Raw genomic sequence first — 115343 nt, 5'->3', positions numbered from 1 at the left:
GGACTCTCGCTATTAAAAACAGCGAAATCCAACTACATGTGAACCCTTTCGGTAAACCGCTGTTATCCGGGAACACCGGATGTCATTTCAATCAATCCCATTCGGGGCAATGGATTGTCGGCGCCCTTTCGGCCTCTTCTTGCGGCATCGATGTGGAAGAAATCCGCGAACCGGATATGGACGTGGCGGAGCATTGCTTTGCGGAACAGGAATTTCGCGATTTACAAAAGGTACCCGCCGACCGCAGAGCAGAGTATTTTTTCGACTTGTGGACGCTTAAAGAAAGCTACGTTAAAGCTTCCGGGTTCGGCTTGTCGGTCCCCCTCGATTCCTTTGCCATCCGAAAACAACCTACCGGCATCTCGCTGAATACGGAGCAAGAATTTCGGAATTGCCGCTTCAAGCAATATTCTATAGATCCTGCCTATAAATTATCTGTTTGTGCGGAAGGCGGTAATTTCCCCGAGCATGTGGAACTTATCGGTCAAGAGCAGCTTTATATTGATTTTATGAATTATTTATAGCAAAAATTATTAATAGCATTATTAAAAACAGACTACCCCGGGCATTGACATGCCGAGGTAGTCTGTTTGAGTTAATTGGAACAGTACAATCTAATCTTTCGCATCATACTTCCAACGAATGTCCGGAGGCCACGGAGGAAGGATTATTTCTCACCTGGCTATCCAGCCGGGCTTGCAAAGTATCCCGGTCCTCAATGATCGCATCGGGCACGGCATCCTCCATGTCGTCTTCCATGTTGCGTAGCGGCTTAAAGTTAAAGCCGGCAATCGCCCAGCCCATGACAAGGACGCCGACGCAAATGATTAACAGCCCAATCCCCCGGCCCTGACCTGCGCCAATAATCGGCCCCAACACGCCGGCGAGCGCACCTCCGGGGTTCATCGCCGTGTTGAACACAGAGTCGGCCAACGTACCGGCAAGCAGGTAACCTATCGGCATGCTGGACATCGCGATCATCTGGTTCGTCGCCAGCACCCGGCCCTGAAGCTCCAGTCCCACTTTGGTCTGAATCAGTGACTGCCAGTGCGTGTTTACGAGCGTCACGGAGAACCAGATTCCGAACACTCCTGCGGCGGTGAGGATGACATTGGGACGAAGTCCGGCAAGGATCATGAAGAGCCCCTCCAGAATAACGAAGCCGACCATTCCCGTCGCCATTCGTTTGGTTCCGCCCCAAATACTCATTAATAACCCGCCGGTCATCGCGCCGATGGCACCCAGCGTAGTCACCGCTGCAAGATCCGGCGCCGAGCCGAAGGACAATACCAACGGCTGGATCAGCACGGTAGCCAGGCCGAACAAAATGTTACCTATTAAGAAAAAGGCGATCATATACATCATACCCGGCCGTTTGACAATAAACTTCCATCCCATCAGCACTTCTTTCACGAACGTTTCTTCTCTTTTACGGAAAAGGGTGTTCGGGAATCTTACGATAGCAAGCGTTGCAATCGCCACCACGAAACTCAGAAAATCGAGAATAAAAATGTTGGCCATTCCGATGGTAGAGTACAACGCGACACCGACCAACGGGGCTATCATTTCGCTGCTTGAGCTGGCCAGCTGCACGATACCGTTCGCATGTCCCAGATACTGCTTCGGAATAATCTGCGCGATCGAAGCAACAAAGGCGGGCCGGTGGAATGACCGGGCCACGGAACCGACTGCGGAGGTCACGTAGATATGCCAGATTTCAAGCGATCCGGTAGCCATTAGCACCGCCATTACTGCGATAGGGACCGCCATCATAATATCGCTAAACAGCATTACCAGCCGCCGGTCGTAACGGTCAACGATCGCGCCCGCAATCGGCAGAACCAGAATGCCGGGAATGAGCGAAGCGGAGGAAATGGCGGCAAAATCCCCCACGGCTCCGGTCTGGGCGAATACCCATACCCCTAGCGCAATACCTGTGAGTCCGGATCCAAGAACCGAAAACAACTGACCGAAAATAACCAGGAAAAACATATTCAGATTCGGGACTGCCGGTTTCTTTTTGGCAACCGTGCGCTCCGCACCTTTCGCTCTCTGGGGCGAATTTGTCCTTGGAGACGGTTCGTCCTTTTCAAGGACGATATCATGAATCCAGCGGGTCACTTGATCCGCCTGATGCTTGATAAAATAATGTCCGGATTTCGGAATCACGATCAGATCCACCCGGTCGCTGAAATACTCCCATTCTTTGTACCGTTCCTCATACAACTCGGTGGCCCGGTCCTTTTCACCGATGACGCAGGTGACGGGACAACTGAGCTTCGGCCACCCTTTCTCCGCATATGCACCTGTATAATAGTCTTCGCTCTCCCGGGCGTCATGCCGCAGACAGCGGATCATGAAATCCCGCTCCTCAAGGTCCTCCACCTCCGTAAACCCGCCGAGCGCCTTGAGAAAGGCGTGATACGACTTATTGGACATGCTGCGGTCGGACGGGAACAGCTTGGAATACCAGTCAAAGAACCGGCCGGGAATGCGGGCAATCGGGAAGGTTCCGCCCAGAAATACCCGCAACAGTGGGTACTGCTCCTCATCAAGCTGTCTTGCGATTTCCATCGTCAGGGCGCCGCCCACACAGTGCCCGTACAGCACAACAGGACCTTTCACCGCATGTTTAATCTCCTCGATGCACTGGCGTGCCACTTCCCGGATAGACAGCAGCGGCTCATCCTTGCGGCTGTAATCGTGACCGGGCAAATCCAGTGCATACAGGTCAATGTTCTCCGGCATTTGCACGGCCAGCGGCTGATACGTAATGGCGCTGCCTCCCGCATAAGGAACGCACACCAGCGAGAAATCGGTCCGGTTCCCCGGGCGATGCTGCGTCAGCTTGTGCAGCAAGTGACGGTCCGAAGGCTTTCCGGCGTCGATATATTCGGCCAAGGTCCGGACGGTCGGATGCTTAAAGAAATCCATGATACCGATCCAGTCGCCCAGCCGTCTTACCGCCTTCAGAGCCTTGAACGATTCGCCGCCCAGTTCGAAAAAGCCGTCGTCTATGCCGAACGTCTCCAGGCCTAGAATGTCCTTCCATACTTCATACACGGCTTTTTCCGTGGCCGTCCGCGGGGCTTCGCCCCCGTTCCCTGCTCCCGCCATGTTTGGAAGCTCCATGGCGTCCAGTTGAGAAACGTCTACTTTACCGTTCGGGTTCAAAGGAAGGGCGTCCAGTTCCACGATCAATGCAGGAATCATATACTCCGGCAACTTATCCTTAAGCAGCCGTTTGAGCTCGGCAAGCGGCTGCTCAACCTCCGAATCTCGCCTGTAAACCAGATAGGCGACGATCTTTTTCTCTCCGGCAGCAGTCTCCTTAAGCCGGACGGCGGCATCGGCGACAAAAGCAAATGAAGTCAGTACCGCTTCGATTTCCCCCAGCTCGATCCGGTAACCGCGAATTTTAATCTGGCGGTCCATCCGGCCTACGATTTCCACGGCGCCATCACGCAAATAGCGCACCCGATCGCCTGTCCGGTACAAAGTACCTCCCCCATCATCCGCTACGAACGGATTCGGCAGGAAACGTTCCTTCGTCAGCTCCGGCCTGCCGTGATATCCCCGGGCAACCCCGGAGCCGCCGATATACAGCTCCCCGGGCACTCCAACCGGCACCGGCCGGAGCCTGCCGTCGAGGATATAGCGGCGCACATTGCCGAACGGATAGCCGATCGGCACATGGACAGACCGGTGTTCCGGTACCTCGTCCGGAATCCGGTAGGCGAAGGCCGATACAGTCGTCTCCGTCGGACCATAATGATTTTCCAATCTGACATCCGGACGTAACGCTTTGATGGTTCTCACAGTTTCCCAGCTTAAAGCTTCACCCGCTAAAATCAGAATTTTCCGCGGAATGACCTTTTCGGGATTCACAGCCTCAAGCAGCACCTCGAAATGACTCGGTACCACCTTCATCACATCGATCGCATGGTTTCCGAAGTAGCCCGCCACCCCGTCAGGATCGCAGGACAGCTCGTAAGACAGTACATGCAGTGTGCCGCCGGTACATAAAGCGCCGAACACATTACTCATCCCGAGATCCGCCGCGAAGGTCGAAGCCATGGCGAAGCTAAGCGGCTCCGTTAAATCCAGACGGCCGATCAACCCTTGGATGTAGTTGTGGAACTGGGCCAGTTCCACTGCGACCCCTTTCGGAGCCCCGGTCGTTCCGGATGTGAACACCATATACATCAGATTGGACGCATCCGTTGCCAACACCGGATTATCGTCACCGAAAGATTGCAACGTGCTATTCGAGACCGGTTCGTCCATAACAAAGACGGTGATATCGGATCCCGGCAGTTCGAGGTCCATGGCTACTTTGCTCTGTGTCAGAAGCATCCCCATGCCGGACTGGAGCACCATGGAAGCCAGCCGATCTTTTGGATACGAAGGATCCAATGGCACAAAGGCGCCTCCCGCTTTCAACACGGCGAGCATAGCGATGACGAAATCTGCGGAGCGCTCCATGTAAATACCTACCGTCACTTCAGGCCCGATCCCCTGATTGCGGAGGTAATGGGCCAGGCGGTTGGCGCGCGAATTCATTTCCCCGTACGTGCAGGAAATCCCCTCAAACACCAGGGCCGGATGATTCTCCCTGGCGGCTGCCTGTGCCTCGATTTGCGAAACGACATGAAAGCCATCTACATAGTCAGCCGTATCTCCAACCCATTCTTCAAGCAATTGAAGACGCTCTCCACCGGTAAGCAGCTGTATATCTGCAAGTACCTGATCCGGAGATGCGCAGGTACTGTCGAGCAAATGAACATAGTGGTCAAGCATTCTTTGCACGGTCGATTCCAGGAACAGGTCCACACTGTATTCCACCTGCAAATTATGTGCATTAGCCGAAAAGGTGAGGTCGAACTTCGAACTGTTCGTGGGCACCGAACTGCTGAACCGGAGCGGAAACTCCTCCGCCTCCTCCCAACCCACATGCATGTTCTGCAGGACAAACATCACCTGGAACAAGGGGCTGCGGCTTAAATCCCTATCGATCGTCAACAATTCGATCAGCTTGTCCAACGGGAAGTCTTGATGCTCCTGCGCTTCAAGGGCGAGCTGCTTGACCTGCCGCACCGTCTCTCGGAAGGTGGAAGACTCGTCAAGCCGAATTCGAATCGGCAGTGTGTTTACGAAAAAGCCGATGTTCGGCTCTATTTGCTCCATGCTGCGATTCGCCGTCGGGGAACCGATGATCAGATCGGTCTGCCCGGTATAACCGTACAAAAGCACGGCGTATGCGGCGAGTAACAGCATGTAAGGCGTGACATCTTCGTCTCTGCACCATGCCTGCAACCGGGAATGGAACCCCTCCGGAAGCGGCTTGATGATATGAGCGCCACGGGAAGACTTCACCGGCGGGCGCGGCAGATCGGTCGGAAGCTCCAGCACCGGAAGTTCTCCCTGGAATTGGCGGAGCCAGTATTCCTTATGGTAATCCAGCTCCGGTCCCTCCATGAATTTCCGTTGCCAGACTGCATAATCGGCGTACTGTATAGCCAAAGGCGGTTTCTCCATAGCCGGAGCCAGACTCCGGCCTAACGCCATGTAAGCCTCTTGAATTTCGCTCATGATAATGCCGAGCGACCAACCGTCGCATGCGATATGATGAATATTCAGCAATAAGTAATGATCCTGCTCGCCCAACTTGAATATATAAGCCCGGATGGGCAGCTCACTCTCCAGTTGAAAGGGGATAGCGGACTTCTGTCTAACCATCGCTTCCAACTCAGCACTTCGTTCTCCCCCATCGAGATGATAAACCGGCAAGTCCAACGGTGTGAAGGGCTGAACCACCTGAACCGTCTCTTCTCCCGAGGCCTTATAAGTCGTACGCAAAATTTCATGACGCTCAATAAGCTGGTTTACGGCTTGCTTCAGCCGGTGAATATCTAGTTCCACCGGGATATTGAACAAGCAAGGAATGTTGTATGCCGGGCTGTCCGGCTCCCACTGATACATGAACCAGAGTCGTTCTTGGGAATAAGAAAGCGGAAATTCATGAAAAAAACGGGGGCCAACCCGGGGCAGCGGCTCGATGACCGGTCTGGTCCTCGCCTGTCCCGTTCCCTTGGCTTTGATCTTATCCAGCAATTGCTTCCGCTTGTCCGGCGGCAGCATGCCGATCCGTTCCATCAACTCGCTCAAAGGCTCACCTTCTTTCCTGTAGCATCGCGATCAGACGTTCACGTTTCTCGGACGTGAGAGTTTGAACCCGTTCCAGCACATCGTGCTTACGGCGGTCTTGCCCCTGATTCACGGCCGATAACGATGTAGTCCCGCCTAAGTCTTGCTCTTCCGCCTTATCGATGATTTTTTGGAAGTAAGCTTCGAACGGCTCAATACCTAAAGCGGCATGAAACCGGGTGGCATGTTCATAAGAAGCGGCGGATAGCGCCTCATAATGATCTCGGTCCGTAGTCAAACGGTCCAGAGCTTCCGACCAAGGACCGAGTTCCTGCTCCGGAATGACGGGAATCGGTACGCTGTCCGCAAGCACCTCTTCCTTGACATACTGCCGTATCGGTCTGACCGGCAAAATGTAATCCAATTGCTGCTTCGCTTCCGGCAATCCGCCGACATGACTGGCGAGGACGGGGATACCGCGCAGCATCGCCTCGACGACGACCTGCCCGAACGACTCCCCCCACAGCGAAGGCATCAGAAACACCTTGGTCTGTTTGTAAATCTCGTTAATATTATCAGCCGGCTTCAAAATCGTAATGTTAGGAAGGGATCTCATTTCCTCCAGCTCGTCTTCCTTCGTCGCCCAGGTCGGAACTGCCGCAAATTGAAGATGAGGCATCATCCGCGCCAATCCGATAAAGATCGAAAACCCTTTAATCGCCGAGGGATTGATTACGGTAATATACTTGCTGTCGAAACTCGCCAAGAAAGGGAACGGCCCCGGACCGTACGAAGGAAAATAAATAACCTCGGAATCGACGCCGGCGTAGTCCGCAAAATAGTCTTTTAAATAACGGCTAACCGAAATGACGCCGTCCAATCTCTTGTACAGGCCGATTTTCGGCAGGTCCTCCTGAAAGCACTCCGGCCCGAATGGCAGCGTGGCTTGGCTATGCGATAGATAAATCGTGCGCGTACCGGTTTCCAGTACCGTTTCCAGCAGCAGATGGGTATTGTCCTCCGATACGACCGTGACGTCCGGAGAAAATTGTTCGTTCATACTCCTGATGAACGGGAACACCTTGAATTTTTCTTTTATCGTGTAAGAGATGACGCCATTTTTTAAAATGACCAGCTTCTCACCGGGATGATTCTCCAGTACTTCAATTGCGCCGGAACGCAGCTGTGCTGCCAAAAGCTCTTCGAATCCGTTGATGGACACCGCGGGAGAAATCACGCGGCATTCATGCCCCTTCGCTGCAAGTCCTTCCATCAGGATACGGTTGGCTTTATGCGCCCCGCCGTACGGATAAAGGTACTCCATCGACTGAACCAGCAGTATTTTCATGATCTCCCTCCTAGGCCTGATTTTCCAGCTCGGCAAGCAACAGCTCTAACTCGGCAGGATCAAGCTGCTCCAACTGATATTGCTCCAGCGTTGCAGCCATTTGCTCAATAGTCGGCTGGGTCCCGAAAATAATATGCAGCGGAACATCTCCTCCGATAAGCGAGCGGATGCGAGATACGATTTGCGTAGCCATTAACGACTGTCCGCCAAGTTCGAAAAAGTTGTCGTGTACGCCAACCTTATCGAGCTTCAACACTTCGCTCCAGATCGCGGCAAGCTCTTTCTCCAGGTAACTGTTTGGAGCGACGTAAGGAACACCGAGATCCGGCCGGGCATCTTCCATGGACGGAAGATGATGACGATCGATTTTGCCGCTGGTCAACAGAGGGAATTGCTCCAAAAACAAATAGCGGGTAGGAATCATGTAACTCGGGAACTTCGACAGCAGGTAACTGCGAAGCTCGCTGATATTCGGCTTGACGCCGTTTGCCGCTTTTAAATAAGCGCCCACGTAATTTTTGTCGGCGTTATAAACTACCACCGCCTCTTCGATCCCGCCATATTCCCTCAAACTATGCTCCAATTCCCCAAGCTCGACTCGAATCCCCGACACCTTCACCTGATGATCGGCTCGTCCTACCCATTCCAACGCTCCATCCGGCCTTCTCACGCACAGATCGCCCGTACGATACAACCGGTCGCTGTAACCGTCTACAAAAGGGTTATCCAGAAACGCCTTGTCCGTCAGCTCCTGTGCATTCAAATATCCGCGAGCCAGACCGAGGCTGGAAATGTACAATTCCCCGGTTTCGCCGGATTCCACCGGCTCCATACGGGCGTTCAGCAGATAGACCGCACTGCCGGCCAGCGCCTCCCCGAGGGAAACCGAAATATCGTCGGTCTTGCAATGATGAATCGTGGCGCAAACCGTCGTCTCTGTAGGCCCGTAGGCATTAAGAAAACGGACTCTCGGCGCCCAGTACTGAATCAGCTTCCTCGTGCAGGCCTCGCCTGCGGTAATCAAAGTTTTAAGATGGGGTAGTTCTTCCTGCGGCAGACCGTTCAACAGAGACGGCACCAAGGTAACCACGGAAATCCGCTGCTCATTCAAGATCCGGTGCAGGTCATCCCCTGCATAAGTCCCTTCCTCCGGCAGAAGCACGAGCGTGGCTCCGGCGATCAGCGTCGTAAAGATCTCGGAGACGGAAGCGTCAAAAGAAAGAGAGGCATATTGCAGCACTCTGTCCTGGTTGTCCAGATGAAACTGCTCGATTTGCGCAAGCACAAGGTTAGGGATGCCGCGATGCTCAATCTGGACCCCTTTCGGTCGTCCGGTCGAACCGGAGGTATAAATGACGTAAGCCAAATCGGAAGGAGCGCTATTTACTCCAAGATTTTCTCCGGACAGCTTGCAAAATTCATCGTATTCTTGATCCAACAGCACCACGTCAGTCGTAACGCTTGCCACAGCTTGCCGAACCGCATTTATTTTTGATTCCAAGCGAGTAGTTGAAAGGATAGTCTTGATGTCCGCTTCGGCTACCATATGCGCAATCCGTTCTTCCGGAAGGGCCGTGTTGATCGGTACATAGGCGGCCCCGGACTTCATTACGGCAAGGACTGAAACAATCAGATCGGGCGAACGCTCCAAGAAAATTCCGATCAACTGCTCCGGTCCTGCGCCCTTCTCTTTCAAATAGCGGGCAAGCCGGTTCGCTCTTTCGTTGACTTCCCTGTAACTTAACCGAGTTTCGCCGAGTTCCAGACAGCAATGATCGGGATACCGGCTTACAACGTCTTCAAACATCTTGTAAATCGCGGAAAAATGTTGGTCCATGCTTGTCCCCCTTTGGATTTTCTGCCGATCTTTCCGGCTCTTATTCTTTCAGGCTTTCCTACGCAGACTTACCGGCCTAAGCACTTGTGCAAACGTTAGCACCAATGACAATATCTTAACAATTCAAGTTAAAGTTCAGTTAAAGTCCAGCCAAGAAAATACATAAAATTTAATTTGGTTTCAAAGGATCCAGAGACGATTACCTCATTGTGCGGCTTTGCCGTTAAATTTGTAGCCGGCTCCCCTAACGGTGTGAATATAGAACGGGTCACTGGGATTTAATTCGATTTTTTGCCGCAGATTGTAGATATGCACCATGACCGTCCGGAGATCGCCAAGCTTGTTGTCGCTCCAAATCAAGTCATACAAGGATTCGATGTGAAAAATACGATTGGGGTGTTTGGCGAGGAGCACGAGAAGTTGAAATTCTTTGGCGGATAACAGGGTTTCCTGGCCGTGAGAAGTGACCGACTGAGCCGACAGGTCGATTTCTAAGCCCGGAAAATGCAGCAAATGCCGCTGATTTACCGGAAAAGTGCCCTTATATCTACGAATCAGCGCCTGGACCTGTGCAAGCAGCAGTTCAAGGTTCAGCGGTGTTCGGATGTAATCGTCTCCGCCTGCGCTTAACCCGGAGATGGTCAATGCCTCATCGGAACCGGTGCACAGCAGAAGAATCGGGCTGTCGCTGAACCGCCGGATTTCAGTGCATAAATCAATGCCCACCTTAGCGGAGTTCGTCATATCGACCATAATCAGGGTTGGAGCGTGGGCACGAACCAAAGTGACGACGGCCGACTGGTCCGCCGGGCTGCAGAAGACATCGAACCCGTGCTCAGACAGAAATCGAAACAGAAAGTGGCATAAACTATTATTGTCACAGACAATAATCATTTTTTCACGACTCAATCTCCGTATCCCTCCTAATGATTTTGTGCAAGCGTTATCACTTATTTATATCATTTACAAAACCGTGCTCCTCGTCAACGATCAATTGGTACTTTATGTAATAATGGTTCTAAAGTTCTACTTTTTATTAAAAATAATTTAAATAAACCCATTTAATTCCTGTATTGTGAACGGTATTCACTTATCAGCGTACAATCCATACCGTGTAAACAGTGATAAAAGCATAGTAATTCATTGTAAACTAGAGAAAGTGTGTATTATCTCCAACCTAATCGCCCACAATCATCCCGTATGGCTTTTTTAGGCAGATTTTTCGAGTGCAAACGTTTTAACAAAATGTTAATCTCAGGTATGATGAAGACATTATCAAGTATGTGATAGGGGGAATAAAAATCCATGACTAAGCAACATCCCAAGCTTTTACGTCAATCCGTAAAATGGATTGGAAGCGCTGCCTTAACGGCTGTTCTCCTAGCAGGCTGCGCCTCAGGATCCGGCAATAATGCTTCTGACGCCGCTAAGAACAACGGGGCGAACGCGAACACTTCAAATGCTGCGAATCAGCAGAATGCCGGAAATACCGGTAAAACTTCTCTCAAACCAGTCGCTATAGACACACAGCCATCGACGGTTTATTACGAGGTGTTTGTCCGTTCTTTTTATGATTCCGACGGAGACGGAATCGGCGATTTCAAAGGATTGACGGAAAAGCTCGATTACCTGAACGACGGGAATCCCGACACGGACGAGGATCTGGGAATCGGCGGAATCTGGCTGATGCCGATCAACCCTTCGCCGAGTTATCACGGATATGACGTATCCGATTACCGGAATATTAACCCGGATTATGGCACCCTGGAGGATTTCAAAACCTTTCTGGACGAAGCCCACAAGCGGGGAATTAAGGTCATCATGGATCTCGTCGTCAATCATTCCAGCAAAGAGCATCCCTGGTTCCTTGATGCCGCCAAGAGTAAGGATAGTAAATACCGCGATTGGTACATTTGGGCCGAGGACCAGAATTTGAACACTGGCGGAACGAGCGCGGCCGGTAGCGGAAGTCCTTGGCATTCGGCGGGCGGCAGCCATTACAAAGGCATCTTCTGGGAAGGCATGCCCGATCTTAACTTTGACAATCCGGAAGTCCGCCAAGAAATGAAGGATACCGGCCTATTCTGGCTGGAACAAGGCGTCGATGGCTTTCGGCTGGATGCGGCAAAGCATATTTACGAGGATATCCTGACCGACAAAGGGCAGGAAACAACCGATAAAAACGTGAAATGGTGGCAGGAATTCCGCGAGAGCCTTGTGGGAGAATATCCAGATACTTATCTCGTCGGAGAAATCTGGGATCCGTCTCCCGCTTTAATTGCGAATTATCTGGATAATGCGCTTGAATCCGGTTTTAACTTTGCCCTGTCGGAAAGTATCATCAGTGCCGCCAAAAGAGAAAAAGACAACAATATCGGGTTTCCCCTGAAAAAGGCTTACATCTTGTATAGTGAAAAATCCGGTGGCAAGTTTGTGGACGCTACATTCCTGAGCAATCACGATATTAACCGGGTCATGACGCAGCTTGAGGGGAATACCGACCATGCCAAAATGGCTGCTGGATTGCTCCTGACTCTGCCGGGCAACCCGTTCCTTTATTATGGCGAAGAAATCGGCATGCTCGGCGCCAAACCGGACGAAAGCATCCGCGAACCGATGCAATGGTATGCAGGGGGTAAAGGAGAAGGGCAAACCACCTGGGAGCCTGTAAACTTCAATACCGGCGAGAAAGGCTCCAGCGTTGAAGAGCAGCTCTCTGATCCGGACTCCCTCCAGTCCCATTACCGTAAACTGATCGCCATCAGAAACAGCGTGCCTGCGTTGCAAGACGGTACGATCAGAGATATGGATTCCGGTAATGACTCTGTCACCGCTTTTCTCCGTCTAAACGAGCAGCAGACCGTGCTGGTAGCGCATAATCTTACGGGGACCGAGCAAAGTATCGATCTGTCTAAAGCCGGAGATGACTACAGCTTTAAGTCCATTCTGAAGGCAACCCGTGAAGGGGCAACCTTGAACGGCAGCAAGTTGACGATTCCGGGGTACACGACCTTGGTTATCGAATAATAAAAAATGCGGCCTGCAGTTGCCATATCCCATTTCGGGTTCTAGCAACTGCAGGCCGCTTTTGTTTCTCTCGATAAACTATTCGCTTAATAAGTAAACTCGTGCTTCATAGGGTTTTAGTGTAAGCTCCGAAATAGTTTGCTTCTGGTTCACTTCAACATTACTGAGAAGCAATTTCGAAGATGCATAATCGACGCCCTGAGGAAGCTCAATCTCAGCCTCTTCCGCAAAAAGATTGCATACTACCAACAGATTCCCCCGTCCGAGCGTCCGGGTATACGCGTATACGCGAGCATGCTCAGGCAGGATCAAGTCATACGTTCCATATACTGCAACCGGATGGGCTTTCCGCAAAGCGATCAGCTTTTTGTAATACTGATAGATTGAGTCCGGGTCTTCCATCGCCTTTTGCGCGTTAATCTCTCTGTAATTCGGGTTCACACCGAACCATGGCTTCCCTGTGGTGAAGCCCGCGTTATCCGAATCATCCCACTGCATCGGCGTCCGGGAATTGTCCCGTCCGTTCTTCCAGATCACCGGCATGATTTCCTCATGACTCTTTCCGTTCGCCTTCTCGATGTGATACCAGTTCCTCATCGACACATCGTTATAGTCTTCAATCGTCGGAAATTGTACGTTGGTCATTCCGATTTCCTGGCCCTGATAAATAAACGGCGTTCCTTGCATCAGAAAATACATCGTCGCCAACGCTTTGGCCGACGTATCCCAATGCTCCCCGTCATTCCCCCAAGTGGACACCGAGCGGGGCTGGTCGTGGTTCTCCAGGAACAGCGCGTTCCAGCCTTTGCCTTCCAGACCCTTCTGCCAGTCCGATAGGACCTCTTTCAGTTTTAACAGATCGAGCCCGTTGTGCAGGCTCTTCTGCCACAATCCCAAATGCTCGAACTGAAAGATCATATCGAACTTTCCGTCTTGTTCGCCTACCCAGAGATCCGCCTCGGATACACTGACCCCGCTGGCTTCGCCGACGGTCATAATGTCATACTTGTCGAACGTTTCCCGTTTGAGTTCTGACAAAAGCTCATGGATACCTTCGCGATTCATATGTCCAGCTTCTGACGGCAAATACCTCAGGTTGTTCGGATTCGGCATATCCGGGAATCCCGCCGTCTTCTTAATGTGAGAGATGGCATCCACCCGGAAGCCGTCGATTCCCTTATCCAGCCACCAGTTGACCATGTCGTAAATCTCGCCTCGCATCTGCGGATTCTCCCAGTTAAGATCCGGCTGTCTCCGCGAAAAAACGTGCATAAAATATTGCCCGGTCTTCTCGTCGTACTCCCAAATCGAGCCGCCAAACAAGCTGGCCCAGTTGTTCGGCTCCATCCCGTCCTTGGGATCGGCCCAGATATAATAATCCCGTTTCGGGTTATCCAACGAGGACCTGGACTCGACGAACCAAGGGTGCTCATCTGAGGTATGGTTAATCACCAAGTCCATGATCAGCTTCATGCCCCGCTCATGCACTTTCCGCAGAAGTTCGTCAAAATCCTCCATCGTCCCGAATTCTGACATAATATCCCGGTAATCCGAAACATCGTATCCGTTGTCATCGTTCGGCGATTTGTAAATCGGACATATCCAGATAACGTCAATCCCCAATTCCTCCAGATAATCCAACTTGGATATCACACCCTGTAAATCACCGATGCCGTCCCCGTTGCTGTCCATAAAGCTTCGCGGATAAATCTGATAGGCCACAGCCTCTTTCCACCATACGTTGTTCATTTTGAAACTCCATTTCTATAATTATGTCGAATCCAGATGCAAATCTGCTATTGCTTCCCATCCGCCGATTCTATCTGAAACACGCTTAATGATTGTTTCAGCGATTCCGACAGTTCCTCCAGACGGTTGGATAAGCGTACGAGCTCTTCACTTACCTTATACTGCTCGGATGACATGGAGGCCACTTCCTCGGTGGAAGCGTTCGTCTGCTGAACGACCGAGCTAACACTCGTAATAAAATCGCGCAATGCGTTTTGGGAAACCATCAATTCCTTTACGGAAGCCGAAGAAGCCTGGATTTCCCCGGTAAAGCTCTCCATCTCCCGGCTAACATCTTGGAAAATCTCGGAGGCTTCCCTTACTGAGGCAAGCTGCTCATCGAACATCGGCGTTACGCTCAGCAGGACGTTGACCGTATCTTCGATCGCAGCCTGGATTTCCTCGGTCATGGCCGAAACATTCTGGATCGAGTCATTCGATTGGGCCGACAACTTTCGGATTTCTTCAGCAATTACCATAAAGCCCTTGCCCGCATTTCCTGCACGCGACGCCTCAATCGAAGCATTCAACGACAGAATGTTCGTCTGCTTCGTCATTTCAATCATCGGTGCCAAAATACTCCGGATCGAATAAGTGCTTCTGCTCAGTTTGCCGGAGTTTTCTTCAATCATAGCGGTCATTCGGGATACCGCTTCTGTCTTGTCCACCAATTGCTCCATATAATCCCGGCCCTGACGACTCACCTCGATGACACGCCCTGCCGATTCATCCATGGCGTCATTCAAATCGGCCACCCGGTTCATTCTAACGCCTATTTCTTCCGCCAAATCCGTGCCCTTGTCCGCCTCTTCTGCCAAGCTCGACGCACCCTGTGCGATTTCGCCCGTAGCAGCGGCAATCTCGCCTGCCGTTTGGGACGTATCCCGCGAGGCCTTGGTTAAGTTTTCAGCGGTAACCAGCAATTCTTGAGTGGACCCGTTGGTCCGGTCGACCAGCAACGAGATTTGCCCGAGCATGTTATTGAAGCTCTGTCCAAGGCGCCCGATCTCATCCCTGCTCTTAAAATTCGTACGAACTTTCAGATTCCCGCGCTCGCCTTCCTCCATCAATCGGGACAACTTCTGCAACGGCTTGCCTACCATTCTGTACAAATAGTAGCCGATGGCCGAAGCAACCAGGATCGCGAAGAGCAGAACAAACAAAGTTACATAAATCAACCTATCCGCCGCACTCAAAAAGTCGCTTTCGGGGGCATAACCGATGAGCCGCCAATTCACGGTTTGCAGCTGTCTGTAGACAACAAGCTGCTTGATTCCTTTTTCATCGGTAGTGGTAAAGGAAGCATCGCCGCTTTTCACTTGATCCTCATCCAAGCCAATGAACGATTTGGATTCAATTAACTCTTTATCCGCCGAATGGACAATGACATTGTCCGGCGTAATAATGCGAACCTCTCCGGATTTACCAATTTTCAAATTAGACAGCGTATTTAATATTGCCTTGTCTTTTATTTCGATCAACAGGATGAACTCGGCTTCCGGGCGCTTCAAATTTTGCAGTACCCGCCCCATCGTGATCGTAGGTTCATTTAAACTTTCAAAGAAGCCTTTCTTCAGGCCGGGAATCCATACGGGCTTGCCGGCTCCATCGATCATGCTTTGGATTCTTGCCTTTACATTTTCATTGTCCTTCTGGGTTCCGCTCGCCCCGGACGAGGCATAAATACTGGAGAGGTCTTTATTCACCAGGCGAATCCCCAGCAAACGGGCATCTGAGCCTTTCATCGCGTCCAGCTTGTTCTTGATTCTTGTTTCCGCATCCGTTTTTTTAATGATTCCGACATCCGGTGTGGTCACCGTTTCCAAATCCACCTTCAAGACCTGATCGACCGCCATTTGACGGGATATCGACTCGTATTCCGCAAAGAGAAAGTCCAGCTTGTCCGCAGCTTGTTCAATAGCTTGCGAAGAGGCTGTGCCAACCTGTCCCCGAATAATTTCTTTGGACATCATATAAGAACTTATTCCGAGAATTGCTGACATAAGTACAACGGTAACGAACAAAATCATAAACAGCTTCATACCAACCGACTTAAATTGAATCAGACCTCTAAGCTTCAACTTCTGTCTCCCCCTTTGACGGACAAGCCTATGTATTGAAAAATAAGGGTATAAAGTCTCAGATAACTTCGGTTTCTGAGATTATACCCTTGGCAAAACTCGTTACCCTTTGCTCGCTCCGGACGTCAATCCTTCAACCAGCAAGCGCTGCATGAAGATGAAGAGAATTGTAATCGGAACCGAGATCAGTACCGCACCTGCGGCAAACACGGTAAAGTTGGTATTTTGACTATTAGCAACCATATCCCACATCCCTACAGCCACCGTCCATTTATGCTTAGAACGTAGAATCAATCTTGCGAAGATAAAGTCAACCCATGGTCCAACAAATTGTAATAAAGCAAGATAAGTCAGAATTGGTCTAGACAAAGGCAAGATAATGGAGCCAAATATTCTGAAATTACTTGCTCCATCGATACGAGCTGCCTCATCAAGTGATCGTGGTATCGTATCAAAGAAGCCTTTGGTAATAAGGGTTAGTCCTAAAGGAGCCCCCGCAGCATACACCATAATAAGTGCGAGGTGAGTATCTATAAGGCCCCATTCTTTAAATAAAAGAAAAATAGCGATCATACTCATGAACCCTGGGAACATCCCTAGTATTAATAGTACTGACAATGCATTTTGACGGCCGCTAAAACGAAATCTTGAAAGAGCATAGCTAGTCAGCAAGGTAAGCAATACGCCTAAAATCATCGAAGCTAGAGATACCTTTAACGTGTTCATATACCATTGCGGAAACATGACTTGGTTTGAAGTAAATAACTCTCTAAAATGGTCTAGCGTAAATTCCTCTGGGAACAATGTTTTACTATACAGCGATTTCCCGGGGCGAACAGCTCCAAGTATGATCCAAAGCGCAGGGTAAATCGCGGCAATAGACAATATAATCAATACGATATAACTCGACGTCAAACGAATACCATTCCGTACTTTTAGCCGGCTCATTGGATCATATCCTCCTCTTTAAATGACTTGGTTCTGCGATAGTTGTAAATCGAGAACGAGGCAATGATCAAAAAGATAATAATACCTATTGCTGAAGCCATGTTGTATCGGTTACTGGTCAATGTAAGTTTATACAACCAGGTTACCAGCAAATCTGTTGCCCCTGCGTTTTGATATGACCCTTTGACCGGATCACCTCCGGTTAGGAGGAAAATAACGTTGAAGTTATTTATATTTCCTGCAAACTGTGTAATTAAGGTTGGTGCAGTAGTAAACAGGATCATTGGTAATGTAACGATTCTAAATTTCTGATATCCCGTAGCACCATCCACCTCGGCAGCTTCGTACATATCTTTCGGAATAGTCGTCAATACCCCCATAATTAAGAGCATGGATACCGGCACGCCTACCCACATATTAACTATGATAACCATTGCTCTTGCCCATGTTTCATGTGTCAGCCATGGCGCTCCCGGTATTCCAAAGTAGTTCAAATACTGATTAATCGGGCCGAATTGGCCATTAAACATATTTCTCATAACTAGAAGTGAAATGATTTGTGGTATTGCGTAAGGAATAATTAAAATTGTTCTCCAAAAGCCTTTAAATTTAATTCCTTTTTGGTTAATAAGCAATGCCACAAACATACCGCCGAAGTACGTAGTTACTGTAGATAATACCGCCCAGATGATCGTCCATGTAAGAACTCCGTAAAAGGTTTTACTCCAGCTCTTTAGAGCCAACAAATTTTTAAACGTGTCAAATCCCACCCAGTCTACCAACATGGTCGGCGGGATATGTTTTGGAGCCGAGTAGTTTGTAAATGCCAGCATAATCATGAATATAATAGGCATTACTGTGAAAAACAGTATACCAATTGCCGGCAGAGTTAAAAACGTAACTGCAAATTTATAATCCAAAACGTAGCGAACGGATTGTTTGAAGTTATTAGGCTGTATGCCACGGTCTCTTTCTTCTCCAATTTTCCTAGCATCTCGAATATTTAAATAGTAAGCAATCAAGAATAACACAAGATAGATCAACGTAATCAAACTTTGAATCATTATAAATATCGAATGGTCGTAATCATTAAGATTAGCAGGGGTTCTCGGGGTCTCACCTAATGTAACTATCCCCCAAAAAGCATATCTTAAGTTAAGAATGAAGTAGCCGACACTAAATATTCCAAATGCTAGAAAAATCAATCCTTTAATAATTTGGCGGTTATATATTTGTCCCAAGCCCATGAACAGTACTGACAGTATCGTTGCTTTGTTCCGATGCTGACCCATTTCCCTACCTTCTCCTCTCCCTCGGAAATCAAGGTTACCCGCCGCTATTGGCGGCGGGTAATAAATTTATTAGGGTGATCGGGTTTACTCCGCAGCTACCCCGTTGTTCAAATCAGTAATTTGTTTAACTGCATTTTCAAGAGTAGCTTTTGCATCTACATCTTTGTTCCAAATGTCAGCAAAAGCTGCATTTGCCGCACCCCAAACGTTATTCATTTCAGGAATCGAAGGCATTGGCTCCGAATTCTTGGCTTGCTCTGCAAATCCAGAAATAAATGGATCGTTCTTGATTTGATCCGTTTCCAAAGCTTCCAAGTTAGTAGGAATGGAACCAATCAATTCACTGAGAAGCAATTGTGCATCTTTATTTGTTGCAAAATCTGCATACAATTTAGCGGCATTTGGATACTTAGTGAATGAACTCACATCATATGTTTTGATACCGGAGAACGTAATAGCTGTTTTACCAAGAACCGTAGGAACTGGAGCTAGACCCAAATTGTCCCCGAGAGCTTCTTTATATGCTGCAAGTTCCCATGGACCGTTGATATCCATCGCTACATCTCCTGCAGTGAACAAGCCACGTTTAATGTCGCCGTTGATATCACCGCTTGGTACAGGAAGAATTTGTTTAAGATCTTGGAAAACTTTCATGCCTGCAAGGGCTTCAGGGGTTGCAAGACCGATATCGTCTTTGTTCGTCCCGTTATCACCGAAGAGATATCCACCATTACTTGCGATGAATGGGTAGTTAAAATACAAGTTCCCGGATTCCCACATAAGAGCGTATTTTTTCTTGGTTTTGTCGGTGAATGTTTTACCGAACTCAATTAACTCTTCAAATGTTTTTGGAGCCTCAGGGATCAGAGACTTATTGTAATATAGAGCTGTCGTTTCGGCCGCTCTTGGGTATCCATACAATTTACCATCATAGGAAGCACCAACAATAGACGCCTCTGTATTTCTTGATTTCGTTTCCTCTCCAAATACATCATTTTCCAAGATCAAACCGGTAGTTACAGCATTACCGATGTGGTCGGAAGGAATTACGATGATGTCTGCTCCAAGACCCGACGGACCGTCAGTAGTCAATCTACCGATTTGATCCGGAACCGGTACTTCTTCAACACGGACCTTTACACCATATTTTTCTTCAAACTTTTGAGCGATTTGCTCGGTAAAGGCAATTTCTTCTCTACTTTCCCAAATGAGAAGCTCTGCGCCGTCTTCAGGCTTGATCTCTTCTGTCGTTGCTTCATTGCTGCCGGTATTCTGATTCTCTGCTGCCGTGTTGGACGGCGCAGGCGTGTTCGCTGCGTTGTTGGTTTTGTTGCCGTTGCCTCCGCATGCTGTAATGGATGCAGCCAGTGACAGCGTAGCGAGTAAAACTAATGTTCTCTTGAATTTCATAAAGCTAACCCCTCCCAAATTTTATACAAAGCAAGAGTTACAGAATTTTGCGCAAACGATTTCAGAGATGAATGATAAATTCCTAGTTTTTTTTGTTTCTTCAGGGAATTGTTCATCTTTCCCGAATAGAAAGCGCTTTATAACTGAAATAATCATACAACATAGCAAGGGCATTGTAAAAACGTTTGCACATATCGTTTTTGGGTATAATCGCTTTATTTTATTCATAATGCTCCCAAATGCTCTTGTTTTCGCAAAATAGCTTATTTTTATCGTCTTATTTTTAAGCTCTATTCCTCCTAGTTCGGCCTGCTATCAAGGCTTTCGGCGGAAACCGGATTCTATTCGCGAAAAGAAAAATCCTCCTATTCTTTCAGTCTTGTGCAACGGTTTGAACAATGCTATAATCCTGAACCATAAACGGTTCCATCCGCTATGGATCCCGTCTTTGTTCCCAATGCACAATTTGAAGGCACTGTTATCTTCAAGGTACATCCTCGGCTACTATTCTTGCCGCGGTGTGCCTTTTTTATTATGAACCAACCAGGATAGGGTACCGTTAAACGGTTACTATATCTTAAGGGCAACCCTCGTGCCGTGCATCGCATCGACAGCTCCGCCAGATGGAATTAACTTAATACAGACCAAGGAGGAAATGAATCATGCAGCTTGAAGCGGTCTATCACCGTCCGAAACTGAACTGGTCCTATGCCTATGATCTTGAAACCGTCCATCTTCGCCTGCGCGCAAAAAGGGACGACCTGACCGAGGTTTTCGCTTTTGCCGGCGACAAATACATATGGGATCAAAGCAAGGAATTGATCCCCATGTCCAAGCTTACTTCGGATGAACTGTTCGATTACTGGGAATGCGCCGTCAAACCGAAGTATCGCAGATTAAAATATGGTTTTCTGCTAAAGTCGGGGGATGAGGAAATCTGGATGACGGAGAATGACTTCTCCAAGGAACGTCCTCCGGTCCCGGACCGCTTGTTCGAATACCCGTTCATCAATCCCGCCGACGTGTTTACCGTTCCGGCTTGGGTCAAGGATACGATATTTTATCAAATATTCCCCGAACGGTTTGCTAACGGGAATCCGGACAATGATCCTGAAGGCGTGCTCCCTTGGGGCGGCAAACCGGAGAGAGAGAATTTCTTCGGCGGAGACCTTCAAGGAGTCATCGATCATCTTGATCATCTTAGCGAGCTTGGCATCACAGGGATCTACTTCACTCCCGTTTTCGAGGCAACGACAAACCATAAATACGATACTGCCGATTACATGAAGATCGATCCTCATTTCGGCGATATCGAAACGGTGAAGAAGCTTGTCAAAGCGTGCCATGACCGCGGTATCCGTGTTCTGTTCGACGCGGTGTTCAACCATTCCGGCAAAACGTTTGCCCCGTTCGTCGATGTGATGGAAAAGGGCGAGAATTCCCAATACAAAGACTGGTTCTCCGTCCGCCAATATCCGCTTGAAGTTAAGGATGGCGTGCCGACATACGATACGTTCTCCTTCGAGCCGCTCATGCCGAAGCTGAACACGGACAACCCTGAAGTTAAACAATACTTGCTGAAAGTCGCTGAGTTTTGGATTAAAGAGGTCGGCATCGACGGCTGGCGTCTGGATGTCGCCGACGAAGTCGACCACCAATTCTGGCGGGATTTCCGCAAAACGGTCAAGGCCGCTAACCCCGATGCTTATATTCTCGGAGAGATTTGGCATGAATCGTCCCCTTGGCTTCAAGGCGACCAATTCGATGCGGTCATGAATTATCCGTTTACGGATGCGGTGCTTGATTATGTAGTGCGCGGCACACTGGATGCCAAAGGCTTTGCCAACGCTATCGGCAGACAGCTGTCCCGCTACCCGCAGCAAGCCAGCGAAGTGGCTTTCAACCTGCTGGATAGCCATGACACGCCGCGCCTTCTGACGCTCTGCAAGGGCGATAAAAACAAGATGAAACTCGCCGCTCTGTTTCAATTCACTTACGGCGGCACGCCGTGCATTTACTATGGCGATGAGATCGGGCTCGATGGTGAGCAGGACCCCGATTGCCGTAAATGCATGGAATGGGACCCGGAGAAACAGGATCATGATCTGTTTGCGTTCTACCGCAAGCTGATCGCAGTCCGTAAGGACCTTGCCGCGCTAAGATCCGGTTCCATCCATTTCCTGATTGCCGAACAAGGCGGCAGCAAGCTGGCTTATGAACGTCGGCTGGGCAAGGAGTCGGTACTCGTGCTGCTTAACAACTACGATGCGGCGCAAACCTTGGAAGTGCCGGCCAAAGGTCTAATCTGGCGGGATGCCATGAACGGCAGCACTCATGAGACTGCGGACGGCAAACTGGCCGTAAAGCTTCCGGCATATGGATATGCGGTATTGACGCAAGCATAGCAACTTGCCAAAACATGAAATGGCGGTGCGGGGAACATCTCCCGGCACCGCCATTTTTTTATACGGAACTAACTTTCATTTTTTACAATCCCGCTTTCTCCATAAAGAGAATAAGCACGGCTGCTACTTGCTCACGAGTCGAGGTTGCGGCAGGCTCAAATTTATTCTGCCCCATTCCGTTCATAATACCAAGCGCTTTTGCCGCTTTAATGCTGTCTACGGCGTAAGCGGATGCCTTGCCCAGGTCGGAGAATGCTTCCTCTGCCCCAGCAGCCTCATTCGCCGATTGCCCGGTCACCTGAGCATACGCCTTCATCAGCAAGGTCGCCATCTGCTCTCTGGTCATCGTCTGGCTCGGACGGAAGGTTCCATCCTCATAACCGGATACGATGCCCAGCTCGCTCAAGGCAGCGACATAACCGGCATAGTAGCTGTTCTCGGCTACATCGCTCATACCGGAAGAAAGCCCTGCCACATCAAGCCCCATGGCCCGACCGAGGAATGCGGCAAATTCACCGCGGGTGACCTCGCCCTTCGGATTAAACCGCTCTGCATCGACACCGGATGCAATATGTTTTGCAGCCAGAATCTCGATATAATTTTTGGCCCAGCCGCCCGTCACATCACTGAACGTTTTGTTGTACTCCATAACGATATATTGGGCAAACCGGTCTGTCGAGAAGGTGATGCGGTTACCATCCCACTTACCGCCTACGTAAACAACAGATCCGTCTTCATTGACCGCATAGACTCCTGCCTTGTTCTTGTCCCCAATTCCTTTCAAGGCGGTCTCATCAAGGGTCAGCGTCACTTTTACTTTGGCAGCCAACTGGATTGCGCTGGCTTTCTTGCCTGCATCTACGCTTGAGAAGTTAAAGTTATAAGTCCCCCCAACCGGGCGGTAAGCCCCATCTACAGTAGGGGTGCTGCCTGCTTCTTTACTGAATGCAACCGTTCCATCTTTCTGAATCGCTGCAGCCGGAATACTTCCTGCTGGGAACTCAACCGTGACATCAGGGAATACGAGTTGAAGAGCAGCCTTTTGCTCCAAAGCCTTCCCAACTGCACTTCCCGGAATCACGAGCTCCGCCGCTTCTCCCGCAGCTACTCCAGAAATTTGAATGGTTACTGGTTTATTACCGTTCACGGCAGCCGCAATGGCTTTCTCCAGATCGGCTGCACTCACTTCGGCTACCTTGCGTCCGTTCTCACCGGCTTTAGCCGTTACGATCACAGACTCGGGTACTGCCGGTGTTGGATTACCGGCGCCTGGAGCTGAGGATCCTGTTGATCCGGAACCAGGATTCGATGTTCCCGGAGGAGTTACCGTACTCGAAGCCGCAGCCAGTACGATCGTTCCTCCGTCCAGACTGGACGGCAGCGTTAATGTCACTTTACCGTCACTATCGGCCTGCACCGTTTGATTGCTGTACTGTTCGACCCATTTCGTATTTTTGTAGCCAGGTACAGTAAACGTAATTTGCTGTGCAGTAGTCTTAGTGTTTATACCTACAACTACGCTCTGGCCTTGATACGTCCGGGTAAACACATCATATCCGTCCTGGTCGGAGCCGCCGATTTGCGCACGGGTCCCTTTGGAGAATATTTTCGAATAGTTGTCGCGGATATGCAGCATTTTTTTATAGTGTTCGTAAATATGGCTGTAAGTCGGATCGTTCAACCCTTCCCAGTTGAAATCGTACCTGTTTTCGCTAAACTGGCCTTTGGACATATCCCCGGCGTTCATTCCGGACTGCCCAACTTCTTCGCCATAATAGATAACCGGTTGACCCTTGGCCGTAATTTGCAAGGAAGCTGCGATCTTATGCTGCGCCTGCAAGTTCCTCAATACTTCTGCGTCCAGAGTTCCGTCTTTGAATTTTTGGCGATCAGCCGCATCCGTAAGCAAGCTTACCATGAACCCGTTCTCGTCATGGCTGCTCAGGAACTGGCCAAGCGTGGCTGCATTGTCGATCTTACCGTTGCGGTCCTGAAGCTTCCGTTCTACGGACTCGATTTGGCCTTTTACGAAATCGTTGGCAATGCCTTTAAAGCCGAAATCGAGCTCAGAATCCATCGTACCTGTACGCAGAAAACCGCCATCGTTATCCACGCTTGCACCGAAGTTCTCCCCGATCATTTTGAAAGCAGGATTGATTTCGGTCATCCGGTTTTTGAATGCCATCCAGGTTGTGTTCTCCACATGCTTGATGGTATCGACACGGAAATAATCGATCGTGTTTCCGCTGGCGGTCTTGGATTTCTCAATCCAGTCGGACTGCCATTTGATAATTTGTTCGCGTACGGCCGTATCTTCAGTTTTGAAGTCGGGAAGACCGGCTACTTTGTTCTTGATAACGGGGTCTTCGTCGGTATCCCGAAGCATTCCCGCGAATACCTCGCGTTCAGTCTCCGTAGGAAGGTTACTTAAACCGCTCCAATTTGGACTCAACTGATCCATGCCGTAGCCGGTATGGTTCAAGACAACGTCGAGCATGACTTTAATGCCTTGGGCATGAGCCGCATCCAACAGATTTTGAAAATCTTTCAAGTCGCCAAGATGCTCATCGATTTCAGTAAAGTCTTTAGCCCAGTAGCCGTGGTAAGCATACTGATTGCTGTTGAAATCAACGCCCTTGTTAAAGTCGATGTTATCAACAATCGGCGTAATCCAGATCGTATTGATACCGAGATCCTTCAGATATCCGATTTTCTCGGTAACGCCCTTGAAATCTCCGCCGTGATAAGTTTCCGCATGGCTGAGGTCGTAATTCTCCCCGTTTGGATCGTCATTGGTGGTATCTCCGTTCAAGAAGCGGTCCGTCAGCATGAAATAGATACGGGCCTCATCCCAGTCAAAATCGTCTTTTCCGACCGTTTGCCGCGATTTGACGGTAACCTGGGCATTCTCTGTATGCTTATTGCCGTATACATCGACAACGGTAACCGGAATTTGTTTCAAACCTGTGGTCACCGAGTCTTTGACTGCAATGCTTATAGATTTAAGTTCCTTATCGATTACTGTAGTCGCATTCCCGCCCAATACGGTCAAGTCCGCGGAAATACTGCTAATTTCATCGTCGGCTATTTGTGATAAGGAAAGGTTAAGAACCGCATTTTCATTGTAAGAAATCCGCTCCGGTACTGTTGTAGTCTGAATGTCCGGGTGGATTACTTTGTAAACGATACGCGATTTTCCATCGATCGTATTTTTCGGATCGGTAATCTCGTTCTCAGTACCATCCAACATTTTGACAACGTAGGTGTACTCGAATGTACCCTCTGTTAACTGATCAAGAGTATAAGTAAACCGCTCATCTTCGGCGTTATAATCCATTTTGTAAAGTTGGCCGTCGATTTTCAGATGAACGCTCTCAATTTGATCCATGGCGTTATTCTCATATAAAGCCTGGTCACGGTAAGTAAACGTCGCCTTACCATTCTCCAGAACCGGTGCGGCAGTTCCCGGAAGAATCCGGAACGGGCCTTGGCCTGCGGTGACAATAACCTTGGTTAAAGCTTCAGACCCCGTATAAATCTCACGGTCATAATCCTGATCGATTTTCTCAACCGTGCTCCAATCGCCAGCTACTCCGCCTTTACGCATTTTAAAGCCAATCTTCTCCACGCTGGAGCCGATTGGAATTATAGCTGTAGCCTTATTGCCGTCAAACTTCGTGAATTTGTTCTCTCCGTCCGCTTTCACCGTATACCATGTCCAGATATTCCACTTTTTCAATTCCGATGGATCCGTTTCGTCAGAAATGTAAGTGAATTGGATAGACCGGGAACTCGGCTTAATGGCTTCAAAATCCGGCTCTTCGTAATATACCGTCGGTATATCTTCAACCAGCCATACTTCAACCTCCGTTTTACCTTCCGGAATGTTGATTTTTAATTTAGGACCCTCCGAGAACCAGTCATTTCCCGGCTTGCTTAGGCGAGTAATCACATTAATCGATGATTGCGTGTATTTGTAAGTCCCTTTGGCAATCCCATTTTCGTTGCTGGTGAACCCATTTCCGGTTCCATTCGAACCGTCCGGCCAGAGCCAGAGGTTCCAATCATTCGCTGTGCCATCATAGCGGTAATAGTTAATGGTGAACGAATTCATTTTTTCAACGATCCGAATAGTCTTGGTGGTATCCAAGCCATTATAAGAAGCTTTGACTTCTACGCTTCCTTTGGCTGCGTTAGGAGCGACTGTCAACAACCCCGTATCCGAGATTGTAACACCCTCAGGAGGAGTCACTAAATCCCATTGAGGTTGTTGAGTAACAGGGGCTTCCTTACCTGTCTGATACTCTTCAGCCTTCAGTTGCAGGGAGCCTCCGATCTCCACTTCTTCGCCTGATTTAATTGTGAGTCCTGGAACGATAGCCAGGGAATTATCTCCTGCACTAAGCGGATTCAGCGGATCGACAAAACTGCCGGCCCATTTCCCCAAATTCGGAATGAATTTGTATTGGTAAGCCCCTGGAGCAAGATCACGAGTGACGCTAAAAATTCCGTTCTCCAGCTCCATAGGAATAGCTTCGTTCACATTCCAGTCATTCAAGCTGCCGACCAAGTATAGGGAGGTCAACTCGCCTTGGGCTACATTGAAGGTGATTTTTCCATCGCTTATAACCGGACTTTGCAGCGCCTTATCCGTGATTCGTATCGTTTTCGTGACTTTCCACTGATCATAAGTGATATCAAGCTCAATATTACCTTGATCCGCATCCGCGGCCACACTTATTTCATTGGTTTTATCGTCAAACTCAACGCCTTTTAAGCCCGTTTTCAAGGTAACAACTGCCGGGTCGGTGTCCCCTTGGTTGCCTGTGTAATAAACAGCGTCAATAACTGAGGATTTATTAAGTAAAATTTCTGAAGGTACTTTGACCGCTAACCCCGGAACAGAGAGGCCCGGGTTGTTACCCTTTTTAACGAGATTCCATGGATCTCCGATCCATTCCCCGTTCGGGTCCTCAGAGGGATACCATGCCATGCCATACTCGTACCAACCGGCAGGAATATCAAGGGTTCCGGACCACAAGTTCTCAGAATCTTTGCTTAGGTCCGTGTTATTCCAACCGTTAAACTCACCCTTAACAATTACCTTGTTCTCTTGCCCTTTCCCTTCATAATTAAACGTCACTTTTGCTCCGGTATCGCTTCTTTCCCCGATCACCGGACTGGCGTGAACGGTGCTGCCCTCGACCGGTTCCTCCGCTCTCGCTTGAGTAAGGAAGCTGCCGAACGAACCGACAACCAATACAAAAATGAGCAGGCGGGAAATCCAGCCTTTCCATGACTTATGCATTTTGTTAAGACCTCCTAAGTAGAATTCACTGACTTACATCATAAGAATTACTGAAATAAACGACTTGTGGCAGGCGTGTATGTATCCTCCTTTCAACCCATAAATTGCGCAAACGTTTGAATAAAATTTAAAACTTTTCTGCTATGTCTAAGGAGTACATTAAGCGTGGAAAGCGCTTTTATGTTTCTAATCATATTATATTAAGCGCTTCCAAATGTTAAAACGTTTGCACAGTTGATTTTTAGAGGATTTTATCCCTATTCCTTCTGTTTCCTTATTCATTCTCTTCCAATCTTCGAATTACTTATTATTTAATTAATAAAGTAAAAATCTCACAATCATGCCCATCTCTAGGGGAAAATGCTCATAATATGACACCTATTCCCCGCTTTCTCTATTTACTTTCCGCTATGTTTCGATTAATATTACAATGTAAAGCAAACGGTTCCACAGAGGAGGTTTTTTATGGCTGTTACCATAAAAGATGTTGCCAAAAAGGCCGGAGTATCACCCTCTACCGTGTCCCGGGTGCTGTCCAATCATCCAAGAATTAGCGCCGAAACTTCGAGAAAAGTAAAGGACATTATGGATCAGCTTGGATACCATCCGAATATCATGGCTAAGAGCCTGGTATCCAAAACAACCAACAGTATTTGCATCATGTTGCCGAAGTCTGCCGAGGAGTTATTCTCCAACTTTTTCTTCATGGAATTGATCCGCGGGATTGTCACGCAAGCCAGCCGTTTAGGCTACGACGTGCTGATTAGCTCGGGGGCCAATGAAAAAGAAGAAATTGAAGGCGTATCCAGACTGATTAACGGACGCCGGGTAGATGGAGTGATTTTACTTTATTCGAGGAAAGATGACCCTGTTATCGATTTCCTGCATGAGAACGGTCACCATTTCGTTCTGATTGGACGAAGCGAGCAATATCCCGATATTTTATCGGTGGATAACGATAACGTCCAGGCTTCATATGATGCCACGAAGCATTTGATCTCGCTCGGACATGAACGGATTGGGTTCGTCAGCGGACCTCCAGACCTGGTCGTTTCCAAGGACCGGCTTAAGGGGTATCTGGATGCGTTGCATGATTCGGGACTGGAAATGCGCCCTGAATGGATTGTTGAAGGGGAATTCTTGCAGGACAGCGGCTATCGGGCTATGTCCTTCTTCATGAATTTACCGAATCGTCCTACGGGGATCGTCCTAATCGACGACGTTGTATCTTTCGGCGTGTTGCGTGGCCTGCATGAGCTCAAGTACAAAGTCCCCGAAGATTTATGCTTGGTCAGTTTCAACAATATTCCCTTGTCTGAATTGTCGACACCACCGCTCAGCAGCATAGATATCGGAATTTACAATTTGGGATACACCGCTTCCCAGGTTCTGATCCAGTCGATCCAGAACAACAACGACAAGAGCTATCAGAAGCGGCAGATCATTCCACATCGTTTGATGGTTCGTGAATCTTCCATGTATTCGATATCGAAAAAATAAGGCGCGGGACACAAAAAATAATCGAAGCGACGGCTTCTTTTATTTTTTGCAATTTGTTCAAACGTTTGCGCTATAGGAGGAGGAGAGGTTATGACCTCAATTAAAGCATGTTTATTCGATCTGGACGGTGTGCTTGTCGATACCGCCAAATATCACTATCTTGCCTGGAAACGCTTGGCCGACGAATTGGGCTTTGAGTTTACCGAGCAGGACAACGAACGATTAAAGGGTGTCAGCCGAATGGCTTCGCTCGATATTTTGCTTAGCGTCGGCGGAGTCGAACTGGATGAAGCGGCCAAGCTGGAGCTCGCCGAGCGCAAGAACAATTGGTATTTCGATATGATCTCCAAAATGGATGATTCCGAAATTCTGCCGGGAGCGCTTGAATTTCTGAAGGATTGCCGGGAGAATGGCTTAAAAGTCGCCCTGGGTTCAGCCAGCAAAAATGCCATGACTATTTTGAACAACACCGGGCTCACGCCATATTTCGACGCCATTATCGACGGGACCCGGACTACCAGCGCCAAGCCCGATCCCGAAGTATTTACGCTGGGGGCTACTGAACTGGGCGTCTCCCCGGATGAATGCGTCGTCTTCGAAGACGCGGAAGCCGGCATCGAAGCAGCTCAGCGGGCCGGGATGCGCAGCGTCGGGATCGGATCGCCATGCACGCTCGGCAAAGCCAATCTCGTCATCGCATCTCTTGGAGATATTACGGTCGATCGCCTGTTGAGTATTGCCGCTGTATAGAATTGAGAACTGCCATTCTTTTTTTATAACCCTATTCATATAAACAAAACACTTGATTACTTAAAGAAGGAGCCGGTAAATCGTGAGACAATATTTAAAACTGGATGAATGGTCCATTATTGAGGAGTCCTTTGACCCAACTACGCATGAAATTTCCGAGAGCATCTTCAGCATCGGTAACGGATTCATGGGGCAACGGGCAAACTTTGAGGAGCAATACAGCGGAAAGTCCCTCCAAGGCAGCTACATGGCGGGTGTATATTATCCCGATAAAACGCGGGTCGGCTGGTGGAAAAACGGGTATCCCGAATATTTTGCAAAAGTATTGAACAGCACTAACTGGATCGGTATCAACGTGCTCATCAACGGCGAGTCTCTGGATCTTGCCAAATGCGAGATTAAAGATTTCGTACGCGAATTGAACATGAAGGAAGGCTACTTGTCCCGCCGTTTCGTAGCGGTGATGGAGAGCGGCAAAGAGGTTCGGGTGGAATCGATCCGCTTCGTTAGCATGAAACGCCAGGAAATCGGAGCTATTCGCTATTCGATTACCCCGCTCAATTTCTCCGGAAGTATCCGGATCGTACCTTATTTGGACGGAGACGTTCAGAACAAGGACTCCAACTATGACGAGAAATTCTGGCTCGAAGTGGAGAAGGCAGCTGCTCCGGATCTTTCCTACCTGACTTTGAAAACGAAAAAGCTGGATTTCCATGTTACGTCGGTTATGGCTTTTGATGTTTACAAGAACGGAGAAAAGCTGGAGTTTGAATCCTCCGTATCCGAGCGCGAAAAATTCGTTTCCGCGGAAGCAGCTTTTGAAGTTGAACAAGATGCAACACTGACTGTATACAAATATGTCGCCAACGTGACTTCCCGCAATCACGGATTAGGGCAGCTTGTGGAAGCAGGCAAAAACCTCTTGCTTGAAGCGCATGCAGCCGGATTCGATACCCTGCGTCAGGAACAAGCCGATGCCTGGGCTGATAAGTGGAAAGGCAGCGACATCATTATTGAAGGTGACGTCTCGGCTCAGCAAGGGATCCGCTTTAATATTTTCCAATTGAATCAAACGTACACCGGGGAAGACGATCGTCTGAACATCGGACCGAAGGGCTTTACAGGGGAAAAATACGGCGGCAGCACCTACTGGGATACCGAGGCTTACTGCGTACCGTTCTATCTGAGTACTGCGGATTCGAACATTTCCCGCAACTTGCTGATCTATCGCTACAAGCACTTGGAGAAGGCAAAGGAAAACGCCAAGAAGCTCGGCTTCACTAAAGGCGCGCTCTACCCGATGGTTACCATGAACGGCGAAGAGTGCCATAACGAATGGGAGATCACGTTCGAAGAGATTCACCGGAACGGCGCGATCGCTTACGCAATCTACAACTATGTGAATTACACCGGAGATAAATCCTATCTGAGTCAGTACGGCTTGGAAGTGCTCGCGGAAATTTCCCGGTTCTGGGAAGAACGCGTCAACTTCTCCAACACCAAAGGAAAATACGTAATGCTCGGCGTTACCGGTCCAAACGAATACGAGAACAACGTCAACAACAACTGGTATACAAACCGGATTGCTTGCTGGACGATGGAGTATACGCTGGAAGTGCTCGATTATTTGAAAAAGAACGAGAACGCCCGCTATCTCGAGCTGATCGACAAGTTGAAGCTGACGAACGAAGAAACCGCCAAGTGGCAGCATATCATCGACAATATGTACTATCCGGTCGACGAAGAGCGCGGAGTATTCCTGCAGCAAGACGGCTTCCTCGACAAGGAACTGGTTCCGGTCAAAGACCTGGCTCCGGAAAACCTGCCGATCAACCAGAACTGGTCCTGGGACCGGATCCTGCGTTCCTGCTACATTAAGCAAGCGGACGTGTTGCAAGGCCTGTTCTTCCTGAGCGACAGATACGATCTCGAAACGAAAAAACGGAACTTCGATTTCTATGAACCGTTGACCGTTCACGAGTCCTCCCTGTCCCCTTGCGTGCACTCCATTATGGCCTGCGAGCTCGGCTATCAGGACAAAGCGTACGAAATGTACCTGCGCACCGCGCGTCTGGATCTGGACAACTACAACAACGATACCGAAGACGGCTGCCACACCACAAGTATGGCAGGAACCTGGATGGCTGTTATCCAAGGGTTCGCCGGACTCCGCGTTAAGAACGACGAGCTGGTGCTCCAGCCGTTCATTCCTTCGCACTGGAAGTCCTTCTCGTTCAACGTGATGTTCCGCGGCGCTACGTTGAAGGTCAACGTCGGCGAAGACGTCATCACCGTAACGAATGAGACCGATACGCCGGCCGCAATCCGGATCTATGATCGCAGCTATACGGTCAGTGCACACGGAGAAATCCAGGCACAAAGATCGTCCGTGACGATCTAAACCCTAGAATGAATACAAAAAGCAGGCCCTGCGTTATTATGCAGGGCCTGCTTTTTTGTGGGCTACGGACTGCCAAATTTATGCCGCGATATCGCCCACCAGGTTCTTGATCCACTTCCGAGAACGGATCCGGGCCAGGCCGATACCGAGCCGGACAACCTCCTCCAAGGACAGAACAAGATAGACCAGGTAGACCGGTTGTTTGAAGACAAACGAAAGGAGCAGCCCCGACGGAACTCCGATCAGCCACGTTGCCGCCGATTCCATCGCGAATACGAACTTGCTGTCCCCGCCGCTGTTCAAAATGCCCCCGGCCATGATCATGTTTCCAACCTTGACCCATAAGAAAGCGGCAAATACCCAAACCAGGTAAATTCCCAAGCGGTGGGCTTCCCCCGAAATATTAAAGAAGGATACATACCAAGGGGAAGCTGCCGCAATCACCAGGCCGACGGCAAGGGAAACGGATATTCCCAATGCAATGAACCGTTTGGCGTACTGCATGGCCGTCTCTTCTTCCCCGGCTCCGAGCTTGTTGCCGACCATGACTCCGCCCGCGCTGGCCAATCCCGAGAGCAATCCGATACAGATGCCCTGCAGCGGAAAGGTAATCGTCATCGCCGTCATCTCGGAGGTTCCCATCCGGCTGTAGATCATGGCATAAGCCGTCTCGCCCATGACCCAGATGAATTCGGTCAGGATGATGGGATAAGTCGTTTGAATGAACTTTTTCAGGAGCGGTCTTGGAATTACGAACAGGTTGCCGAAATCGACCGAGCCCGGAAGTCTGAACTTATAGACTGCTCCGATAATTAATATGCACTCCACGAATCTGGCGATTAATGTTGCGATAGCCGATCCTTTTAACCCCAATTCCGGAAAACCCCAATTCCCGAAGATCAGCAAATAATTCAGTATAATGTTCAGAACTACTGTAAACAAGCTGACGAACATCGGCAATTTAACGTGCGTCGTGCTTCTTAGAATGGCGGAATACATCATCGTAAGCATCGTCGGCACATAACTTAGCGAGATGATCTGCAGATAAATGTACCCCTCTCCCAAGATCCGCTCATCCGTCGTAAACAAGGACAAGCAAAGCTGAGGCTGAAAGAAGACGAGCAGCGTAAACAGAAACGACAATGCAAACCCGGCCATGAGGCCGATGCCAAGCAATTGGGAGATGCTCTTGCGGTCCTGTTTCCCCCAAAACTGGGCCGCGTAAATCGACACGCCGGCCGAAAGACCGGCGAGCACTACGGAGATGACTCCGTATATTTTCGTAGCCATTCCGACAGAAGCGATGGCCACATCGCCCAACTGCCCGACCATCAACTGGTCCGTGAGCGTGAGCAATGACATAATCAGGCTTTGCAGCGTCACCGGAAGGGCAATTTTATATACGTTCTTATAAAAATCTCTTTTTAACTCATCGCTCATTTAACCTGATCCCCCATATTCAAACCGCTTTTAAATATCGCAGTAACGTGTAATTATCTTTCGGTTCCACTTCGACCACCTTAAATTTTTTGGCAAAATCGAGCTCGGTGTAGCCTTCCCCATCGACCAGCGTAATGTTGGAGGCCCCGCCGATAATGATCGGAAGTTGCATCAGTATGATCTCGTCAACCAGATCCTGGTTGAAAACATGCCAGTTCAGAAAGCCACCGCCCTCCACCATCAGGCTGTTGATGCCGTACTTCTCCTCCAGCAAGTTAAACATTTGCCCGAAATCTACTTTGTCTTGCCCGCAAATCAGGCACTCTTTGCCCCGTTCCCGGAGTTGGTCAATCTTACGCTCATCCTTACCGTTCTCCGTCGTAACAATGAGGGTTTGTCCCTCATCCGTCAGCACATTGCTATCCATCGGAATATCCATGGTTCTCGTGGGGATAATCCGCACCGGATTCTTGTTCTCTTCATAACGGTTCGTCAAAAAGGGATTGTCCGTGGTGATGGTATTTTTTCCGACCATAATGCCGTCAACCTTGCCCCGAAATTTGTGAATATACTCCATATCCCGGCCATCAAAGAGACTGAACAAGGGCTTGCTGGACTGCCCCGGACCCAATGTCAGCTTACCGTCGATAGAAATTTGGCTAAATACGCTCGTTTTCATGGATCATCCCTCATTCCTTGTTTTTTGTTTACAGGACACCGGCAGACTGCTTAAAATGTTGATCCATCGCACTCCAGGCAGACGCTTCGCCTTCTTTCTCCAAGACTAGCAGACCCGCTCGGATCGCCTCCCAAACCGAAGCCATAGCCGGTTCAATCGGCATGGACCGACTCTCTTCCAACAGTGTCGCAAGTGTCCCTCTATTAACACCGGTTAAGTTTTTCAATCTACCGCGTGCCTCCGAATGAACGGGAATCCGCTGAACCTCCGTTCCCCATTTCATTTGGCTCTCCGCACTTAGCATGAAGGCCGCAAAGGAAATAACCTCTTCCCGAAGCTCCGACTCCAGCGAATAGCCCGGGAATACCAGCCCGATCGCCGAGGACATTGAAATGGATGGGCGGCCCTGTATGGAAGGCAGCCTTGCAACGCCTAGCTTTGATGTCATATGCCGATCCAGGTGATTATATATCCACTCCCCGCAAATAATTGCGCCGACTTCCCCGGCGATGAATCCCTCCAATAGTTCGATCGATCCGTTCAAACTGGCCAGTAGGCCGCTGTTCATCCGGGTCCGAACATATTGCAGCGCCCGCATCATCTCGCTCTGTGGGAGACAAGGCGTGCCTTCCGCCATGGGCCAGCCTCCGAATGCCGTCAAAAATGGCATGACCCAGTACGGCTCCCGTAAGTCGGCGGCAACGGGAATAATGCCCTTCTCCAGCAGTCCGTCACCCAGATCTTCGATTTCCTCCCAAGATGCCGGGGGCTCCGGATAAATTTCACGATTGTAATACAGCACCAGATGGTTACCCGTAAGTACAGGCAAGCCATAGGGTATTCCTTCGGACCGCATGGACTCGAGAAAGCCGGAACCATGCGGGGCTACTAGCGACAGCAGTTCATCCGGTACCCTGGAATACTTCGCCTTCTGCCCGAATCCAGCCATATCCGCGGGAACCAGGGCCATTTGGGGGGCCTCGCCTCCCTCGCCTACTGCGTTCAAGCGAATGACCAGCTCCGAAATATTCATCACTTCGGGAATAACCTGAATGTCATTTTGCCGGGAATATTCATGGCATAAACGTTCCAAAAGTTCAATGGAGGTATCCCCCGGTCCATCGAATTCATGCCAAATCACCAGCTTCTTCGGATGTGATCCCATCTTTGCACCTGCCTCCGTGTTTTTAAATTTTGATTTGAGGATGATAAAAAATCATGCCCTGATAAGGCTGAAGCAACCACTCGCCTTGCCGGTCTACCGCTGAATGAAGCTGTGCCGGCTCAGATTCGGAATCGGCCCGGCTGTCGATCAGGACAGTCCATCCCTTCGATACGGGATATACGGCATCCAGGCTTACGGTTTGCGGTTCATCCGGACTTAAATTAAAACAGCCTACAAGCAGCTCGCCGCCATATAAATAGGCGTACATCAATACCTCACCCTGTGGATTTGGTATAAAAAAGTTATGCGGCTGCACCAGATAATCCAGCTGATTCTTGCATGAATACAAGCGGTTCAGCAGGGGAATCATGGGCAGCGGATGAGTCCAGTTAATGGATAACCGGTTGAAAAATGCCCGCGGGATGTCCGCGCCTCCCGTATTGTCTCCAAGGCCGCAGTTGAGCGGCTGCTCTTCGTTCACTTCCATTCCCGTAGTCAGAAACGGAACGGCGTTTGGCAAAAAGCTGTTGAAGACGCTCATCATACGAGCCAGCGGAATTCCACCGCGACTTGTAATTCTAGGCGTGTCCGCCGTTTCGGAACAGGCAAAGACATGAATGGCCAGTTCCGGAAGTTCTTTTAGATAAGCCTGAAGCGTCTCTACGGAAATATCCGTCATGATATTCCAGCCGCTGCCAAGCATGATATTATAGCCGGTGCTCGCCGCCTTTCGATGGTTGCGGTTGAACAAATCTTCGCTGATCAGGATGGCGTTCGGCCTGATTTTCTTGATTCTCCGGAACATTTCCTCGAGAAGCGCCACGGGCAGAACATGACCGATGTCGATCCGAAACCCGTCGATGCCGTAAGTATGTAAGTTGAATTCAATGGCTTCCACCAGCATGTCCCACAATTCCTGGTTCGGTTCGGACCCGGGATACATATTGCATTTGATCGTGTCAAATAACACATATGGCGGTTGACCCGGCTGTATCAGATGCCTTACTTGAGGCGAAACGTCCTTATACAGCCTGTAAAAAGCGATATCCGTCCAGATCGGCTGAACGTCATTGATCCAGTCGGAATGTGCCGGCGCCGTAGTAATTCCCATTTCTGTCTCCACAAGAGAAAGCAGTTGCTCCCCGGATTGCCGGGCACGCTGCTTCAGGCATTGCCATAGCAGCGGATTAAGCTCATTCGGCGGAGGTGAAAATTTACTCAGAAACGAAGATGTGTCTGCACTTCGATAAACGGTCTCCAGTTTATCCGGCGTGCATTCTTCAAAGAATCCAAGCTCCGGAATATGCGGCGGAGTAAACCCGTCCAGATGTTCTTTACCGATCCAGTACACCCAATCCGGATGCTCTTCAATAATTTCACTATCCCGTGCGGTCACCCGGGGGATAAAATCCACTACAACTTTCATGCCGAGCAGATGGCAAGCCTCAACGAGCGAGCCCATTTCGTCATGCAGCGTAAATTCGGGGATTCCGTCGAGCAAGGGATCGTGCAGTTCGGGATCAAGCTCAAACAACGAATGAACCGCGTAGGGAGATCCCACGTCCCCTTTCCAATGCATTTGGCTGTATCTTGTAACCGGCAGTAAATACAGGATATTTACGCCCATCTTCTTTAGCAGCGGGAGCAGAATCATGAAGCGCAAAAAGGTCCCTGATTGGACGCTTCCGTCATGGTTGTAGTCCCAGGCCGCCGAATAGCGGACCAGCGACGAGTAAATGACGCTGCGATCCAGATTTCTTCCCTCTGAAAAGGCATGGGATTGCGACAATTGAAAGAGGTAATTTAGATGATGCAGGAAAAAGGGTACCGGCTGCACTTCAATTTCATTATTTTTCGTATTCAGAATATCCGGGTACCGGCATTCGTTCCAAATCGCCGGAATCCAGATCGACGGCAGTTCTTCGCGCTGGCGGGAGGCCAGAAACCGGTACATATGTCTCAATCCCTGCACTGCATCCCCTTTCTTCAAAAATTCTGTTCAGAACATGAATACGGTTTTCATCGTTTCGGACGGAAGACGATTTCCCGTTGACAGTTCGTAGCCCAATAGCTCGTGAATGGCCGTCTCATATTGTTTGAGCGGATATTTTTTTGTCACTAGGGACGCCAAATCAGGATGATTCGCCGCAAAGTCAAGCGCCTCTTCGAAGGTATTGAGGTATTCTCCGGCACCTATGATTTTGATGGCATTCTGTGTGTAATGGGTCGGAGTCAGCAGATACCGATATCCTCCGTTAATACCGAAGGGAACGATTCTGCCGCCCCGCTCTACCCATTGCTCCGCAAGGTCCATTTGGGTTCCCACCGTATCGATGACGACATCATATTTTTCGGATTCTCCAAGCCGGAGTTCTGTTTCCACAGCCAGCTCCGCCGGGGTTAGGACCACCTCCGAAAAACGGCGTGAATACGACAACCGGTACGGATTTATTTCCGTAGCTATCGTGGTACATCCCACGGCTCTGCTTACGATTTGACACAGCAGCCCCATCGGACCGGAGCCCAATATCAATACCCGGTCTTCCCGGGTTATTCCGGCTTCCTTGAAATTGTGCAGCACGCACGAGAGCGGTTCTACAAGCACCGCCGCCTCCCAACTCATACCCTCCGGTAACTTGTGAACAAAAGACTCGTCGGTAACGAAATAGGGGGCAAACGTTCCAGGAGTATTTAGACCGGCGATCGGCATCCCTTGTCCATCCGGACCGATGCACAGATGCAGCCGTCCTTTCCGGCAAAACCGGCATTCCCCGCAGCTTTGGTTAGGGTCGATCACTACACGGTCCCCAACCTGGACCCGAGTTACCGTCGACCCAATGTCGACGACGGTCCCTACAGCTTCGTGACCACGAATAACACCCGGAAGCCCCGGTTCCTTTCCGGTAATCACGGCAAGATCCGTACCGCAAATGCCCGTGAGTTCGATTTGTATCTTTACGTCACTTGGCTTGGAACATGACGGAAACTCCTCCTCGACAAGTTCCAATTGGCCATGATTCGTCCATATTAATGACTCCACCTGAACTCCCTCCTTTCACATTCGTGATTAAAATTCTGTTTGTTCAAACGTTTGCGCAAAACGCTTGACCACATCTTATCACAGTTATTTGTAAAAGTAAGGGAAAATTTGTCGAATGATTCCTTTGTTTTCGGAATTTTCATGCAAGACCTGTAATTTCACATTTAGTTTCTGCAAATTCAAAAACCGCAGGCTGTTCACTCATTCAAGTGTTCATCCTGCGGTTGTTATAAGCTATTTAATTGTTCGGCATTGGGACAGTTTAGGAAGTTATGTTCAAAACGACCATACCGGTTCCATGGACTTCCAGTTTATTATTCCCGAGCTTTTGGACGAATTCGTTCCCGTAATGCACTTGCCAGGCACCGAGATCGGGCAGTTCCAAAGAAATCGGCTCCGCATTGGCGTTGTAGAGTACATACAGATGGCGGTCGGAGTCGCCACCGGCGTGATTCCGCAGTGTATAAGCCACGGCATGAGCAGGCGCCGCTTCAAAATTCAAATGCTCGCGAACCTCCTGGGCCGTCCGCAATCGGAAAGCGGGATGGGATTTCCGCAGCTTGATCAAGCTCGCCATGTATAACACGTCATTTTGACGGCTTGCACAGCGTCCCCAATCCAGCCAGTTGATCTCAATCGCCGATTTGTAGCTGTTCTCCACCCCGTTCTTGGAACGCATGAATTCCTGCCCGGCATGTATAAACGGGATGCCCTGCCCGGTGAGAATTATCGCCGAAGCGAGCCGGTGCATTTGAGTGCGCTGTTCTTCCGATTCAACGGCGGAGGAAATATCTAATTTATCCCAAAGAGTATGGTTATCATGGCATTCAACATAATTAACGTTTTGTACCGGTTCATCCGCAAACTGTTCAATCGAGCCGCTGTAGCGGATGCCGCCGACTACGCCGCGTTTGACGCCATCCTCAAGCCCGCCGCCCCGGCCGACGAACCCCTTCGATCCGAAAATAAAGGTGTCCCCTTTCACAGTATCGCGGATACCGTCGTTGAAATGGGCGATTCTCGGCATGCGCCAGGCGTTGCCTTGATGGGCGCGACGATCTTCCGGCAGAACGGTCCCCATGTTCCAGCCTTCGCCGATCATCAGGATCGAAGGATCGATCTCATCGACCCGGCGCCGGATTTCGTTCATCGTATCCACATCGATCAGGCCCATCAAATCGAACCGGAAGCCGTCGATATGATACTCGCGGATCCAATGCAATACGGATTCGACGATGAATTTTCTCATCATCGGCCGTTCGGAAGCGCACTCATTACCGCAGAACGAACCGTTCGAGAAGGTTCCGTCCGGGTTGTAGCGAAGATAGTATCCCGGAACCAGCTTGGTGAAGTTGACCAGATATCCGTCGTATACGTGGTTATAAACCACGTCCATGATCACCCGCAAACCCCGGTCATGAAGACTCTGGATGCACTGCTTCAATTCCGTGATCCGGGAAGCGGGAGCATACGGATCCGTAGCGTAGGAGCCCTCGGGAACGTTATAATTTTTCGGATCGTAGCCCCAGTTAAAATGCGGCTCATCCAATTTGGTCTCATCCACGCTCTGCGTGGAATAATCGTAAATCGGCTGCAACTGAACATGCGTGATGCCCAGCCCTGCAATATGATCCAGGCCGGTCGGAATCCCCCCTGGCCCGCGAGTGCCGCTTTCGGCAAGGCCGAGGTATTTCCCTTTATGCTGGATACCGCTGTCGGGATGGATTGATAAATCCCGGACATGCAATTCATAAATTACCGCGTCCACTGGCGAAGAAAACGGCGGCATCGCTCCGGTCCACCGCTCGGGGTCGGTACGGCGTAAATCAAGCACGACCGCCCGGTCGCCATTGACGCCAACCGCCTTGGCGTAAGGATCGGCCGCTTCGTTCCAGCTAGTGCCGACCTTGACCCGGTACGTGTAATAAACGCCGTGGTAATCTCCCGCCGTTTCCAGCACCCAGGTCCCTTGCACATCACGGACCATCGCCCGCTCTTTTACGGGCAAGCTGTCCCACGAAGAGTAAAACACGACTTTCGCCTCCGAAGCAGTCGGAGCCCATAAGCGAAACGATGTTTTCTCAGAGGTATAAACCGCTCCCAAATCATCGCCGTTATAATAAAATTTATCGTCAAACGCTTTGTCAAAAACGGAAACGCCTCCGGTTACCTCCGGATCACCATAATCCATAATCACATCAATTTCCTTCTGTACCGACAATGGATTCACTCCAATCATTTAAAATTGTCGCGCCTTAGTTTCCCAGGCTTCATATCGTGGGTTATTGATTAACCGATTCACTTAAATAAGGCAGAACATCCTCGGTATACGCCCGCAAAATCTCCCCGACGCTCCAAGCCTGCGAGAAGCAACCGCGGCCCGTGCAGGCAAACTCGCCGTCGAAAATCTCGGCGATTCCGCCGATAGCTCCGTCTTGAAGATGATCCTCAAACACCTCGCACATCTCCTTGGCCGCTGACACGGCTTCCTCGCTGTAACCGTTTACCCTGCAATAAGCGGAAATAAACGCACCTAGCGGAAACGCCCATACGGTTCCCATGTGATAAGCGCCGTCCCGGTCAATGAGCTTGCCGATATAACGGGGTTTGTATTCCGGATCTTCAAAAGAGAGCGACCGGAGTCCGTAAGGCGTGTACAAATGCTTATATACGGTACCGACGACCGCTTGTTCTTTCTCGGCGGGAAGCATCGTAAACGGGAGTGAGACGGCCCAGATTTGATTCGGCCGGATTCTGCCGTCGTTTTTCAATAACCCATGGCCCTGGTCTACATCGACCACATCGTACAAACATTCCGCCTCTTCATTCCAGAATCGGCGGTTGAAGGATTCGCGCACGGTTCGTGCTAATGCATCATATGGCTCCGTGTCCCCAAAACGTTCCGCCAATTCCGCCATGACACAGAGTGCATTATACCAAAGGGCATTGATTTCCACCGGTTTCCCGTGTCGCGGGGTGACGACCCATTCGCCAACCCTGACATCCATCCAGGTCACCTGGTCCAAACCGCCGCCCGCACGGATGAGACCGTCTTCGTCCATACTTATGGAAAAGTCGGTTCCCGCGTTGTAGGCGCTAACGATCTCCTTGAGCTGCGGATAAATTTTCTCTTCGATAAACCGGTAATCCTCGGGGCTTCCGGTATAGCGCAGGTACTCATGCACGGAATGAAAATACCAGAGCGAAGCGTCGACCGTATTGTATAGCGGCTCTTGGCCGTCATCGGGAAACATGTTTGGAATCAGCCCGTTCCGCACGTACTTAGAGAACGATTCCAAAATTTCTCTGGCATCCCCGAACCGCTTGGTCGATAGCGCCAAACCTTGCATCGCGATCATCGTATCCCGTCCCCAATCGGTAAACCAGGGGTATCCGGCAAGTACGGTTTTCAGCCCCGTCGATTCACGATGGACGATAAAGTGGTCCGCGGCCTCCACCAGACGATCTGCAAAACGGTTTCCGTATCCGGCTTGGGCCACCAGCCCGTCCATACGCTGCTTATATTCCCGGACGATGGCAAATCCGTCTTTATCGTCGAGTGAATCTATGGAACACTTTACATAGAAGGCTTTCTTTTCATATGGTTTCAAAGCTATTTGAATTTCATAGGGAGTATAATGATAATCCACCCCCATAAACCCGTTGCGATTCTCGAACTTGTAATAGTGAGCCTCTTCATATAAATACGGCGGCGTTGCCATCGTTACCGGAAACGTGGATCTGTCCACGTATTCCCCCTCGGATGTCATGAAGTGGATTGCCGTTTCCGTCCGGCTGCCGGGCACCAGTTTCAGCGTCTTTCCCGTCTGCTCCGTTTCAAAGATGAGATTCCCTTTCTCTGAAGCCTCGCCAGGCGAGCGGTAATTGAACAACGGGACCAGCTTGAGAGTCGTATGCTCCCGGCCACCCGTCACTTCATAACAGACGGTCACGGTATTTCGGCCGTATTCCATGGCGATAGTTTTGCGGATGGACACGTCCTCCACCTGATAGTGATATTCCGGAACGGTATCCAGTTTGAATCTTCTCAAGTAATGCTGTCCGTCCTTTTTCCAGTTCACATATTGCTGCGAGGTTAAATCATAAGATTTGTCCCCGATCTGAACCTGCTCCTGGGTTCTGGTGAACACCAGCACCCGGTTTACGGGCGCTTTGGTCGAAGCGACCAGATAACCGTGTGACATCCGGAACCCGCCGCCGGGCACCGAGTGACTCGCATAACCGCCGATTCCGTTGCCGATCAGCCATTCCCGTTCATTGCCTTCCTCGATCGTGCGCCAGGCGCTTCGTCCCAATACGTAAGCTCTTTCCATGCCGCAACTCCCCCTTTAACGCTACAGAAAAAGAAGTTATATCCGCAGCTAGTTAAACGTTTACTTAACCATTATGTGCTGAATTATATCATCGCTCTTTCCTGCAGGTCAATCGTTTGCACATAGATAATTTGCAGGATTTATGGCGTTCCATGTACATTCCAGTGCAGCTTACCAAGAATGCATCTTTCTGCACACAAGGCCTAACCTTTAACCGCCCCGGCGGTGATCCCGGCGATGAAATATCGCTGTAACAACAGGAATAGCAGAATAATCGGCAGAATGGCGATCAAGGAACCCGCGAATACAATCCCCCATTGGGTCGTATATTGACCCTGGAAGTTGGCCAAGGCAATCGGCAAAGTGCGTTTTGCCGGATCATTAATAATCGTCAATGCCCAAGGGAACTCCTCCCATACCGTTAGGGCATTGAAAATAGTAGCCGGAACGAACGCAGGCTTGGACAGCGGTAAAATAATCGAGGAGAACAGCGTCCATGCATTTCCGCCTTCCATCTCCACCGATTCATCGATATCGCGGGAAATGGAATCGAAAAATCCCTTTAGCATAAACGTCGTAAACGGAATGGCCCCTGCCGTGTAAATAACGATTAATCCCCAACGCGAATCAAACATGCCGAGCTGACGGATCAGCACAAATTGGGGAATGAGAAGCGTTAGACTCGGAATGACGAGCCCACCCATCAAGATGGTAAAACTCAGTTTCTTTCCTTTAAAGTCAAATCTTGAATAAGCAAAGGCCAGCATCGAAGAAAACAGAAAAATAAGACCAAAGCTGGCTATAGTAACTAGAACGCTGTTAAAGAGATACAGTGCGAAGTTCTGACTGACCCAGGCATTCCTGAAATTGGACAAGGTCATTTCCGAAGGCAAAAAGCGCGGTGGAAATTCAAACAATAAAGTCATCGGCTTCAATGCGGTCATGAACATATATACTAACGGATAAATGGAGATCAATCCGCCAACAACGAGAAAAGCATAGACGCATATCGACTTCCAAAGCGAGCGCATAGGATCGCCTCCCTCCTATTCCTGTTTGTTCAAACGGAACTGCAAAAACGTCAGGCCGGCAATAATGACGGCAAACACGTAGGACAATGCGGAAGCATAACCGAGGTCATATTCAGTGAACGCCTTCTGGTACATCCGGGTAAGCATCACTTCGGTCTGGTGCAGCGGTCCGCCGTCCGTAATCAGATAAATCGACGTGAACACATTAAAAGCGCCGATAATCAGCATCATTTGAATGAAAAAGGTAGTGCTGCGAATTGACGGCAACGTAATATGGCGAATTTGCTGCCAGGCGTTACATCCATCGAGCGAAGCAGCTTCGTATTGATCCTTTGGCACGCCTTGCAGGGCGGCCATATAAATTACCATCGCCCATCCAACGCCTTTCCAGATCCCGAGGAAGCTAACCACCATCATTGCTTTGCCCGGATCGCTCAACCAACTGATCGTCTTATCGGTAAAGTGGAGTACATCCATTATGAAATAATTCAAATATCCCTGATCAGTGAACACGAATTTAAAAATTAGCGACGCGACTACCCAAGACGTAATGACCGGTAAAAAGAACAGCACCCGGAAGGTCTTGGTTCCGGGCCGGTTCTGGTATAAGGCGTACGCGACCAGAAATCCCAGGACCATTTGGCCGGGAACGGAGATGATCCCATAGATGAATATATTTTTAAGCGAAATCCAGAAAACGTGATCCTGAAATACATGCCTGTAGTTCCCCAGCCCGATGAATTCCAAATGATTGAGATCGGTTAGGCGGAAGTCATAAAAGCTGTACAGGAAGTTCCGAATTAACGGATACAGAATGAATACGGCAAAAAACAAAAAAACGGGCAGAAAAAATAAATATCCGGCCGTTCCGTTTTTTTTGCGCATGATCATGACTCCTTCATTGGAGATAGCGTCTCCCAAGCGGAAGACGCCCCCGGTGTAATTAATTATTCAGCTTCAACAATCCGTCAATTTTGGATACCGCAGCATCCAGTTCAGCCTTGACGTCTTTGTCGGTCATAAAAATGCTGCTCATCGTGTCGCTAAGGACTCCGTCAATTTGCGGCCAGGAGTCGACCGGCGGACGAGCCTTCGCTGTCTTTAACTGTTCAAGGAATGGAGCGTAATAGGCGACTGCTTTGATTTCGTTACTCTCCATAGCATCCAGATTGACCGGTATTTGCCCGATTTTGCCCATTTCGACCTGCGCCGCTTCCGAAACCATGAATTTCACAAACTTCCAGGATTCCTCCTGCTTGTCCTTGCTGAAAATCCCGAGATCCTCCCCGCCAAGCACCTGTATGGAGCCGGCAGAGCCCTTCGGGAAGGACGCCATTTCAAACGTGAAGTCGCCGAACTGTGACTGGAACTGGGCAACCGCCCACGGTCCTTCGGCCATCATGGCATAGCTTCCGCCCGCATGCCCTTCCGTCACCGGCACATCGCCCGGTTTAAATCCTGCGAGCTGTCCTGAGGTATATGCCGCTTTCAGCTTGGTAACGATGTCGATCGTAGCCTGACTGTTCAAGAAACCATCCGCCGTCGTAAAGTCCGGTGAGAGCACATCTCCCCCGTTACTCCAAATCCACGGAAGGATATTCCACCCCTGCAAGGCCGGCTCGCCATATCCCCAGCTCTTGTCGTATTTGGCTTTGATTTGCGCAAGATCCGCAAAGAACTCCTCCGCGGTTTCCGGCGCTTTATCGATACCGCTTTGCGCCAGCATGTCCTTATTCCAGAACAAAACCTTGGTGTTCGTGTTAAGCGGGAGGCCGTAATAATGCTCCCCTACTTTAGCCGTAGACAGCGGGCCTTCCAGCAGTCCCTTGGCGATGTCGTTAAAATCGCTGAATTTCTCGTCCAACGGCTGAAGCAGCCCGCGTTTCTGGAACTCCGGCACCCAAATGATATCCAGCCGGGCTACATCCGGCAGGTCCCCGCCGCTGCCTCCGATTTGCAGCTTCTTGTGCAATTCTTCCCAAGGAATCGCTACCGCTTTTACCTTGATCCCCGGATTCTCGGCTTCGAATTTGGGGATCAGCACTCCCGTGAGCGTTTTCTCCTCCGGAGATGCCGTACTGTAGTGATGCCAGAACGTTAAGGTTACTTGCTTTCCGGTAGCCTTCCCTCCGGATTCCGATGCACTCTCGTTACCCGTGCCGGCTCCCGAACCGCATGCGGTTAATACCAGCAGCATAGCCAGAATCACCAGCGATAATTTGCTCCATTTATTTGTCATCGTTCATGCTCCTTATTTGACAGTCTGAAAAAGCAGGCATTGGCCAGGTTCAATGTTTTCAGGCAGATCACCCGTATATTCAAAATCGCAAATGTTATATGAGCCGTTTAAATCAAATCGGGACAGCTCAGGCGCAAGGGCCAGACGATCTGCGGAGAAATTGCAAAGAAGCACGATTTCGTCCGTCCCCATGTACCGCCGGATGACGTAGCAATCCGAACCTTCCCGGTAACGGAGCTCCAAGGAGCCGCTCTGCAAGAGCGGATTCTCTCTTTTGCGCGTGATCCAGTTCTGCGTGTACCCGAACAGGTCCGATTCCTCCGGTGATCGTTCCCATGTCATGCTTCCTCGGCAGCCCGGATCATTCTCCCCGGTCATTCCCAATTCGTCGCCGTAATAAACGGTTGGATTACCCGGGAAGACAAATTGGATAGCCATGATTTGACGCAGCTTATCCCCATTTTCCCCGCAACGGGTCAAAATGCGTTCCGTATCGTGGCTTCCCAGCAGGTTGAACATCTGGTGCAGCTCCTTCAGGGAGTATCTATGGGCAAGCCGGACCAAACGGGAATGAAACTGCCGAAGCGTAATGGAACGGTCGAGACAATAGTCAAACAGAATAGTTCTGAACTCATAGTTCATGACGCTGTCGACCCCGCCCGACATCATCAGCCGCTTGGCATCGTCCCAAATTTCTGCAATAATGATTGCGTTAGGATTTAATCTCTTGACACAGGATTTCAGCTCCCGCAAGAAGCTGATCTCCACCTCATCTGCGACATCGATTCTCCAGCCGTCGATACCTGTTTCTTTCTGCCAAAAGGAAACGATATCATAAATGTACTGCTGTACTTCGGGATTCGATGTCCGCAGCTTAGGCATCCACTGGTAATACCCCACGGAATCGTAATCTTCCTCGCTCCGCTCAACCGGATAATTATTGACGTAGAACCACTCTTTGTAAGCCGAAGCCTCTCCTTTTTCCACCACATCCTGAAAATAGGGATGATAAAATCCGCAGTGATTGATTACCAGATCCAGAACGACCTTGATCCCGCGTTCATGGCACTTGTTCACCAGTTCCCGCAAATCTTGTATCGTACCGAACTGCGGATCGATTTCAAAATAATTGACCGTGTCGTACTTGTGATTCGAAGTCGCCGTAAACACCGGATTCAAATATAAGGCGTTAATTCCAAGCCTGCCGAGATAATCCAGCTTGCCAATAATGCCTTGCAGGTCACCTCCCATGTAATTGTCCCGGGTAGGCTCGCTTCCCCAGGGTTCCGTCCCCTCGGGGTCATTGCCTAGATCTCCGTTGCAGAATCTCTCGGGGAAAATCTGATACCATACCCGGTCCCCGATCCATTCCGGAGCTTGTACGGCATCCCGGTCTCCCGCGTAAGCATAAGAATAGCTTCCTTTGAAACCTTTCGTACTCTGCAATCCCTCGGTATTAAGCCAACGCGTCTCCCCCTCGAGCTTAAATTCAAAAGCATATTGTAGGTATCGAATCCGGGATTCCATACCGGTCAATATCGTGCGGTAATAGCGGTGTTGCTCCGATTCCGCCCATAGCGTCATCGGCTGCGACTGAACTCCGAATTGTTCGGTTTTGTACTTATTCCAGTAGAGCAGCCGCACTTGTTCGGCTTCCGCCGGAAGCCTGAGACGAACCTCCAGCTCGTTAAGCGAGATTAAGGTGGCGTCTACCGCCGGGTCGTGATCATAGTTAGTCATTATCATAGTTTCCTCTTCATCCTGTATAGTTTTGTACATGAATAATAAAGGCCCTTAACTTCCGATTCTTGTAGCAATGGACACCGACTTCGGTACGCCCGGCTCCTTGTTCATTAAGGAAAACAGCATGCTTGCCGCTGCTTTTCCCATCATCTCGAGGTCGACTTCCACAAAGTGTACCGGATGCTTCATATACTTGGACATGGGGAAATCGTCAAAGGTCGCCAACGCGATTTCCGAAAGCAAGGGATTTCCGTTCTCGAAATCCAATATTTCAAAGAGCTGTTCATGCGTGCAGCAAATTAATGCTTCGGGGCGCCCCTCCACAGCCGATTCGGACGACTCGGAGCCGTAAAGCGATTTCAACACTTCGGCTTGCTCGATAATACGGACTTCCAAACGATGGTTCTCCATCGTTTTCCGGTAACCCTTCAGCCGGTCGGCGATAAATTTATCCCTCTCCGCGGCTGCTCCGCCTGCATAAATCATGATTTCCCGGCAGCCAAGATCGATCAGATGCTCCGTCAAAATTTGACCGGCCTGCACGTTATCGATGTCTACCCACGGAACGCCGTCTTTGGACAGCATGTTTTCCCCCGTGACGACGTAAGGCATCTCATGCTTAACGAGCAATTCGTAATTCCGCTCATTCAGCAGCGAATTCGGAATAATCAACCCGTCGACACGATGCTCCACTACCACTCGTTCGAAAGTCGATTGGCTTTTCTTGTTGTCATGATCATGATCGCTCATCATTAAAAACATATGATCATGGTTATAGACGATCTCTTCGATTCCTTGAAGTACCTTGTAAAAGAACGGATTGGCAAAAGCCCGCTTATCCGTATAATCCGAGCAAAATCCGACGGTAAAGGTTTTATTGAAGGCCAATCCCCGGGCTATAGAATTGGGGACATAGTTGTGCTGCTTCATGATAGCTTCGACTTTCAGCCGCGTCTTTTCCGAAATGTTACGGTTCCCGTTGATCACGCGGGAAACCGTCGCCTTGTTCACGCCCGCCAAATCGGCGATTTCTTGAATCGTTATCTTGGACATCTTCTAAATCTCTCCTATCTAATGCAACCGGTTGCATAAACTATTATATATAACGTTTCCGGACAATGCAATACAGATTTTTGATTTGATTTCTATTCAATTATGCACCAACTGTTCCGATAAATATAAATGACTTAGTTCTTTCGAACTATTACGATGCTATTGAAATAAGTCGGTCGGAGGTAGCCATGTTTTGTTCAAATTGCGGTACTAAACTTTTAGAAGATGACAAGTTTTGCGTTAGCTGCGGAAGTCCGGTGAATCCCCGGGAAGAAACGGCTCCTGCCGATAATCCCTACTACGCCCCCCAGTCATCCGGTTCGGTCGGATATGCGGCAGGAGCAGGGAATCGGGGTAGGGATACGGAGCCTACTGAAGAGGATTTTGCTCTGTTTGTCGGCAAGAAGGCCGATGAATACTTGAGCATCTGGAATCAGGACCGGCGCTGGAATTGGCCCGCATTCCTGTTCGGAGGCTATTGGATGCTGTATAGGGGCATGTATTTGTATCTGCTCCTATACCTGATTGTGATGAGTTTCATGGTCAATATCGTCCGTGCGATCATGTTCCCGGTGTATTACTTCTCGGGAGGCGTCGTGGTCGTGGTTCTCATCGCCAATATCGTGCTTCAGGCTATCTTTGCCCTGTTCGCCAACAAGATCTATTTGCATCATGCCCGGCGGAAAATCAGAGCCATAAATGCTCGCTTGGCCAACTTCCCGGATCTCCGGGAAGAACGAATCGCGACCGCCGGCGAAACGAGTCTGTACATTCCTATCGCTCTCGCCGTATTGCCCGTACTGATCTTAATCGTCACGACTCTCTTTTATTCGGTCCAAGTATATAAGGAGATCAATGAAGAGATACGTTACCGGCAACCGCAGAACAGCAGTATGGTTCAGCCTTATTTCTATTCCCGGGCAACTTAAAAAGAACGGTGGAGCTTCCTTTGCTCCACCGTTCCTCTGTCTAATCCCCTTCTTATCCTCACCATTGGATAAATTCCAATGAGAATCGGCAATCCATGCCCAGGAGCAAGTCTGCTTGGAAGATTTCCAATCATTACCCCCATTTAATTCAATACTTGCTTAAATGGCGCTCCCTCATTGGAATTTCTCCAATGAACTTAGCAAGTAAGCGCTCTTGAGGAAGATTTGATTGGATATTATCCAATCAAATCTTCCTCCACTCGCTGCCGCTATACTCCCGCCTTCTCCAGCATACCACGGGCGATCCAAACGCCTGCGGCTCCTGCCTGGGCCAAGCCCCGGGTAATTCCGGCGCCGTCCCCGCCGCAGTAAAGCCCGGCGATCTCGGTTTCCAGCGATTCCGACAGCTTCGGACGCGCCGAATAGAACTTCGCCTCTACGCCATAGAATAGCGTGTGTTCGGAGGCGATGCCCGGAGTCACCTTTTCGAGCGCCTCTACCATTTCAATCAAACTTTTCATCGTATTATATGGAAGTACGAGCCCCAGATCCCCGGGAACGGCCTCTTTCAGAGTCGGCTCCAGGAAGCCCTCCGCAATACGCCCTGCCGTCGAACGCCGTCCTCGCAAAATATCTCCATACTTCTGAATGATCACGCCGCCGTTCGAAAGATCATTCGCCCGCTGGCAAATCTCTCTGGCATATTCGTTCGGCTTGTCAAACGGATCGGTGAATTTATGCGAGACCAATAAAGCAAAGTTCGTATTGGAAGATCCCAGTGCAGGATCCTTGTAGGAATGGCCGTTGGCCGCCATAACACCGCTATGGTTCTCCACCACGACATGTCCCGACGGATTGCTGCAAAACGTACGGACACGGGTGCCGACCGAGGTGTTGAATATAAATTTTCCTTCATATAGATGTTCATTGATTTCTCTCATAACCACGTCGGAGGTTTCCACCCGAACGCCTACGTCAACTTGATTGTTCGTCATTTTCAGGCGGCGTTTCTTCAATATGTCGGTCAACCAGGCCGAACCGTCGCGCCCCGGAGCTACCATCACTTGATCGGCTTCATACGTATCGCCATTTTTCAAAATGATGCCTTGAACCCGATGCTGCCCATCTTCCTTGACGGTAATCAGATCTTCAACTTCCGCCTTATATATCATATCGATCCGCGTTTTCAGGTATTCATAAATCGACTTTAATATCTCCAGATTTTGTTCCGTACCCAGGTGACGTACTTGGGCGCGCAACAGTTTCAGTCCGGCGGCATATCCCTGCTGTTCGATTCCGCGAATCGCATCCGTCATCGGATCGGTGATATTCTCGGTTGCCCCGTGTTCGAGATTGATGGAATCCACATAGCGGATCAGCTCAAGCACTTTGGAAGGCGCAATGTAATCGGTCATCCAACCGCCGAATTCAGTCGTTATATTAAACTTGCCGTCGCTATAAGCTCCTGCGCCGCCGAATCCCGCTGTAATGGAGCAGGCCGGAAGACAGCCGGCAAATTCCTTTTTGCCTGCGGCAGGCGGACAAAGCGTGATCTTCTCCTCCAGAATCGGACAACGGCGCCGGTAAATGTCATGTCCTTTATCAACCAGCAGCACCTTCCAATGAGGCGCGCGGCGTGTCAATTCATAACAAGCGAATATTCCTGCAGGTCCGGCTCCAACCACAATCACATCATATTTATTCATCAGTTTCCTCCTGAAGTAGGTTTATAGAGGTACTTATTGGCCAGGTAAAAATGAGCACAAAAAAATCCCGACTATGAATAGGTATGCGCAAGCACCCGTTCGTAGCCAGGAATTTGTGGTTCCTTGTAGAGACCCTCAAACCGTATTTTTGAGGATATACGAATCGTCTCGTAAGACTTAATTTCAATTGTCACATCACGTTAGTAATATTATCGTTAAAACACGTATGAGTCAATATCAATTTATTATAATATTCGTGAATTAACCAATTATTATAATTACGAGATTCTGTTATCTATTTATTCCTAAGAAAAACACGAACATTAAATCCGAAAAATAATCCAGATTCCCTCCGACTTATTAGCATTCGCATACAATATGCTATATAATAGGCTTATGCTTTATTCATATTTTTATAAACAAAAGGAGTAGATGTAGAGAATGGACAGTGACAGGCTTTTGGTATTAAATTTGGTTTTGGTCGTGGTTCTGATTGCGCTGACGGCATTTTTCGTGGCGGTGGAATTCGCGATCGTCCGGGTACGGGCAAGCAGAGTGGATCAATTGATCGCCGAAGGAAATAAGAAGGCTCTAGCAGTCAAACAGGTAACATCCAATCTAGACGGCTACTTATCGGCGTGCCAATTGGGAATCACTATTACGGCTCTCGGACTCGGTTGGCTGGGCGAACCAACGGTGGAAAAAATAATGCACCCGGTGTTCCACAGTCTCCATATACCTGAAGCGTTAAGCGGTGTGCTTTCTTTCATTATCGCGTTTGTAGTCATCACGTATCTTCACGTTGTAGTCGGTGAATTGGCGCCGAAGACGATCGCCATTCGTAAGGCGGAGAGCGTCGCCATGTTGACGGCGAAACCGCTCATTCTTTTTACCAAGATCATGCGTCCGTTTATCTGGACGTTGAACGGCTCGGCTAACCAGCTCGTGCGGTTGATCGGGATCAAGCCGGCCTCCGAGCATGAGGAAGCCCACTCGGAAGAGGAATTGCAGATCATTATCAACGAAAGCTTCGAAAGCGGAAAAATTAATCAGAGCGAATACGGATATGTGAACCGGATTTTTGCTTTTGATAACCTGCTCGCCAAAGAGATTATGGTCCCTCGGACCGATATGGTGTGCTTATATACGGATAAATCGCGCCAGGAAAACCTGGACATCATCAAAGAACAGCAATACACGCGGTTCCCGGTTGTAGAGCAAAGCAAGGATAACGTCATCGGGATCGTGAACACCAAGCAATTTTTCCTTGCCTATGAAGATAACCCCAACCTGGAGGTTGCTGCACTGCTGCAGCCGGTCATGGCGGTATCGGAAGTCACTCCGGTCAATGAGTTGTTGAAGCGAATGCAGCGCGAAGGTACTCACATTGCCATCCTGATCGACGAATACGGCGGAACGGCCGGCCTCGTCACCATCGAGGATATTCTGGAAGAGATCGTCGGCGAAATCCGCGACGAATTCGACAAGGAAGAGGAGCAGCCGCTCGTACAGCTCAGCGAAACGCATCTCGTCGTCGACGGTAAAGTGACCGTCAACCAGATCAACGATGTGCTCATGTCCGACCTCGATACGGAGGATGTGGATACCATCGGGGGATGGTTATACGGAAGACATCCGGAAATGAATGTCGGGGAAACGCTGGAGCATCATGATTTACAATTCACGCTACTGGACAAGGAGCCTAACCGGTTCAGAAAGCTGGAAATTATAAAACTTACGGCGCAAACTGATTCCTAAGAATCGCCGGTAAGACCGGATTAGAATAAAGCACCCTCATTCGAGACATTTGTCTCTGGATGAGGGTGCTTTTGCTTTGCGGGCTTGTCCTTTTTCCGGCTGAAATTAAAGGTCCAGCTCCCTTTTAATTCTCGCGATTTCGTCATCGGACGGCTCCTGCTCCTTATACCGGGCCTTATAATACAAACCCAGAAGCTCCTTGGCCGCGGATCTTCGCTTCCCCCAAGCCGACTTCCCCTCCCTCGACTTTGGGACTGGCTGCTGGCGCAATTCCGCTTCCGTTTCCTGCGGAGTAAAATAAGGCTTCAGCTGATAGCCCTGCGCCTGCTCGGCGTGAAGCAAATGCCGGTATAAATAACGGATCCGTTCCCGATTATCCGGGAGATCCTCCAAAGTCACTTTCTTACCGGAACGGGAGCCAAAGATACCTCGCCAATTCTGCCATTTGGGGCTCATCGATTTCCCCATTTTCAACCGGATCTCTTCGTCAACAAAGGCTTCGTTCCGTTCGGCTTTCCCTGCCCGGCCCAGCATGGCTAGCAGCCGGTCCATCCAGCGGCGCCAAATCCCGCCTGCGTTCTTATAGAGCCAGTATAAAACAACCGCCACCAAGGCCAAAATTACTGCCGTAGCGAACAAGTAAAACAAAATATTCAGGAATTGGGATAGCCACCCCGGCTCATGCGATTTTCCCGTTTCCATCGGAAAAGCCGCGGGTCCTCCCGTATCCTCTTCCGGTATGGCCACAGGCTCCCCCGAAGATCGGGTCAGCCAGCCGACTATTTGCCTTAACATTCCTAGCAGAACTCCACCGGCCCAACGCCCTGCACCCGTTGCCAGCAGCAAGGCCGCAAGCACGATAGCCCCAATCCAGGTCATATTGTGCCCCCTTAACCCACGGGGCAGCCGATTTCCCGCCTCTTCTTCGGAGAACGTGTTGTACCGCACATAACTTCGGTTGACCGCGAACAGCGTCCATGCCAAGCAAAGAACGCCCACCCAGGTAATGAACGGCATAAATCCCTCAAGCTCGGTGAAACGAGGGAATAAGATACCTGCAAGCAAATAAAGACCAATCCCGATCTTATACAGCTTGTTTTGATTGGTTCTCCCTGCGGACGTCACCCCCTGATAAGCAAGGACTGTCCCGGCGAACAGACAAACCATAACTCCCAAGATAGTACCGTTTCCCAAGCCCCCTATCGCTACAGCAAACAGCGTTCCCAACAGTACGGAAGCGCCTGCCCGCTTCCAGAACACCGGCAGAGCTGACCGGACCGTTACTCCGGCGAGGGACATCAGGGGCAGGCTGCATAACGCAAGCAGAGAAAGTTGTTCCGGTACGAGAAAAGAATAGGCAAGCAAGAAGAGCGGCATAAAAAAAACGCACTCTATGAGACATAAGCTCCATGCCTTTATAGACCTGGTGAAATAATCAACACGAACGGTTTCCAAGAAATGACCTCCCTGAAGAGGATTAGATTTACAATTACAGCGTCAAATACATTTCGTATTGCGAAATGGCGTCCCGTTGGAACCCGAGCCGACGTATGAACCCCTCTATCAGGGCATTATTGGGTATGGAGATGGAGAGCTTGGAGAGTTCGAGTTCCGAAACAGCTCTCTGGAGCAGCCGCGTCGCCGTTCCCCGAGACCTGAAGTCAAGGTCGACGAACAGGATGCTAATCCTTCCCGTACGGGTAATTCCAAGGGTACCAACCAATTCCCCCTCATGGAATGCGCCGAAAAACACATGGTCGCCAGCCCGTCTGATGTAATCCAGATCATTTTGCCAGTTCAAGTGAAAATACCTGTTCTTATTGACGCTAGATGCAAAGTCACCCCAATCGAGTGGGGCAACTGAAATAGGGTCATCCAGCTTGTTGGGCAACGATTTCAGATTGCTCAAATCGCTCTTGCTAAAATAGGAGAGCTCATACACCCTGGAGTAACCCAGCTTATGATAAAAGGCGATAGCCCGGTCATTGCCGACGATGACCTCCAGCAGAAGCTGCCGGCAGCCTTGCCGGATCGCCTCTTCGCGATGCAGCTCCATTAGCCGGGCGCTAACGCCCTGACCCCGCTCCCCGGGCTTCAAAGCCAACGCGCCGCAGCGCATCGTGCGGATGCCCTCGTACTCTCTTGTTCCGCCAAGGACAATTCCGACCGGCTCGTCTCCGCGCAGCGCAACAAAGGAATGCTCTATTGCATTGCCCTCCGGACCGAAGAACCGGTCAGCGAACTGTTCCAACGTAAAATTGTATTTGATGAGGTAGTCCGAGAATCCGGTTTGGAAAGCCGTAAACAGCACATCCATTTTGCATTCCGTTCCGCGATAATATTGAATCGTTGTCATCGCCGCATCCCTCCATAGCCCTGTTATAGTTCACGCACGCAATCACTTTCTCGCCGGATTCAAGCTTAAGCTGTCTCCGGTATATCCATCCATTCGATTCCGTTCCCGTTCCGCTCCAGCAATTCAGCCTGGATCAGAAGAGTTTCTCCCTGGTGGCAGGAAATGATTAGAAAATCGGTGTCCCTAGTGTCCGCCTCCAATTCTTCCTCCAACAGACGCGTCATGGAAACGGAGCGGTCCAGCTCGACTCTGGCCAGCGTATCAAGCAGCCATTCCAGCTGCCCCCCGTCGGCCGAGGGCTCGAGCCGGATCGGATCTTTGGAGCCACCCTTCAGCCGCCCATTGCAGAGAAACCCGGTCTCGATGCCGTTTTGCAGCGCATAACCCGCTACTGAAGCGGCATACCGGATCCCCAGCTCGATCCGCTCCGGATTGAGTATATTCCTCCACATCGTCTCGCTCGACTCCACATTCAGACAGATGACCAGCCGGTGGTCAGCGGTATAATCCCGCTGATGAACCTGCATGACTCCCGTTTTTGCAGTAGCCTTCCAATTGATGCTCTTCAGCGTATCCCCGGACCGATATTCGCGGATGCCGGAGGTAAGGAACGGATCCTCTACAATCCAACGCCGCACGGCCAGATTGCCGAGCCAGCTGTGATTCGGCAACGGCAGTTCCTCTAACGCAAGGATGCGGGGGTAAACCAGCAGCTCGAGGTTCAGCTCAAATTTCAAGACTTTAGCCACAATGCCTAGCGGATCGCCTGTAGTCAGCGTGGCCGATTCCAAGCGATACAGGCCTCGCCGCACGCAGGACACCTGATGCCGCCGGGTAATTTGACGGAAAGGGCGAAGATAGAACATGCTGATATGATTTTGATAAATGTCGCCCGCATACACATCCAGATTGTTCTGCCGGCCAAACTTAATTCCGGCGGCCATGCTGGATTCCAGTCGCAGCCAAGGCAGCGGAAGCGGCTTGGCGTTCGAAATAACCTCCACCATTTCCAGGGGGTCTTCCTCAAACACGGCCCTCTGCGTGAAATACCGGGTGTAGCTCACTCCCTTTAGCGCAAACCGTTCATAAATCCAGCCCACTGCAAAGACGATCAAAACCGCGCTGACAAGAAACCATGGAAGCATCTCTTAGTTCACCTGCTTCCCCTTTGCGGCCAGTACTTCCTCCGCCGGCACCTCCACTTCGGAGAGAACCTGGCGGATCACTCCGCTCTCCGGCGATTCCCCGACCTTAATGCCGTGACGCAGCATCAGGCGGTGGGCCAATACGGGGATCGCTACCTCCTTAATATCGTCCGGCGTCACATAATCCCTGCCCCGCACCAGAGCGTAGCCTTGCGATGCGCGAAGCAGAGCTCCGCTGGCCCGCGGGCTTGCTCCCAACCGAACCTCCGGATGCTTGCGGGTGGCTTCGGTAATCCGGATGATATAGCCCAGCAAGTCGTGCGGCACATGAACTTCACTCGCACAGCGCTGGGCGGCAGCGATTTCCTCGCCCGTAGCTACCGCCGCAAGTCCTTCCAGAGGGCTCCGCTCACGGAACCGCTGGAGGATATCCACCCCTTCTTCAAAGCTGGGGTAGCCCATGGAAATTCTCATTAAAAACCGGTCAAGCTGAGCTTCCGGTAACGGGAAGGTCCCCTGGTTATCGATGGGATTCTGAGTAGCCATAACAAAAAACGGGGCTTCAAGCTTATGGGTGAGCCCGTCGATCGTTACCTGCCGCTCCTCCATGCATTCGAGCAGGCTGGACTGTGTCCGGGGTGTTGCCCGGTTAATTTCGTCGGCCAGAAGAACATGGGTAAACAGCGGACCCGGCCGGAATTCAAAATCGCCCGCTTTCTGATTATAAAAATTAATCCCGCTCAAATCGGAAGGCAGCAAGTCCGGCGTAAACTGGATCCGCTTGAAGGTTCCGTCCAGCGAACGGGCGAGCGCCTTCGCCAATAACGTCTTGCCGGTCCCGGGAACGTCCTCCAGCAGGACATGTCCATTTCCGAACAGCGAGGCCAGCAACAATTCGATGACCTCAGTCTTTCCTACGACGACCTCCCCGATATTGCGGGAAATTCGCCCGGCTATATCCATTGCATTCTGCATATTCATTCTATGAAGACACCGCCTTTGATAAAGGTATGTATTTCCATCTGTATCTAATTTATCATATCAAAAAGCCCGCCAGGTTTATAGCGGGCTTTTCCGTGATAGATAAATCTTATGGATCTATTCTACTGCAGGAATTTTCTGATCTTGCCCGATTTCAGCAAGCAGGGTATCTTCGATCCCGGACAAGACTCCCTCGTCAGCCGCCTCCTGATAGATCTCCTCCAGTCGCTGGACGATCTGCTTGACTTCGGCCAGGAGCGAAATAGAGTGTTTCATGGAAGCTGAGTAACGATCCTTGATGCCGCGTATAGGATCGGCGTATTTCTCGTCCGTCCCCGGAGTAATCGCCAGCTCGTAGACGTCGAGTATACTATCCCCATCTCGGACGGGGAAATGCTCATGCGGGGCCGTGCTATCGAATATACCGAGACTGAGTTCCGGAAAAATCAGCATATCCAGGCTGTTCGGATCAAACCCGCAATGATAAATTTCCGTGTCGATTCCTTTGTCGGCAGCCAATTCGCCGAGCTTGCGGAACAACGTAGATTTGCCCGAGCCCGGCCGCCCTTTTACAAAAATACGGGTGGTCAGACGGTCGGTCAGATTAGGCACGAAGTCTACCGCGCCGCGCCAGGTTGCCGCGCCAAGGAAGCGGTGCGTCACCCGCGCCTGCTTCTCCTCGCCTTCCGGCCCCTGCAGATAGGAATCGGACCACTCCAGCGCCAGGCGATTCATCGTCTCCCGGTCCAAATTGTCGATGTAAAATTTCTCCCATTCATCATGAATCCGAAGAGTTTTCAGGAAGGAGGCATAAGCTTCCTCGTAAAGCTCGGCAATTTCGCGCTCGAAGTTCTGGATTTGTTCCGTAGAAGCAGTCAGCTTTTGCGGCTGAATCGCCTTTTCCAAGTCTACGAACTTCACCTCACTTCCTGCCCGAACCGATTCGCCCGACCATGCGCCACTATCAATCAAGGCGACGGACAGATCTTCAATCACGATCCCCTCCAGACAATCTCCGTCCAGCGGCTGATGAATCAGCTGCAGTCCCCAGCCGCGCCGCGCAAACTCCGAAGCCAGACGTCCCAGTACTTTCGCCGTTCCTCCCGGATATCCCTTAATCACATAAATTGTCCGTACCTCTTGAAATATCGAATCCGTTAGACTGTGCAGCCCAGCCGCCGTATTGCCCCGTGCAAAATAGTGAAGCTCCCGTTCTGACATGCCTCGTAAGACTCCCTTCCCTGAACCCGGTAATGAAATACCTTACACTTTATGCGAATTTCCCGCACTGTGTGTTTGCCTATCTTTCAGGAATTCAGCCAACGGTGCACATCCACCACGGAACCAATCGCATATTCCTTAAGAACAGGAATCCCGTTTTCCGTCACGATCAGGCACGGTACGCTGGATATTTGCCATTCATCACGTAAAACCGGGGCAAAATTGATATTGATCTTCTTCCCGGGAATGTTGGTGCCCGATTCTTCCGCAATCTCCATCATCCGTTCCGCCAACAGGCAGGTCCCGCATAGGGGGGTATAGAACAGCAGCGCCATTTTATCTTCAGCCTTCTCCAGCCGGAGAAGGAGATCACGTTCCATAATTTCTTGCAGCATGAGCTTCACTCCTTCCTCTCTACACGTAACTATATCATAAGAAAAAAGGCTGAAAGTACTCCTCCCGCCCGCTGGACTCGGCTCCCATCGCAAGTCATAATAATGACAATGAATGTCACAATAAAAATAAAGCTGCAGGAGACTTGTAACATGCCAAAATCCAAGCGTTTGATGGAGTTAATGATGACCGTGAACCGAAAACGTAAATTCACGGTTAAAGAGCTGGCCGGCGAATTCGGCGTATCCTCCCGGACTATTCTCAGAGATTTGCAGGAGCTGAGCGAACTGGGCGTGCCTCTCTATTCCGAGGTTGGTCCGCACGGCGGATACCAGGTGCTGAACGAGCGGGTGCTCCCTCCGATCGCTTTTACCGAGGAAGAGGCGGTCGCCATCTTTTTCGCCAGCCATGCCCTCCGTCATTATTCCTTCCTCCCTTTTGAAACGGAGAGTTCCTCGGCCCTCAGCAAATTTTATAATTATATATCCGGCGATATCCGCGACCGCATCGACGAGATGAAGAACCGGGTGGACTTCGTAAGCCCGCAAAGACAATCTGCGTTCCCGCATTTAGGCATCCTGCTGGATGGAGCCGTGCGGCAGCGCGTGATCCGTATCGAATACGAATCCAGAGAAGAAAATCTCTGCCGGGATATTCAGCCGGTGGGCATTTATGCCAGCGGCGGTCTTTGGTATTGCCCGGCTTACTGCTTCCGGCGCAAGGATTTCCGGCTATTCCGGTGCGACCGTATCCTTTCCGCGGCGCTCCTTCCGGAGGCAGAGCCGCTGGACCACCGCGATGTCAATCTGAGCAATTGGAAAACCAGGATCCGCTCCAAACGGCACGGTGCCGATTGTTATGTGGAACTGAGCAAAATGGGGGTTGAATTGTGTGAGCCCGAGTTGTCCCGCCGAGTGCCTATGCATGTTCGGGAGGACGGTTCCGGTTATCTGGAAGGATCCCTTCCGCTCGAAGATATCCCTTTTCTGGCGAGGTTCTTTATCGGACTGGGCCGGGAGGCCACGGTAAAGCAGCCGCCCGAGCTGTTGGATGAAATCAAGAGGGGACTGGCCGAATTGACGGAGAAATATAACCGGGAGTGAACCACAGAAACAGGGCCAAGAATAGTTCTGGACAAGTTCTGAACAAGTTCAGGCCCTTCCTCAAGTACCGACCCGGCTGCGGTAGTCTCTAGGAGATACGCCGGTGATTCTTTTGAACACGCGGGAGAAGTAAAACATATCTTTGTAGCCAAGCATCTCGCTGATTTCCTTGACGCTCATTTCCGTGTTGAGCAATATATTTTTTGCTTCTGCTGCTTTGAGCCGGTGAATAAATTCATTCAGGGGATATCCCGAATACTCATGTATCACCCTCCTGAGTGTCGATACGGAAATATGATGTCTGGCGGCAATATCAACCTCATCCAACGGCAGATATAGCGATCGGCCGATATCTTCAATCACCTGTAGCACGAATCCGCCCCGATTGCCCGCCTCCGCTTTATCTTCCCAGGACACCAGCTCATACAACAGCGATTCCAGCTGCAGGGCGGCCCGGTCCAAGTTGCCGGGGACGCCGCTGTCGATCAGCATGAACATCAACTCCATTTTGTGCAGCAGCGTATCGTCGACCGAGACTCTTTTCACCTGATCCGGAGACAGCAGCCAGTCCCTCAACCATTCTCCGACCCGTTCGCCTTCCACCGTGAAATAATATTCGTCCCAGTATCCGCCTGCGTCAGGCCCATAATTGAATTCCGTACCGGGAAAAAGGCAGAACCAACTTCCGGCCTCCACGCGCTGCCTCTCGCCCCGGTTTACTTGGTAATAGCCCGCGCCGCCCGTAATCACTACAAACGCCCATTGCTGAAAAACGGCACTCGCACGCTGCAGCGTTCTGCCCGGCAAATGGCCTGCTCCCACGACGGAGATCGACTTGATTTTCAACCGGGTCGCCTCGACGGCCGGATTGAACACCCGTATAGGATGGGGGCTGATCATATAGTCCATAAACTTTGTCATCCTGCACATTCTCCCCTTATATCAACTATGTTAGATTATTGGTGAATGATTAAATAAAACATATTCGTGCGTTGAAGCCGGTATTATTGTAGCAAATCCGCACGGGTAATGAAAGGGTGTAAGCGATTACAATGGGCGAATTGAAAGTAGGCCTGATCGGTAACGGCTCCATCTCGGAATGTCATCTTCAAGCGTATGCGTTAAACCCTAAAGTTGAGTTAGTCGCAATTTGTGATCTTCAGGAGGATCGGGCCCGGGAAAGTGCCCGTAAGTACAATATCCCTCACATCTATACCGATTACCGGGAGCTGCTCGAGAGCCCGGATGTTCAAGCCGTCAGCATTTGCACATGGAATAACAGCCATGCCGAAATCAGTGTCGCGGCGCTTCGAGCGGGCAAGAACGTGCTCTGTGAAAAACCGCTATGCAAAACCGTGGACGAAGCGCTAGAGGTGGAACGCGCCGTGCGCGAAACCGGTAAGCTGCTCCAGGTGGGCTATGTCCGTCGTCACGCCTCCAACATTGCGGTATTAAAGAAATTCATCGATGCCGGTGAACTCGGTGACATTTACTTTGCCAAAGCCAGCCTGATCCGGCGCCTCGGCAATCCGGGCGGCTGGTTCGCGGACAAGGAGCGCTCGGGCGGCGGTCCGTTGATCGATATCGGCGTTCACGTCATCGACCTGTGCTGGTACCTTATGGGCAAACCGAAAGTGAAATCCGTAAGCGGGAATACGTACAACAAACTCGGTAACCGCTCGCATATCGAAAATTACGATTTCTATAAAGCGGCTGATTACGATGCCTCCCTCAATACGGTCGAGGATATGGCCAATGCGCTGATCCGGTTTGAGAACGGCGCCTCGCTGATGGTTGACGTCAGCTTTTCGCTCCATGCGAAAGACAACTCGGCGATGGTCAATATTTACGGCGACAAGGGCGGCGCGGAAATTGAGCCGGTGCTCTCGATTGTAACGGAGCGCCATAACACGATCATCAATATCGATCCGCAGATCAGCACGCCGGGCTTTGATTTCCAAGGAAGCTTCAATACGGAAATTAACCATTTCGTCGACAGCTGTCTGGGTCTGCATGAGACCAGCTGTCCGGTGGAGGACGGCGTGGAAATGATCAAAATATTAAATGCCATCTACCAATCGGCCGCGGAAGGCCGGGAAATTGAAATCAAATAATTTAAAGGAGGCGGACCAAGGGTGAAACTGAACAATAAAATCGGAGTTATCGTTGACAGTTTCGGTCTGGGCGTTAGAGAGGGATTACTCAAAGCCAAAGAGGTCGGAGCCGACGGCGTGCAAATTTATGCCGTATCTGGCGAAATGGACCCGGAAGTACTGACCGGAAGCAAACGCAAGGAATTGCGCAGCTATATTGAAGGCTTGGGCCTGGAAATTTCCGCGCTCTGCGGCGATTTGGCCGGACATGGATTCCAGGACGCGGAAGCGAATCCGGCAAAAATTGAGAAATCAAAACGGATCCTCGATCTGGCCGTCGAGCTTGGCACGAATATCGTTACGACGCATATCGGCATCGTGCCGGATAATGCGGATGGCCGTATTTATGAGGCGATGCAGCAGGCTTGTGAGGAGCTCGGTGTGTACGCCAAGAGCATGAACGCCTACTTTGCCATTGAGACCGGACCCGAGCCGGCGGCACATTTGAAGGAGTTCCTGGATACGCTCAGCACGAACGGCGTTTCCGTCAATTTCGATCCGGCCAATATGGTCATGGTGACGGGTGATGATCCGGTACAAGGCGTCAAAACGCTGCGGGACTACATCGTCCACACGCATGTCAAAGACGGCAAGCGTCTGCGTCCGGTCGATCCGAAGGACGTATACGGTTTTCTTGGCTACAGCGCGATGGATCACCAGAAAATCGCCGAAATGGCCGCCTCTGGCGCAGCCTTTGAAGAGGTTCCGCTCGGTGAGGGCAAAGTCGACTTCCCGGCTTATTTTGCGGCGCTCCAGGAAATCGGTTATACCGGCTACCTGACGATCGAGCGTGAAGTAGGCACCAACCCTGCGGAGGATATTGCCAAAGCGGTGTCCTTCATCCAATCTTATCGAGGCTAAATTAGGGAGATGACCAATCATGAAGTTAGGAATTAGTTCTTACAGCTTGTTCCAGGCTATGCATCAAGGCCGCATGAATATCAGTGAAGTGATCGATTGGACCGCGGGCATCGGGGCCAGCCATATTGAAATCGTACCGAAGCTCGGATTCGACTTTGACAACGACCCGGGGCTTGAGGAACAAATTATAAATAAAGCCAAAGCTGCCGGCATCGAAATTTCGAATTACGCGATCGGAGCCAACTTTATCACGGATACGGAAGAAGCCTATGAGGCGGAAATTGCCAGAGTGATCAGCGAGGTGGATCGGGTCCACCGTTTGGGCGCGAAACTGATGCGGCATGACGTCGCATCCCGCCAAGATATCTCCATCCAGCGGTTTAACGAGGACCTGGACAAAATCGCGGCAGCCTGCCGCCGGATTGCCGATCACGCAGCGCAATACGGAATTACGACAAGTGTGGAGAATCACGGCTACTATGTCCAAGCCAGCGATCGCGTACAGGCGCTCCTTCATGCCGTAGATCGTCCGAATTTCAAAACAACGCTGGATGTCGGCAACTTCGTGTGCGTGGACGAGAATCCGGTTACTGCCGTAAAGAGCAATTTGAAATACGCCTCGATCGTGCATATCAAAGACTTCTACATCCGCCCGTCCTACCGCAATCCCGGGGAGGGCTGGTTCAAGAGCACCGGAGGCAACTTCTTGCGCGGAGCGATCGCCGGTCATGGCGATATCGATCTGTGGGAAATTATTCGGGCTATCAAGAGTTCCGGCTATGACGGATTTTTCTCAATCGAATATGAAGGCATGGAAGACTGTCTGAACGGTACGAAAATCGCCTTTGATAATGTGAAACGAATTTGGGACGAAGTATAGCCTGACTCCGCTCCTTGCTCAAACCTCCTCTCCCTCTATTACATAATTTGCTATATACGCAAATTTTGAAACTAAGGGGGAGATGAGGAACTTTGAAAGCTGCTAAACAAACGCCCCTTTTGATGTGTTACGGAAAGACGCCCTATACGCCCGGAAGTTATTTGGAACGGGCTTTAAGGAATATAGGCACTCCCGTAGACACGGTTGAAAAGGAAGTCGATTTTGCAAAAATAGATCTTGGCAAATACAAAGCCATACTCTTTGTGGAGAGTCCGGCCCGACCACCCGTTGTCGTAGCGAATCGCAATCTCGTCAAAATTCCCGTCATCCATTGGATTCACCATGGGGAAAACCGCCTGGACACTAATCTGGAGTTGGTCGCAGCATACCGCCCTGATCTCCTGCTGATGTCCCATTCTTTGCATCTGGCGCCCCTGTTCTCGACATCCGTTGAATTTTTTCCGTTCGGGGCAGATCCTCATATTTTCCGCTCCGATATTCCTTTACCTGATCGGACCATCGATATTGCGTTTGCGGGCTCGCACACCTCCATCTATGCTGAGCGTGATGCCAATCTCCGGTCTATGGAAACGTCCCTCAGTCAAAGAAACTGTTCGTTTCGCAAGCGTCCTTATTTGGAAAAGCTAAGCGAATTGTATGGAAACTCCAAAATCGTGTTTAACCAGACAGCCGATCATATCAAGACTTTTAACATGCGAATCTTCGAGGGTATGGGTTGCGGCGCTCTGGTCCTCACGGACGATACTCCCGAGCAGTCCCGCTTGTTCCAGGACGGGAAGCATTATATTATTTTCCACTCGACAGAAGATTTGCTGGAGAAGGCGCGATATTATCTGGACCATTTGGATGAAGCCGCCAAAATTGCGGCAGCCGGGCACAAGCACGTACTGAAAGCCCATACGTACGAACACCGGGCTCGTCAATTGCTGGAACTGTTCTAACTAAAAAGGTACAGTCCCCTCATAAAATGAGGAGCTGTACCTTTTTTTGTGCCGTTTTCTGTTTGCAAGTAACCTAATTTATCTGTGAATCCCGATCGTCACGATTTCGCAAGGTCCTACCAGCATTGAAAGTCCGCCGGCCGTGTTGCCGGATAAAGGCTGTGCAGGCTCCTCCAATATAGTCGTCTTATATAAATACTCCGACTTCATATTAGGACTGAGGGTCAGTTCAGCATCGCTACTGCTCATATTGTACCAGCGCAGCAGCAGATCTCCCGTTTCCTCGTTCATTTTGAGCGACGAGAAGGCAAGCTCCGCCCCCTCCCAACGCAACGGCGTGTAGAGCGGAGCGATTGGTCCGGTATGCACGCCTGTCTGGCAAACCGTCCATGGAATCTGGAACTGGTAGGCCTCGGTATATGCATCGAACGCACCGCCGCCTTCATGGCCATAAGGAATCAGTTCCAGGCGGAAGGTATGCTCACCGAGACATTGCGCCTCCGGCGTCGGGAACAAACCCCAGTCACCCAACTCGCCGACGGAACGGAGCAGCGTCACGGCAATCGTATTGCGGCCGTCCCGCAGCACTTCGTATTCGTTCAAGCCGAGGTTGGCTACCGCCAAACCGGCCTGACCGTCGCTAATCTCCACAAAGGCCTGTTGATGCTGGGTATTGCTTGGGTTGGCCCATTCCGGAGCCGGTTCGTTATCTCTCACGGCGATTTCGAACATAGAATCAACCTGATGCTTGGCCGCCATAAGATCGGTCGGGAACAGAACGCGAATCCGATGATCCTTCGCCCGGTTATCGAGGCTGCTTTCGATATGCAGCCCTTTTCCGCCTTTCTCCAATGAGAGAACGGTAGTGATCTCCAATGGAACGAGGCGCTTGCTGCGCTGTGCCTTGCGTTCCGGATAATATACGAGCGCCCGTTGCTCCGCATCCAGCGTGTCGTCCGCGGAAGCGGGAATTTCCCAATGGTGGCGGATCTCGATGGATGCGCGGTACGGCGTATCCTCCACCACCCGGATTTGCGCGGCCAGCCCCTTCGTGGTCAACGCTTTCTCGCCTTCCGGCTGACGGTACATATATTCGTTGCCGATATCCCCGGTATCCTCGTAAACGCCGAGGTCCCGGTAGTTGCGGCCCGACTTCTTGTCGATCAGCGCAAAGGAGCCGTCCTCCGCAATCTCAATCTTAATCGCGGTATTCTCCATAACATGGTGGCCGGTCAGCAGTGACCCCGCGTTCTGAGGAATGGAACCGGACGCTGCCTCCTCCCGGCGTACCCATGCGTAGGTACGGAGTCCGAGTGCCGGAACGTCTTCCGCCTGGAACGTGATCCGGACCCGGCGGCACATGTAAGGCTGGCGGAACTTGTCGTCCGGCAAATCATATCCGAACAGGAGTCCCAAGTCTTCCACGGTGCAAGCGACCTTATTCCCGGCTTCATCGATCAGAACGCGGCCGGACAAATCGGCCTCCTTCATCCGGCGGGCGGTTTCCTCCAGGGTAAAGCCTTCCCGCAAATACAAGCGGGCGGCATCCAGCTCCACCGAAATCACGCCGGTACGAGCCCAGCCGGTCGTATTCATCGCGACCAAAGGAAGCGGATCTTCGCCGTATGCGGCGAACCCCGAAGTATCGATCGATTCGGCGATTACCTGCTTGCTGTCGTCGATGACGGACTCGGCGACGTGGCGGCTTTTGGCGAAACGAGTGACCATTTCACGGTGCACTTCATCCACGCTGCAGCCGCAGATGCTGTCGTGCGGATGGTTCTGCATCAGCGTTTTCCAGGCATAGGTAAACAGGTGATGCGGGTATTCCTTGCCCAGCAGATGCGCAAACGAGGCCAGCGGTTCGGCTACTTTTTCAAGCAAGGTCTGACCTTCCTGGTTCATTTGCTTCAGGTACACCCGGGCCGAAGCCGTATTGACCAGCGTCCCCCAGCCGTCTGTGCGCTGGCTGCGCAGTTCGCCCTTCACGGAGGATAAATCCCGGTCTAGCGCCCCTTCCAGCGACTGCAAATACTGCGGCAGGCTGGAGTGGACAAACTCCGTGTCCGGGTACAACCGGGAAGCCGTTTCGATCGCCTCCGGCAGATCGAGCTGGATCGGCTGATGATCACAGCCGTTCATAAACAGCAGTTCCCCGGTGGAGGCGTATTTCTCCGCATCCGCCAGCTTGCGGTCCCAGAACGCCTTGGCTTCCTCGTCGTCAGTCGGTACCTCGTTGCCGTTCGAATACCAGTTGGCAAACAGAATGCCGAGCACCTTCGAGCCATCGGGCCCTTCCCAGATAAGCTCCGAGAAAGAAGACTCATACCCGCCGTCGGATACTGTATTGTTAAAGCCCGTCGGCTTTACGCCGCGCCCGAAAAAGGCATTGTCAATCCCCGACTGCTTCATCAGCTGCGGCGTTTGACCGACAAGTCCAAACGTATCGGGGAAATAACCAATCTTGGCAGGCTCCCCGTACCGTTTGGCGTCCTGATGGCCGATCTGCATGTTGCGTACATTCGCTTCGCCGCTCGTCAGGAACGCATCCTGCAAAATATACCATGGCCCGATCAAAATACGGCCTTCCCGGATATGGGTCTCCAGCCGTTCTTTATTCTCGGGACGGACCTGGAGATAGTCCTCCAAGATGATTGTCTGCCCGTCCAGATAGAAGCTCTTGAACTCTCCGCCCTGGTCCAGTTTGTCCAGAAGCGCGTCCACCAGCGCCACGAGCCGGACATGATGCTTCTCGTAAGGCAGGTACCATTCTCTGTCCCAGTGCGTGTGGGAAATGATATGCGCTGTTCTTTTCTTGTCCATGCGTTGATTCCCCGCTTTCTTCTCTATTTGAATCGTAGATTATATTAAAAGTCAGGTCATTCCTCACTAATTTATCGTATCGGCCCGGTTTCATATAGGAGCGAAACTAAAGATATAGATAGAAAAATTAAAGATAGGCATGCAATCGGGTTAGTCACGCCCTATCCACCTGGACCGGAACCGGCTCGAGGAATAAAGAACCGCCACCCTCGCTTCGAGCGAAGCAGGATAGCGGCTCCCTGTTTCGAATAGGCCCGTCGCTGATTCCTATTCATTTCAATAATCGTTGGCGTTGTTTATGGCTTTACTTATGCTTGTGCTTCCAACGGATACTTTTCCATGTAGTCGAGCAACTCATCCACGGTCGTGAAGGCGATTCCCGTCACCGTATCGGCGCAGCCGTAATAGATGGCAATGCGGCCGGTGTCAGCATCGGTCAATGCGGCGCACGGGAAAGTTACGTTCGGCACGTCTCCTACGCACTCGTACAGCGTTTCCGGGCCGAGAATGTAGTTGCGGGAACGGGCAAGCACTTTCCAAGGCTCATTGATATCCAGAAGCGCGCAGCCCATACGGTAAACGAATCCGTTGCAGGTATTAATAACGCCGTGATAAATCAGCAACCAGCCTTTGTCGGTTTCGATCGGAACCGGTCCGGGACCGATTTTTTTGGATTGCCATGCAGACTCGTCTCCGCCGATCGTACCCATCACATAGCGGTGTTTCCCCCAGAACGTGAGGTCCGGGCTTACGCTGTAGAAAATATCTCCGAACGGCGTGTGGCCCGTATCGCTCGGACGGCTGACCATAGCATAGTAATCTCCGATTTTGCGCGGGAACAGTACTCCGTTGCGGTTATACGGCAAAAAGGCATTCTCCAGCTGATGGAACGTTTTGAAATCGGTCGTATACGCAATGCCGATCGTCGGACCGTGATAGCCGTTGCACCAAGTGATGTAGTAGCGGTCTCCAATCTTGCATACCCGCGGATCATAACGGTATTCCCGTTTAATAATTTCTTCGTCGCCTTCGAATTGAATCGGATCGTGATTGATGTTCCAATTCACGCCGTCGTCACTGAATCCGGCGAAAATATCCATGCTCACCGATCTAGAGTCGCAGCGGAATACGCCGGCAAACCCGCCTTCAAAAGGTACGACTGCGGAGTTGAATACGCTATTGGAATTCGGGATCGCGTGACGTTCGATGATCGGGTTTGCGGAATAACGCCAAACCGGCGCGTTCAAGCCTTCCGGCTTCTCTTGCCAAGGAATATTTTTCAGGGATTCGCCAATAATTTTGCTCATGATCAGGTCTCCTTTTTATAGAAAGGTTATTTATCAAGCTCAAATCGCTTTATTGTAATTCGGGATCTGGTCAGGTAATGGCCCGTAATAGCCTATAGCAAACCTGCTTGCTTACAAAATGCCTTCCTGCATGGCCCGGTACACGAGCTGCGAGAACAGGCTGTTTGACCAGGCGAACCACTTGCGTGTAAAAGTGTGCGGATCGTCGGCATGGAAGCCCTCATGCATGTAGCCGGTATCCGCGTCGGTCGCCTCCAGCATCGCGATCATCTCCAGCTTCTCTTCCTTGGTCTGCGCCGTGATGCCTTGCATCGATAAGGCCATATGCCAGATATAATCCTTCGGCGTATGCGGGCTTCCGATACCCTTGGCGGCTTTCCCCTCGAAGTAGAACGGATTCTCCTTGCTGAGCGCAAAACGCCGCGTATTTTGATATATTTCATCGTCCGCGGTCACATAGCCGAGATACGGAATGGACATCAGACCCGGCGTACCCGCGTCGTCCATCAGGCAGTAGTTGCCGAAGCCGTCGGTTTCGTAGGCGTAGATCGGCCCGAATTCAGGATGGCGGTAGATACCGTACAGCTTGATCCCGTGATCGACCTCGAACTCCAATTCCTTCAATTCAGCCAGGAAATCCATATCGCGGAACACCCACTCCGCAAATTCCTGCATTTGGCGCAGTGCCACCACAGCGAACATATTGCCCGGAATGTTGTAGTGGAAATCGCAAGCGTCGTCGCTGGAGCGGAAGCCCGACCAGATCATTCCCGTGTAATTAACCGGCATGCCGAGACCGCCGTTGCGCAGTGAATCTTCAGGAATTCCGTTGTTCCGGGAGAAACGGTACGGCGATTGTTCGAAATGATGCTGCTCGGTTTTGAACACGTCGTAAATCCGCCGCATCGCTGCTTTGAAGCCGGCATCGAAAATGTCGGTCCGCTCGGTTTCCTTCCAATACTTATAGGCCAACCGGACGACGAAGCACAGCGAGTCGATTTCGAACTTGCGCTCCCATACCCAAGGGGACATTTCCGTCACATCCGTCGTGTTCCAGTGCCAGTCATTCGCCGTTTCGTTAAACGCGTTGGCGTAAGGATCGATATGAATGTACTGGATATGGCGCTTGATGAGGCCACCGATAATCCGCTGCAAATCGGCATCTTCCTTGGCCAGCGGCACGTAGTGAATCACCTGCTCTACCGAGTCGCGCAGCCAGGAAGCCGGAATATCGCCGGTAATGACAAAAGTCGTTCCGTCCTCCATCAGCTTGGTTGTCGTTTCCAGCGTATTCGGAAAACAGTTCTTGAATAATTGCAGCAGCTTGGGACGATGGGCGAGCTTCACTTCGGCGTCGGCAATCACGTCTTGAACGGCCTGCGGAAGCTCCAGCTTCGGCATCGGTATTTTCGGTAGTCTAAATTGTTCCATGGGCTATCGACTCCTTATTTATCTTCAGTGTTTTGATCTCATACGGGGCAAAGTCCAGCTTGATCGGCCCCGCCGCGGCGCTCAGCGGCTCAACCTCCCGCTCCAGTGCGTCGGACAGGAATACACCGCCGTGAGGCTGATTCCAGTTCAACTCCACGCGTTCGCGCCCGCCGGACGATTCATAGAAGCGGAGAATCACGCCGCTGCCGTCTTCGGCCGGTTTGACCGTATCGAGTACGACATGCTCGCCCGTAAAGCCGATCAGCGAGTGCACCGGAGGCAACGAACCTGCACGGGCTTCGGCGGCAATGACCACCGGATCCAGATTCAGTTCCGCCGCAGCGCGTACCGTATGCGCCGATTGCCAATCCCCGGTATGCGGATAGAGCGAATACGTAAATTCATGATCGCCCAAATCGGCGGTGACGTCCGGCCATTTCGGCGCGCGCAGCAAGGACAGGCGAATCGTGCTGCCCTGCACGTCGTAGCCGTACTTGCAGTCATTCAGCAGGCTGACGCCGTAGCCACGCTCGGATACATCAACGAAGCGATGTCCGCAGACTTCGTATTGCGCCTGCTCCCAGCTCGTATTTCGGTGCGTAACCCGTTCCAATGCGCCGAATGGAATTTCGTAGGTCGCTTTATCCGTGACGACATCGCTCGGGAAGCCGACTTTGAGCAGCTTGTGGGCTTCGTTCCAGCTTACCTTGGTCTTAAAATCGATCCGCCGGTCGTTATGATACAGGATCATATCCTGTGTAATCTCCGATTGCCCGATGCTCCAGCGGAACCGAAGCACATCCTGCACGGCTCCGACCGCTATCACGCTGCTTTCCAGAAGTTTCGCCTGACCGGCCGGCTGTTGCTCATAGCGGCTGTCGATATCCCAGGCATCCCAAAGCGTCGGCCGGTCATGGAAGAAATGGAACCGGTTCGCGGCTTCGCCCGATTGGACAATTTCCCGGTCGGCGTCTTTATCCCAAAGACTGACGATTTCGCCGCGATTATTGAATTTCAACCGGTAACACTCCGTTTCCCACTCGCTTGGAAATGTTTTCTCCCGGGCAGACGATCCCGGCATCTGTTCCTGTTTAGCTTCGCTCCGCAGCCAAATCGTCTTGTAGCCGAAGGCCGGAATTCCGGGTACGTGAACCCGGACCGCGTTATCTTCGCCTTGTACTCCAGAGGCGCCATCCAGGATTAGTTGAGCGCCGTTCTCGTCATATGCACTAAGGGTGCCGTCAAGCCCGTGGTCGCGGATGGAAATCGCCGCATCCCGGGACCAGCCCAGGCTGTTAAAGACGATATAAGGCTTACCCTCACCCGCCGTCGCCACCTCTCCGGCCAGAGACTCCAGACCCTGTGACAACCCGGCATTGCCTTTGCCGAAAATTTCTCTATATTCTTTTTCCGATGTCTCATAGGTTTCGGTGATCGCCGACCCCGGAATAATGTCATGGAACTGATTCAGTAAAATCAGCTTCCAGCCTTCATTCAAGTCATTCCGGATTGCGTCAGCACGCTCTTCCTGCATAACCGGAGCCGCCAGCGTATTCCACACCTCAGCCTCGCGATACAATATTTCCGCTTTGCGGTTGTTCCGCTTGTTGCGGCCATGCGTCGTGTAGGTGCCGCGGTGCAGCTCCAGATAAAGATCGCCGTGCCAGGCCGGAAGCTCCGGCTGCGCCGCATCGATTCCGGCAAAGAACTCGGCCGCGGTACTGTACTCGCTGGAAGGCTGTCCGACCATAAGCTCGGCCCGATCATTATATTCCAGCATCTCGCGGGTTACGCCTCCTCCTCCGTCGCCGTGGCCGTACAGCAGCATCTGTTCCGGGTGCGCAGCTTTCTCCCGATAAGATTGCCAGTGATCGTGAATATCTTTAGGGAGCGTATTTTCGTTGACTCCATGATTCAAATAGGACAGCATCGGCGTTCCGTCAATCCCGACCCAGTGAAACAGATCGTACGGGAACACGTTCGTGTCGTTCCAGCCCAGCTTGGTCGTCATGAAGTAACGCACGCCGCCATGACGTAAAATCTGAGGCAGTGAAGCGCAGTAGCCGAACGTATCGGGCAGCCATTCAATCTCCGACGTCATGCCGAACTCCTCCTGATAAAAAGTCTGTCCGTACAGCATTTGCCGCATCAGCGATTCCCCGCTAGGCAAATTCAAATCCGGTTCAACCCACATGCCGCCGACGAGTTCCCAGCGGCCTTCTTTGATGCGCTGCTTCACCCGTTCGTACAGCTCGGGGTCGTTCTCCTTTAAATAGGCGAACAACTGCGGCTGGCTCTGCGTATAGCGGTACTCCGGATACTCGCGCATCAGGGCGTCGACGGTCGAAAACGTCCGGCTCGCCTTGCGCACCGTTTCCCTCGCCGGCCACAACCAAGCGATATCGATATGGGATTGGCCGACCATATGGATCAAGCCTTCGGCAGATCCCCCTATGCTCTTCACCCGTTCCCGGAGCCGCTGTTCCAGTTCCGTGATAGCCTGCCCTTCAGCAATCGCCGCAAGATCCAAGGGAACAAATTCGTCCATCGCGGCATGCAGCGCCTCGATCAAGCGAGTGCGCCGGAAATCCTGTTCCGGCAGCAGCACGGCCGAGTCGCGGATTACGGTTGCCGTGTACATTAAGCTTTGCACTGGGCGATTGACCAGGACCAGCCTGCTGTCGATCGATGTAATCGGCGGCTGAATCACCGCTTGACGGTTCAGAGGATCCACCGGTTCGGGAATCGGATCGAACAGTTCGATCTCCAGCTCCAGCGGATGATCTCCCGACCCGGCAGGCAAGGTTACGAAAGTATGATTCCGGTCCAGGCCCTGGTACGATTTCCCGTTAATGCGCAGCAAACCTTCGCCACCGGAAGCAAATACGAGCCCGGTATGGCCGCCTTGCCACGATTCCGGAACCTCAAGCGTCATCCGGAAGAAATACGTTGTCCCTTGCGTGCTGGGGAACCGCTCAAAATGCTGTCCCTCCGGATAGTTCATTTCCTCGGAATACTGCCCGGGAAGCCGATATTCGGAGGTCGTGATTTCCCACTCTCTCAGTTCCGATTGCTCCAGCCACTGCACATCGGCCAGCTCCCGGATAAACCGTTTGATCCGTTCCATAGCTTTAACCCTCCCGTACGATCAGCTTGGCGCTCAGCGTCTCATTCACATGGCTTCCGACGTGAATTATGAATTCCCCGGGTTCCACGACCGGCTTGTAATCCCGGCCGATGTATTGCAGCTCTTCCGCTCCGACGGTGAACTCCACCCGCCGGGATTCACCCGGCGCGAGTTCTACCTTGCGGAAGCCCTTCAATTCCTTGGCCGGTCTCGTCACGACGCTGGCTACGTCAGTTACGTACATTTGAACAACTTCTGCACCGGACCGGTCGCCGGTATTAGTCACTTCTACCGTTACCTTTGCCGATCCGTTCGGAAGAATAGAGTCCGCCCCGATGCTCAGGTTCTCATATTTAAATTCCGTATAACTAAGGCCATATCCGAACGGATAACGCGGCTGCGAATCGGTTTCCAGATATCTCTTGCCGCGCGAACGCTTGCCGTTATAGTAAACCGGAAGCTGACCGACATCCTTCGGAATCGAAATCGTCAGGCGGCCGGACGGATTAATGTCACCGAACAACACGTCGGCGATCGCATGTCCGCCTTCTTGGCCCGGATACCAGGCCTCCACAATGGCGTCCGCGTGCTCGTCGATCCAAGGTTCAGTGATCGGCCGTCCATTGATATACACCACGATCAGCGGTTTGCCCAATTTATGGATTTCCTGAATCAGTTCCAATTGGACTCCCGACAACTTCAGGGACAAGCGGTCGATGCCTTCGCCGCAATCCATGTCGCTCTCCGCATTTCCGGTCACTTTGGAAGCCCCCGTCTTCAAGTCGATGCTTCCTTCGCCAAAGTCCCGGGCGCTGGAACCGCCGACGACCATTACGACCGTATCGGCCTGCTCCGCACAGGATAAAGCAAGTTCAAAGCCTTCTTTGGAATCGCCTTTGATACGGCATCCCGGGGCATACAGCACCCGCTCCGGTTCCGCGCCCAGCTTGCTGCGGATACCGCCGAGCACGGTCGTGACTTTCGACCGCGGCTGCGGCGAAGTATAATCGCCAAGCTGGTTATATCCAACGTCAGCGTTCGGGCCGATAACGGCGATGGTCCCAGCCGACTTCGACAATGGCAGCACGCCGTCTTCATTCTTTAGCAGCACGATGCCTTCCCCCGCGATTTTCCGGGCCAATTGGGCATGTTCGGCGCTGCCGATCACTTGCTCGGCCTTGTCCGGGTCGGCATAAGGCTGTTCGAACAGCCCCAGCTTGAACTTCAGCGTGAGTACGCGATTGGCAGCCTGGTCCACCACAGCCTCAGCCAACCGGCCGGACCGGACCGCATCAAGCAGATGCTTGCCGAACATCTCGCCGGACATCTCCATATCGATGCCTGCCTCAATCGCCTGAACGGCGGCATCCCGTCCGTCCTCGGCCACGTCATGGCCGGATGCCAGCATGTCGATGGCGCCGCAGTCCGTAATGACCATGCCGTCAAAGCCCCACTCGCCGCGAAGGACACCGTCCAACAATTCCGTGTTGGTCGTGCAAGGCACACCGTCAATTTCGTTGTAGGCCGGCATGATCGAAGCCGCTCCCGCTTCCACGGCTTTGCGGAACGGAAGCAGGTCAACCTCGAGCAGCTCGCGCCGTCCCATATGGACCGGCCCGGCATTGCGGCCGCCTTCGGAGCTGCCATAGCCTACGAAATGCTTCAAGGTGGCAGCAACGCTGTCTTCGCTGTCCAGACTGCTTCCCTGCAGTCCTTCCACCGAGGCCACCGCCATTTCGCCGATCAGATAAGCATCCTCACCGAAGCATTCCTCCGTCCGGCCCCAGCGGGGATCCCGGACGACGTCAAGCACGGGAGAGTAGGTCACCGCCCCGCCCTGACTGCGGGTTTCCAAGGCCACGGCCCGGCACATCTCCCGGTACAAATCCACGTTCCAGGTACTGCCGAGCGACAACGGCACGGGGAATACGGTGGCGCCGATGGCCATATGCCCATGAGAGCATTCTTCCCCGATCAGAATCGGAATGCCGAGCCGGGAATGCTCAATCGCATACCGCTGAATCTCGTTGACCGCCTCGGCGCCCTGGCGGGGAGATAATCCGCTCTCCAGGGTCACTCCCGTCCAAGGGTCGGCGCGAAGCACGCCATATAACGACCCGACGCCTCCGTCCGCCACTTGCTTCTTAAAGCTTTCCGTCAGCTCTATTTTTCCGTCTATATGCTCATAAGTCTGCCAGCCGAACGGCTGGATCAACTGGCCGACCTTTTCTTCCAAAGTCATCAGGCTGAGCAAATGCTCCGCCCGCTCCTGTATCGGTTTAGTCTTGTCTTTATAGATCATGGTTTCCACTCTCTCCTCCAAATGATCCTATTCTTTAACTGCCCCTACCGTAAGACCTTGAATGAAATAACGTTGGAAAAACGGATATGCAAAAATGATCGGCCCCGTCGCCAGTACTACCATAGCCATCCGCGACGTATCCTGCGGCAATGAACGCAGCGCCTCAAGACTCAAAGAGCTGTTTTGCGAATTTTGCAAAATGAACTGCATGCTGGTTTCGATACGCATCAGCATCGATTGAAGCGGAACCAGATTCGGATTGTCGATGTACAACAACGCGTTAAACCAGTCGTTCCAATACCCCAAGGTGCTGAACAACCCGATGGTTGCCAAGCCGGGAAGGGATAGCGGCAATACGAGTTTGAGAAAAATCCGGAATTCTCCCGCTCCGTCGATTTTCCCGGATTCGATAATCGCGTCGGGAACGCTTGTACTGTAAAACGTACGCAGAATCATGATATAGAAGGCGTTGACCGCCAGCGGCAAAATCAGAGCCCAGACCGAATCTTTAAGCGACAGCATTTGCGTCACGATAATATATGTCGGTACCAGACCGCCGTTGAACAGCATCGTAAAGAAAGCAAAGAAGGCGAAAAAATTGCGGTATTTAAAGCTTTTACGCGAAATGGCATAGGCATAAAAGGAGATGAACAACAAACTGACAATCGTACCTACCACGGTCACGAATATCGTAACCCCGTAGGACCGAAGCAAAGTATCCCCGGTTTGGAACACGTAGCGGTAGGCTTCCAGGCTCCACCCGGCAGGGATCAGTTTGTAGCCGTCTCTCGCCAGCGCGTTTTCGTCCGTAAAAGAAATAATGACGACGAACAGAAACGGAAATACGCACAGAAAAGCGAAAATACCGGCAAAGAGATTGAATATCACATTCCAAGGCGTTGAAAGCCGATGAAAATCACGTACTTTATAGGTTCTCGCAGACATGTTACTCACTCCTTCCGGTGGATTAGAACAAGGCGCTGTCCTTGTCAAATTTGCGTACGATATAATTCGAGGTCATGACCAGAACAAAGCCTACGACGGATTGATACAGACCTGCCGCCGTACTCATGCCGATCTCGCCGGTCGTTTTGAGTCCGCGATATACATACGTATCGATAACGTTCGTGACCGAATACAGGGTGCCGGAATCCCGCGGAACCTGATAGAACAACCCAAAGTCCGCATAGAAGATCTTGCCGACGGCCAACAGCGTCATGATCGTGATGATCGGGGTGAGCAACGGAATCGTAATGTTGCGGATTTGCTGGAACTTGCTTGCGCCATCGATCATGGCCGCTTCGTAAAGCGACTTGTCGATCCCCATAATTGCAGCCAGATAGACTACGCTGTTATAACCAACCGCTTTCCACAAATACACGAGAATAAGAATATAAGGCCAGACTTTAGGATCGTTATACCACTGCATCGACTCCCAGCCTAAGCTCTTGAATACTTGGTTGAGCAGCCCGCGCTCGGAGCTGAGGAAACTGAATGCGAAATAACCGACGATAACCCAAGACAGAAAATAGGGAAGGAACATGCCGGTCTGATATACTTTGGCCAGTCTTTTGTTGGCGATCTCACTGAGCACCACGGCCATCAGTACGGATAGAATCAAGCCGATAATAATGAACGCGACATTGTAGAGCAAGGTGTTTCTCGTGATGATATAGGCATCGTTCGTACTAAATAAAAACTTAAAGTTGTCCAAGCCCACCCATTTGCTGTTGACGATGCTCGCCCAGAAGCCGTCCCGGCTGAAGCGGTATTGCTTAAAGGCTATAATCGTACCGAACATCGGCATATAGGAGAAGAAGAGGAACCACAATGCACCCGGCAGAACCATGAGCAGCAACACTTTATTTTTGATGATATCGCGAAAAAATCCGCCTACCATTTTCATGCAAATCCCTCCTGATCGCTAAAATGAAAACCTGACGAGTGTAAAAAAGATCGGGCGTTAGGATCTTCACCCGCCCGATCTTCCTAAGCCTCATGAAGCTTGATTACTTGTTGTTAGCGGCTCTCCACTCATCGATTTGTTTTTGCGCTTCGGCAATGATCTTGTCGAGTCCGGCTGCTTTGAATTTCTCGTTTGCTTTTGCCAGATATTCGTTCGGATCTACCGTACCGGTCATCAGGGAAGACCAGAACTCTTCCTTCACGTTTTGCACAGCCGCGATTTCATTCGTTACCGCGGAAGTATCGAAGTTGAAGCCAAGCAGTGGAGCGTTAATGCCCGATGCGTTAAATTTCTTGAATTCGTCCCATTTATTTTCCGGGTCTCCTTCATTCAGGTAAGTGATCATAACGTTGCCGAGCGAGAATGTAGGCATGTCGTAATTTTTGGCATCAGCCAGGTTTTTGACCGTGTTGTCATTCACTTTTTCGTAATGAACGCCTTCAATACCCGAGTCGATCAGGTTGCGCAGATAAGAATCCGTGTTCAACAGGTTCAGGAATTCCATAGCTTTCTCCGGATGCTCGGAGTTAGCGGAAATAGCTTGCATGGAGCCCATTACGGACCAGTTATAAATGTACGGTTGGCTGGCTGGTGTCGAAACTACCGGATAACCGTAGCTTGCGGACCAGAGGTTATCGGCCAACGGCTGCGTTGCAGCGCGGTCCATGAACCATTTGCCGGATTTATACAGATCGTCTACAGATGTCGTAGTTGCTACTTCCGGAGAAACATAACCCGCCTGGTAGAACTTGCGGACGGTTTCCAGCGTCGATTTCGCTTCCGGAGTTTCAAGGATATTGACTACCTTGTAATCCTTCGTATCCATATACACGGCCATCGGCATTTTCTCGATGACATAGTCAAATGGCATAACCGGCATGAAATCCTTTAACATCGCGTATGGAGTAATGCCCGGTTCGTTTTCCTTGATTGTCTTGAGCATCGGCTCCAGGCTTTCCATCGTTGTCGCCTTGCTTATATCCAGATTGTATTTGTCGAGCAACTCTTTGTTGAAACGCCATACTTCTTGAGCCGGGAGTTCTTTGTTGGCAGGAATCGCGTAGTTATGTCCGTCAACCTTGGAGCCTTCCAGGAAGGCCGGGTCCAATGTATCCGTGATCCCTTTTCCGTATTTGCTCAACAGGTCATCCAATTCCATAAAAGCGCCCTTCCGCGCATTTTGAACGTAATCGAAAGCCCAGGAGCTTGTGAACATGATGTCCATCGGCTCGCCGGAAGCAGCCATGACTTGCATCTTTTGCGTGTAATCGCCGAAGTCGATCATTTTCATGTCGATGGTGGCATTAATTTTTTCCAAGGTGTACTTGTTGACTTCATCCACTACGCGTTTAAGGTCTTTTTGCGGAGCGCCGATCGTGTACCAGATCAGTTCAACTGGTTTTTCGGACTTTCCCGAATTACCCTTCGCCGCCGAATTGTCGGCTTTGTTACCGCCGCAAGCGCTAACAATCAGTGAAAGCGCAACCAATGAAATCAGTAACAAGGAGAAGCTTTTTCTTTTTTTGTTCATTCAGGTATAACCTCCCTTTGATGTAGAAGCAATGAATCTATATTTACTGTAAATCATGAAAGCATTTTCAAATAGAAGTGAAAATAAATAAATCATGGTTCAAAATAAAGAAAAGAGTCGGCCAGCAGAAAAATGCTAGCCTAACCCTTTAAATTCCGTGGGGGATACACCGACATACCTTTTGAATTGTTTGTAAAAATATCCAGTTTCCCAGTACCCGACATTACGGGCGATTTCATGTACTTTCTGATGTGTCGTCTTCAGCATTTCCTTGGCTTTGTCGATCCGGTAACGGTTGATATACTCGGTGAACGATTCGCCTACTTCTTTATGAAACAGCTGACCCAAATAAACCGGATGGATCTTGTACGTGTTCGCCAGCGTCTTCAGCGAGAGATCCTGGTTGTAGGAATTCTGAATCGTGTTCAGCACCTGCTGTACGACCGGACTCTTCACATCCCGGGTCATGGCCTCCATGACCGCCGCTGCGGTTTGTTTCACAATGGCTGCAAGCTCTTCCACCGTGGTTGCCGATTGGATCTGTTCAAATCCGCCCGAAAACAATCCGACGTCTTCGGAATGGCGAATTTCCTGCAATTCCAGCTTAATGCGGATCATCCACTCCAGGGCTACTTCCTGAAGCAGTGCCGGGGACGCAGCACCCGATTCGCCAAGGGAGGTGAACTGCCGGTCGATTAATGCGAAAAGTCCCTCTTTGTCCCGAGCAAGCAGCAGTCTCGAGCTTTCGTTCCAATCAAAGGAAGACGCCTCGGCGGTGGTCGCAGAACGGGCGTTCAGTTCGTCGTAGCTGATGACGTTTTTCTCCGGAAAAATCATGAAATACTCTTGGGCCTTCTTCGCATTTTCATAGCTGAGCGAAGCGCCCGTATCCCTGTTCTCTACACTGCCAAGGGAGATTTGGGGCTGAAAGGAGAACAAAATAGAAGTAAGGCGGTCGATTCTCGCTTGCACCTCTTGTTTACCCTGCCCTGAATCCTCAAAATGATGCAGCAGCACAATATCGCTATCATTGTTACGGAACGGGATCACGCTTGGATCACCGCTAAGCTCCCGTTCGACCAGATCAAAGGCGCCTGTGGAGTTCAGCCTGAACCGCAGCAGCGAAATCAGCACCAGCGGCTTGTCGATGTCGATCCCGAGCAGGTCGGCTCTCTCTTTGAATTCCAGCGTGCCGATTTGATTGTACACCCAGCGGTGCATGACATTATCCCGCAAAATACGGATGCTATATTCGTTCAAGGCCTCATTGCTCCGGGACACTTCAAGCTTGTCGCGGACGCTCGCCAAGGTCCCGCGGAACTCCTCCAGATTGATCGGTTTCAGTAAGTAATTCTCAATGCCTAACGCCATGCCTTCTTTCAAATAGGCAAATTCGTCATACCCGCTTAACACGATCACCTTCAAAGCCGGCTTGAACTTACGCGCCTCTCGGATCAGTTGCAGACCGGTCATTTCCGGCATCGAAATGTCGGTAATCAGAATGTCTACCGGCTTTTCGTGCAATGCCTGAAGAGCGGCTTTCCCATTCTCGGCCTGGCCGACGATCTCCATACCGAGCTGGGCCCAATCCACGATATCGTACAATCCTTCGATGATAAACGGTTCATCATCCACAAGAAATACTTTATACATTCCGGTCACCTTCCTCTAGCTCAGGAAAATTCACGATTACAGTCGTGCCTTTCCCCTCTTCGCTGTGTACTTCCACCCCATAAGCATCCCCGTACAGCAGCTTCAACCTTTCGTGAATGCTCCGCAGGCCGAAAGATTCCGAGTATTCATCGGGCTTCTGAAGCCCCTGATTAATTTCTTCCAGCCTGGCCGGGGAAATTCCTCGCCCGTTGTCCTCTACCTTTGCTTGCGCTAATCCTCCATCGGAAGGAAATACGGAAATCGAGACGAAGTTATCGTCCCGGTCTGTCCGCAGTCCATGGACGATGTAATTTTCGATGATCGGCTGAAGCGCCATTTTCATCACCGGTCTGGTTTCAAGCCCTTTGTCAAATTGTATTTCATACGCAAGCCTATCCTTATAGCGGATCCGAAACAGCTCCAGATACATGCGGCATGCTTCCAGTTCATCCTTTAGCGTGTAGTTCCGCTTTTGCTGCACATAGTTTTTGAAGAGCATCGACAGGCTGTAGATCATTTCGCCTACATCGTTCGCTCCCTGCGAAACGGCGCGCATGCGGATCACTTCCAGCGTGTTATACAAAAAGTGAGGGTTGACCCTGGATTCCAGCGCTTTCAATTCGGATTGCTTTTGCTTGATTTCAGCTTTATAGACCCGGTTTATATACAGGTTTAAATTATCGAGCACACTGTTAAAGCTCTTGGAGATGAGCCCGAGCTCATCATCACGGTCGTCTTCGATGCGCACCGACAAATCGCCGTTTCTTACTTTGCGCGTAAAGCGGACAATCCCATAGGTCCGTTTGGCAAAGTTGCTGATAAACAGGGACGGCAGGATAATCGCCACCAAGATACAAATTAAACTGATCGTCAAGATCGTGTTCCGGATGCCGCGATAAGTTTTGGCAAGCTCATTTTTCGGAATCGTGCTGAGGACAGTGAACCCGCCCTGATTTTGAATCAGTTTGGTGACGATCAGACCATCGGCTATCATCCCATTGTCATACGCGGAATTGACCTGTTCAAAATGAGGATATACGCGTCCGTAATACGTGCCCGAACTATCGAACAAAACATCGCCTTTGCTTGAAATGACAAGAATTTGGCCTTTCAGATTATCGCTGAAACGTTCCAGGCTCTCCTGCACCCGGTTCGTGTCGAAATAGACAACCAGCTGCCCCATGTTTCGCAGAGACAAATTATTATTGACGGGAACCCGAACCGAATACATCGGCGTTTGCGGCATGCCGATCGTCTTGCGAATCCAGATGTTCGGCAGGGAAACGCCGCTTTCTTGCTCCAGATACATCGCATCGGGAACATAGGAACGTGAAGCGTTGGTCGATATGATTTTAAACTGCTTGAAACTATTATAGGCGTATAATTGCTGCATATCCGCGCTGTACAGCATAAGACTCAAAATATCCGGGTCATCCTCGACCTGATTTCTGAAATACTGCACCGTGTCCGTAGGGGAACCCGTATCGTTGAAGAACCGGTCCAGCCTGTACTTCACATAATCCTGATAAGGGTGCTCCATAAAATAGGACATATTATAAGCCAGCTCCCGGTCACGATAGACGTCGCGCAGCATCCGCTGAACGGACTCGTATTTGCCGGAAATGTAATTCGATACGCTTTCTAACGCGCTTTTTTGCACGTCCATTTGCCGCTGAACCGCAGCTTCCGACATCACCCGGTACATCAGATAGGAGAACGTAATGATCGTCAAAATCATGACTACGGAGAAGAACAGGATGATTTTCATGAACAGGTTGTTTTTGAAGTATTTTCGGTAGATGTCTCCTACGATCATATCTCTCTCCTTTCCGCCAGGCGGCCGATCATCAAAATTATAACATGACCAAGCAAGCACTGCGGGTGGCCAAGTGGTGATTTCATTATTTTGGATAACTGCTTAATTGTATAATTTCCGCAGTTAAGATATATTGTCATCATTCGTAGATAGCAGGAGAAATCCAGTCAAGGAGATGCTTAAACCGTGATCCATATTTTAATTGCCGACGACGACCCCCATATCCGGGAGTTGTTGACTTATTATTTGCAAGGAGAAGGCTATGGAGTCATCGAAGCCGCCGACGGAACCGAGGCTTCGGCTATTTTGGAAGCGCGGCCCGTTCATCTGGCCATTATAGATGTCATGATGCCCGGGAAGGACGGATTTCAGCTCTGTAAAGAAATCAGGGAGGATTATGATGTGCCGGTCATTTTGCTGACGGCCAAAGATCAGTTGTCCGACAAGGAACAAGGCTTTGCCGTAGGGACCGATGATTACGTCACGAAGCCGTTTGAGCCGAAGGAGCTGCTCTTTCGCACCAAGGCGCTGCTCCGGCGCTATCAGATGGTAAACGCGGAAACGATTCGGCTGGGTGATACGGTCATTGACCGGAAAAGCTATGAAGTGTTGTGCAAAGGAGAACAGCTGCTGCTCCCCATGAAGGAATTCGAGTTACTGTCCCAATTGGCCAGCTACCCGAACCGGATTTTTACGCGTGAAGAGCTAATCGCCCATATTTGGGGCTTTGATTTTGCCGGCGATGACCGAACGGTCGATGTGCATATCAAGCGACTGCGGGACCGGTTCTCGGACTGCGGCGACTTTACGATCACTACGGTTCGCGGCGTGGGTTATAAACTGGAGGCTGCCAAGTGAAGAACCTCTACCACCGTATCGTCGCCACCACCGTGCTTGTGATGATTCTTAGCAGCTCGATCGCTTTTCTGACCTCCAACCTTTATTACCAGTACAAGCTCAAATCTTATAATGACAGTAAGGTCGCTCATATGGCCGAGCAAATCAAGCATTTCTACGAGGACAACGGCGAGCTGCCCCTTGCCCCGTATCTGGACCATATCGGAAAGCTCGGATATCAGTTTTATTTGGTGGACGAGCAGGGCCAGGATGCTTTTTACGGGCAAAGCTTCCGGAAAACCGGGATCGATCCGGGAACGGTCCGGTCGGTTCTCGAAGGTCAGACGTATCATGGAATTACGGAATTCCCCACGGGTTTGTTCATTACCGGGTTCTTCGACAACGATCTCCGCAATACGATCGGCGTGCCGCTCCATAGAGCGGGCGAACCGGCTTACGCCCTTTTTCTCCGTCCTAACGCTATGGTTCAGTTCGGGGAAATGCGGACCTTTTTCGCGATCATCCTTGTCGTTTCCATTCTGCTTAGTATCATTCTGGTGGCGTTCAGCACCCGGTATATGGTCAAGCCTATCGTTAAATTGACGGAGGCCACCAAAATGCTGGCTCGCGGTAAATACAACATCAAGCTGGACGTAAAACGGGACGATGAAATCGGAAAGCTCGCCGTTAATTTCGCCCATATGGCCAAAAGCCTGGAACAGCTTGAAGCGATGCGCCAGGAATTCGTCTCCAACGTCTCTCACGAAATCCAGTCGCCGCTGGCGTCGATCCAAGGATTTTCGCACACGCTGCTGACCGCCGATCTGCCGGAGGAACAGCGCCGGCATTACCTTTCGATTATTGAGGATGAAAGCCGGAGAATATCGCAATTGAGCAAACAACTGCTGACCCTTGCCTCGCTGGAGAAAGAGGAAACGATTCTGGAGAAAGGGTCATTGGATGTAGGGGCCCAAATCAAGCAAGTGCTGTTCATGACCGAATGGAGCTGGCGTGAAAAAGAGCTGGCGATCAAAATGGATCTGCCTTCGCTCTTTATTCAAGCGGACAGCAAATTGCTGCATCAGGTATGGATCAATCTGATCACCAACAGCATCAAATTTACGGAGGAAGGCGGTACGATTTCGGTCCGGCTTCGTCCGGACGGGAAGGATTATATCGCGGTGGAAATTGCCGATACCGGCATCGGGATCTCCGAAAGCGACCTGCCGAATATTTTCCAGCGCTTCTACCGGGCCGATAAATCGAGAAACCGGAAAGAGGGCAGCAGCGGGTTGGGACTGGCGATCGTAGAGAAGATCATCGAAATGCATGGCGGGGAAATTCACGTCGAAAGCGAACCCGGAAAAGGAACGCAGTTCCGCATCCGGCTGCCGATTCATTAATAGAGTGCATTAATAGATTCATTAATGGATTCATTGCCGGCTCAGCTTCCGTTCATATTCAGTTCATACATCCTGTTTATATTTATAGATGCAGCGAGTCATCGCTCGCTCGAAAAAATAGATAACAGGACTGGAGTGGAATAGAGATGTTTTTAGCCCTACGTGAACTAAAGCATTCTAAGACGCGTTATATGCTGATTTCATTAATCATGGTTCTGATCGCCTGGCTGGTGTTGTTTGTTTCCGGCCTCGCCAAAGGACTATCCTCCGATAACGCCTCTTCAATTCAAAATATGAACGCGGATTATCTGGTGCTGGATCAAAACAGCGATCACCGGTTAAGCCGGTCGGCGCTTACGGGGGACGCGCTGGAGCAGGTTAGACTGGCTATGGGCGCGGACGCGGCGGTAAACTCTTCGGATCGTGACGCCAGCGATACGGCGATGGCTGAACCGTTGGGGGTTCAGATGTCTGCGGTAACCCAAGCGGGTTCGCTTAAAAAAATCGACGCGACCTTCTTCGCGGTCGAAGCGGACGGTATGCTTGCTCCGAAGGTGACGGAAGGACGGATGATCGGCGCGGATGCCGCGGAGGAGGTCGTTGCGGACTCTTCTTTTAAGGCGGAGGGCTTGAAGCTCGGAGATATCATTGAAGACCAGACCTCCGGCCGGCAATTTACGATCGTCGGCTTTTCGGAGGGGCAATCGTTCAGCCACTCGCCCGTTCTCCATGTGAATTTTGCGGCGTGGGAAACAATGCAAGCGAGTGGACCGCGGGCTATGGGGGGAAGCGGTGCTGTGGGTGAAGTGAGTGCTGATGGTGGTACTGGTGAGGTAAGTGCTGCTGGGGAAGTGAGTGCTAATGAAGGTGTAAGTGCTGCGGCTGATTCGAGTGCTGACGGAGGTGCAACTGCTGCTGGTGAGGTAAGTGCCACTGGGGAAGTGAGTGCTAAAGAAGGTCTAAGTGCTGCGGCTGATTCGAGTGCTGACGGAGGTGCAACTGCTGCTGGTGGTGCGAGTACTGATGGCGCTGTGAGTGCTGCTGGAGAGGTAAGTGCCACTGGGGAAGTGAATGGTGCTGGCGAAGGAGGGGCTGGCGTTGTTTTTAACGCCATTGCTTTTAAGGGCTCCGGCTCGACAGCCGCAGAGGTCGGCGCACAGGTATCCGGCGTCGATGTCATCAGTAAAGCCGAGGCTCTCAAAGGTATACCCGGATACAAGGAAGAACAAGGTTCCCTGCTGATGATGATCGCGTTTCTGTTTATCATTGCGGCGTTTGTCCTGGCTGTATTCTTTTACGTAATCACAATTCAGAAAATCAATCAGTTCGGCGTGCTCAAAGCGATCGGTGCAAAGACGGGATTTCTGGCCCGCAGCCTGCTCGCCCAAGTGCTGTCTCTTTCCGTGTTCAGTCTGGCCATCGGGATCGCCTTAACATACGGCGTTTCGGCCGTACTGCCGGACAGCATGCCTTTTGAATTAAATTTCAGCCTGGTCGGCGGCAGTGCGCTGCTATTCCTGGTCGTTGCCGTGGCCGGCTCGCTGCTGTCGCTTTATCGGGTTGCTAAAGTAGATGCGATCGAAGCTATTGGGAGGGCTGCATAATGAGCACGATGACAAAAGAACAAGATGTGAAGTTTTGGGCACGCTCCGATTCGAACGGCGACAGCAAGTTGCTGCTCGATCAGGTCAGCAAAGTGTACGGCGACGGAGATGCCGAGGTCAAGGTGCTTGACCGGGTATCGCTAGAGGTGAAGGCCGGGGAATTCGTGGCTGTCGTCGGCCCGTCCGGAGCCGGAAAAAGCACGTTCCTCTCTATTGCCGGCGCTCTGCTATCCCCGACTCGGGGCAGAGTCCTGATCGGCGGACAAGATGTCAGCAAACTGAGCGGTTCCGAACTGAACGATGTCCGGCTCGCCAAAATCGGATTCATATTTCAATCCGCCAACCTGATCCCCTATCTGACCATCAGAGATCAATTGCTGCTGATTGGGGAATTGGCCGGCAAGCCGAAGGCGGAGTCGAAAAAGAAAGCCGACGCCCTGCTCGAACGTCTCGGACTAGGCCACCGGCTGACCCGCTATCCCGAGTCTCTCTCCGGAGGAGAACGCCAACGTGCGGCCATCGCTCGTGCCTGGATGAACGACCCTGAGATCATCCTCGCCGACGAGCCGACGGCCAGCCTCGACTCCGAGCGCGGCCGCGACGTCGTACAGATGCTAGCCGACGAGGTCAAGCATCGCGGCAAAGCCGCCGTCATGGTTACCCATGACCAACGTATGCTCGACCTGTGCGACCGCGTCGTGTACATCGAGGATGGCCAGCTGTCGGAGGTGTAACGCCATCGCTTAGCCCAGCCCGGCTCGGCTCGGAGAATTAACTGCAAAACCTGCAGTTAATTCTCTCGATAAACCGACTCCGGGACATTTAAATGTAAATTCTACAGCTAATTTAGGCTCTTTCAGCGAAAAAGGCAAAAAGGTGGAGAATTAACTGTAGATATTACAGCTAATTACCTGAAATGTTTGAATTCAAGGCAATTAACTGTAGAAAATGCAGTTAATTATTCTGAACAACCAAAAAGTTACTCTAATAGGTACTCAAGGATGGAATGTTACTGGGAGGTTTGCATAATGCGCGCGGTTTGGTCACCAGTTAGTTAAAGTAACTAATTCATGCACTTGGCGGGACGACTGAGGAACAGGCTATTGCGTTGCTGGACCGGATCACCAGTCTGGATCATCACTCGGAATCATTAGTCGAACTCACCAAGCTGAGCTCTCTGTACATCTCAACCAGTCTGCCCTAATAATTAACTGCAAAATCTACAGTTATTTCGCACGATAGACCAGTTTCGAGCAAATTAACTGGAAATCCTACAGCTAATTTAGGCTCTTCCCAGCGAAAGGCGCAGAAAAGATGAAAATTAACTGTACAAAATACAGCTAATCATCCAAAATGACCGAATTCAGGGCAATTAACTGTAGAAAATACAGTTAATTATTCTGAACAACCGAAAAGTTACTCTAATAGGTACTCAAGGATGAAATGTTACTGGGAGGTTTGCATAATGCGCGCGGTTTGGTCACCAGTTAGTTAAAGTAACTAATTCATGCACTTGGCCGAACGTCTCAGGAACGGGCCAACGTGCTGCTTGCTGCGCTGCTGGACCGGATTACCAGTCTGAATCATCACTCGGAATCATTAGTCGAACTCATCAAGCTCAGCTTTCTGTGCATTTCAACCAGTCTGCCCTAATAATTAACTGCAAAATCTACAGTTATTTCGCACGATAGACCAGTCTCGAGCAAATTAACTGGAAATCCTACAGCTAATTTAGGCTCTTCCCAGCGAAAAGCGCAGAAATGATGAAAATTTACTGTACAAAATACAGCTAATCATCCAAAATGACCGAATTCGAGTCAATTAACTGTAGAAAATACAGTTAATTATCCAACAGAGCGCCTAGTTCAGCTCTTTAACGTCAAAAGCGCGAGACCCCTTACAGCGTAAAGGGTCTCGCGCTTTTAATTGTCTATTCGATCCTCCGGTTTAGCCGCGGAATTCCTGCAATCCTTCGTTCAGCGAACGGATGGCGGAATAAACTTGCTGATACAGCTTGAACAGGCGGCCGTAGATTTCTACGTTGGCCGGAATCGGCTCGTAGGTTTTGCCGTAGCCGATAAACTTGTCGGCGCATTCTTTCAGGCTGCCGAACCAGCCGCAGCCGACAGCGGCCATCATAGCGGAGCCCATGGCCGGGCCTTGCTCGTTCTTCAGCGAGACGACCGGCGTGCCGAAGATGTCGGCCTGCATTTGCAGCCAGACCGGATTCTTGGCACCCCCACCAATGGAGATGACGCGTTCGACCGTGATGCCGGCTTCGCGGAACAAGGCCACGGACTCGGCCAGCGAGAACGTGATGCCTTCCATCACGGCGCGGGCGAGGTGCTCGCGGCGGTGCGTGCCGGACAAGCCGATGAAGCTGCCGCGAATGACGCTGTCCGCGTGCGGCGTGCGTTCGCCGACCAGGTATGGCGTGAACAACAGGCCGTCCGCGCCCGGAGGCAGCGAGCCGACCGGCTCCAGCAATTCATTGAAGCTGAGCTCCGGCGCGAGCGAGTCCTTAAACCAGCTCAACGAGTAGCCGGCCGCCAGGGTTACACCCATGGCGTAAAAAGCGCCCGGATGCGCATGGTTGAAGAAGTGCACCTTGCCGGCGAAGTCCTTGTTCTTGTCCTCTTCGTACGTGAGGACAACGCCGGATGTGCCGATGCTGCACAACGCATCGCCCTTCCGGACAATGCCGGCGCCTACCGCGCCGCAGGCATTGTCCGCGCCGCCGCCGAACACCCGGGTGTTCGGCGAGAGCCCGCACTGCTGCGCGAATTCCGGCAGCAGCGTGCCGGTTTGCTCCGTGCTGCCGACCAGCGGCGGGCAGAACCCTTCCGGAAGGCCGAACGCCTGAGCGATTTCCTCGCTCCAGGCCCCTTCCGGAACGTTCAGCAGCAGCGTGCCTGCGGCATCGGAGATTTCCATCTCTACGCGCCCGGTCATCCGGTAGCGCAGATAATCCTTCGGCAGCACGAACCGTGCCGCCTTGGCGAACAGCTCGGGCTCATGCTTTTGCACCCACAGGATTTTCGGCAACGTAAATCCTTCCAAGGCCGCATTACGCGTAATGTCGAGCAGCTTGCCGCCGAGCTTCTGCTCGATTTCCCGGCACTCCTTCGTCGTGCGGGTATCGTTCCACAGAATCGCATTGCGCAGCACATGATTCTGCTCATCCAGCAAAACCATGCCGTGCATCTGTCCCGAGAAGGACACGCCTTCGATATCTTCCCCCGAAACGCTGTTTTCCTGAAGCAATTGCTTCAGGCAGGCGACCGTTCCGTTCACCCATTCCTCCGGATTCTGCTCGCTGTAGCCCGGACGCTCCTGAATCAGCGGGTACGCAGCCGTAGCTTCCCCTTTGATTTCTCCTTCCTTGTTCACTAGCACCGTTTTTACCGAGCTTGTGCCAAGGTCAATCCCAATAACGTATTTCATCCGTGACGCTCTCCCTTCATTCAACTAGTCAGTTAAGCCGTGCCCAACCAAGCAGGCCAAATACCACAAAAAGGGACGGCAGGCGTCCCTTTTTGCTGTTTCAATCAAAGATCAATCGCACCGGTAGTCGTTTCGTTCCGATTGCTTATTTTGTTCCGAAGATGTACTCGTTCAAGCGGGCTTTAACCAGCTCGAGGTGGTTCGATTTGTTGCGGATGTCGCTGTGCTCAAGAGCATAAGCTTCCAACGATTTGAAGTTGGCTTTGCCGGACACGATGTCGGCGCCGATGCCGGATTTGAAGCTGGAATAGCGCTCTTCGAGCAATCCGTCGATGAATTTTTCTTCTTTCATTTTTGCAGCCACTTTCAGGCCTTTCGCAAAAGTATCCATACCTGCGATATGAGCGTAGAACAGATCCTCAGGCTCGAAAGAAGTACGTCTTACTTTAGCGTCGAAGTTTACGCCGCCGGAGCCGATGCCGCCGTTTTCGAGAATTTCGTACATAGCAAGGGTAACGGAATACAGATCAGTCGGGAATTCGTCCGTATCCCAGCCGAGCAGCATGTCGCCTTGGTTGGCGTCGATCGAACCGAGCATGTTGTTCAAGCGGGCGACGCGCAATTCATGTTCAAAAGTGTGACCTGCGAGCGTAGCATGGTTAGCTTCCAGGTTGAGTTTGAAATGATCTTGCAAGTTGTATTTTTGCAGGAACGCGATTGTAGTAGCCGCGTCGAAATCGTATTGGTGTTTTGTAGGCTCTTTTGGTTTTGGCTCGATCAGGAATTGGCCTTTGAAGCCGATTTCCTTAGCGTAGTCAATCGCCATTTGGAAGAATCTTGCCAGGTTGTCAAGCTCAAGGCCCATATCCGTATTCAACAGGGATTCGTAACCTTCACGTCCGCCCCAGAACACATAGTTTTCAGAGCCCAGTTCAACTGCTGTTTCCAAGCCTTTTTTAACTTGAGCTGCAGCGTAAGCGAATACGTCGGCGTTCGAAGTTGTTGCTGCACCATGGACGTAACGTGGATTGGAGAACATGTTAGCCGTATTCCAAAGCAGCTTAACGCCCGTATCCTTCATGCCTTCTTTCAATTTAGCAACGATTACGTCGAGGTTCTGGTTGGATTCTTTCAAAGTTGCGCCTTCAGGAGCTACGTCGACGTCATGGAAGCAGTAGTAAGGAGCGCCGAGTTTTTGAAGGAATTCAAAGTTAACTTCTACGCGTTCTTTAGCCAGATCCAGGCCGGATACAGTCTCCCAAGGACGGATCATGTTAGCCGCACCGAAAGGATCGGTACCGTTCATTGTGAATGTATGCCAGTAAGCTACAGCAAACCGGAGGTGTTCTTTCATCGATTTTCCGAGTACGACTTCGTTTTCGTTATAATGTTTAAATGCCAGAGGGTTGTTGGAGCCTGCGCCTTCATACTGAATTTTGCTAATGTTCTTGAAATAACTCACTTTTGAGTCCTCCCTGCATGATTTGGATTTTAGTAAGCCCTTTCATGGGCTCCCTTAAAAAGATGGTTCAACAAATCAAATTTCGGACATGTTGCAATCTCGGATGCTGAAAACCTGATTGTTTGAACATGATTTCTTAAGTAGCATGCCCTGTAGATTTGTCTGCATGCCCTTTTCAACTAGATCGTATCACGTTATACTTAGTTTGTCTAGTAAACTAACTAAGTTATTCAGTTACCTTTTTGTTTTTATGATATGATGGCAAATAAGAGCAAGTCTATACGGAGGATTATCATGAAAATTACCGGCGACCAGCAGTTGATTAAAAAAATGAACAAGAGCATCGTGCTGGACACCATTCGTCAGCGCCAGCCCTTGTCCCGTGCAGATATTTCAGCCGGTATTGGCTTAAATAAAGCGACCGTTTCCTCGCTCGTTTCCGAACTGATCGACAGCAATCTCGTTACGGAGATCGGTCCGGGCGAATCGAGCGGCGGACGTAAGCCGACGCTGCTACTATTCAATAAAAATGCAGGCTTCGCCATCGGCATAGATATCCGGGTCAGCGATCTGCTGGCTATCTTGGTTGACTTGGAGGGGAACGTCCTCCATGAGAAAAGCGTGTCTTTAACGGACTTCTCTCCAGAGAAGGTCCTTGAGCAAGTTCGAAAAACGATTTTGCTGCTTAAACGAAAGCTCCCCGAGTCCCCTTACGGGATCGTCGGGATCGGCATCGGAGTTCCCGGACTCGTTAATGAAAAGAACCGAGTCGTTTCCGCTCCTAACCTGGGCTGGGACAACGTCGATCTGGCAGGCGCCCTGGCGGCGGAATTCAGCGACAACATTCATATTGATAATGAGGCGAACGCCGGAGCGATTGGCGAGAAGCTGTACGGTGCCGGCCGCGATTCGCTCAATTTGATTTACTTAAGTCTTGGCGTCGGGATCGGCTCAGGAATTATCGTTGGCGGGGAGTTATACCGGGGAACTTCCAACTTCTCCGGCGAGGTAGGACATATGACGATTGCGGAAAATGGACCGCTCTGCCGCTGCGGCAACCGGGGCTGCTGGGAAACGCTGGCCTCGGAGAAGGCCTTGCTTGACCGTGCTGCAGCCCTAGATGAACATGATGAAGCTCCTAATCTGGAGAGCATCATGAAGGCGGCCAAACAAGGCGATCCTGCCGCCGTTTCCCTGTTAAACGAGATCGGCTCCCAACTCGGCGTCGGGCTGGCCAATCTGGTCAACATCCTCAATCCGGAGCTCATCGTCATAGGCAACCGCTTGTCGCTGGCCGGCGAGTTGTTTGAAGATGCCATGCTGCGCACGATTGAGAGCCGGAGCTTATCGTATCACCGCAAAAAGACGCATGTCGATTTCGCCAAGCTGGGCATCCGCTCCACCGCGCTCGGCGCCGCTTCCATGCCGATTACGGCTTTCCTTACGGACCCGGACGTAACCATCGACTAGATCTTCTACAAAAAAAGCGCGAGTAGCAGGAGGCATCCCCCGCTACTCGCGCTTTTAATATTAAACTTCCCCGCCTATAATTCGGCTCGTAAAATGCTTCAGGAATCGATCCGCGTCAACGCCGGTACAAACGCTGATTTTCGGTTCGCCTTCCGTCGAACCTACGGTTCTGCCGGTTTGTTCGCCCTCGGTAACGACCGTTACCCGCATCAGCTCCATCCGGACCAGGCTTGGGTCCACGGCAACCCCTACCGCTAACGGGTCATGCAGGCCGCAGCCTCCTTTTCCAGGATAAGTCGATTCGTAAAATTCCATATAGAACTCGCTCATCTCCGCAAGGAAGATCGCATCGTTCCGGCCGGACGACCGCCAAGCATCCAGCTGCGTTCTCGGCAGCAGCGTTTGCAGCGTGACATCCAGTCCGACCAGCGTCAGCGGCAATCCAGATCCGAATACCACGGCTGCAGCTTCCGGATCGGCCACAATATTGGCCTCCCCGTATGGCGTAACATTGCCGGGTACGGTAACCGCACCGCCCATCACGATCACTTCCTTGACCAAGGTCACGATTCCCGGCTCCTTTTCAATCGCCAGCGCCAGATTGGTCAACGGACCCACCGCTATGATCGTCAGTTCACCCGGATAGCGCGTTACCTGATCAATGATATAGTCCGCCGCTATTCCCGGTTCAGCTTGGCCCTGCGGCGGCGTACTCAGTGCGTTTCCAAGCCCGTCCTCTCCATGAACATGCCTCGAGTAACGGGCCTTTTCCCCGCGGCGCAGAGTTTCCTTGGCTCCTTCTATAACGGGAACCGGCTTGTCCAGCTTCTCCAGCACCGCCAGCGTATTTCGCGTAGCTTCCGCTACCGTAACATTCCCGAAGCAAGTCGTAATCCCGATCAGTTCCAGCTCGGGAGAGTGTGCGGCATAGACGATAGCCATTGCATCATCCACGCCCGTATCTACATCCAGAATAATTTTTTTCAATGAGGATCCTCCCTACATGATGTGATAAAACCGAGAAGTCTGTATGAATCCTCCTGCTCCCAAATATACAATTTCCCTCATTCAGGATGCTGCAAGGCGGAAGTTTTTCCGCCGATGTCGTAAACAGGATTACTCCGGATAAGCCGGATCGCCTCCTTCTCAGGAAGCGGCTTGCTGATAAGGTATCCCTGAATTACATCGCATTTTGCCCGTTTGACATACTGCATTTGCCGGGCCGTTTCCACGCCTTCTGCCACGACCTTGAGTCCCATCTTTCTGCCGATCAATACAATTGCCCGGGCCAAAGAACGGTTATCGTCATCGTTAGGCACATGCTCGATAAAAGTTTTATCGATTTTCAGCGTCGTAATCGGCATTTGTTTCAGATACCCGAGAGACGAGTATCCGGTTCCGAAATCATCGAGAGCAATTTGAATCCCTTTGGATCTAAGGAAGGAAAGATTCGGGATCAGTTGGTCAAACGACTCCACAATCGTCGATTCAGTGATTTCGAGTTCCAATAATTCCGGTTCAAGCCCCGTTATTTCCAGCGACTCCATTACTTTATCGACGAAATTGTCCTGAATCAGTTGGATCACCGAAATATTGACCGCAATTTTATAGTGTCCGTGCCCTTGATCCTGTAACCGCTTGGCAAACATGCAAGCCTGCAAAATAACCCAATCCCCTATGGGAATAATCAGTCTGCTGTCTTCCGCAACCTTGATAAACGTAAGTGGCGATACGAATCCGAGCTCCGGACTATTCCAGCGGATCAGCGATTCAAACCCAATAATTCTGCCGGTTTTCAAGCTAAGCTGCGGCTGATAGTATAACAGAAACTCCTCGTTTTGTAATCCTTGCCGCAGGTACTTTTCCAGTTGGACCCGTTCATTAAACGCTTGAAGGAATGAAGGATCGAAGATCATGTACTTCCCTTTGCCCGCTTCTTTGGCGGCATACATGGCCACGTCCGCATTTTTCAGTATTTCCTCTGCGTTCGTCCCGTCTTGCGGATAGTATGAAATCCCGATGCTCACGGATACATAGAGATCGCTGTCATTGATATGAAACGGCGTTTTGAACCCGTCCAGCAGCCGATCGGCCAGCTCAACGGCCCGCTCCTTCCGTTCGATTTCCTTCATAAGAATGACGAATTCATCCCCGCCGAGCCGGAACAGAATTCCTTCATCTCCAATGATATTGGAGAGACGAGCGCTGGCTTCTATCAGCAAACGATCGCCGAATTTGTGGCCAAGCGTATCATTTATGTATTTAAAATTGTCCGTATCCACGAAGAACAGAGCCGCTTTCCCATCGGGACGGGAGAAGACCAATTCCAATTCCTCCAGCAGATACAACCGGTTTGGCAGATCGCTAAGCGCATCGTAGTATGCCAAGTGCTGCAAACGCTCCTGGGACAGCTTCAGCTCATTGATATCTGAAATCGAGCCTATAAACCGGATGGATTCGCCGGCTTCATTAAGAACCGTCTTTCCTCTACCCTGGAACCAGCGGTACTCTCCATTTTTCATGCGCAGCCGATATTCGCATTCGAACAGGGACTTGCCATTTTTCTTGGCCGCCTCCAACTCGCGCTGATATTTCTCAATGTCATCCGGATGAACGATATCCGTAACCATCTCATTCGTCACGTGATCGTCATGAGAATATCCGAGCAGTTCGAACCATCGTTGGGAGTAATAATACCGTTTCCTTACCAGATCGAATTCCCAGATGCCTCCATTCGAGGCTTCTGTAACTAACCGATAACGTTCCTCGTTCCGGCGCAGCATTTCCTGATTCTCCAGCAACTGTTCATAGTTGATCCGCAATTCATCCTGAGTCGCCGTCAACTCTTCGCACATCGCCTCCAACTCGTGGTTGCTTTGCTGTAGCCGGAGCTCGGATTCCTTACGGTCAGTGATATCGATCATGGACCCGGCGAACCGAACGACCTGGCCTTCATGGTTTTTACGGAGCCTGCCTCTGGCTTGGATCCAGATATAAGATCCATCCTTTTTGCGCATGCGATATTCGCCCTCATAAACAGGACTCTCTCCGTTCAAGTACTCCTGCCGCAGCTTTGTGATGCGCTTAACATCATCGGGATGGATCAGGTCCATCCAACCACCCAGCGTCGACTGAATCTCGTCCCGCTCGTAACCCAGCAGCTCGAACAGCCGATCGGAGACGAAGTAATCCCCCGTAGAGGGTACCGTATCCCAGATCACCGCACCGGATCCCAAGGTGGCCAATCTGAATCGCTCCTCGCTGATACGGAGCTTGTCCTCTTTTTTGATCAACTCATCGAACTGTCGTTCCATCTCTTCCTGAGTCGCCGCCAGCTCTTCATATGTAGCTTCAAGTTCCTGATAACTGTTTTGCAGTTTGTTCTCATATACCTTGCGATCCTGGATATCCATCCCCGCCACCACGAACACATCCGGGTCCCCGGATAAGCCGCGGATCGTAGAAGACCGGAACAGAAACACTTTGGAAGGGCTCCCGTCCGCGCACAACAGCGTCATCTCCCGGTTGTCCACGAATTTCATGGACAGCGCATCGTCGAGAAGGGTGAACAACTCCTTGTAACGATCCTTCAGGCCGGGAAGTTCATTGTACTTGGTTCCGATCGCGGTCTCTTCCTTGATCCCGGTCAGCCACTCGGCATATTTATTAAGGCGGACGGTTGTTTTATCGCCCTGCACGGCCCAGATAAATAGATTCGTATGATCCAGCACATCCTTGGAGAATTGCTGTTCCCCATGAATCGCTCTCCGAAGCCGGTTAATGTACAGCTTAAGGAGCACATAACTCAAGACAAGGAAGAAAACAAGAATGAAGCCGGCCAATATATAACGATTTCGGATTCTTTCCATGTAAAAATCGGAATGCTTGAAGAAATACCTTTCATATAAAGCTTCGTAGCTTTGCTCCCCGCGCAGTTCGTCAATTCTTTTATTGATATATTCCACCATTTGGGGCGAACCTTTACTGACGCCATAAGCAATGTCTACAGGATACAAATCGTACAACACCTGGCGAATTTCCTTATTCATTCCCTCTTTGACCATTAAGTAATTGACGACATGCTGGTTCTCGAACAGAAGATCAATCGATCCCTCTCTTAACGCCATCAACCCTTCCTCAACGGTCGGAAAACTGCTGTAATCCTCCACTCCGGCGCTAACCTTGAGCTGTTGTTCCGTATATTGTCCCGCTGCCACGCCGATCTTGAAATTTTGCAGCGTTGCAAGCGTCACCTGATCTTCGAAATATTCCCTCACATAGACGCCGGTATATGTACGCATGACGGGTTTGGAATATAGCAAATCATCCTTACGGCTATCCGAAACCGCCATCAGACCGACGGTATCGATCTCCTGGTTCTTGAGTTTATTATAGGCGGATTCCCAATTATCAAATGTATAATAAATTGAATATTTATCCTCTTCAAACAGCATCCGGGTCAGTTCCAGATCGAAGCCGGAGGGATATCCATGCTGGTTAAATTTATAAGGCGGGTAGTCGAGCTCGGTGTAGTAAGTCACATTATGCCTGGAACTGCCCTCTCCAAAAGCCGGATTATAGAAGGAAGTAAAAAGTATGACGGCAAAAATGAACATCCAAAGTATTCGCTTCATCATCATGCACCCTTTGAATTATGATCGTATACCCGGCCGCCTAGCAAAGAAGGATAGAGTGGGAGAACAAGGAGCGGGAGTCATTGTGACAGAAACAGTGACTATGGAGCTGTTTTCCAGGATATTCATCCTATTTCGTTTAATTTTAACATAATTTTGAAAGTTCAAATAGGCTTTTTTACCTAAAAATTCAACGCGGAACTGCACGCAAAAAAGACCGGCCTCTGCACTTAAGAGAGAATCCGGTCTTATAAGCCCTATTTTTTCGGCAATTTTTCGTGATTTTCCGCATCCAGGAACGGTTTATTGACAAAATAGTACATAAAGCCCATCAGCAATACACCGCCTACCAAATTACCCAGCGTAACTGGAACCAAATTGTGCACGACCCCGCCGAAGGAAATGGTGCCCGGATGGTTGAGCACCAACGCAATTGCGAATGTACACATATTAGCTATACTGTGCTCGTATCCCGAAATGAAGAAGCAGAACACGAACAGCATCATCGCAAACATTTTGGCGCCATCCCCCTGCAAGGACATAGGAATGAAGAAAGCCAGGCAGACCAGCCAGTTACATAGAATTGCCCTAAAAAACAGCTCTATGGTCGAGGTGCTCATCTTATGCTCTACCACATTCAGCAGGAAGCTGTTGACAGAGGAATCGTCAAAAAGTCCGGTCAGGTAGATCAGCAGCGCAAAGGCGCAGGCTCCTAATATATTCCCGATATAACTAAGAACCCACAGTTTAACGACCTGAAGCCATTTCAGCTTCTTCCGCAGCGCCGCATAAGTATAGTAAAACGTATTTCCGGTGAAGAGGTCCCCTCCGCCATAAGCGATCAGGATAATTGCCGCGCCGAACGTAATGGCGGCCATCGGATAAGTCAGCGGGGATTGCTCCATGTAAAAAAAGTTTCCGCTCTTGAAGGCTACGATGACCCCGAATCCGATGAACATGCTCGCAAGCATGGCTCTGGCGATGTAACGAAGCTGGCTTTGCTTGAAGATTTTGTACTTTTTAAGCGCCAGCTCTTCCACTTTTAACAAAGATTCAGTTTCCATAGTGCCTCCCTTGTATTATTTCTCCTCATTTTCCATAAATCCTGGAGGTTGTCAAGCTTCTCCGTATTTTATTAGATACTCGTTATTTACTTTTTGCCCTTAATTGTGCATAATGATAATTAACAGCATCTGATAATGATTATCATTATCTTCATTTGAACAGGAACTTATTTATTTTTCACATAAAAAGGAGTAGGAAGCCCATGAAAGTATCTACCCGTAAATCTTCGCTGCAAATCGACGATTACTTGGACCTGCTGAACCTCGCGGTCGGTCTGGGGGATGTTAAATGGCAAAAGGAGATTATCCGCAAGCTGGAATATATGCAGGCCGACTTACAGCCTAGATAGGGGATGTCCCTTACCGTCGGCGGATTGACAAATCGAAGGAAGATCCTGTATATTTTACAAATAACAAGATACCGAGATGCGATGTAACAATAAGGGAAGCACCCGTATTGCCAAGGCCGATTGTGCCTGGCTTGCGGGTGTTTTTTTGTCGTTCTCCGGTATCTCGCGCCGGCTTGCTTCCTTGCGCCGGAAACAAATGATAAGAGAGGTGTTATTCATGAAAATCTGCACCCGACTTCCTGCGTATGCACTCATCCTCATTCTCCTGATGGGAACAGCTTGGGGAGGACGGCCCGCTATGGCAGCGGCCATTGAATTTACCGATTCACTGAACGCCCAAGTCAACAAAGCGGCCGACCAGGCTGGAGGTACGAAGGGGACCAGGCTTCTCAAGCAGTACGCCGACTTTTCCAAGCTTCAAAAGGATTTGGCTGCTTTGGACTCTAAAACCTCCACACTGCGTTACGACAATGAGGCCAGGCTAACGGCTGCCCGCAAGAAGCTGAAGGAGATCGACAAGAGCGTCATCACAAAGCTGGACGAGCAGGTGAAGACGGCAAAGACCAAGTACCAGCCCCTCTTCGACTCTTATTCTTCGGTAAGCAAACAGGCCACGGCCGCTAAGAAGCTAAAGGACAAAGCGTTGTACTCCTTGCTCAAGACACAAGCCGACGGACTAAAAGTCGCCAGCACCCTGGCAAGGCAGGACATTCGCAACAAGGAATCGGCACTGCAGGCAGCCAAAAAGGAGAAGACCCGGAAATCGGAGGAGATCCGCAAGATCCTGGATGAAGTCGACCCGCACAAAACCAAAATCAAGTCAGAAAAAAGCGCAATATCATCCTCCAACAAGCTGATTTCTACGGAGTGGAGCAATTTTAAAGCCGCGGTCAAAAAAGGGGACGCAGACCGCAGCTCCGATACCCTTGCCCGGTTGCTCACGCTCTCTGCCCAAGTCCAGAAAAACAAGCAAAGCATATTCAACTTGGAGGAAAAAATTGCAGCGTCGATTCTGAAAGCCGAAAAGAAGCTGCCTTAAATACGAAAAGGCGGCCCCTGCTCACCGGAGGTGCCAGGGAACCGCCTTTTATCATACATCAAATAATGATCTATTCTTCTTCCGGCAGTTCCCGGTCGTTGAAACGTTCACTCCCGACAAATAGCTTGCCGCGATATTCAAAGGGAGATATGCCTTCAAGCTCCTTAAATACCCTGGAGAAATGCCGGGTATTCTCAAAGCCGACCGCCGCACTGATTTCCGACAGCTTCAGCGAACCTGTTCCGATTAATTCCTTCGCTTTGCGGATCCTTACCTTCTTTAGATAAGTTACGAAACTCTCCCCGGTATATGCCTTAAATGCCTCGCTGAAATAAGAATAATTCAAGGATACATAATTGCTCACGATCGCCATGTTCAGAGGGCGGTGATAGTTTGTCTCGATATAGTGTACTGCATCCTTCATATCCCCGTGCTCGGTGTGGGCCGAGCGAATCTCTTTAATGTATTCGTTCAGGCTGAACATCAGTTGTTCCAGTGAACGGAAATAATCATGGAAATGACGGAAGTTAGACAGATCCCCTACCTTACGGTAGAGCTTGATCACCTCAACAGATGCTTCTCCATACATCCGGAATACCTCATCAAGGACCTGTTCATTGATCTGTTTGCTCACGGCATTCAGATAATCGACATCCATCCCCGCCAAATGCTCAATCTTAAATATATCTTGCAGCAGTTGCCCGATTTCCTTCTCTTGATTGGTTCCGAGAATATTGCCCAGTTTGCGGATATCTTCCTTCGGAACCACATGGCGGGGACGTTCTGCAGGCAGTTCCTTGAACCAGATCAAATGCGTTTTCGGATAAATGAACGTGTAGCTCAGGGACTCCGCAGCCTGTCTGTAACACTTGGCGAGATCCTGCAATCGGCTTCCTTCCTCGCTCACCCCGATCAATAAGCCGTCGAGCTCTTTTTCATCCGCCAAAATGGACAACTCCGCAAATTTACGCTGAGGCCCGCCTATCAGAATGACTCTTCCCTCATGATCCAGCAACGAGGCCTTCAACTGACCGTCGACAGTTTTAAACATATGCTCGGCAAGCGACTTCAACTCATCCTTCTTCATCCTGCTGCCGTTCTCATACTTATAGGTCAGCAGAGCAACTGAAAACGGAGAATTATACCGCTCAACATCTATTTCAGCGCTTAATTTTCTTACATCCTCTTCGGTAAAATCCTTCAATAGCATCAGATCCATCAGTTTTCCTGCTTGGATCTGCTGTCTGTAATTCTCCGTGACCGCTAATTGTTCCGCCATCTGCGAGCTTTTGGCCAGGTTATCCTGGCATTTCCGCAGCGCTCCGAACAATTCGTCCCGGCGGATGGGCTTCAGCAAATAATCAACAGCCTGATAACGGATTGCTGCCTTGGCATATTCAAAATCTTCAAAACCGCTTAATATAATGACCAATGGCCGTACCGTCTGAGCGCCCGGCAACGGCTCTGCCGAAAGCTGCTCGATCAGGGCGATTCCGTCCATAACAGGCATCCGAATGTCCGTAATCATAATCTCGGCACCTTCGGCCCGGTATAATTCAAGCGCCTCCGCGCCTTGACTTGCCGTAATCAATTCAAATTCCCCTGGAAATTCGCGCTCGATCATGGTCTTTAGACCGAATCGGATATTCTTCTCGTCATCGACGATCATCAGTTTTGTCATCCGTGCCTACCCTCCCTGTTAAGAGCACCTTCGGCAGCACCATCATCACCCGGGTGAACCGACCCTGCTCGCTGAATACTTTTAAACCATACTCTTTCCCGTAAAAGATTCGGATTCGCTCTTGTACGTTGCGAAGGCCAATGCCATATGTGCTTGGTTTTGCTCCGAAACCTCCAGGAACTTTGTCGGTCAGACCGACCGACTCCAATTCCTGATTCAATTCTCTTAGAACGTCCTCTTCGATCCCTGCCCCATTATCGGTCAAGACCATCCTAATCAAATTATGCTCCCATTCGTCAACCTGAATGGAGATTTCGCGTGTCCCTGACTCTTCACCCGTCCAACCATGCTTAACCGCATTTTCGACAATCGGCTGCAGCGACATCTTGAGCACCTCCAATTCCATGAAATCCTGAGGAATCTCAAGCCGGAGCTGAATAGGCTCATCAAATCGGATATTCATAACCTCGATATAGTTCTCAATATGCCGGATTTCATCGTGTAGCTTCACATACTCCCCGGACCATTTGAAGTTGTATCTCATCATACCGCCGAGAGAAGTCAGCGCATCGGAGATAGCCCGTTGATTCTCGATCTCGGCCAGCATTTTAATATTTTCTAACGTATTGTAGAGGAAATGGGCGTCAATTTGGTTGTGTAGCGTGCGCAGTTCCGCCTCTTTAGTCAGCGCCTGCTTATATACAGCCTGCGCTACCAGTGTATTAATGGTGTTCATCAGCTTCGAGAAATGATGGGCCAGTTCCCCGACCTCGCCGCCTCCGCGGATAGTGATTCCGCTGTAGGTTTCTCCCCGCCGTACCTTCTTCATTTCTTCGGTCAGCAAGCGAAGGCTTTTTAGAATAAAGGCGTTCATCACGTAAGCGATAGCCGTTACCAGCGTAATAAAGCCGATATTGGCACCGATGAGTATATTGCGTGTATGTGATATTTCCTCCAGTACGCTGTCCATGGAGACGATATTGAGCAGGTCCGCGTTGATCCGCTCGATCGGCTTGTGCAGCAGAAGAAATGATTTTCCGTTTTCCGTGTAATTGATGTCCCATTCTCCGGTTGTCCTGTAACGCTGGAGCCGCTCATGAATCACCGACTTCATTTCCGAATTTGTAGCCAAGAAGGAATTTTCGCTCCGGGTAAAGATCTGGGCTTCGCTATCGACAATTACCATTTGCGATTGGCTATCCTTAATGACAGAGTAAGTTCTGGGGCTGAATTTCTCAAGCAGCATATCTACCTGAACCATGCCTACATGACGAGTCTTTGGAATACTCATCTCGCGTAAAAGAGACACCTTTGGCGTTAATGCCGGTGACTGTCCCTTATAGCGTTCAAGGATATCCGGGTCATTATAATGGAAGGACCAAGAATATGTTCCTTTCATCTGAAGTGCTCTCTGGTACCATACTTCGTCTGCCACTCGGTTTTCCCGCAGGAACATCGGCCAAATTTCAATAATATTGTTGCTGGAGAACATGCGAAGATGCTCTACATTAGGGTTGTAGTATTGAATGCGTGTCAGATTCTTGAAACTGAAGTTGCTGAAATCCACCAAATCCTCGGTATCAGGCTCGCTGGTATTAGCGATATAATCTCTTGCATCCTGATCTTCATATGCGACCTGCATGGCCCGTTCCATGGATTCGATCTGCGTATGGATATGCAGGTCCTCCATATCGAGCAGGGATTGGTTCTTATCCCTCGCATCGCGTACATACATGTTATTAATCAATTCATATGAATAGAAGGACACTAGCACGCAAGGTCCCAAAATAATAAAAATATAAGCGGCAATCAGGCGGCTCTGCAACGAGCGGCGCCCAAACCAATACATGAAGGAGTCCCATATCGACGCCCAGCGCTTACCCTTCTTCATAAGTAAATGGCTCCTTTATAAAAACACCCAAAAGCCCGCGGTATGCGGGCGTTTTGGGCAAATCTTTTATTACATGCCAAGCTTCTTCTTATTCTCTTCATATTTCGTTTGCTGGAAGGCTTGCACCTTGGCAAGGCCGAGGTCTTCTTGCTTCTTGATATATTCCCCCCAGATTTTATCGAAATCGGTTTCGGAGGAAGCCATTAACAGCTTAGGAAGCGTCTTACTGCGCAGTTCCTTGATTTTGCTAAGAATTATGCCTTCCTCGGAGTTGGCTAACGGATCAAGCAAGTCGAATTCGGATACACTCTTCGTTTTCCCGCGAGTCCAGTCTTCCAATTGCTTGTAAGGTTCAACCGATTTTGGTGCCCACTGTTCCGTAATGTTCGTATTTTGCATCATCCAGAAGGTGAAGGAAGAACCGTATTCCTTGTCAAATGCTGCACGGTCTTTATTCATCAGCTCAAATGCTTCAGGCTTGAATTGGTCTTTGCCATCGATTGTATCATAGCTGACGCCTTTTTCGCCAAGGTAAAGATCCTTTTGACCTTCTTCACTCATCAGGTAGCTCAGGAACTTGATTGCACGAGCTTTGTCCTTCACATCCTTGGAGATCAAAGTTACTGTCCATCCGGAAATCGAAGGACCGTTCAGTTGCGGTGCATCCAGATTGGTGTTGGCAGGTCCGTCAACTGCGATATAGATCTTGTTAGGATCTTGTTGGAACAAGGTACCCAATTGAGCTGCAAAGTCGGTACGTTGGTACAGCATCGCAAAGTAACGTCCTTGTGCAATCTTTTCTTCCATTTGAGGGCGTTTGTCGATAAAGATATCCTTAGCCAGCAACCCGTCTTGGTTTGCTTGACGCAAAGTTTTCAACCAGCGAACGTATTCCGGATCGGTTTCACGGTTATACAGTTTGCCGTCTTTTTCTCTTGGGATGGCCAGGAAGTTCTGAAGGTAACCTTCCAGGGAATCATTGCCCGTTTGAATAAATTCATGCAAGCCGAGCGGAATGATCGGTTGGCCGTCGATTTCCGGGAACTTCTCCTTGGCTGCCTTCAATGCATTAAGGAAGCCTTCCGGTGTGCGCATATCCGGGCTGCCGATCGCTTCATAGATATCCTTGCGAACTACGAAAGTTTGGTTGGATACATAAGTATCGCCATATTTTTCATAGTCTTTTGGAGATGAAGAGGAGTTCGGATAGCCGTAAACATTGCCGTCCTCTTGGGTATACCAGCCCAGCTTGTCGGGGTCGGATACTTTAAAGAAGTACGGGTCATACTCTTCAGCCAATTTGTTCAGCGGCTCAACGAGGCCACCCTCGATCATTTTCTTCACGCCGTCTTCATACCAGCCAAGCGTAATGAAGTCTGGCAGTTTGCCGGAAGCGATCAGCGTGTTCAGCTTCTCGTTTTCGTTACCGGCCGGAACGATGAAGTTAATATCAACGCCCGTCTTTTTTGTTACATATTGGGAAGTCGGATCAACGCCCCATTTATTCGGGAACCAGGCAAAGTTCAAATACCAGTCAAACGTAATCGGAGACGTGTCGGATTTCCATCCCGGTTCGTCGGCCGATGGAGGAGTTGCCGGTTCGGACGTTTCAGCAGAATTTGCCGGCTTGTTGTTAGCGCTTTCTTTACTAGCGTTGTTTTTACCGCCCGAACAAGCTGCCAGAGAGAAAACCATGATGGCTGCCATCAGAAGCATCATCATTTTTTTGGACTTACTGTTCATGCCCATGCTTTTTTACCCCTTTTCTAAATATGTTGAAGTGCTATAAGTGCAACTCCAAAGCCGCCGCGAGGCGGCCCGGAGGAGTTACCGAAAGCGATTCGGGCACGGATTTCCCGTTTAGCCCTTGATCGAGCCGATCATCATTCCCTTAACGAAAAAGCGCTGCAGGAACGGATAGGCGAACACGATCGGAAGTGTGGTTACGACCATCGTTGCCAGCTTCACGGATTGCGAGGTTACCGTCTTGGTGACCGCGCTTCCCTGTAAAGCCGTAGTCATAATATTGGAACTGGATTGAGCGACGACCCGGTAAAGGAAGGTCTGAATCGGCTGGAGCGACTCCTTATTGACGTAAATGATCCCGGCAAAGTAGTCATTCCATTGGTATACCCCATGAAACAGGGCGATTGTAGCGAGAACAGGCAAGGAGACCGGAAGAACCACCTTGAGAAAGATTGTCCAATCATTTGCTCCGTCAATCCGGGCCGCCTCTTCCAGCCCGTCGGGAATTTCCCGGAAGAAGGTCATGAAGATAATAAGATCAAAAAAGCTGAATAAGACCGGAATAATATAAACTAAGAAGTTATCGAGCAAGTGCAAATTACGTATCAGCAAGTAAGTAGGAATTAAACCGCCGGGGAAGATCATGGTGATGGTCCCCAACAGGATGTAGGTCTTACCGAAGATCAATTCTCTGCGGGAGAATGCGTAAGCTACCATAGCTGTGAAAAATACGTGAGCGACTACCCCAACGACGGTCTTGGCAACGGTGAGCCACATTGCGGTCATAATGCCGACATTGTTGAACACGGCCTTATAGTTTTCGAGACTGAACACCCGCGGGAACCAATAGATACCTCCCAGCATCGCATCCTTGCCATCATTAAAGGAATTGATCAGCACGTACCAGATTGGATACAGGGTGACGAAGCAAATCAATAACATTCCTAAATTATTTAAAAGATCGAAGACGACTTCGCCTTTTGTTCTACGGCTTGTTATAAACATGTGCAGGTCCTCCTTGGCCTAAAACAACGAGGTGTCGTTGAGTTTTTTGGATACTTGGTTCGCAATCAACAGCAATACGAGCGCAATTACGGATTTGAACAATCCGACAGCCGCTGAGTACGAGAAACGGCCTTGAGAAATACCTGTATAGTAGACGTAGTAATCGATAACGTTACTTGCGCTGTCGTTCAATGAGTTGCGCAATACCAAGATCTGGTCAAAGTTGGAGTTCAGCACACCGCTGACAGCCAGGATGAACAAGATGCTGATCGTGCCTTTAATTGCAGGAAGCGTCACGTACCACATCTGTTGGAAACGCCCGGCTCCATCAATCGTAGCCGCTTCGTACATCTCAGGCGAAATGCTGGTGATTGCCGCCAAATAAATAATCGCGGACCAGCCCAGCTCCTTCCAAAGATCCGATGTGATGACAATCGTCCAGAAATACTTCGGTTCAGCCAGGTATGAAATCGGCTGGTCAATCACATGCAAGGCCATCAAGATATGGTTGATGATACCTACATCCGCCAACCATGTAGCCAGGATCCCCCCGAGAACTACCCAAGATAAGAAGTGAGGCAAGTAAGAGATCGTCTGAATCGCTTTTTTGAAGCGAAGTGAGCGGACCTCATTCAAGAAAATAGCGAATATAATCGGCAGTGGGAACAACAACAACTTGATCAAGCTGATGCCAAGCGTGTTCTTCATAACATAGCCAAAATTTTCATCCGACAAAAATTCTTTGAAATGCGTCAGTCCCGCCCAAGGTGCTTCGGAAATAGTTCGGATGATGTCGTAATCCTTAAATGCAATGATAATACCATACATAGGAACATAGTTGAAAATAATCATCCAGGCGATGCCGAGTAGCGCCATGATTTGGATATGTCTTTGCGTGTACAGTTTTTTCAGCCATTTGCGCCTTTCGGATGGCGGCGTCTCTTTTTGTGTCATGGCTGCCGGTTGCGTAGTCTGTTGCATGTCCATTCCCTCTGACCTCCAAGCTGTTTCGTGGCTTAGTGTGTAAGCACTTTCAAAATCTATAGTCCTATTGTAAGGAGTTTCGCTAAAAGAGGTAATGCTCCAGATTTCGTTTTGGGGGTACTATTTTTCGGATGCCAAAAAAGTATCCATTGATTTCCTGAACGGGGCGCATGTATGATGGAACTAAGATGTACTCCCGTATACCGGACATCATCAGTTGAACACCTACCCGTTTACGGTTCATTTTTAGGGGGTCTTACAGTGGACAGAATCGAGTCTATCATCAATGCTTCAGCCTTGCTGAGTTCCATCGATTTGATGAACGTAGGTTTGGCGATTACCGATCCCAATTTGAAGGACAATCCGCTCGTTTACGTCAACCAGGGCTTCGAGCAGATTACCGGATATTCCCGGGATGAGGTCTTGATGCGAAATAGCCGGTTTCTTCAAGGCGAAGAGACGGATAAAGAACATCTGGGCGTCATTCGCCGGGCGATCAAAGAAGGTCGGTCGGATACAGTCACGATCAAAAACTATAAAAAAGACGGAAGCACGTTCTGGAACCAATTTATTATAAGCCCCATTCTCGATCATGACGGCAAGCTTTTATACTTCATCGGACTCCAATTCGATGTCACCAAAGAAATGGAGGAGCGGGACGCTTCCAACCAGAAGATTCGCCAACTCTCTTACTTCGACCCGATTACGGAACTGTTGAACATGAACCGCTTTAAAGAAGTTGTTAAATCCGAATTGGTCTTGACCGGCAGCGAGCAGAAAACGGCTGCCATTTTGCGTGTAAACCTGAATCGGTTCAGATATATTAATGAAAGTTACGGGGAAGCTGCGGGAAATGAGCTTCTCGTGGGCGTGGCGAATCGGATCCGCAGCTGCTTCGGCGAAGGTCCTGCCATCTGCCGCAGCTTCGCCGATGAATTTATTATTTTGTTATCCCGTCTCTCCGATCCGCTGCAAATTCATAGGATGGCCGTCGACTTAAGCGCGCTATTGAAGAAACCGTACATGGTACACGGCGAAGAGATCAGCATCGGCTTCGGGATGGGGATCAGCATCTATCCGGATGACGGACATGACGTGCCCCAGCTGTTGAAACACGCGGAGTTAGCCATGAAGGAAGCCAAAAGCGAATCGTTAAGCGATCCGCATTACTTCGACTATTATTTAGTGGACAAGCTCCTGGAGCGCGTCCAAATCGAGAAAAAACTACCCCGGGCGCTCACGGATAACGAATTCGAGCTGTTCTATCAGCCGAAGATCGACCTTACCACTCAAGCCCTTACCGGACTGGAGGCGCTGATCCGGTGGAATGACCCTGAGCATGGACGGATCTCTCCCGCCTCCTTCATCCCGATTGCCGAGGACAGCGGATTTATTGTCGAGCTTGGGGAATGGGTGTTGTGGGAAGCTTGCCGTACCAATAAGAAATGGCAAGATGCCGGGTATCCCAAACTGCCGATTTCCGTAAACGTATCCGCTGTCCAGTTCCGACATCCGCAGTTCGTCCGGACGGTGGAAACGGTGCTGGAGCAAACCGGCCTCGAACCTAAATATTTGGAGCTAGAGGTTACCGAATCGCTGCTGAATGATCCCGTGCTGATCAAGGACCGGCTGGATTCCCTGAAGCAAAGAGGAATTTCATTGTCGATTGACGATTTCGGTACCGGATACTCTTCCATCTATTATTTGAAAGAGCTTCCGCTTCAGGTACTCAAAATCGACCGGACCTTTGTCCAGAATACGCCGTCCTCTCCAAGAGACAATTCGCTGCTCCAATCGATTATTCAACTCGGGAAATCGCTTGGTCTGACCGTGTTGGCTGAAGGCGTGGAAACCAAAGAGCAATTTGATTTCCTGCGCCAGCATGATTGCGATCAAATTCAAGGCTTCTACTATAGCCGTCCGGTTGACAGCGACACTATGGAGGAAATGCTCAGAATCAGTTTGAGCTAACCGGAATCCGAATCCAAAGCTTAGCATGAGAACGAGAACACAAAAAGGCAGTGAAAGGATCGTCTCCTTAGCACCGCCTTTTTTTATTTCTATATGATTTCAATGTCCTTCATTGTGACAAATCTTAGTGATTTGTCATCGATTTACTTCTATGATGATTTTTACTAAGAGAGTCCATGAAAAAAGGAGATACCGTTATGATCCGTTTAAATGTGGAGGATTATTTCAAAGTCAGTGAACCGCTCCATCAGCTACCGATTAATACGCTATTTGCACAGGCGGTTATTAACGGGCAAGTGCACGGGAGTGTATTCGTTGATGACATTTTAGAGCCTTCCGCCTTTTATGTCGTACATCCCCAAGGCATGTCACTGTTGTTCGGGCAGACGGGGGACTTGCTTTTCCATCAAAAATTACGCGATTATTTATTGGGCTCCCAAAGCAGAACTAAGCAGGAATGGCTTCAGGTGTACCCGGACATCTGGAATGATTATATCCGGCAATGGACCGCTTCGGATCTGATCCTAGAGGATTCCAGGGTCAATTTTACCTTTAGCCGTCAAAAGTTTGAAGCCGCAACATCTCACTCCCGCTCTTATTCGGACCAGACTGCGATCATCATTCCTACGACCAAGGAAATATTCCTTGGGCTGGACGGGCGGGTGATTCCGAAGGATTACTGGAAGGACGCGGAGCAATTTCTTGCTGCCGGTGCAGGGTACAGCCTTATTGAGAACGGCGCGGCGGTATCTACCGCTTTTTCCGCCTACTTCATCGGCAACCAATTGGAAATCGGTATTGAAACCGCCGAAGATGCCCGCGGTAAAGGATACGCCTTTCAAGTCAGCCGGGCCCTGATCTCATACTGCCTAAAGAACGGACTGGAGCCGGTCTGGTCATGCCGGAGAGAAAATGAGGCTTCTTATCTACTGGCGAAAAAACTCGGGTTCATTCCGTCCTTAAGTATTCCTTACTATCGACTTCCATCATGTAGTTGAGTGACTGCAGCCCCTCAGATTCCCGGTTACTGTGCCTGCCGCTGCACTTCACGCAGTTCCTTCCAGCGGATCAGCCTGATTCCCTCTTGCTGTATAACCTCTCTTACTTCGGAGTCGCGGAACAGCTCGAAGTCCCATTGCCGCTTCTCCCATTCATGATGAATGGAACGCAGTTCATCGTCCGCAAAGGCCGGGTGTATGATGATTTCAGATACCCCCGGCTTCAGGCTTTTTAAGACGTTTATCATATCACCTTTGTAAGATTCATACGTTTCCCCGGGCTGTTTGCCAAAGGGGAGGCCGATCAAATAATCCAGGATGACGACTCCCATACTGTCAGCCAGCTCGCCGACACGCTTTGCAATTTCTGCGGCTTCCGACGGGATTTTGTCCATTTCAGGCAGCGAACGCGGCAGCCGAAACGGCAGCCCGTACTGCAAGCAAACCTCAAATACGACATCCAGGAAGTGATTGCCGGTTACAAGTCCGTACAAGCTGCCCATATGATTATCCAGGTGAGTCGGATCAACCCCCATCGATCGGGCCATTTCAATCTGTCGGATCATTTCAAGGCGGACTTGCTCCCGATCGGCCTGCGATTCAAAGGTCGCACAGTCGGCCGGAAAATAACCTTCCTTCGTAACCAGGCTGCTTACGTCTCCGCTCCGGGTCACTGGCCCCCATTTATAACCGCTCCATTCGCTGGTAAAGGTCAGATGTACACCTACATGATACTCCGGGTGAGCCGCGCTCCAAAGCGCAGCTTCCCTTGCCCAGCCGCAGGGCGTCATGAGCGTCGTCGAGGAAATTACCCCTTCTTGAAACAGCTGCTGGATCGCCAGGTTTTCGGCATGGCACATCCCGAAATCATCGGCATTGACAATCAACAGCTTGGCATCGGCTTCGTAGCCCAATCGTTGTCCCAGTGTCATCGCAATTCCTCCGTTCGCCAAGATAGCGCTTTATTGTATCATATGTGAGATGCTTCCCTCTTTTGCCTGAACCCTGCAGTATAGTTCCAAATAAAGGTTAATCCATCCAACTCATCGCAGCCAGCGGTCAAAAAAGTCCTGATACCCCTGCTTCATTACAGAACTGGAGAACTTGGAGAAAGCATAATCCCGGTTATCCATCGAGACCCGCAGCGGAGAAGCCGCCGCCATATTGACCAGCTCAAACCAATTCCTCTCATTGCCCGCAAATGCATGGCGAGAGCTGATATGGTCGTAGCAAGGATGTTCCGGCTTGACCACGATTTTCCCCATGGCAAGCGCTTCGGTCAGCGGCATCGCAAATGTATCGAACTTGGAACAGCTCCAATACACCTTCGAAGAATTCATTAACGCGAAGATTTCATCTTGCGACAACGCAAACCGTAACTGGATATTGGACGGAATATCATATTTTTTCATACTTTCTTTGTAGCGCAAGCCTCCGAAGACCATGAACACTTCCTTGTCCGGGTTCCGGCGGGCATATTCCAGCACCAGATCCGGACGACGATTCTCCTCGTCCCGGCCGATCCACAAAATCCGGTTATCCACCACGGAATCAGGATCAAAGTGCCGGTTCGCCAGCTCCTCGCTGAAACCGATCGGGATGACGTCGACCTCCTGTACGCCAAATACGGTATCCAGCTGTCTTTTTAAAAATTCTGTCTGTACAATCGCCTTGTCTACAATACTGTAGAATGGTTTCATCATTTCATATCCGGTTAGAGCCGGATCGGGAAAGCTGTGCGGGAACAGCACGCTCTTGGGAAGAAACATCTTGAGAAAGGTAAACCCGGATACCGTATAGATGACATGCTCAATTCCTTCGCCATAAATTTGGTCAAGCACGACGTCGTAGTTGACGAGGTCTCCTTTTTCGTGCTCGTATCCCGGAATCCAGTCATGTCCGCTTACATGGCGCTCCGGAGAAATAAACACGATCTCGACGCCAAGCTCCCTGGCGATATTCCGCAGTCTTTCGGCAAAAACGCGGGGCCCCTGGGATTCGGCAAACTGTATTTTTCGCATCACTAAGCCGACTTTCTTCAAGTTCCGATCACCCCTTCTTTTTTAAGTTCATGTTCGTTCAAAAGATGACTTTTTAACTTTCTCTTATAATTCTCCGCCTGCAGCCCGGGGCTGTTGAGAGGAGCTATCTCTGTCATCATTCACCAGCGAAAGTCTAACTAAACAACCGATTAGAGAATCCATCGTCTCGCTTCTTTGGGCCCGCAGCCGGGCTTCCGGCCAGACACTGTCCCCTCGTTTTAAATCGCCCGAAATGAGCAGCAGCATCCATAAAGAGAACAAAGCGGCAAAATAACAATAGGCGATGATGAAGTCATTCCGGTCCCAATTAAGACCATGAAAGGCTGACTGCTTCAAGTAGTAGCCGAGCAGCCTTTCCCGCTCCGACAGGGGCAAGGTTTTCGGGAACAACGGATGCGACATATCAATGAGATGGTATAAATCCCAGAAAGGAGAGTTCATATGCACATGTTCCCAATCGATAATGTACAATTTCCCGTCCTCTCCCTTGGCGTAATTGCCAAGATGCAGGTCGCCATGACTTAAAACCCTGATTCCGAGGAAAGCCTCTCCTTCCGCTAAGCCTCGAAGAAGCCCGTCCAAGCGCATCGTTGACCCGGCCTCCTCCAATAGCGCATCCACTTCATCCCGCCGTGTCTTCAAGGACATCGATATTTGCTCGATCGGCGGCTTGTTTCCTTGTCCGTTCAGATCTTTCCAATGCGATTCCGGGAAGGCGTGCCACCAGGCCATCTGCTTCACGACCTCTATGGCCAGCTCCACGCTGTACTCATGACGCAGCGGACCGAGATCCTCGAAAACCGACCAGCCCGCCTCCCCTGCTCCCTTCTCCGAGGAGGCCAACAGCCGGGGATATACCGGCGGGAACAAATTCAGCACATGCCGGTATATCCAAGCTTCCCGGTCCATGCTCTCCGCGTTCGTTAGCGGCTTGAAAATATAACTCCGTTCCGGCGAGGGATAGAACCGCTCTACGACTTTACCGTTCATGCCTTGATACAGCGGCTCTCTTCTCCAGAGCTTGCCTCCGTTTAATGAGCCGTCAGGCAGAACATAACTGCTTAAGTTGTCCACAACAAGCCCTCCCTACGGCTTTTTTAGAGGTAGTTCAAAAAGCAATCTTTCCAGAACGATGCAGGGGTTGAAGCGGATTCGACGTCGAATCTTGAATTCAACCGGGCCTTCCGTTGCTCACGTACTAAAGCGTACGCTCCGCTACTCAGTCCCTAGTTTCATCCAACCTTCTTGGTCCTACAAACCTTACTTTTTGAACACGCAATTTTATTATACACGCACGAAATCTTCTAAATTTTATTTAAGTTTAGCGTACAAAAGGTTTCAAACCATTGTCAAATCGGGAAAAGAAAACAGCGGGTTCTGCCGATAATAATAAGGGGAGGTGTGATTATGGATATTGCTGCAGCAGCTACGGTTATGAGCCGTACCGCTCTTTCCCAGGCCGTGGGGATCCGGGTGTTAAGCATGGCCAAAGGTCAGGCGGAGATACAGGGGCAAAATCTGGTCCAAATGCTGGAACAGAGCAACGTGAACCCCAACCTGGGCAACAAATTGGATATAAAAGTGTAAACCATGTGGCCGCGGAAAATAAGTTCCGCGGTTTTTCCATTAAAAAACTGCCGATCCGGTGAGGGATCGGCAGTTTTGGTTTTATTAAGATTCTGGTGTTTCCGATGGTGCGGCCGGATCACCCGCTTGCGGATTTAACGGTACATACTTTTCCGTTGTAAACTTTCCAGACAAAGCGAACAGAGCGCGGTTACTGGTATCCGTAGGAATCGACAGGATATAGATGTCATAGACCGCATCCGTTGTAGTAAGGTTATTTCCCCATACATCCTTGGTAATTAGCCCGCTTGGACTCCCCTTGGCTGCCTGAACCGAATAATTTTCAATAGCGGTATTCACATCCAACGAAGTATTAGTTGGAACAGCTACAATTGCATAAGATGCAATATTCGATGTATTTTGAGGTTCGGAGAAAGTAACCTGAACCCCACCGTCTACGACCGTGGCCGCTGTAATTACTGCCGGCTCCGCTTTAACTGCGGCAGCTTGATTTACTATCACCTGACCTGAAGCATCGGACAGAGCATTTACCGCACCGCTTCCGGACTTGGCTACCGACAAAACAAATACCTGATAGGTTGTGCCGGGCTGAATCCGATCACCAAAGGCAGTATTCTGGCTTTGTACCGGATAATTCGTAATATTGCTTCCTCTCGGAATAACGGAGGTATAATTTTGAGACAAGGTTACGTTGTTAGCATCCCGGAGCGAGAAGGAGCCTGCTTGCCCTGCGGGCACTACCAGAATGCGATATTCCGCAA

77 protein-coding genes and 1 riboswitch (2 of these 78 cut by a window edge) are annotated in these 115343 nt (G+C 50.5%); of the genes, 23 read left to right on the top strand and 54 right to left on the bottom strand.

Annotated elements, in window-relative coordinates:
- A protein-coding gene (locus tag KJS57_RS08970) for a 4'-phosphopantetheinyl transferase family protein (RefSeq protein WP_244861459.1) crosses the window boundary here: on the top strand, window positions 1-524 show its 3' portion. The gene continues 178 nt to the left of window position 1, outside the view; only the last 524 of its 702 coding nucleotides appear in the window; the start codon falls outside the window, past its left edge; the stop codon is at window positions 522-524.
- A 103-nt stretch (window positions 525-627) separates the two neighbouring features.
- Here KJS57_RS08970 and KJS57_RS08965 read toward each other — a convergent pair whose 3' ends face one another.
- The 4 genes from KJS57_RS08965 to KJS57_RS08950 all read right to left on the bottom strand — a co-directional run bounded on the left by KJS57_RS08965 (window position 628) and on the right by KJS57_RS08950 (window position 10241).
- Window positions 628-6168, bottom strand: coding sequence for a non-ribosomal peptide synthetase/MFS transporter (locus tag KJS57_RS08965; protein ID WP_213654489.1), 5541 nt, complete (start codon window positions 6166-6168; stop codon window positions 628-630).
- Window positions 6169-6172: 4 nt separating this feature from the next.
- The gene (locus KJS57_RS08960; protein WP_213654488.1) at window positions 6173-7495 is read right to left on the bottom strand and encodes a glycosyltransferase family 4 protein; all 1323 of its coding nucleotides are present in this window, start codon (window positions 7493-7495) and stop codon (window positions 6173-6175) included.
- A 10-nt stretch (window positions 7496-7505) separates the two neighbouring features.
- The gene (locus KJS57_RS08955) at window positions 7506-9332 is read right to left on the bottom strand and encodes a non-ribosomal peptide synthetase (RefSeq protein ID WP_213654487.1); all 1827 of its coding nucleotides are present in this window, start codon (window positions 9330-9332) and stop codon (window positions 7506-7508) included.
- A 204-nt stretch (window positions 9333-9536) separates the two neighbouring features.
- Window positions 9537-10241 carry a response regulator transcription factor gene (locus KJS57_RS08950; RefSeq protein ID WP_213654486.1) on the bottom strand — a complete coding sequence of 235 codons (705 nt, stop codon included), beginning with the start codon at window positions 10239-10241 and terminating at the stop codon, window positions 9537-9539.
- 396 nt (window positions 10242-10637) lie between these two features.
- Here KJS57_RS08950 and KJS57_RS08945 point away from each other — a divergent pair, with 396 nt between their 5' ends.
- The gene (locus KJS57_RS08945) at window positions 10638-12359 is read left to right on the top strand and encodes an alpha-amylase family glycosyl hydrolase (protein WP_213654485.1); all 1722 of its coding nucleotides are present in this window, start codon (window positions 10638-10640) and stop codon (window positions 12357-12359) included.
- Window positions 12360-12437: 78 nt separating this feature from the next.
- Here KJS57_RS08945 and KJS57_RS08940 read toward each other — a convergent pair whose 3' ends face one another.
- The 5 genes from KJS57_RS08940 to KJS57_RS08920 all read right to left on the bottom strand — a co-directional run bounded on the left by KJS57_RS08940 (window position 12438) and on the right by KJS57_RS08920 (window position 19878).
- Window positions 12438-14108, bottom strand: a complete 1671-nt coding sequence (locus tag KJS57_RS08940) for a glycoside hydrolase family 13 protein (protein WP_213654484.1) — start codon at window positions 14106-14108, stop codon at window positions 12438-12440.
- Window positions 14109-14155: 47 nt separating this feature from the next.
- Window positions 14156-16228 (bottom strand): methyl-accepting chemotaxis protein, encoded by a 2073-nt coding sequence (locus KJS57_RS08935; protein ID WP_244861458.1) that lies wholly within the window; start codon window positions 16226-16228, stop codon window positions 14156-14158.
- Window positions 16229-16330: 102 nt separating this feature from the next.
- Window positions 16331-17176 carry a sugar ABC transporter permease gene (locus KJS57_RS08930; RefSeq protein ID WP_213654483.1) on the bottom strand — a complete coding sequence of 282 codons (846 nt, stop codon included), beginning with the start codon at window positions 17174-17176 and terminating at the stop codon, window positions 16331-16333.
- A complete protein-coding gene (locus tag KJS57_RS08925; RefSeq protein ID WP_213654482.1) occupies window positions 17173-18468 on the bottom strand; it encodes a sugar ABC transporter permease in 1296 nt (431 codons plus the stop codon). The genes KJS57_RS08930 and KJS57_RS08925 overlap by 4 nt, the downstream gene beginning before the upstream one ends.
- Window positions 18469-18552: 84 nt before the next feature.
- Entirely contained in the window at window positions 18553-19878 is a 1326-nt protein-coding gene (locus tag KJS57_RS08920; protein WP_213654481.1) for a sugar ABC transporter substrate-binding protein, read from the bottom strand.
- 662 nt (window positions 19879-20540) lie between these two features.
- On the opposite strand from KJS57_RS08920, the gene KJS57_RS08915 reads away from it, so the two are divergent.
- Window positions 20541-22283, top strand: coding sequence for an alpha-glycosidase (locus KJS57_RS08915; protein WP_213654480.1), 1743 nt, complete (start codon window positions 20541-20543; stop codon window positions 22281-22283).
- An 82-nt stretch (window positions 22284-22365) separates the two neighbouring features.
- Here the strand turns inward: KJS57_RS08915 and KJS57_RS08910 are convergent, their stop codons facing one another.
- Window positions 22366-27591: an alpha-amylase family glycosyl hydrolase gene (locus KJS57_RS08910; RefSeq protein WP_213654479.1), complete on the bottom strand. Its 5226-nt coding sequence runs from the start codon at window positions 27589-27591 to the stop codon at window positions 22366-22368.
- Window positions 27592-28056: 465 nt separating this feature from the next.
- Between KJS57_RS08910 and KJS57_RS08905 the strand changes: the two genes are divergently transcribed.
- The 3 genes from KJS57_RS08905 (at window position 28057) to KJS57_RS08895 (ending at window position 32242) form a co-directional block, all read left to right on the top strand.
- On the top strand, window positions 28057-29091 hold the full coding sequence (locus KJS57_RS08905; RefSeq protein ID WP_213654478.1) for a LacI family DNA-binding transcriptional regulator: 1035 nt from the start codon (window positions 28057-28059) through the stop codon (window positions 29089-29091).
- A gap of 90 nt (window positions 29092-29181) precedes the next feature.
- Window positions 29182-29841 (top strand): beta-phosphoglucomutase, encoded by a 660-nt coding sequence (gene pgmB / locus KJS57_RS08900; RefSeq protein WP_211022283.1) that lies wholly within the window; start codon window positions 29182-29184, stop codon window positions 29839-29841.
- An 82-nt stretch (window positions 29842-29923) separates the two neighbouring features.
- Window positions 29924-32242 carry a glycoside hydrolase family 65 protein gene (locus KJS57_RS08895; RefSeq protein WP_213654477.1) on the top strand — a complete coding sequence of 773 codons (2319 nt, stop codon included), beginning with the start codon at window positions 29924-29926 and terminating at the stop codon, window positions 32240-32242.
- A gap of 78 nt (window positions 32243-32320) precedes the next feature.
- Here the strand turns inward: KJS57_RS08895 and KJS57_RS08890 are convergent, their stop codons facing one another.
- The 12 genes from KJS57_RS08890 to KJS57_RS08835 form a co-directional block, all read right to left on the bottom strand.
- The gene (locus KJS57_RS08890; RefSeq protein ID WP_213654476.1) at window positions 32321-33682 is read right to left on the bottom strand and encodes an MATE family efflux transporter; all 1362 of its coding nucleotides are present in this window, start codon (window positions 33680-33682) and stop codon (window positions 32321-32323) included.
- Between the two features lie 19 nt (window positions 33683-33701).
- Window positions 33702-34361, bottom strand: a complete 660-nt coding sequence (locus tag KJS57_RS08885) for a RibD family protein (RefSeq protein ID WP_213654475.1) — start codon at window positions 34359-34361, stop codon at window positions 33702-33704.
- 28 nt (window positions 34362-34389) lie between these two features.
- On the bottom strand, window positions 34390-35526 hold the full coding sequence (locus KJS57_RS08880) for a sugar ABC transporter substrate-binding protein (RefSeq protein ID WP_213654474.1): 1137 nt from the start codon (window positions 35524-35526) through the stop codon (window positions 34390-34392).
- A 22-nt stretch (window positions 35527-35548) separates the two neighbouring features.
- A complete protein-coding gene (locus KJS57_RS08875; protein WP_244861457.1) occupies window positions 35549-37498 on the bottom strand; it encodes an alpha-amylase family protein in 1950 nt (649 codons plus the stop codon).
- Between the two features lie 27 nt (window positions 37499-37525).
- Window positions 37526-38566, bottom strand: coding sequence for a zinc-dependent alcohol dehydrogenase (locus KJS57_RS08870; RefSeq protein WP_213654473.1), 1041 nt, complete (start codon window positions 38564-38566; stop codon window positions 37526-37528).
- A gap of 262 nt (window positions 38567-38828) precedes the next feature.
- The gene (gene pulA, locus KJS57_RS08865) at window positions 38829-40787 is read right to left on the bottom strand and encodes a type I pullulanase (protein ID WP_213654472.1); all 1959 of its coding nucleotides are present in this window, start codon (window positions 40785-40787) and stop codon (window positions 38829-38831) included.
- 61 nt (window positions 40788-40848) lie between these two features.
- Window positions 40849-42900, bottom strand: coding sequence for an amylo-alpha-1,6-glucosidase (locus tag KJS57_RS08860; protein ID WP_213654471.1), 2052 nt, complete (start codon window positions 42898-42900; stop codon window positions 40849-40851).
- Between the two features lie 203 nt (window positions 42901-43103).
- Window positions 43104-43931 (bottom strand): carbohydrate ABC transporter permease, encoded by an 828-nt coding sequence (locus KJS57_RS08855; RefSeq protein WP_213654470.1) that lies wholly within the window; start codon window positions 43929-43931, stop codon window positions 43104-43106.
- A gap of 15 nt (window positions 43932-43946) precedes the next feature.
- Window positions 43947-44816, bottom strand: coding sequence for a carbohydrate ABC transporter permease (locus tag KJS57_RS08850; RefSeq protein ID WP_213654469.1), 870 nt, complete (start codon window positions 44814-44816; stop codon window positions 43947-43949).
- Between the two features lie 58 nt (window positions 44817-44874).
- Window positions 44875-46170, bottom strand: a complete 1296-nt coding sequence (locus KJS57_RS08845) for an extracellular solute-binding protein (protein ID WP_213654468.1) — start codon at window positions 46168-46170, stop codon at window positions 44875-44877.
- 12 nt (window positions 46171-46182) lie between these two features.
- On the bottom strand, window positions 46183-47910 hold the full coding sequence (locus KJS57_RS08840; protein ID WP_213654467.1) for a glycoside hydrolase family 13 protein: 1728 nt from the start codon (window positions 47908-47910) through the stop codon (window positions 46183-46185).
- Window positions 47911-47964: 54 nt separating this feature from the next.
- Window positions 47965-48966 (bottom strand): LacI family DNA-binding transcriptional regulator, encoded by a 1002-nt coding sequence (locus KJS57_RS08835; protein WP_213654466.1) that lies wholly within the window; start codon window positions 48964-48966, stop codon window positions 47965-47967.
- Window positions 48967-49154: 188 nt separating this feature from the next.
- Here KJS57_RS08835 and KJS57_RS08830 point away from each other — a divergent pair, with 188 nt between their 5' ends.
- On the top strand, window positions 49155-49895 hold the full coding sequence (locus tag KJS57_RS08830) for a zinc ribbon domain-containing protein (RefSeq protein ID WP_213654533.1): 741 nt from the start codon (window positions 49155-49157) through the stop codon (window positions 49893-49895).
- A 269-nt stretch (window positions 49896-50164) separates the two neighbouring features.
- Here KJS57_RS08830 and KJS57_RS08825 read toward each other — a convergent pair whose 3' ends face one another.
- Window positions 50165-51601 (bottom strand): NAD(P)/FAD-dependent oxidoreductase, encoded by a 1437-nt coding sequence (locus KJS57_RS08825; protein ID WP_211022297.1) that lies wholly within the window; start codon window positions 51599-51601, stop codon window positions 50165-50167.
- An 82-nt stretch (window positions 51602-51683) separates the two neighbouring features.
- Window positions 51684-51783: riboswitch (purine riboswitch) on the bottom strand.
- Between the two features lie 259 nt (window positions 51784-52042).
- On the opposite strand from KJS57_RS08825, the gene KJS57_RS08820 reads away from it, so the two are divergent.
- The gene (locus KJS57_RS08820; protein ID WP_213654465.1) at window positions 52043-53359 is read left to right on the top strand and encodes a hemolysin family protein; all 1317 of its coding nucleotides are present in this window, start codon (window positions 52043-52045) and stop codon (window positions 53357-53359) included.
- Between the two features lie 105 nt (window positions 53360-53464).
- Here KJS57_RS08820 and KJS57_RS08815 read toward each other — a convergent pair whose 3' ends face one another.
- The 6 genes from KJS57_RS08815 to KJS57_RS08790 all read right to left on the bottom strand — a co-directional run bounded on the left by KJS57_RS08815 (window position 53465) and on the right by KJS57_RS08790 (window position 59457).
- Window positions 53465-54814: a DUF4129 domain-containing protein gene (locus tag KJS57_RS08815; RefSeq protein ID WP_213654464.1), complete on the bottom strand. Its 1350-nt coding sequence runs from the start codon at window positions 54812-54814 to the stop codon at window positions 53465-53467.
- Between the two features lie 34 nt (window positions 54815-54848).
- On the bottom strand, window positions 54849-55715 hold the full coding sequence (locus KJS57_RS08810) for a GNAT family N-acetyltransferase (protein ID WP_213654463.1): 867 nt from the start codon (window positions 55713-55715) through the stop codon (window positions 54849-54851).
- A gap of 65 nt (window positions 55716-55780) precedes the next feature.
- Entirely contained in the window at window positions 55781-56860 is a 1080-nt protein-coding gene (locus KJS57_RS08805) for a DUF58 domain-containing protein (protein WP_213654462.1), read from the bottom strand.
- 3 nt (window positions 56861-56863) lie between these two features.
- The gene (locus KJS57_RS08800) at window positions 56864-57841 is read right to left on the bottom strand and encodes an AAA family ATPase (protein ID WP_213654461.1); all 978 of its coding nucleotides are present in this window, start codon (window positions 57839-57841) and stop codon (window positions 56864-56866) included.
- Window positions 57842-57958: 117 nt separating this feature from the next.
- The gene (locus KJS57_RS08795) at window positions 57959-59062 is read right to left on the bottom strand and encodes a hypothetical protein (RefSeq protein ID WP_213654460.1); all 1104 of its coding nucleotides are present in this window, start codon (window positions 59060-59062) and stop codon (window positions 57959-57961) included.
- Window positions 59063-59148: 86 nt separating this feature from the next.
- Window positions 59149-59457, bottom strand: coding sequence for a thioredoxin family protein (locus KJS57_RS08790; protein WP_213654459.1), 309 nt, complete (start codon window positions 59455-59457; stop codon window positions 59149-59151).
- A 150-nt stretch (window positions 59458-59607) separates the two neighbouring features.
- Here KJS57_RS08790 and KJS57_RS08785 point away from each other — a divergent pair, with 150 nt between their 5' ends.
- Window positions 59608-60558, top strand: coding sequence for a helix-turn-helix transcriptional regulator (locus tag KJS57_RS08785; protein ID WP_213654458.1), 951 nt, complete (start codon window positions 59608-59610; stop codon window positions 60556-60558).
- Window positions 60559-60618: 60 nt separating this feature from the next.
- On the opposite strand, the gene KJS57_RS08780 is transcribed toward KJS57_RS08785, so the two are convergent.
- Window positions 60619-61479 (bottom strand): AraC family transcriptional regulator, encoded by an 861-nt coding sequence (locus KJS57_RS08780; RefSeq protein ID WP_213654457.1) that lies wholly within the window; start codon window positions 61477-61479, stop codon window positions 60619-60621.
- Window positions 61480-61610: 131 nt separating this feature from the next.
- Between KJS57_RS08780 and KJS57_RS08775 the strand changes: the two genes are divergently transcribed.
- The 4 genes from KJS57_RS08775 (at window position 61611) to KJS57_RS08760 (ending at window position 65414) form a co-directional block, all read left to right on the top strand.
- Window positions 61611-62672, top strand: coding sequence for a Gfo/Idh/MocA family protein (locus KJS57_RS08775; protein WP_213654456.1), 1062 nt, complete (start codon window positions 61611-61613; stop codon window positions 62670-62672).
- Between the two features lie 21 nt (window positions 62673-62693).
- Complete coding sequence (locus KJS57_RS08770; protein ID WP_211022308.1) at window positions 62694-63572, top strand: sugar phosphate isomerase/epimerase family protein; 879 nt, start codon at window positions 62694-62696, stop codon at window positions 63570-63572.
- Window positions 63573-63591: 19 nt separating this feature from the next.
- Window positions 63592-64452 carry a sugar phosphate isomerase/epimerase family protein gene (locus tag KJS57_RS08765; protein ID WP_213654455.1) on the top strand — a complete coding sequence of 287 codons (861 nt, stop codon included), beginning with the start codon at window positions 63592-63594 and terminating at the stop codon, window positions 64450-64452.
- A gap of 92 nt (window positions 64453-64544) precedes the next feature.
- The gene (locus KJS57_RS08760; protein WP_244861456.1) at window positions 64545-65414 is read left to right on the top strand and encodes a CgeB family protein; all 870 of its coding nucleotides are present in this window, start codon (window positions 64545-64547) and stop codon (window positions 65412-65414) included.
- 78 nt (window positions 65415-65492) lie between these two features.
- On the opposite strand, the gene KJS57_RS08755 is transcribed toward KJS57_RS08760, so the two are convergent.
- The 10 genes from KJS57_RS08755 to KJS57_RS08710 form a co-directional block, all read right to left on the bottom strand.
- Entirely contained in the window at window positions 65493-68237 is a 2745-nt protein-coding gene (locus KJS57_RS08755) for an alpha-mannosidase (protein ID WP_213654454.1), read from the bottom strand.
- Window positions 68238-68545: 308 nt separating this feature from the next.
- Window positions 68546-69544 carry a glycoside hydrolase family 130 protein gene (locus KJS57_RS08750; protein WP_213654453.1) on the bottom strand — a complete coding sequence of 333 codons (999 nt, stop codon included), beginning with the start codon at window positions 69542-69544 and terminating at the stop codon, window positions 68546-68548.
- A 111-nt stretch (window positions 69545-69655) separates the two neighbouring features.
- On the bottom strand, window positions 69656-70975 hold the full coding sequence (locus tag KJS57_RS08745) for a glycoside hydrolase family 125 protein (RefSeq protein WP_211022312.1): 1320 nt from the start codon (window positions 70973-70975) through the stop codon (window positions 69656-69658).
- Complete coding sequence (locus tag KJS57_RS08740; protein ID WP_213654452.1) at window positions 70962-74102, bottom strand: alpha-mannosidase; 3141 nt, start codon at window positions 74100-74102, stop codon at window positions 70962-70964. Before KJS57_RS08740 ends, KJS57_RS08745 begins: the two co-directional genes overlap by 14 nt.
- A gap of 4 nt (window positions 74103-74106) precedes the next feature.
- Complete coding sequence (locus KJS57_RS08735) at window positions 74107-76404, bottom strand: glycoside hydrolase family 3 N-terminal domain-containing protein (protein ID WP_213654451.1); 2298 nt, start codon at window positions 76402-76404, stop codon at window positions 74107-74109.
- A gap of 27 nt (window positions 76405-76431) precedes the next feature.
- Window positions 76432-77349, bottom strand: a complete 918-nt coding sequence (locus KJS57_RS08730) for a carbohydrate ABC transporter permease (protein ID WP_213654450.1) — start codon at window positions 77347-77349, stop codon at window positions 76432-76434.
- A gap of 22 nt (window positions 77350-77371) precedes the next feature.
- Window positions 77372-78310 carry an ABC transporter permease gene (locus KJS57_RS08725; RefSeq protein WP_211022316.1) on the bottom strand — a complete coding sequence of 313 codons (939 nt, stop codon included), beginning with the start codon at window positions 78308-78310 and terminating at the stop codon, window positions 77372-77374.
- Between the two features lie 103 nt (window positions 78311-78413).
- A complete protein-coding gene (locus tag KJS57_RS08720; RefSeq protein ID WP_211022317.1) occupies window positions 78414-79901 on the bottom strand; it encodes an ABC transporter substrate-binding protein in 1488 nt (495 codons plus the stop codon).
- Window positions 79902-80036: 135 nt separating this feature from the next.
- Entirely contained in the window at window positions 80037-81554 is a 1518-nt protein-coding gene (locus KJS57_RS08715) for a response regulator transcription factor (RefSeq protein ID WP_213654449.1), read from the bottom strand.
- Complete coding sequence (locus KJS57_RS08710) at window positions 81547-83370, bottom strand: sensor histidine kinase (protein ID WP_213654448.1); 1824 nt, start codon at window positions 83368-83370, stop codon at window positions 81547-81549. Before KJS57_RS08710 ends, KJS57_RS08715 begins: the two co-directional genes overlap by 8 nt.
- Before the next feature lie 186 nt (window positions 83371-83556).
- Here KJS57_RS08710 and KJS57_RS08705 point away from each other — a divergent pair, with 186 nt between their 5' ends.
- The 4 genes from KJS57_RS08705 (at window position 83557) to KJS57_RS08690 (ending at window position 87948) form a co-directional block, all read left to right on the top strand.
- Window positions 83557-84228 carry a response regulator transcription factor gene (locus KJS57_RS08705; RefSeq protein WP_211022320.1) on the top strand — a complete coding sequence of 224 codons (672 nt, stop codon included), beginning with the start codon at window positions 83557-83559 and terminating at the stop codon, window positions 84226-84228.
- Window positions 84225-85610, top strand: coding sequence for a sensor histidine kinase (locus KJS57_RS08700; protein WP_213654447.1), 1386 nt, complete (start codon window positions 84225-84227; stop codon window positions 85608-85610). Before KJS57_RS08705 ends, KJS57_RS08700 begins: the two co-directional genes overlap by 4 nt.
- Before the next feature lie 191 nt (window positions 85611-85801).
- Window positions 85802-87214 (top strand): ABC transporter permease, encoded by a 1413-nt coding sequence (locus tag KJS57_RS26680; protein WP_306434208.1) that lies wholly within the window; start codon window positions 85802-85804, stop codon window positions 87212-87214.
- A gap of 8 nt (window positions 87215-87222) precedes the next feature.
- On the top strand, window positions 87223-87948 hold the full coding sequence (locus KJS57_RS08690) for an ABC transporter ATP-binding protein (RefSeq protein WP_213654530.1): 726 nt from the start codon (window positions 87223-87225) through the stop codon (window positions 87946-87948).
- Window positions 87949-89161: 1213 nt separating this feature from the next.
- On the opposite strand, the gene xylB is transcribed toward KJS57_RS08690, so the two are convergent.
- Window positions 89162-90658 (bottom strand): xylulokinase, encoded by a 1497-nt coding sequence (xylB, locus tag KJS57_RS08685; protein WP_213654446.1) that lies wholly within the window; start codon window positions 90656-90658, stop codon window positions 89162-89164.
- A gap of 145 nt (window positions 90659-90803) precedes the next feature.
- Entirely contained in the window at window positions 90804-92120 is a 1317-nt protein-coding gene (gene xylA, locus KJS57_RS08680; RefSeq protein WP_213654445.1) for a xylose isomerase, read from the bottom strand.
- Between the two features lie 294 nt (window positions 92121-92414).
- Here xylA and KJS57_RS08675 point away from each other — a divergent pair, with 294 nt between their 5' ends.
- Window positions 92415-93590 carry an ROK family transcriptional regulator gene (locus KJS57_RS08675; protein WP_213654444.1) on the top strand — a complete coding sequence of 392 codons (1176 nt, stop codon included), beginning with the start codon at window positions 92415-92417 and terminating at the stop codon, window positions 93588-93590.
- Between the two features lie 60 nt (window positions 93591-93650).
- On the opposite strand, the gene KJS57_RS08670 is transcribed toward KJS57_RS08675, so the two are convergent.
- The 3 genes from KJS57_RS08670 to KJS57_RS08660 form a co-directional block, all read right to left on the bottom strand.
- The gene (locus KJS57_RS08670; protein WP_213654443.1) at window positions 93651-94577 is read right to left on the bottom strand and encodes a nucleoside hydrolase; all 927 of its coding nucleotides are present in this window, start codon (window positions 94575-94577) and stop codon (window positions 93651-93653) included.
- 77 nt (window positions 94578-94654) lie between these two features.
- On the bottom strand, window positions 94655-98224 hold the full coding sequence (locus tag KJS57_RS08665; protein WP_213654442.1) for an EAL domain-containing protein: 3570 nt from the start codon (window positions 98222-98224) through the stop codon (window positions 94655-94657).
- 257 nt (window positions 98225-98481) lie between these two features.
- Window positions 98482-99288 (bottom strand): formate/nitrite transporter family protein, encoded by an 807-nt coding sequence (locus KJS57_RS08660; protein ID WP_211022327.1) that lies wholly within the window; start codon window positions 99286-99288, stop codon window positions 98482-98484.
- Window positions 99289-99491: 203 nt separating this feature from the next.
- On the opposite strand from KJS57_RS08660, the gene KJS57_RS08655 reads away from it, so the two are divergent.
- Both KJS57_RS08655 and KJS57_RS08650 read left to right on the top strand, forming a co-directional pair.
- Window positions 99492-99638 (top strand): hypothetical protein, encoded by a 147-nt coding sequence (locus tag KJS57_RS08655; RefSeq protein WP_211022328.1) that lies wholly within the window; start codon window positions 99492-99494, stop codon window positions 99636-99638.
- A 298-nt stretch (window positions 99639-99936) separates the two neighbouring features.
- Window positions 99937-100677, top strand: coding sequence for a hypothetical protein (locus KJS57_RS08650; RefSeq protein WP_213654441.1), 741 nt, complete (start codon window positions 99937-99939; stop codon window positions 100675-100677).
- Between the two features lie 70 nt (window positions 100678-100747).
- Here the strand turns inward: KJS57_RS08650 and KJS57_RS08645 are convergent, their stop codons facing one another.
- The 5 genes from KJS57_RS08645 to KJS57_RS08625 form a co-directional block, all read right to left on the bottom strand.
- A complete protein-coding gene (locus KJS57_RS08645; RefSeq protein ID WP_213654440.1) occupies window positions 100748-102358 on the bottom strand; it encodes a response regulator in 1611 nt (536 codons plus the stop codon).
- Window positions 102333-104249 carry a cache domain-containing sensor histidine kinase gene (locus KJS57_RS08640; RefSeq protein WP_213654439.1) on the bottom strand — a complete coding sequence of 639 codons (1917 nt, stop codon included), beginning with the start codon at window positions 104247-104249 and terminating at the stop codon, window positions 102333-102335. Before KJS57_RS08640 ends, KJS57_RS08645 begins: the two co-directional genes overlap by 26 nt.
- Before the next feature lie 69 nt (window positions 104250-104318).
- On the bottom strand, window positions 104319-105998 hold the full coding sequence (locus tag KJS57_RS08635; RefSeq protein ID WP_213654438.1) for an extracellular solute-binding protein: 1680 nt from the start codon (window positions 105996-105998) through the stop codon (window positions 104319-104321).
- 111 nt (window positions 105999-106109) lie between these two features.
- Window positions 106110-107000: a carbohydrate ABC transporter permease gene (locus tag KJS57_RS08630; RefSeq protein WP_213654437.1), complete on the bottom strand. Its 891-nt coding sequence runs from the start codon at window positions 106998-107000 to the stop codon at window positions 106110-106112.
- A gap of 18 nt (window positions 107001-107018) precedes the next feature.
- Window positions 107019-107987, bottom strand: a complete 969-nt coding sequence (locus tag KJS57_RS08625) for an ABC transporter permease (protein ID WP_211022334.1) — start codon at window positions 107985-107987, stop codon at window positions 107019-107021.
- 258 nt (window positions 107988-108245) lie between these two features.
- Here KJS57_RS08625 and KJS57_RS08620 point away from each other — a divergent pair, with 258 nt between their 5' ends.
- Both KJS57_RS08620 and KJS57_RS08615 read left to right on the top strand, forming a co-directional pair.
- Window positions 108246-109955 (top strand): putative bifunctional diguanylate cyclase/phosphodiesterase, encoded by a 1710-nt coding sequence (locus tag KJS57_RS08620; RefSeq protein ID WP_244861455.1) that lies wholly within the window; start codon window positions 108246-108248, stop codon window positions 109953-109955.
- Window positions 109956-110152: 197 nt separating this feature from the next.
- The gene (locus KJS57_RS08615) at window positions 110153-110953 is read left to right on the top strand and encodes a GNAT family N-acetyltransferase (protein WP_213654436.1); all 801 of its coding nucleotides are present in this window, start codon (window positions 110153-110155) and stop codon (window positions 110951-110953) included.
- A 26-nt stretch (window positions 110954-110979) separates the two neighbouring features.
- On the opposite strand, the gene KJS57_RS08610 is transcribed toward KJS57_RS08615, so the two are convergent.
- The 3 genes from KJS57_RS08610 to KJS57_RS08600 all read right to left on the bottom strand — a co-directional run bounded on the left by KJS57_RS08610 (window position 110980) and on the right by KJS57_RS08600 (window position 114069).
- Window positions 110980-111885, bottom strand: a complete 906-nt coding sequence (locus tag KJS57_RS08610; protein ID WP_213654435.1) for a polysaccharide deacetylase family protein — start codon at window positions 111883-111885, stop codon at window positions 110980-110982.
- A gap of 111 nt (window positions 111886-111996) precedes the next feature.
- Window positions 111997-112995 (bottom strand): glycosyltransferase, encoded by a 999-nt coding sequence (locus KJS57_RS08605; RefSeq protein WP_213654434.1) that lies wholly within the window; start codon window positions 112993-112995, stop codon window positions 111997-111999.
- A 63-nt stretch (window positions 112996-113058) separates the two neighbouring features.
- The gene (locus KJS57_RS08600; protein ID WP_213654433.1) at window positions 113059-114069 is read right to left on the bottom strand and encodes a phosphotransferase; all 1011 of its coding nucleotides are present in this window, start codon (window positions 114067-114069) and stop codon (window positions 113059-113061) included.
- Between the two features lie 333 nt (window positions 114070-114402).
- Between KJS57_RS08600 and KJS57_RS08595 the strand changes: the two genes are divergently transcribed.
- Entirely contained in the window at window positions 114403-114582 is a 180-nt protein-coding gene (locus tag KJS57_RS08595) for a YjfB family protein (protein ID WP_213654432.1), read from the top strand.
- An 84-nt stretch (window positions 114583-114666) separates the two neighbouring features.
- Here the strand turns inward: KJS57_RS08595 and KJS57_RS08590 are convergent, their stop codons facing one another.
- On the bottom strand, window positions 114667-115343 hold the final stretch of the coding sequence (locus tag KJS57_RS08590; protein ID WP_213654431.1) for a copper amine oxidase N-terminal domain-containing protein. Its footprint extends 2431 nt past the window's final position; the window shows 677 of its 3108 coding nt (coding positions 2432-3108); the start codon falls outside the window, past its right edge; its stop codon occupies window positions 114667-114669.

This window comes from Paenibacillus vini (genome assembly GCF_018403325.1).
GTDB lineage: Bacteria > Bacillota > Bacilli > Paenibacillales > Paenibacillaceae > Fontibacillus > Fontibacillus vini.
This window is presented reverse-complemented; position numbering and strand designations above follow the sequence as displayed.

Excerpts from the sequence above, each read along its gene's own strand:
- KJS57_RS08955 (WP_213654487.1), bottom strand. The coding sequence starts at position 9,332 with ATGGACCAACATTTTTCCGCGATTTACAAGATGTTTGAAGACGTTGTA.
- KJS57_RS08960 (WP_213654488.1), bottom strand. The coding sequence starts at position 7,495 with ATGAAAATACTGCTGGTTCAGTCGATGGAGTACCTTTATCCGTACGGC.
- KJS57_RS08675 (WP_213654444.1), top strand. The coding sequence starts at position 92,415 with ATGAAAATTACCGGCGACCAGCAGTTGATTAAAAAAATGAACAAGAGC.
- KJS57_RS08835 (WP_213654466.1), bottom strand. The coding sequence starts at position 48,966 with ATGTCCAAGATAACGATTCAAGAAATCGCCGATTTGGCGGGCGTGAAC.
- KJS57_RS08755 (WP_213654454.1), bottom strand. The coding sequence starts at position 68,237 with ATGGACAAGAAAAGAACAGCGCATATCATTTCCCACACGCACTGGGAC.
- KJS57_RS08855 (WP_213654470.1), bottom strand. The coding sequence starts at position 43,931 with ATGCGCTCGCTTTGGAAGTCGATATGCGTCTATGCTTTTCTCGTTGTT.
- KJS57_RS08850 (WP_213654469.1), bottom strand. The coding sequence starts at position 44,816 with ATGCGCAAAAAAAACGGAACGGCCGGATATTTATTTTTTCTGCCCGTT.
- KJS57_RS08720 (WP_211022317.1), bottom strand. The coding sequence starts at position 79,901 with ATGAACAAAAAAAGAAAAAGCTTCTCCTTGTTACTGATTTCATTGGTT.
- KJS57_RS08690 (WP_213654530.1), top strand. The coding sequence starts at position 87,223 with ATGACAAAAGAACAAGATGTGAAGTTTTGGGCACGCTCCGATTCGAAC.
- KJS57_RS08730 (WP_213654450.1), bottom strand. The coding sequence starts at position 77,349 with ATGTCTGCGAGAACCTATAAAGTACGTGATTTTCATCGGCTTTCAACG.
- KJS57_RS08910 (WP_213654479.1), bottom strand. The coding sequence starts at position 27,591 with ATGCATAAGTCATGGAAAGGCTGGATTTCCCGCCTGCTCATTTTTGTA.
- KJS57_RS08805 (WP_213654462.1), bottom strand. The coding sequence starts at position 56,860 with ATGCTTCCATGGTTTCTTGTCAGCGCGGTTTTGATCGTCTTTGCAGTG.
- KJS57_RS08660 (WP_211022327.1), bottom strand. The coding sequence starts at position 99,288 with ATGGAAACTGAATCTTTGTTAAAAGTGGAAGAGCTGGCGCTTAAAAAG.
- KJS57_RS08840 (WP_213654467.1), bottom strand. The coding sequence starts at position 47,910 with ATGACTAACTATGATCACGACCCGGCGGTAGACGCCACCTTAATCTCG.
- KJS57_RS08740 (WP_213654452.1), bottom strand. The coding sequence starts at position 74,102 with ATGGAACGGATCAAACGGTTTATCCGGGAGCTGGCCGATGTGCAGTGG.
- KJS57_RS08890 (WP_213654476.1), bottom strand. The coding sequence starts at position 33,682 with ATGAGCGATGAGTTAAAAAGAGATTTTTATAAGAACGTATATAAAATT.
- KJS57_RS08735 (WP_213654451.1), bottom strand. The coding sequence starts at position 76,404 with ATGATCTATAAAGACAAGACTAAACCGATACAGGAGCGGGCGGAGCAT.
- KJS57_RS08775 (WP_213654456.1), top strand. The coding sequence starts at position 61,611 with ATGGGCGAATTGAAAGTAGGCCTGATCGGTAACGGCTCCATCTCGGAA.
- KJS57_RS08650 (WP_213654441.1), top strand. The coding sequence starts at position 99,937 with ATGGCAGCGGCCATTGAATTTACCGATTCACTGAACGCCCAAGTCAAC.
- KJS57_RS08920 (WP_213654481.1), bottom strand. The coding sequence starts at position 19,878 with ATGAAATTCAAGAGAACATTAGTTTTACTCGCTACGCTGTCACTGGCT.
- KJS57_RS08640 (WP_213654439.1), bottom strand. The coding sequence starts at position 104,249 with ATGAAGAAGGGTAAGCGCTGGGCGTCGATATGGGACTCCTTCATGTAT.
- KJS57_RS08635 (WP_213654438.1), bottom strand. The coding sequence starts at position 105,998 with ATGGGCATGAACAGTAAGTCCAAAAAAATGATGATGCTTCTGATGGCA.
- KJS57_RS08750 (WP_213654453.1), bottom strand. The coding sequence starts at position 69,544 with ATGAGCAAAATTATTGGCGAATCCCTGAAAAATATTCCTTGGCAAGAG.
- KJS57_RS08925 (WP_213654482.1), bottom strand. The coding sequence starts at position 18,468 with ATGGGTCAGCATCGGAACAAAGCAACGATACTGTCAGTACTGTTCATG.
- KJS57_RS08780 (WP_213654457.1), bottom strand. The coding sequence starts at position 61,479 with ATGACAAAGTTTATGGACTATATGATCAGCCCCCATCCTATACGGGTG.
- KJS57_RS08765 (WP_213654455.1), top strand. The coding sequence starts at position 63,592 with ATGAAGTTAGGAATTAGTTCTTACAGCTTGTTCCAGGCTATGCATCAA.
- KJS57_RS08665 (WP_213654442.1), bottom strand. The coding sequence starts at position 98,224 with ATGAAGCGAATACTTTGGATGTTCATTTTTGCCGTCATACTTTTTACT.
- KJS57_RS08800 (WP_213654461.1), bottom strand. The coding sequence starts at position 57,841 with ATGAATATGCAGAATGCAATGGATATAGCCGGGCGAATTTCCCGCAAT.
- KJS57_RS08820 (WP_213654465.1), top strand. The coding sequence starts at position 52,043 with ATGGACAGTGACAGGCTTTTGGTATTAAATTTGGTTTTGGTCGTGGTT.
- KJS57_RS08940 (WP_213654484.1), bottom strand. The coding sequence starts at position 14,108 with ATGAACAACGTATGGTGGAAAGAGGCTGTGGCCTATCAGATTTATCCG.
- KJS57_RS08655 (WP_211022328.1), top strand. The coding sequence starts at position 99,492 with ATGAAAGTATCTACCCGTAAATCTTCGCTGCAAATCGACGATTACTTG.
- KJS57_RS08645 (WP_213654440.1), bottom strand. The coding sequence starts at position 102,358 with ATGACAAAACTGATGATCGTCGATGACGAGAAGAATATCCGATTCGGT.
- KJS57_RS08930 (WP_213654483.1), bottom strand. The coding sequence starts at position 17,176 with ATGAGCCGGCTAAAAGTACGGAATGGTATTCGTTTGACGTCGAGTTAT.
- KJS57_RS26680 (WP_306434208.1), top strand. The coding sequence starts at position 85,802 with ATGCTGATTTCATTAATCATGGTTCTGATCGCCTGGCTGGTGTTGTTT.
- KJS57_RS08595 (WP_213654432.1), top strand. The coding sequence starts at position 114,403 with ATGGATATTGCTGCAGCAGCTACGGTTATGAGCCGTACCGCTCTTTCC.
- xylB (WP_213654446.1), bottom strand. The coding sequence starts at position 90,658 with ATGAAATACGTTATTGGGATTGACCTTGGCACAAGCTCGGTAAAAACG.
- KJS57_RS08810 (WP_213654463.1), bottom strand. The coding sequence starts at position 55,715 with ATGACAACGATTCAATATTATCGCGGAACGGAATGCAAAATGGATGTG.
- KJS57_RS08710 (WP_213654448.1), bottom strand. The coding sequence starts at position 83,370 with ATGATCGTAGGAGACATCTACCGAAAATACTTCAAAAACAACCTGTTC.
- KJS57_RS08945 (WP_213654485.1), top strand. The coding sequence starts at position 10,638 with ATGACTAAGCAACATCCCAAGCTTTTACGTCAATCCGTAAAATGGATT.
- KJS57_RS08885 (WP_213654475.1), bottom strand. The coding sequence starts at position 34,361 with ATGAAAACGAGCGTATTTAGCCAAATTTCTATCGACGGTAAGCTGACA.
- KJS57_RS08830 (WP_213654533.1), top strand. The coding sequence starts at position 49,155 with ATGTTTTGTTCAAATTGCGGTACTAAACTTTTAGAAGATGACAAGTTT.
- KJS57_RS08845 (WP_213654468.1), bottom strand. The coding sequence starts at position 46,170 with ATGACAAATAAATGGAGCAAATTATCGCTGGTGATTCTGGCTATGCTG.
- KJS57_RS08615 (WP_213654436.1), top strand. The coding sequence starts at position 110,153 with ATGATCCGTTTAAATGTGGAGGATTATTTCAAAGTCAGTGAACCGCTC.
- KJS57_RS08725 (WP_211022316.1), bottom strand. The coding sequence starts at position 78,310 with ATGAAAATGGTAGGCGGATTTTTTCGCGATATCATCAAAAATAAAGTG.
- KJS57_RS08905 (WP_213654478.1), top strand. The coding sequence starts at position 28,057 with ATGGCTGTTACCATAAAAGATGTTGCCAAAAAGGCCGGAGTATCACCC.
- KJS57_RS08715 (WP_213654449.1), bottom strand. The coding sequence starts at position 81,554 with ATGTATAAAGTATTTCTTGTGGATGATGAACCGTTTATCATCGAAGGA.
- KJS57_RS08785 (WP_213654458.1), top strand. The coding sequence starts at position 59,608 with ATGCCAAAATCCAAGCGTTTGATGGAGTTAATGATGACCGTGAACCGA.
- KJS57_RS08860 (WP_213654471.1), bottom strand. The coding sequence starts at position 42,900 with ATGGAAAGAGCTTACGTATTGGGACGAAGCGCCTGGCGCACGATCGAG.
- KJS57_RS08630 (WP_213654437.1), bottom strand. The coding sequence starts at position 107,000 with ATGTTTATAACAAGCCGTAGAACAAAAGGCGAAGTCGTCTTCGATCTT.
- KJS57_RS08745 (WP_211022312.1), bottom strand. The coding sequence starts at position 70,975 with ATGGAACAATTTAGACTACCGAAAATACCGATGCCGAAGCTGGAGCTT.
- pgmB (WP_211022283.1), top strand. The coding sequence starts at position 29,182 with ATGACCTCAATTAAAGCATGTTTATTCGATCTGGACGGTGTGCTTGTC.
- KJS57_RS08625 (WP_211022334.1), bottom strand. The coding sequence starts at position 107,987 with ATGGACATGCAACAGACTACGCAACCGGCAGCCATGACACAAAAAGAG.
- KJS57_RS08825 (WP_211022297.1), bottom strand. The coding sequence starts at position 51,601 with ATGAATAAATATGATGTGATTGTGGTTGGAGCCGGACCTGCAGGAATA.
- KJS57_RS08880 (WP_213654474.1), bottom strand. The coding sequence starts at position 35,526 with ATGGGATCACATCCGAAGAAGCTGGTGATTTGGCATGAATTCGATGGA.
- KJS57_RS08795 (WP_213654460.1), bottom strand. The coding sequence starts at position 59,062 with ATGTCAGAACGGGAGCTTCACTATTTTGCACGGGGCAATACGGCGGCT.
- KJS57_RS08790 (WP_213654459.1), bottom strand. The coding sequence starts at position 59,457 with ATGCTGCAAGAAATTATGGAACGTGATCTCCTTCTCCGGCTGGAGAAG.
- KJS57_RS08610 (WP_213654435.1), bottom strand. The coding sequence starts at position 111,885 with ATGACACTGGGACAACGATTGGGCTACGAAGCCGATGCCAAGCTGTTG.
- KJS57_RS08915 (WP_213654480.1), top strand. The coding sequence starts at position 20,541 with ATGCAGCTTGAAGCGGTCTATCACCGTCCGAAACTGAACTGGTCCTAT.